Genomic DNA, 110,680 nt, shown 5'->3' with positions numbered 1-110,680 from the left:
GGACGGACGCGTGAACGGAGGAGGTCGGCATGGACGGTGGTCACCACGGTCGTGACGGCGGTGACTCGTGGCCCAGCGGTGCCGTCGTCGGCGGCAACGGGCCCTTCGGCAGCGACGGGCCCGTCGGTAGCGGCGGCGGCCGTGGCAGCGGCCCGGCAGCCCACCGGTACGATCACGGCCCGGGGTTCGGGAGCATCGAGGAACGTGACGCGCCCGGTGCGCGCGAAGCACCTCAGGACGGGGGGACGACCGTGGAGTTGCCCGACGGGATTCGTACGGAGATCAGGGCCCTGTGCCAGGAGGGTGATGCGCTGGTCGGACTGGGAGAGTTCGCCGAGGCCAAGCAGCGCTACCTCGAAGCCCTTCGGCTGCTGCCGGGCGACCACCGCGCATGGGTGGCCGCGACCTGGATCTACGTCGCGATCGGAGACGTGCACTTCCGACTGGGCGTCCACGACAGGGCCTACAAGTGCTTCTACAACGCGGTCCAGTGCCCCGACGGACTCGGCAATCCGTACGTCCACCTACGGTTGGGCCAGACCGCCTTCGAGCTGGGCGACCACGACCGCGCCGCGGACGAGCTGATCAGGGCCTTCATGGGAGGCGGGCCCGAGATCTTCGAGGAGGCCGACCCCAAGTACCTCGGGTTCCTGAGGACTCGGGCCGACCTGAACCGCTCGGGCGCCGTCACCTCCTGACAGCCTGCCACCGGGTGAGCCACCCGGAACCCCATCCCTGACCGCCCGGGGCCGGGCAGGTACCACGACGTCGAGCCCGGTCCGAGCCCCGCTGCGGCCGCTACGCGCCCGGGTCGACGCCGTCGGCAGCTCCTCGGACCTGGGCCGGCCGCCGCCCGATCTCGCCTGGCACCCGGGCCCGGTGGGCCCGGCGTCGGCCGGCCCCACCGGCTCACGGTCCGACGCTTCCTGCTGCGCGGTCAGCTCATCAGCACGCTGAACGCCCTCCCGCTACGCATGCTCGGCAGCCCCCGCGCCCAGCGGGTTCAGCAACCACGTGGCGCGGTCCGGGTTCGGCGACCAGGGCTCGGTGGCGACGAGCACGGACGGGTGCCCGTCCAGCCGCCCGGTGCCCGCGAGCACGTCGCCGTCACCGGTCTGGACGTCCAGACTCCCTGCCGCCGTGCCCAGCCGCCCGACTGGCACCACCGGTAGCCCGCCCGCGTCCTCCCGGCCAGGAGAAGTCCCAACCGTCCACGGACACGGCCTCGACCTGGGCGTCGACGACCAGCTGGCCGAAGGCGCACTCGTCCGCATCGGTCCGCATCACCGCAGCGTAGGCGCCGTCCTGCCGGTGGATCGGCCGGCCGTCCAGCGGCCCCCGTTCCCCGCTCCCCGCCTCTCGGCGGTTCCGTGACGGCCCCGAAAAACGGGTACTCACCGCCGGTACGGCCGCGCCATGATGGCGCCGCGGCGGACCGTTGCCGCTCCCGCCGACGCCCCCTGGAGGTCCTGACAGCATGAGCCAGTCCGCCCTCGGCCGCTTCTACGACGATTTCGCCGACGACTACCACCTCCTCTACGCCGACTGGAACGCCTCGCTCGCCCGTCAGGGCTCCGCGCTGGACGCCGTGGTCCGCGCGGCTCTCGGCGACGGCCCCGCCGAGGTGCTGGACTGCGCCTGCGGTATCGGCACCCAGGCGATCGGCCTGGCCGCCCTCGGCCACCGCGTCACCGGCACCGACCTGAGCCCGGTCGCCGCCGCCCGCGCCACCGCAGAGGCCGCCGAGCGCGGCCTCCGGCTGCCCACCGCCGCCGCCGACATGCGGGAACTCCCCTTCCCGGACGGCCGGTTCGACGTCGTCGTCTGCGCCGACAACGCGCTGCCTCACCTGCTCACGGCCGAGGACGTCCGCGCCGCGCTCGGTGAGATGCGACGGGTCCTGCGCCCGGGCGGACTACTCCTGGTCACCACCCGCCCGTACGACGAGCTGCGCCGCACCCGGCCCGCCTCCACTCCGCCGCAGACCGCCGAGCACGGCGGCCGACGGTCGGTCCTCTTCCAGCTCTGGCAGTGGCACGAGGACGGCGAGCGGTACGACCTGGAGCTCTTCCGGCTGCTGCCGGACGAGGCCGACGAGTGGCGGGTCGCAGTCCGCCGCTCCACGTACTGGGCGCTCACCCAGGACGAGCTGAGCGCCTTCGCCGCCGAGGCCAGCCTGGCCGGCATCCACTGGAAGCAGCCCGCCGACACCGGCTTCTTCCAGCCCGTCCTGATCGCCCGGACGCCCTGACCTGCGCGGACGCGGCGGCCTGCCGTGGCAGGGTCCTTTTGCGCCTCCACTTTTGCCGATCCATGTTAATTTTTACTCATGCGAGTAAAACCTGACTCCTCTCCTGCCGCTCCCGCCTCCGGCCGGAGCGTCACCACTGATGCCCGACGCGCCCAGATCGTCGCCGCCGCGATCGGGACCGTCGCCGAACTCGGCTACGCCCGGGCCTCGTTCGCGCAGATCGCCAAGCGGGCGAAGCTCTCCAGCGTGCGGCTGATCTCGTACCACTTCCAGGACAAGGAAGACCTCTTCCAGGCCCTCGTCGACTCCGTCCAGGAGTCGGCGCAGGCCTTCATGCAGCCGCGCATCCATGCCAGGTCCGCGCCCGCCGCGCAGCTGGCCGCCTACATCGAGGCGAACCTGGAGTTCCTGGCGGAACACCCGGTCGAGGTACGGGCGCTGGTGGACGTCCTCGCCAACGCCCGCCGGGAGGACGGCAGCCCGCTGGTCAGCTCCGCCGGCTTCGACACCCCCGTCTCGCTGCTGGTCCGACACCTGCGGGACGGACAGCTCAGCGGTGACTTCCGGCCGTTCGACCCTGAGGCGATGGCCCTGGCGATCCGCGCCTCGATCGATGCGGCCGCCAACCGGCTGTCCGCCGGGGACGACTTCGACGTCCGCGCCTACGGGCGCGAGCTGGTCACCCTCTTCGCCCTCGCGACGGGGACCGAGGCCGGGACCGAGGAGACGAAGTGACCCTCCACGCCGCCCCGCGCCGAACCGCCCTCCTCTTACCCCTGCTGATCGATCTCGTCCTCCCTCTCGCCGTCTACTACGGGCTGCGCTCGGCAGGCGCGGACCAGTGGTGGGCCCTGCTGTGGTCCGCCGCCGTACCCGCGGTCACCGTGGTGGTACGGCTGGTCCGAACCCGCCGCGTCGACTTCCTGGCCCTGCTGATCCTCAGCATGATCGCCCTCGGTCTGGTGCTCTCGGTTCTCACCGGGGACGCCCGCACCCTGCTGATCCGCGAGGCCTGGACGGGCATGCTCGGCGGGCTCCTCGGGATCTGGCTGCTGGCCTCCGTCGGCTACGGGCGTCCGGCTCTGATGGTGGTCTTCCGCTCCTTCGTGCAGGCCAAGGCGGGCGAGGACGGGCTGCGTGCCTGGGAGGCACGCTGGGAGCAGGACTCCGCGTTCCGTCACGGCGTCCGGGTGCTCACCGCGGTCTGGGGCACTGCCAGCCTGCTCAACGCCCTTGCCCAACTGGCCTTCGCGTACCTCCTTCCCATCGACACCGCCCCGGCGGCCATGAACCTGTGCTGGCCGGTGATCGCCGCGCCGCTGCTCGTCTTCCACCTCCGGTACACCAGGCGCCACGGCCTGCGGGCCTGACCGGAACGGGGCCGGGCCGTCCGCGCTTCCTCCGCTACCCGCCCAACGCCACCACCGCCTCCGCGACCCGGCCCGCGCCGTCCTCCTTCGCCAGGGCGCGGGCCGCCTCCTGCGCCCGTTCCCGCAGTCGCCGCTCCTCGACGGCCTGACGGATGGCCTGCGCCAGACGGTCGGCGGTCAGGTCGGTGAACCGGACGGGAGCGGTGGCGGCACCGAGCCGGTGGAGCCGGTCGGCCCAGAACGGCTGGTCCGCCGTCACCGGGACCGGGACGCTCGGCACGCCCGCGCGCAGCGTCGCAGCCGCCGTGCCCGCACCCGCGTGGTGCACGACCGCCGCCATGCGCGGGAAGAGCCGGGCGTGCGGCAGTTCGCCGACCGTCAGCACGTCGTCGCCCTCCCCGGCGATCCCGGCCCAGCCGGCCTGCACCACGCCCCGGACTCCCGCCCGCCGCAGGGCCTCCACCGCCAGGGCGCTCAGCCGCTCGCCCTGCCCCGCCGCCATGCTGCCGAAGCCGATGAACACCGGCGGCGGCCCGGCCCGCAGGAAGTCCTCGACCTCGGCCCGGAGGCCGTAGTCCTCCGCCGCGTACGGCCACCAGTTGCCGACCACCCGCAGCCCCTGCCGCCAGTCGGCCGGGCGCGGTACGAGGGTCGGGCTGAAGCCGTGCAGCACCGGCCAGTGCGCCCGCTCCACGGCCCGCCGGCGCGCGGTCTGGGAGAGCGCCGGGAGGCCCAGCCGCGACCGCAGCCGGTGTGCGGCCCCGGTGTGCAGGCGGTCGACGACCCGTTGGCCGAGCGCGCCCGCCGCCCGGTTGCCCCAGCTCCCCAGCGAGCGGCCGCCCCCGACGACCGGCGGGAACTCCCGCGTCGGCAGCGTGGGTTGCAGGTAGACCCCGATGCTGGGGACGCCCATCGCCTCCGCGAGGTGCCAGCCCAGCGGCGCGGTGGTGGTGCTCAGCAGGAGTAGATCGGCTCCGGGTGCGGCGGCGTCCGCGAGCCCGTCACCCAGCTTCCCGATGAACGCCGCGGCCCGCGCGAGCAGTTCGGAGCGCCCGCCCGTCGGACCGGTGCCCGCCCCGCGCGGATCGACCGGGAGCGGGCGGAAGTCGAGGCCGCTGGCGGCCACCAGCTCGCGGAAGGTCTCGGGCGCCGCGAGCGCGACCTCGTGCCCCGCACCGCGCAGGTACGCCCCGAGACCAGTGTAGGGGGCGACGTCGCCGTGCGATCCGGCGGCCGTGACGAGGATTCTCATCGAGCCTCCTCCTCAGGGTCGCTCCCGCTGCGCCGCTCGGCGTTGGCGCCGATCGCCGCACGCAGGTAGCCGGCCAACCCCGGGCGCTGCTCGGCCGGCGGGACAACGAGGGCGAAGGCACGGGCGTCCGCCTCGTAGTCGTCGGCGATCCGGCAGTGCATCTCCGGCGGGCAGGGCGTGAACCACCGGGTGATGTGCTGCCGGTGCTGCTCGGCGAGGTCCAGCACCGTCCGGTGGTCGACCGGCAGTGCCCGGTCGAAGGCCTCCAGCAGTCGGCCGCGCCACTCCGCGGCCTCCGCCATCAGCTGCCGCCAGTCCTCCTTGGAGTGGGTGGCGGCGCGGGCCAGGGCCTCCTGGTGGCTGTCCCGCTCGCCCCACTTGAGGTGGGCGTCGGCCGCGTAGCTGAGGTCGAAGACGACGTCCCCGAAAACCTCGAAGCGCTCCTCCGGACTCAGCTCGACCCCGGTGCGCTGGACCTCGATGGCCCGCTCGGCGACGTCGACCAGCTTCTGCAGCCGGGCGATCTGCTCGGTGAGGGCGTGTCGTCTCGCCAGCAGGTGGTCGAGGGCGTTGGCCTGCGGGTCCGCCAGGATGTCGACGATCTCGTCGAGCGGGAAGCCGAGTTCCCGGTAGAACAGGATCTGCTGGAGCCTGGCGAGGTCCGCGCCGTTGTAGAGCCGGTAGCCGGCCGGGCTTCGCTCACTGGGCGTGAGCAGCCCGGACCGGTCGTAGTAGTGCAGGGTCCGGATCGTGACCCCGGCGAAGCCGGAGACCTGGCCCACCGACCAGCTCATGCGTCACTCCGATCATCCGTGCGTTCGCTGCGCCCCCACCGTGCGGCCTGACGTGGGGTAAGGGTCAACACGCGCAGCTCAGGGGCCTGCTCCGGATGCCGGACGGCGTCCTCGGTCAGGTCTCGCGCTGCGGGTGGTAGGCGGTCTCGGGTATGCCGAAGGTCCAGGCGACCCCGGCTCGCGCGGTGCGGGTGCTCGGGGGGACGCGCAGCCAGTAGGTGCGGTGGGTGCCGTCCGGCTCGGGCGTGGAGTTGACCACCTCGACCATCACCACCGGCTCGTCGTCGGGCAGGACGATCCGCCAGAGCACGCCGGTCTCGTCCCGGTGGACGGGCTCGGCGCCGGAGTCGGCCAGGTAGCGCTCGTAGCCGTAGTGCTCCAGCAGGACGCGGCGCAGCTCGGCGTTCTCCTCGGTGCGGATCCGCTCGGCCGTCACCTCGGCCAGGCCGGCCAGGAACTCCGGCGGGACGGGCATGCCGCGCCAGGCGTGCAGGGCGAAGCCGTCGGCGTACTCCAGGGCGGGCCCGTCCGCCCGGTCGAGCCGCCCGGCCTCGTCGCGGTGCAGGCCGGTCGGCCGTTCGCTGAGCAGGGCCACGTCCCGGTACGGCCACCACCAGCCGACCTCCCGGGCCAGTTCGGCCAGTGGTGCGACGGCGTCGGCGCTCGCCCCGGCGGCCTCGAAGGCGGCGAACCACGGCGCGTCGTGCTGGCCGCGCACGGCGTCCAGCAGGGCGAGCCGGACGGTGGTGCGACGGGCCCGGGCCTCCTCGGCCACCGCGGCGTCGGCCTCCCGGTCGGCCTCGGGGGCGAGCCGGTCGAGCACCGCGTTGCGCAGCCGGTCGGCGAGCGGGGTGGTGACCGGGCCGAGCTCGCCCCCGGTGAGCGCCCAGTGGCCCGCCCACCCGGCGGCGCCGACCTGCTCGACGGCCCGCCGCCTGGCCTCCTCCCAGGGCTTGGTGCGCACGGCCTCGCGCACACTCTCCGCCCCGGCGGCCCGCAGCTCCAGCGCCGCCCCGGTCGCGGCGAGCGGCGAGCCGAACCACCGGATCGCCGCGGGCTCGGGCAGCCCGGCCGCCCGGTAGGCGGCCCGGACGGCGCGCTCGGCCGCCGCCCGGTCGCCCGCTCCGGTGGCCGCCGCGGCCGCCCGCCAGCGGGCCGTCACCTCGACCGGCCCGGGCAGCTCCCGCGCCTGCGCCCGGTCGCCGTGGACCTCGTCGTGGATCACCGTCTCCATCCCTGCTCCGTTCCCGGCCGGGCTCCCCGCCCGGCCGTCCGTTCCCGTTCCGTGCCGCGGCCACGGCCACGGCCGCGCTCCGCCCTCGTGTCCGCACCCGCCCGCCGACCCCCGTACGGCGGGCGGAGCGGTCGTCAGTCCGCGACCATCCGCACCGCACCCGGCACGTACTCGCGCTGGCGGACCACCCGGTACCAGCCCTTGGGCAGCGGTATCGCCGCGTGCTCCTCGTGCACCACCCGGCCGCCCTCGGGCAGGTGCAGCCAGCCCACGCCGAACGGCCCGGTCTCCCGGCGCAGCACGCCGGGGCCGACCACGGCGTGCGCGTGCCCGGTGACCTCGCCGAGCGCGAGCACCATCCGGCCCCGCGCGTCCCGGGGCTGCACGGCCAGCTCCACCACCCTCGGCGGCACCGCGCCCTCCTCTACCGGCACGATCAGCACATCGCCCTGGCGGTACATCAGTCCTCCCTCGCCGTACGGAGGGGCTCCGGCGGACGCCGGAACCCATGGCTCCGCCGCGTCCGCCGCGGTCACTCTCCGGAGCCAGGACCCGAACATAGAGCAAGGGTCTGACAACGCGCCCGGGCGGCGACCCGGCCGCCGGATTGTCAGTCCCGGCTGGTAGACAGTTGTTCGGCCCCGACCCCAGAGGAGCAGCGCATGACTGTCAACGACCACATCGAGCGGTTCCACGGCCTTCCCGTCTTCGACTTCGTCGAGGCCTTGGAGGAGGCCGAGGAGAAGGGCGGATCGGGCGCCCTCGAACTGCCTGACGCGGCCTCGGCCGCCTGGCGGGTCAAGCTCGACTACGAGTCCGAGGCGACGTTCGCCGAACGCTGGGAGCAGTTCCTCGGCGCCGTCGACACCGAGCGGGTCACCGCCCTGGTGATCGGCCAGTGGTCCCCGGAGGAGCCGGAGGGCTTCCAGGAGCCGATGGAGGCGATCGTCGCCGCCGCCGGCCGGCTGCCCGCCCTGCGCGCCCTGTTCGTCGGCGACATCACCTTCGAGGAGTGCGAGATCTCCTGGATCCAGCAGTGCGACATCACGCCGCTGCTGACGGCCTTCCCGCGGCTGGCCGAGCTGGTGGTCCGCGGGGCCTCGCAGGACTGGGACGGCAAGGGCGGTCTGGCCCTGAAGCCGCTGCGGCACGAGGCGCTCGAGGCGCTGCGCTTCGAGGCCGGCGGCCTGCCGGGCTCGGTCGTGCGCTCGGTGGCCGGCTGTGACTTCCCCGCCCTGGAGCGGCTGGAGCTCTGGCTGGGCGTGGACAACTACGGCGGCGACGCGACGATGGCCGACGTCGCGCTGTTCCTGGACGGCACCCGCTTCCCCAAGCTGCGCCACCTCGGCCTCCAGAACAGCGAGTTCCAGGACGACATCGCGGCCGCCGTGGCACACGCGCCCGTGGTCGCCCGGCTGGAGTCGCTCAGGCTCTCCATGGGTGTGCTGACCGACCAGGGCGCCACCGCACTGCTGGAGGGCCAGCCCCTCACCCACCTGCGCTCCCTCGACCTGCACCACCACTACCTCACCGAGGAGATGCAGCAGCGCCTGCGTCAGGCCCTGGCCGGTGTCGAGGTCGACCTCTCCGAGCCCGGCAAGCCCGACGACCAGTGGCGCTACGTGGCCGTGGCCGAGTAGTCGTCAACGCCCCGCGCCCGCCTGATCGCCCGACAGCCCGACCGCCCGCGTACTCGCCCACCCCGACCGACCAGGATCCGACATGTCCATCTCCCGCCACATCGAACGCTTCCACGAGCTGCCGATCCACGAGTTCGCCCCCGACGACACCCGGCCGCGGCCCGCCGCCGACAGCGTCGCCTGGCGGCTCGCCCTCGCGTACCGCTCCGAGCAGGACTTCGCCCAGCTCTGGCAGTCCTTCCTCCAGGACGTCGATCCGGCGAGCGTCCGTGCCCTGGTGATCGGTCCCTGGTGGAACGGGGCCGAGGGCTACGGCTCCGTCGGCCCGGTGATCGAGGCCCTCACGGCCGAGGCCGGGCGCCTGCCCGCCCTGGAGGCGCTGTTCCTCGCCGAGGTGACCTACGACGAGTGCGAGGTCTCCTGGCTGGTGATGGACGACGTCACCCCGCTGCTGGCCGCCTTCCCCGCGCTGAAGTCGCTGGCCGTGCGCGGCGGTACGGACCTCGGCCTGGATCCGGTCCGTCACGACGCCCTGACCAGCCTGCGCTTCGAGTCCGGCGGACTGCCGGCCACCGTGGTGCGCGCGGTGGCCGCCTCCGAGCTGCCCGCACTGGAGCGTCTGGACCTCTGGCTCGGCGTGGACGAGTACGGCGGTGACGCGACGATGGACGACCTGGCGCCGTTCCTGGACGGCTCCCGGCTGCCGGAGCTGCGCCACCTCGGGCTGTCCAACAGCGAGTTCCAGGACGAGATCGCCGCCGCCCTCGCCCACGCCCCGATAGTGGCCCGGTTGGAGTCGCTCGACCTCTCCATGGGCGTGCTGACGGACGAGGGCGCCACCGCCCTGCTGGAGGGCCAGCCCCTCACCCACCTGAACTCCCTCGACCTGCACCACCACTACCTGAGCGACGCGATGCAGGAGCGTCTGTCCGAGGCCCTGCCCGGGGTCGGGCTCGACCTCGACGAGGCCGAGGGTGACGACCCGGACGACGAGGACGACCGCTACGTCTCGGTCTCCGAGTAGGCGGGCGGCGGAGGCGATGACCATGCGACTGACCGTCCTGGGCAACCCGGGGCACCGACGGGTGACGCTGTTCGCGGCCGCCGCCCGGGCCGCCGGGCTGCCCGAGCCCGCCGTCCTGCCCTGGCTGGACGTGCTGCGCGGCCGGTACCGGCTGCCCGAGGGCGGTCTGCTGCGCATCGAGTCGCCCGGCGAGGATCCGGAGGTCGACCGGCTGCTGCGCGGCCCGGCGCTCGGCCCCGGCTACGCCCCGACCAGGGTCGAGGGCACGGCCGTCTGGTACGCGGGGGTCATGGCCGCGCTGCACGGGCTGGCCGCCCGGCCCGGTGTACGGCTGCTCGGCGATCCGGAGGAGATCGCCGTGATGTTCGACAAGCGCCGTACCCACGCGCTGCTCGCCGGGGCCGGGGTGCCGGTACCCAGGGCACTAGGCGGCGAGGTCACCGGCTGGGAGCACCTGCGCGGGCGCCTCGCCGAGGCCGGCCTGCACCGGGTCTTCGTCAAGCCGGCGCACGGCTCCTCCGCCTCCGGGGTGATGGCCCTGGAGTTCGGACCGCGCGGGCAGCTGCAGGCCACCACCTCGGTGGAGCTGGCCGACGGCCGACTCCACAACTCGCTGCGGGTGCGCCGCTACCGCGGCGAGCGGGAGGTCGCCGCGATCGTCGACGGCCTGGCACCGGACGGGCTGCACGTCGAGCAGTGGATCCCGAAGGCCTCGCAGTCCGGGCGCTCGGCGGACCTGCGGGTCGTGGTGGTCTCCGGCCGCGCCACCCACGCCGTGGTGCGCACCAGCGGCCAGCCGATGACCAACCTGCACCTCGGCGGCGCCCGCGGCAGCCTAGACCAGGCCCGGGAGGCCGCAGGGCCGGCCTGGCCGGCCCTGCTGGAGACGGCCGAGCGCGCGGCGGCCTGCTTCCCCGGCTCACCGATGGTCGGCGTCGACGTGCTGCCCACGACCGGCTGGCGGCGCGCCCTGGTCGGCGAGGTGAACGCCTTCGGCGACCTGCTCCCCAACCTCACCGGCCTGCCCGGCGGCCCCGCCGAGGGCCTCGACACCTACGGCGCCCAACTGGCCGCGCTGACCGCCCCCTCCCCGTCGTCGCCCGCGGCGACGGACCACCAGATCACGGAACCCGCTCGATGAACCACCCGACCACCCTCCCGTCCCCCGACATGAACGCCGTCGTGGGCAGCCACGACCTGCTGCTCGTCACCCTCGACACGCTCCGCCTCGACGTCGCCGAGGAGCTGGCCGCCGCCGGCCGCATCCCGAACCTCGCCGCCGTCCTCCCCGGCGGCCGCTGGGAGCACCGGCACTCGCCCGGCAGCTTCACCTACGCCTCCCACCAGGCGATCCTGGCCGGCTTCCTGCCGACGCCCGCCTCCCCGGACGGCCCGCACCCGCGCCTGTTCGCGGCCCGCTTCGCCGGTTCCGAGAGCACCGCCCCGCGCACCTGGGTCTTCGACGCCCCCGACCTGCCGACGGCCCTGGCCGCGGCCGGGTACCGCACGGTGTGCATCGGCGGTGTCGGGTTCTTCAACAAGCAGGGCCCGCTGGGCTCGGTGCTGCCGGGCCTCTTCCAGGAGAGCCACTGGGCGCCCGAGTTGGGCGTGGCCTCGCCGACGTCCTTCGAGGAGCAGGTCGCCCGGGCCGAGCGGGTCGCCGCCGAACAGTCCGCCGACCAGCCGCTGTTCCTCTTCCTGAACGTCTCGGCGCTGCACCAGCCGAACTGGTTCCACCTGCCCGGAGCCACCCGCGAGCACGGGGACTCCCGGGCCACCCACGCCGCGGCCCTGGAGTACGTGGACACGCACATCGGCCGGCTGTTCGCCGCGATGAGCGCCCGCCGCCCCTGCTTCGCGATCGTCTGCTCCGACCACGGCACCGCCTACGGCGAGGACGGCTACACCGGCCACCGGATCGGCCACGAGGTGGTCTGGTCGGTCCCGTACGCGCACTTCACCCTCCCCGCCCGAGCGGCGGGCACCGCCACGACCTCCGAGGAGCGCGCATGACCACCGCACCCCCGCGCCCGGACTCGCCGTACCAGTCGTACGTCTACGCGTACCCGCACAAGACGGCCTACCGCCCGCTGCCCGAACGCCCGCCGCTGCGCGAGCTGTGGGCCGGCGAGGCGCAGCACGCGCTCTCGCTCTACCTGCACATCCCGTTCTGCGAGGTCCGCTGCGGCTTCTGCAACCTGTTCACCCGGATCGGCAGCCCCGAGGGCCTGACCACGGCCTACCTGGACGCCCTGGAGCGCCAGGCCACGGCGGTGCGCGCGGCGCTGGACGAGGGCGCCCGGTTCGCGCTGGCCGCGTTCGGCGGCGGCACGCCCACCTATCTGACGGCCGGTGAGCTGGAGCGGCTGTGCGACATCGCCGAGCGGCGGATGGGCGCCGACCTGCGGGCGATACCCCTCTCGGTGGAGGCCTCGCCCGCCACCGCGACCGCCGACCGGCTGGAGGTGCTGGCCGCCCGGGGCACCACCCGGCTGAGCCTGGGCGTGCAGTCCTTCGACGACGCCGAGGCGCGCTCCGCCGTCCGCCCGCAGAAGCGGTCCGAGGTGGAGGCCGCCCTCGGCCGGATCCGCGCGGCCGGGTTCCCGGTGCTCAACATCGACCTCATCTACGGCATCGACGGCCAGACCGAGGCGAGCTGGCTCCGCTCGTTGGACACCGCGCTCGCCTGGCAGCCCGAGGAGCTGTACCTCTACCCGCTGTACGTCCGCCCGCTGACCGGCCTGGCCCGGCGCGGCGAGCAGGAGAGCCGGGCCGCCTGGGACGCGCGCCGGCTCGCGCTCTACCGGGCCGGCCGCGACCACCTGCTCGCCCACGGCTACCAGCAGGTGTCGATGCGGATGTTCCGCCGCGCCGCCTCCCCGCAGGCCGGCGCGGGCGAGTACGCCTGCCAGACCGACGGCATGGTCGGCCTGGGCTGCGGCGCCCGCTCCTACACCTCCCAGCTGCACTACTCCTTCGACTACGCGGTGAACGCCACCGAGGTGCGCGGCATCATCGACGACTACGTCGCCACCGAGGACTTCCACCGTGCCGAGGTGGGCCACCGGATGGGCGGCGCGGAGCCGCGCCGGCGGCACCTGGTGCAGTCGCTGCTCCAGGCCGAGGGCCTGCCCTTGGCGGACTACCGCGCCCGGTTCGGCGGTTCACCGGCCGAGGACTTCCCGGCGGAGCTGGCCGAGTTCGCGGAGCGCGGATGGCTCGACGACGGCGACGCGGAGTTCCTGCGCCTCAGCCCGGAGGGGCTGGCGCACTCGGACGCCGCCGGGCCGATGCTGTTCTCGCCCGAGGTCCGGGCCCTGATGGCGGCGTACGAGGCGAAATGACCTTCCTCGGCATGCCTTCCGCCTCACCGCTGCCGGAGGACGGGGCGCGGAGCCTCACCCTGCTCTACCGCGGCCCGCTCGCCTCCTGCGACTACGACTGCCCGTACTGCCCGTTCGCCAAGCGGCGCGACAGCCCGGAGCAACTGCGCTCCGACCGGGCCGCGTTGGAGCGTTTCACCGGCTGGGCCGCCGGGCGCGCGGGCACCGGCGACACCCTGTCGTTGCTGTTCACCCCCTGGGGCGAGGGGCTGGTGCGGTCCTGGTACCGCCGCGCGCTGGTCGAGCTGAGCCGCCTGCCGCACGTCCGCCGGGTCGCGATCCAGACCAACCTCAGCTGCCGCACGGGCTGGCTCGCCGAGGCGGACCTCGACACCCTCGCCCTCTGGGTCACCTTCCATCCCGGCCAGGTCACCCGCGAGCGCTTCCTCGCCAAGTGCCAGGAGTTGGACGCACTCGGCGTGCGCTACAGCGTCGGCGTCGTCGGCCAACCCGAGCACCTCGCCGAGGCCCGCCGGCTGCGCGCCGAGCTCCCCGAAGGCGTCTACCTGTGGGTCAACGCCGCCGAGGGCCTCGGCTACACCGACGCCGAGGCCGCCCAATGGGCCGCCGTCGACCCGCACTTCGGCTACAGCCGGCACGCCCACCCCAGCGCCGGGCTGCCGTGCCGCACCGGGGAGTCCGTGCTGTCGGTGGACGGCGACGGCACCGTGCGCCGCTGCCACTTCGTCCGGGACGTCCTCGGCAACCTCTACGACGGCAGCTACCGCGCGCAACTGCTGCCGCGAGCCTGCCCGTTGCCGGTCTGCGACTGCCACATCGGCTACGTCCACCTGGAGACGCTGCCGCTGTACGAGCTGTTCGGCGCGGGTGTGCTGGAGCGCGTGCCGCACGGCTGGTCCGGGGGCCGGTCATAAATCGGTTGCCAGTCGGCCACTCTGTGTGAAAGCGTACGAACAACCGCGCAGGACCAGCTGGTTCGGAAGGGAGGCCCGCAGATGATCAGTGGCATACGGCTCGCCGTCGTGCCGGGCCTCGTGCTCGGTGACACCCCGGCTCGCGCTTCGACGCGCGAGCCGCACCCGGCCTGACGCCCGCGCCCGCCGTCCCGGCGGCGCCACGGCCCGACGCGCCTGCTGCTCGCCTCCTCGTCGAAGTGCTCTTCGTGCCCCTTGCACGTTCGACCTCGAGGAACCCCTGGTGTCCGACACCCACCGGCCAAGCATCGTCACCCTGCCCACCACCTCCGTCCTGCCCGCACCCTGGCACAGCGAGAACGGCACGCCCCCGCCGCGCCGCCTGATCGCCGCCGACGACACCCTGCGCGCCGAGGCCGCCTACCGGTCGGCCTGCGAGGGGACCGCCCTGCTCTGGCAGGGCGACTACCCCGGCGCGCTCCGCCTCCTGCACGCCATGCGCCGCCGCGCCGAGCGGCGCCGGCCCCGATCCGCCCCCGGCTCCTCGGCCGAGGCCTTCCGGCAGCACCGCCGGGAGCGCGCCCGCCTCGCGCGCGTCCTGGGCATGCTGCTGGTACCGCTCGGCGCGGATCACCGCGTCCGGCTCCACCGGGCGCCCGACGTCCGCGAGGCCTGCCGGGCGGCCTACGGACCGCTCCTTGACAACAGAATCGTGTCCCTGCGCGAGCTCCTGGGTGTGATCGGCGCCCACCAGTGGCGCGCCAGAGGCGTCGAGGTCCCGGCCCTCGGCGCCCGCATCCACCCGCACTACGGGGTCTTCTCACCCGTCCGCGGCGAGTACGTCGACCTCGTCGCCCGGGCGCCGCTGCCGCCGGCCGCCCATGACCACCCCACCGCCTACGACCTCGGCACCGGCACGGGTGTGCTCGCCGCGCTCCTCGCCCGGCGCGGCCTGCACGAGGTCCTGGTCACCGACGCCAACCCGCGCGCCCTCGCCTGCGCCCGCGACAACGCCCACCGGCTCGGTCTCGCCGACCGCATCGAGACCGCCGGCACCGGCCTCTACCCTCCCGGCCGCGGCCGGGTCGCCCTGGTCGTCTGCAATCCCCCGTGGCTGCCCGGTCGGCCGGGCTCCGCGCTCGACGAGGGCGTCTACGACCCGGGCAGCCGCATGCTCCGCGGCTTCCTCGACGGCCTGGCCGACCGTCTGCTGCCCGGCGGCGAGGGCTGGCTCGTCCTCTCCGATCTCGCCGAACACCTCGGCCTGCGCTCCCGCGCCGATCTGCTCGGTGCCGTCTCCGGAGCCGGGCTGCGCGTCACCGGGCGCCTCGACACCGTCCCCCGCCACCCGAGGGCCACCACCCCCGACCGGGCCGACCCCCTCCTCCACACCGCCCGCGCCGCGGAGATCACCTCGCTCTGGAGGCTGGCCCCCGCATGACTCCCGGCGACCTGCCGCACACAGCCCGAAGCAGCCCTGCGCCCACCGGGCGACCCGGCCCGCACGTCCCTAGCCTGGTGACAGAGAGGAGGCGAAACACCATGCTTGGAGACGCTCCGCTGCAAGCAGTCATCCCCGCCACCGATCTCGCCCGCGCCAAGGCCTTCTACACCGACACCCTCGGCCTCAAGCTCGCCGAGGAAGGTGAGGAGGAGTTCGTCTGCGACTGTGGCGGCACCCAGTTCACCGTCTACCGCACTCCCAGCGGCGGACAGGCCGCCCACACCCTCGCCAGTTTCAAGGTCGCCGACCTCGACGGCGAGATGGCCGGCCTCCGCGACCGCGGCATCACCTTCGAGGAGTACGACTTCCCCGGTCTGCAGACCGTCAACGGGGTCGCCGAGGGCGAGGGTATGCGCGCGGCCTGGTTCAAGGACAGCGAAGGCAACATCGTCTGCGTGTCCCAGCGGGTCGGCCAGTAGCCGTCCCGCACCCGGCCCACCCGTCAAGCGCTGCACCGCACCCGTCGGACACGGCGCCGCTGCCCGGCCCGCTCGTACGGAGCGGACCGGGCAGCGGCAGCAGGTGCCAGGTGGCCGTCCTTGGCTGGACCCGCCCGAACACGAAGAACGGCCACGCCGATGGAGCGGCCGCCCCCGGGTCGCGGCCGCTCCGGACGCCTCGCTCCGGTGGCGGCCCGCCACCGCCTCGCCTTGACTGGTGCGGACCGCCGCCCGGATGCGGGAGGACCGAGGGATGAGATTGCCGAGGGGCACCCGCGGCCGCCGGAAGGAACAGCTGCTCCTGGCCCGCATGCGGGTCGTGCGGGCACGGAGTGAGGCCGAGCGGCGCTTCCCGGTGATCACCGAGCTGACCGCCCGCCTGTTCTCCCCCGGCCTACTGGACTCCGCCACCCGGATGGCCTCCCAGCTGTTCCTGACCTCCATCCCCCTCCTGTTCGCCGTTGCCGCCTTCGCCCCCGAGGGCGTGCGGAACCAGATGAACTCCTCACTACGCTCGCTGTTCGGCATCTCCGGCGCCTCCGCCGAGCAACTGCGCCAGGCGCTGTACAGCCCCGGCGACCTGCGGCAGACCACGGGGATCATCGGCCTGCTGATGGCACTGCTGTCCGGCACGAGCTGCAGTCGGGCGGTCGCCCGGGTCTGCGAACACGCCTGGCAGCTGCCGAAGTCCGGCACCAGGGTCGCGGCCTGGCGGTGGCTGCTGTGGATCGCCTGCTGGGTGGTCGTGCTGCTGTTCCAGGGCGTGCTGCGGAACGGCTTCGGCGCCGGGCTCTGGCTGGGCCTGCCACTGACCTTCACGGCCTCTTTCCTGGTCTGGTGGTGGACCGCCCGTCTGCTGTTGAGCGCACGGATCCGTTGGTTGTCCCTGGTGCCGGGAGCGCTGCTCACCGCCATCGCGTCCACCGCGATGTCGCTGACCGCCCGGATCTACATGCCGATCGCACTGAACCGCTCACTGGCCCAGTACGGCTCGCTGGGCCTGGTGCTGATGGTGCTGTCCTGGCTGATCGCCTTCTGCATCGCCGTCACCTTCGCCATCACGGCCGGCGCGGTGCTGGCCCAGGAGAGGCCGCTCAGCGCCTACCTGGGGCCGACCGGCCCCGAACGGCGCGGAACCTGACCAGCCGCCCCGGCACCGGTCACCCGCCACACCCGTCATACCCGTCACACCGACGAACGCGCCGGCGGCGTCGGACGACCCGACCGCCCGCGCACCCGCCGACAGACCGCACGGACCGAGGCGACCGGGTCGAAGGAGCCCGGGCGGTCCCGGGTCAGCGGGTAGCAGGCGAACCCGATCAGCGCCGCGCTGAAGTGGCCGATGCTCGTGTAGTCCCGGCTCTGCTGGACGCCCAGCCCGTAGACCACCAGCACTCCCACCGCGTACAGGTACCGCCAGGGACGCACGATCAGGTAGGTGAGGACCGCGACCACGCCGGCCAGCGCGTAACTGACGCCGTAGTCCAGGGTGTAGAGGGCCCTCGGTGAGGCCAGCCCCCGGTGGATCGCCCAGCCGAGCACGCCCTCGCTGAGGTAGGTGGCGCCGACGTGCGCGAGCGCCGCCACCGAGATCCAGCGCAACGTGCCGAGCCATCGTTCGGCGGGCACATGGAAGAGGTTGTACAGCAGGAAGTAGAACGGCCAGCCGCCGCCCGCGATCCACAGGGCGCTGGTGACCAGGACGCGCACCGGCGACACCTGGAGATGGTGGAGGTTGGTCGAACGCCGCTCCAGGATGCGGTCCGCGGTCGCCGGATCGACGTGCCGGATCACCTGCGTGGTGACGAGCAGGACCGCCAGCCAGGTGTAGGTACCCGGCGCGCGCCGGACATAGGCCCACACCGCGTGGACGGCACGCGCCCACCAGGGCCGCCGGTGCGCCTTGGCGCCCCTGGCTGTGCTGCCGGCCATCGGCGCCTCCTCGACACTCCTCCCCCTTACCCTCGCCCCCGCCCGACCCGGCCGCCACCCGCCACCCGCCGTCCCTGTGCTGCCCGCGGGAATCCGCCTACCTCACACGCCCCGCCGCCGGCCCCGACGGCCTCCACGGCGCTCGCGTACGCTGGCGCTCGGACCGTCCCGGTCGCGGCCTCCCCTCCACGTACCGGGCGGGGCCGGTACCGGGAACCGCCGAGCAAGGGCACCAGGCACGATGAGCGATCGCCTCGCGACGAGGACACCGACCAGCACCGCTGCTCCCCGGCACCCGGCGCTGAGAGCCGCCGTCCGCCTGCGCCTCACCACGGCGTACGTCCTGCTGCTGACGGTGACGGCCTCCTGGCTGGCGAGCCAGGGCCATGCCGAGCGGGCCCGGTTCGTCCGGCACAACAGCAGCAACGTCCATCACATGGAAGTGGGCAAGTGGTGGACCCTGTTCACCAGCGGCCTGGTGGTCGACGGGGTTCCGGCCTGGGCAGGGATCGCGGCGGTCGCCGCCGTCCTGGGCCTGGCCGAGTGGCGCTGGGGTCCGGCCCGGGCCGGTGCGGTCTTCGTCTTCGGGCACCTGGGCGCCACGCTGCTCACCGAGGGCGCCATGTGGGTGATGCTGACCGCCCGCATCCCCGGCGCACTCTCCCGCACCCGGGACGTGGGCATCAGCTACGGCCTGGTCGCCACCGGCGCCTGCCTCCTCGCGCTCGGCCCGCGCCCGCTGCGCCGTTACGGCCTGCCGGCGCTCGCTCTGGCCCTGGCCGGCGCCTGGGCACTGGACCAGCAGCTGGCCGACGCCGGCCACCTCGTCGCCCTCGGGCTGGGCGCCCTCGCCTCCCGCACCGTCTGGATGCGCACCCGGGCGCCCGCCACGGCCTCCTGATCCACCCCAACCACCCGTCCAGTCAAGCAAGTTGACCAACGGGCCGGTCGACGCGCAGCAGCCGGGAGAACCCTCGTCGCCACCCGGGACTCCGTATGCTCTTGCATTACTCTGCAAATCTATGCCAGAGTTCGGGCATCGGATCGATTACGCCGAATTCCGTCACACATCGCTAGATCAGGGGCCCGCTCACGCGGGTCAAGGGTGCATCCATGTCGAAGGTCTTGAGCAAGCTGCCGGTCGGTGAACGGATCGGCATCGCATTCTCCGGTGGGTTGGACACCTCCGTCGCCGTAGCGTGGATGCGCGAACACGGTGCCTTCCCCTACGCCTACACGGCCGACATCGGCCAGTACGACGAGCCGAACCTCGCCGACGTCCCGGCCCGGGGCCGCGCGTACGGCGCCGAGCAGGCCCGGCTGGTGGACTGCCGGGCCGCGCTGGTCGAGGAGGGCCTGGCCGCCCTCGCCTGCGGTGCCTTCCACATCCGCTCCGCCGGGCAGACGTACTTCAACACCACCCCGCTCGGCCGCGCCGTGACCGGCACGCTGCTGGTGCGCGCCATGCAGGAGGACGGCGTCTCCATCTGGGGCGACGGCTCCACCTACAAGGGCAACGACATCGAGCGGTTCTACCGCTACGGCCTGCTCGCCAACCCCAACCTGCGGATCTACAAGCCGTGGCTGGACCAGGCGTTCGTCGACCAGCTCGGCGGCCGCAAGGAGATGTCCGAGTGGCTCGCCGAGCGGGACCTTCCGTACCGGGACTCCGCCGAGAAGGCCTACTCCACCGACGCCAACATCTGGGGCGCCACCCACGAGGCCAAGCGGCTGGAGTACCTGGACGCCTCCCTGGAGATCGTCAGCCCGATCATGGGCGTGGCCTTCTGGGACCCGGCGGTCGAGATCCAGACCGAGGACGTCACCGTCGAGTTCGAGTTCGGCCGCCCGGTCCGGATCAACGGCCAAGAGTTCGCCAGCGCCGTCGACCTGGTCCACGAGGCCAACACCATCGGTGGCCGGCACGGTCTGGGCATGTCGGACCAGATCGAGAACCGCATCATCGAGGCCAAGAGCCGCGGCATCTACGAGGCCCCCGGCATGGCGCTGCTGCACATCGCCTACGAGCGGCTGCTCAACGCCATCCACAACGAGGACACCATCGCCACATACCACACCCAGGGACGGCGGCTCGGCCGGCTGCTGTACGAGGGCCGCTGGTTCGACCCGCAGTCGCTGATGCTCCGGGACAGCATTCAGCGGTGGATCGGCCACCCGGTCACCGGCAGCGTCACCCTGCGGCTGCGGCGCGGCCAGGACTACTCGGTCATCGACACCCAGGGCCCCAACTTCAGCTACCACCCCGAGAAGCTGTCGATGGAGCGCAGCGTCGACGCCGCGTTCGTCCCCGACGACCGCATCGGCCAGCTGACCATGCGCAACCTCGACATCGCCGACTCGCGCAGCAAGCTCGAGCAGTACGCGGTGCACGGCCAGCTGGCGCCGTGGAGCGGCCTGATCGGCGAGCTCGCCCCGGGCGGCGCGGCTCCCATCGCCGCCGGCAACGGTGACGAGGAGGACCCGAACGCGCTCGACCACGCGGCGCTCGAGTCCGGCACCGACTGACGCGCCTCACGCCCGCGGAGGGCCGTCGCACCCCAACGGTGCGGCGGCCCTCGGCCGCTCTCCCGGCGCCTCCGCTCCGCCCGCCCCCACCTCCCGGCCCCGGCACCCGCCACCGCTCCCCATCCGCGCTCCGCCCCGCCCTCACCCGAACGGCGGCACCGGCCGTGCGCTGGCCACCCAACGGGAGCTGAATGGCGGACGGCGCCCGGCGACGGGAAGGCAGGTCCGGGGATGGGTGAAGCGATCGGCCCGATGCTGGCCTCCGCAGTGGCGGTCGCGCTCAGCCCGCTGCCGCTGATCGCCGTCCTGCTGGTCCTCGCCTCACCGCGCGGCCGGGCCAACGGGGTCGCCTTCACGGCCGGCTGGCTGCTCGGCCTCGCCGCGGTGTCGGCCGCCGTCGTAACCGCGGGCACCGCATTGAACCCCGCCCGCACCACACCGACCTGGTCGTCCTGGCTGAAGCTCGCCCTCGGCACCGCACTCGTCCTGCTGGCCGCCCGGCAGTGGCGCGAACGACCGCGACCCGGCCGGGTGACCGCGCCACCGGCCTGGCTGCTCTCGATCGACCGGCTGACCGCCGCCCGGTCCGCCGGTCTCGCCGTGGTCCTGGTCATCGCCCACCCGAAGACCCTGGTCCCGGCCGTCGGCGGCGCCGCCTCCATCGCCGCCGCGCCGACCGGCGGCGGGGAGAAGGCGGTGGCCGCCGCCCTGATGGTGCTGCTCGGTTCGCTGGGCACCCTGCTGCCGCTCGCGGCACACCTCCGGGGAAGCGTCCAGGCACGACGCACCCTCGGCGAGTGGCGCGCCTGGACGGCCACGCACAGCGCGGCGATCATGATCACCGTCCCGCTGCTGCTCGGCGCCGAGTACCTGGGCGACGCCGTCTCCGGGCTCACGTAAGCCCCCACCTACCCGACCCCGACCGGCCCACCCCTCGGGCCGGCCCGCTTCCCTACCCACCCCGTCTCCGTCACCGGATCCGTACCACCCCCCGCCCCCGCACGGCCCGGACCCCCAACCGCCCGGGGTCGGCCGTCGGCCGCGCCGCCACCGCCTCCCGTACCGTCAGCAGGATCTCGCCGTCGTAGCGCTCCGCCAGCACCCGCGCCAGCTCCGCCGCCCCGCCCGGCCGGACGTCGGGCGCCAGCTCCGGCAGCCGGCCCGGGGCGCTGAGGTCCTGGGCCTGGGCGGCCCAGCGGGCCGCATCGCACCGTTCGCCCTCGGCGGTGTAGTGCACGGCCAGGCAGTGCACGGCCAGCTGGTCCCCGTACTGGGCGGCTATCCGCCACCAGAAGACGCCGTCCGCCGCACGTCCCATGCCGTACAGCAGGCAGCCGAGGGTCCGGAAGGCGGTCTTCTCGGCGAGTTCGAGGTCCAGGGCCAGCTCCCCCGGCTCGACCGCGCCCGCCACCCCCGCGCACAGGTGCCGCAGGTCGCGCCGCAGCTCCGCCCGTCCCCCGGCCCACCGGGACTGCCCCGGGGCCGACCCCGGACCGGACCCCGAGCCTGGACCGGATCCCGCCCCCGAACCGGAGCCCGACCGCAGGCCGGGACCGGCTCCGGCCCCCGCTCCCGCGCCGAGCCCTGAACCCGCCCCCGCTGCCGCTCCCGGGCTCGGCCCCGAGAGCGGAGCGTGCGGTGGCCGGGCCCCGGCGGGCGGCCTGGCGGGGCGTTCGCGCACCGCCGGGGCGGTCCGCCGGGCGGCGGCGAGCCGCTCGGCCAGCCGGCGGGTGAAGTCCACCGGATCGTGGTCGTCGAACTCCCGCTCCAGCTCGACGGCGTGCGCACGCAGCAGGTCCACGACCCTCATGTCTGCGCCCCGCCGTCGTCCTGGTGCTCCAGGAGGTACTCCAGGTGACGCCGCCCGAGGCTGTAGTAGGTGCGGGCGGTGGTGTGCGCGATGCCGAGGGACCGTCCGATGTCGTGGTACGACAGCCCCGCCTGGCGCAGCCGGACCACGTCGGCCTGGACGGGTGCGGCCCGCGCGAGTTCCTCCATCGCCCAGTCCAGGGCGTCCAGCTCGGCGAGTTCGTTCAGCTCGTCCTGGCTGGTGTCGGGACGGCGCTGGGCGATCACCCGCAGCCGCTTGCGTTCGGTGCGCCGGCGCTCGCGCATGACGTCCACCACCGCGTCCTTGACGATCTTGAAGGCGAAGGCCTGCGGATCGGGGCTGGCCAGGGCCCGGCGCCAGTTCTTGTAGAGCGTCGTGCCCGCGTTCTGAACGGCGTCCTGGGCGTCCTCACGGTGCCGCAGGCGCTGCTGGGCGTAGCGGAGGTAGCCGGAGTTCTCGCGGGTGAAGAAGGCCTCGAAGTCGTTCGGCAGGTCGCCGAGCGGGTCGGCTCGCAGACCCCGCTCCTCGCCCGGCCCGGGAGTGCTCACGCGACCCCCCTTTCGTGGTCGGCTGGCCGGCCCGCCTGGTGGCACGCCGACGGCCCCTTGGGGCTCGTGGTGTAACCGTCCGGGAGGTCCGCGATGTTGACCGGATCGGGCAGACAATTGCCGAACGTTTCCGTTCACTTTTGAACAGTGCGGCTGACCTGCCGCTTCACCCTCGCGCACCCAGCCGGAAGACTCGCAACGTGACCCAGATCACAGTGTGCGAGGGCGCCGCTTGACAAGCCCTACGGCACCACCCGCACCATCCCCGCAACACTGCGGATCCCACTCCGCGCAGCGCCCCCCGCCCCCAGCGGGTCACGCCCCCTACGGCGCCGGCTCCACCTCCGCCGCATCCAGCGTGGCGGTCACCCGTTCCAGCAGCCCGCGCAGTGCGACCAGGTCCTCGACCGGCAGCCCGGTCGCCGCGAGCAGTCGGCGCGGAACCTGCCCGGCCCGCTCGCGCAGCGCCGACCCCTCGGGGGTCAGGCGGACGGTGACCGACCGCTCGTCCTCCGGGCTCCGCTCGCGGCGCACCAGCCCGGCCGCCTCCAGGCGCTTGAGCAGTGGGGAGAGCGTCCCGGAGTCCAGCCGCAGCCGCTCGCCGATCCGCTTGACGGGCAGCTCGCCCTCCTCCCACAGCACCAGCATGACCAGATACTGCGGATAGGTCAGCCCGAGGTCCCGCAGCAGCACCCGGTACACGCCACCGAAGGCGCGGGAGGCCGCGTTGAGCGAGAAGCAGATCTGCTGGTCGAGGCGGAGCAGCTCCTCGTCCGCCATGCCGGGGTGAGTCGTCATGAACCCATGGTACCGATCACCATCGCGCCATTTAGTTGTGCGCAATTGAATTGCGTGCTCTACTTGTCTCGACGCAGCGACGCAGCGACGCAGCGACGCAGCACCGACCGAGCGGCCGCCGCCCAGCACACCGGGCCGGCAACCGACCGGACAACCGACCGCAGGAACACCCAGGACCCGAAGGGGAAGCCACCATGGACGCGCTCTACACCGCAGCCGCCACCGCCAACGGCCGGGAGGGCCGCGCCGTCAGCTCCGACGGACAGCTGGACCTCGCGCTGGCCATGCCGCCCGCGCTCGGTGGCACTGGCCAGGGCACCAACCCGGAGCAGCTCTTCGCCGCCGGCTACGCCGCCTGCTTCGCCAGCGCCCTCAGCTTGGTCGGCCGCCAGGCCCGGGTGGACACCAGCGAGGTCTCGGTGACCGCCGAGGTGTCCATCGGCAAGGACGAGGCCGGCTTCGCCCTCGCCGTCGTGCTGCGCGTCGAGCTGCCCGAGTCCCTCGCGGGCGAGACCGGCGAGCTGCTGGTCAAGCAGGCGCACCAGGTGTGCCCGTACTCCCGTGCCACCCGGGGCAACATCCCGGTCGAGCTGGTCGTCGAGTAAGCACCCCCGAGAAGGAGCACCCCGGGGGGAAGAGCACCCCGAGCGCCCTCCGACCGCCCCACCGACGGACCGGGCCCGCCGCACGCGAACTGCGGCGGGCCCGGTCCGTCCTCCCTGGGCTCAGTCGCCTCCCGGCCCGTTCGCCGAACGCAGCGTGTCCAGTCGGTGCCGGTACTCCTCCGCGTCGATCTCACCCCGAGCGAACCGCTCCGCGAGCAACTGCTCCGGGGACACCCCCTGACCTCCTTGGCCCCCTTGCCCCACCGGACCCCAGCCGTGCGGACCGCCCACCCCGGCCCCTCCGGCGCCGGGTGCCGCCCGACCGGGCGGGATCGGCTGCCGCGAGCGCGCTACGTAGCGGAACAGGGCCACGGCGAGCAGGACGACGATCACCAGGAACATCAGCGTCCCGAACGCCATCAGCCCCACGCCCCAGCCACCCACGTAGTGGCCGTGCCCGTGCCAGTACCTCATCAGGACCTCCTCCTCCGGCCCCGTCGGGGCCCGCCGAGGTGAGCAGCGCCTACCACCATCGTGCTCCCGTCGGTGGCGAAAGCGCTGTGAGGGCGGGCTGAGAAAACGTTCCGGCAACCGTTCCCGGGCCCCACCGGGGTAGCGTGCCGCTGGTGACCCACCACCCGCCGCCCGCGTTCCACCCCCAGCGGCCCACGGCTCACCAGCCGTCCATGGCCTTCCATCCGCCGGAGGACGACCGCTCCCCCGAGCAGCTCGTCGCCGCCGGGGTGCTGCGGCGCCACCCGGACCCGCGCCCCCACCCGGCGCTCGGCCACTCCCCGATCGGCTACGTCGCCACCGCGCTCTGGGCCGAGCTCACGGCCCTCGCCATCGCGCCGGCGGCCGCCGAGGCCACCGCCACCGCACTGCTGCGCGCGATCGCCGACCGCGCCGTGGACGCGGCGCTCGCCCCGGGCAACGAGCGCGCCCCGCGCGACGACCTGTACGTGGCCGACCCGGCCCACATCGGCCCGTACCGCCGGGCGATCTGGTTCCAGCGTTCCAACCCGCACGCCCCGCACACCCCACACGACGCACACAACCCGTACGGCTCGCAGGGCCCCCGCGGCCTGCTCACCCCGGTCGACGCACGCGGCGGTTACGCCCCCCGCGGCCCGATCACCGCCTCCTTCGCGCCCCACGAACCGTAGCCCCGGGCGCCCCCGCCCGCCCTCGCCCGCCCCGCCTCCCTCAGCGCTCGACCTGGAGGCTGTGGCACACCCAGCTCAGCCGGTCCGGCCCGCCGTACGGCGGCCGGTCGTGATACGTCCCGTCCGCCACCGACATGTTGACGATCAGGTACGCGTGCCACGCGGCCCCGACCCCGTGCAGGTCCGCGTAGACCAGCTCGTCCTCCACGTACCAGTCCACCGAGTTCGCGCCGAGCACCACCCGCAGGCCGAAGGTCGCCCCCGGCCCGATCCCGGCGCTCGCACCGTGCCAGTACCGGAAGCCGCCGCGGACGTGGTTGGAGATCTCCAGCAGGTCCGGGTTGTCGGGGTGGTACTCGAAGACGTCCACCTCGTTGCCGCCGTCCCGCCAGGTCCAGATCGCCGGCCAGGCACCCAGCTCGACCGGCAGTGTCACGCTCGCCGACAGCACGTCCCCGGCGCGGAGCTGGAAGCCGTCGGGACTGCCCTCGGTGGTCAGCAGACTGCAGCTCCACAGCCCGCCACTGTGCCGCCTGACCGCCGTGAACTGCCCGTCGGGGCAGTAGTCGCGGCTGAGGTAGTCGAGTTTGTGGTCGCTCCGGTTGGTCGGCCCCATCCGGGGATAGGCGCTGCTGCGCCCGGCGATCCACTGCCTGGTCGAAGTGAAGTCCGCGTCGAACACGACTGCCACGGCCGCCTCCCCGGAGCGCTGGCGTCCCGGCAGTCCGCACCGCCAGGCACACAGGGTGAGTTACCCGATACCCTCCGCAGTATGCGAAGTGGATCGTTCGGGTCCGGGACGAACGTGCGATTCGGGACCGGTACGGCCGGTCAGGGGTCGGCGCCGAGCAGGTCAGCCGACCGGAGCCGCGCCTCCGGCCCCGAGCCGGTCGGTCACCGAGACCACCCCGTCCACCGAGCGGCACAGGTTGAGCACGATCGGCACCAGGTGCTGCTCGGGCACGGTGCCGCTGAGCACCACCCGCCCCTGGGTGACCTCCACCCCGATCTCCGCCGGGCTGACCCCGTCGATCCGGCCGAGCACCTCCTCGACGATCTCCCGCCGGATCACCATGTCCTCGCGCAGGAAGACCCGCAGCAGGTCGCCGCGGCTGACCATGCCGACGACCCGCCCCTCCTCGTCCAGCACCGGCAGCCGCTTCAGGCCGTGCCGGCTCATCAGCCGGGCCGCCGCGACCACGCTGGTGCCGGGCGTGGTGCAGACCGGCTGCGCCGTCATCAGGTCGGCCGCGGTCACCTCGCCGTCCGGGCCCGCCTGCGCCGACTCGGGCGCGGGCAGCAGGCTGGCCGGGTCCTCCTGCGCGGCCAGGGTGCGCAGCAGGTCGGCCTCCGAGACCACGCCGAGCGGTCGCCCTTCCGGGTCCACCACCGGTACGCCGGTGATGTCGTACTCGCTCAGCAGCGTCACGATCTCCCGGAATCCGGTCTCGGGCGAGACCAGGACCACGGGGCTGGTCATCACGGATTCGACGGTGGCATGACGCACGCCGGTTCACCTCGTCCAACGATGCTGGTCCGACCGGACGCGGATCGTCCCGGCCGGTACCGGCAGCATCGCCCGTAACGGCCGCGACCGCCAGGGGCCAAGGGGCCGAACGGGCGGGACCTTGGGCCCCGACCTGCTGACACGGCCCCGACACCACGCCCCCGACCGGGCACCGGCACCACGGGCCCGGCACCACACCCCCTACCGGACACCGGCACCACGCCCCGGCCGGGGCAGCCGTGGGAACGACGCCGTCAGGCGTGCGTGGTCGCCCCGCAGACGAAGACGGGCACCCGCAGGAACCCGTGGCTCCGGACGGCCGCCGCGGCCGCCGGGGAGGTGCAGAACCAGCCGTTCCGACCGAACACGGCCCGCAGCGCCCGTCCCTGCGCGTCGGCACTCGTCCAGTCGCCGTCCCGCACCCCGAGGTAGAGGGTCCGGCCGTGCCAGGTCGTCAGGAAGGCCGGGTTGGTCCCGCCGTCGACCGTGGGCGCCGTTCCGTCCAGGGACTGCGGCACGAGCACTCCCGGGTCGTCGCCCGGCTTCCGGTGACCGCCGGTGACCTGTCCGACCCAGCGGCCGACCGAGTACGGGACGATCGCGTTCGGGTCGTGCAGGACCGCGTCCTCCCCCTGGTCCTCGGCGACGCCGGAGGTCACGCACGGGCCCGCGTAGAAGGTGCCCGGATCGCCGTTCGGGGAGGCGGCGGCAGCGAAGGCGGTCATCTCGTCGGAGAGGTAGGACGATCGAAGCGTGGCGGGGTCCGAGACGTGGACACCGGGTACCACGGGCCTGATCGTCGCGTCCGGAAGGCTCGGGTCGATCTGCCGCCAGTTGGTGATGTCGCAGGAGTAGATCCACCGCAGATCGGCGGTCGTCAGGTTCTTCGGTGCGTTGCCGCCCGCCGGGGCCGCCCAGGTCACCGCGTCCCTCACGAGCGGGACGAAGTCGATCGAGGTCGGGTCGCCCTGCTGTGGCGGCCTGCTCAGCCTGGCGAAGTCGACCGTTCCACTGCTGTTGAACACCAGGGCGTTGAGGGCGCTCCGGGTGTTGGTCGGCCGGAAGATCTCGTAGGCCCCGGTCTTGGGCGTGATCCTGCTGGTTCCCCGGGCGTCCCAGCTGTAGAGCCGGGGCGCCCACGCCGACCAGGTCGGCGGCGGGCGTCGCCGCTGGTCGGCACCGGGCGGGCCGCCATCGCTCGCCGGACGTTCTTCCAGCGGTGGCGCGCCGCACGTCCGTCATATGCCCGCCGATCACCCCGGACGGCGCAACCATCACATGATCGACTCGTTGGACCATCCACCACGACAGCGGTACGGCTCCCGGGAGGGCCCCTTGGCAGTACGGACGGTGAGCACGGCCGCGCTGCGCCGGGATGTCGCGGCGCGCCCGGTGGCCCTGGCGGAGGCCTCGCTGGTGCGCCACTACCGAAGGCTGGTCCGGCTCGCCTACCTGGCGCTGCCGGCCGACCGCGACCGGCACACCCGGGTGCTCGCCGCCCACTGCGCCGTCCAACGCGCCCTGCCCACCCGCTGGGCCCGCACGGACCGAACCGCCGTCCGACCGTCCGCGCCCGGGCCCTCCGACGCTCCGGAAGGCACGGACGCCCCGGACGACCCGGCCTACGCCGCGCTGCGCCTGCGGGTGCTGCGCGCCGCGCTCCGGCCCCGCCCGGCCGCCCGTCTCCTCACGCCCCGGGTCTGGGGCCTGCGGCTGTTCACCCCGCACGGCGGCGAGGGGGACGCGGAACTCGACCACGCGCTCGCCGCGCTCTCCGCCCCGGCCAGGGCGGCCTTCGCCCTGCGGACGGTCGAGGGGCTGGGCGTCGAACGGGCCGCCGAGGTGCTGCGGCAGGCCGGGGTGGCGCACCCGGCGGTGGCGGTGGCCGTGGCCGGGCAGGTGCCGTCCGGTCCGGATCCGCTGCCGCCCGCCTTCGACCCCTGCGCCGTCCGGGTGCAGCCCACCGACCTGCTGCGCCGGCGCCGTACGCTGACGGCCGCGCTCGCGGTCGGCGTGCTCGGCCTCACCACCACGGCGGGCGTGCTGGGCGGTTCGCACCCGGCGGCGCCCGGCCGTCCGACGACGGTGCCGCTCGCGGGCGCCGACCCCGACCCGTCCCACCTGGTCCGGGTCGCCCCCGACGCCTGGCAGCACACCAGCCGGGTCGACTTCACCGCCTGGCCCGCCCGTGGCGAGCGGCGCGAGGACGGCGCGCTGCTCGGCCGCGCCCTGGCCGCCTGGGCCCGGCCCGGCAGCCGGACCCACGCCGAGCCGGGTACGGACGCCGGTCCGCCCGCCGCGCCCGCGCCGCACCTGCTGTTCGCCGGGACGGTGGACGGCACCGGTGTGGTGGTGTTCTCCGACGGCGAGCGGATCGCCCGCTACACCGACAGCCAGAACGGTCAGGGCGGTCGGGACAGCGGAGACCTGGACCTCGCCCGGGCCGACGACGCGGACCCGACCACGGCCGGCGCGGTGGTCCTGCGCCGTCAGGGCGCCACCGTCCGCTACCTGCTGGCGCCCTGGGTGGACTCCGCGGAGACCCGCCGGATCGACCGGCCCGACACCCCCGCCCACCCGTTGGAGCACCCCGACGGCCTCACCTCCCCGGCCCCGGCCGGCGGGCCCGCCGACTGCCAGGGCGCCACCCTGCTCCAGCTGCACTCGTCCCCCGTGGTCGCCGAGAAGGCCGAGAGGTCCGCCTTCCTGCTGGCCGACCTGGGCGGCCTGATCCCCGCACACCTCACCTACGCCCCGCCACCGGAGCGCCCCCAGCCGGACGGCTCACCACCTGACCGAGCCCAGGCCGACCGCGCCCAGGCCGACCGCGAGCCGCGCGAGGCGACCGCCCAGGACGCGCTGCTGGCCTGGTCCCGGGCCGGCTGCGCCGTTCCGGACGGCACACCGGGCGTCAAACAGCTGAACCTCTGGGCCTTCGCCGTCCAGCCGCTGCCGCAGAACGCGGGCTCGGCCTCCTGGGTCTGCCTGCGCGCCGACCGCTGGGACGGCGCGGGCAGTGCGGCCACCGCCGTCGTCCTGCCGGGCGCCCGCGGCGCGCAGCGCACCGGCGGCGGACCGGGCCGGGCCTGCGGCCGCTTCGAGCGGGACGCCGTGGCCTGGACCTGGTGGCGTTCCCCGCACGGGACGGAGTTCGTGCTCGCGGCGGGCAGCCGCCGGGTCACCCGGCTCACCGTCAAGGGTTCGGGCTGGTCCGCCGACCGGCCCGCGCCGGACCGCACCCTGGCCGTCGAACGCCCCGCCCGCGCGGCCGTCCAGGTGGAGGCGCTGCTCGACAACGGCGCCCGGATCGACCCACCGCACTGAGCCCCGCGCCCCGTCTCCCTTCCACCCCGAGTGCTCCCGTTCAGGCCACGGCCCGCGGCCGACGGGACAGCTCCCGCTCGTAGTCGGGCAGTTCGACGCTGCTGACCTGCTTGCCCAGCTCCAGCATCTTCTCCAGCGCCCAGCGCCGGTTGAGCAGCGCGTTGCGGAACCGCAGCCCGGTGGCCGTGCGCGGCGCGAGGAACGGACCGGTGCGGTCGCCGCCCTTCTGGCAGCCCTGCGCGTAGCCGCGCAGGAGGTGCTCGTACCGCGCGAAGGCGGCCCGGTGGTCGCCGCGGGCGCGGGCCAGCTCGCCCGCCAGGACGTACGCGGCCACCACCGCCGTCCCGGTGCCCATGCCGCCGATGGTCGCGCCGCAGGCGGCGTCGCCGATCAGGGCGATCCGACCGGTCGACCAGGCGGGCACGTCGGCGCGACTGATCGAGTCGAAGTACGGCTCGGGGGCGGCGTCCAGGCTCTCCAGCAGCTGCGGCACCCGCCAGCCGAGGCCCGCGAAGGCGGCCCGGACCAGTTCCTTCTGCCGCGCCGGGTCGTGACGGTCGTAGCGCAGTTCGGGCGAGGCGAAGAGGCAGAAAGCACCGGCCCGGCTCGGGTCGCGGTGGTCGGCGCCGACGGACATCAGCCGGCCGGGGACGTTGAGGCCGACCCCGCCGATGGGCAGTCCGAGGTCGTTGGGCAGCTGCCAGGTGGCCGCGTAGTAGCCGAGGTGGCGGACGTAGCGCTGCTCGGGGCCGAAGGCGAGCCGACGGACGGTGGAGTGCAGCCCGTCGGCGCCGATCACCAGGTCGAACTCGCGCGGCGCCCCGTGCCGGAAGGCGACCCGGACCCCGTCCGGAGTCTCCTCCAGCGCCGTGATCGAGTCGCCGAAGACGTACTCGGCGCGGGCGCTGCTGTGCCGGTGGAGCAGCTGGGCCAGCTCCCCGCGCGGGACCTCCAGGTCACCTCCGGCGAACTCGGCGGGCAGGTGCAGCAGTTGGCGCCCGTCGGGGCCGACGAAGGTCATCGGACTGCCGCCGGTGCCGAGCGTGCGCAGCTCCTCCAGGACGCCCATCCGCTCCAGCACGGTCAGGTGGGTGCGGCCGCGGAAGTCGACGTCCTGGCCGCCGTCGCGCAGCGCGGGGGCCAACTCGACCACGGTCACCTCGAAGCCGTACCGGCCCAGCCAGTGGGCGAGCGCGGGGCCGGCGATGCTCGCGCCCGAGATCAGGACCTTGGTGCTCATGGGAATCCACTCCGTCCGAGGATCGTGAAACTGTGTCTGGCGGACACTGTTTGTTGCTGTGTACGGTAGACACAGTTGAGCGGGAAGGGCAACCCCCCAGGTGGCAAGCCCCGAACGGAACCCCAGAACGGGAGCGGATGATGGCCGAGGCGGCGAACGACACGGTGCGGCTGCTCTGGGGCCCGGCCCCCAAACCCACCCGCGGGCCGAAGCCGGCCCTCAGCCTGGAGCGGATCGCCGCGGCCGGGGTCGAGGTCGCCGACGCGGAGGGGCTCGGCGCGGTCTCCATGCAGAAGGTGGCCGGGCTGCTCGACTTCACCAAGATGTCGCTCTACCGGTACGTCCCCGGCAAGGCCGAACTCGTCGCCCTGATGGTCGAGTCGGCCGTCGAAGCGCCCCCGGACGCACCGGAGGGCGCCGACTGGCGGGAGCAACTCACCGCCTGGGCCCACCACTTGGCCGAGTCCTTCGCCAGGCACCCGTGGCTGCTGGACGCCACCGTCGGCGCGCGGGCGCTCGGTCCGAGGGAACTCGCCTGGCTGGAGCGGGTGGTGGCGGCGCTCGACGGCCACGGGCTGACCGGCCCCGAACGGATGGACGCCGCCGTCCTGCTCACCGGGCACGTGCGCGGAATCGCCGCGCAGTCCCGCGCCGCCGGCCCCGCCGACACCCCCGAGGCCGAACTCCTCGCCGCCCTCGGCACCGTGGTCCAGGAGAACGCCGACCGCTTCCCGGCCGTCGCCGCCGCCATGGCCGACCCCGACGGCCGCGACCAGGCGCTGGAGTTCGGCCTGGAGCGCATCCTGGACGGGCTGGCCGCCCTGATCGACCGCCGCACGGCCGGCGCCTGACCCGCGGCAGCGTCCCGGAACGCCCGGTGGCGAGGAACCGGAGGCCCGGGAAAACCGCTCGGCCGGCCACCCGGCCGCTCGCTAGGATCGCGCCCCATGGCGATGTTCGTGCACCTGACCGCCGCGGCGAACGCGCCGCGCATCCGCCGCGCCGGGATCCGCGCCGACAGCCGGGGCCAGGGCGGCGCACGCGGGGTGTACTGCTTCCCCGTGCTGCCCTCGTACACGCTGACCCACCAGTGGCTGCGCGAGCTGGCCCGGTTCGGCCCCAAGGGCGCACTGGTCGCGGTGCACCTCCGACTGGACGACGGGCAGGAGGTCCTGACCGGGCACTACCGCGACCGCGCCCAGGACGCCCAACGGCCGGTGCGGGCCGCCGAGGCGGTCCGGCGGATCGGCGCCCTGCCCGACCCGCGCGGCTGGGAGGTCTTCCTGCCGCGCACGGTGGGCGCCCGCGAGGTGCACCGGGTCCGCGCCGTGCCGCAGGCCACCGGCTGGCGCTATGTCCCGGGCGCCCACGGCACCCGGCCCTGCACCTGTTTCGGCTGCCGTATCCGCGGCGAGTACGGCAGCCGCCGGCTGCGCGAGCGCCACCCGCACCCGCTGGACGGCCCGCCGCCGCCCGTCCCGGTGCTGCTGGCCCGGATCGCGGCGGCCGGCGAACCCGGCGACCCGTACGAACTGCGCACCGCCCTGCACTGGTTCGGGCTGCGCCGCCGCGGCCCGGTGGACCTGCTCACCTGACTGGCCGACCACCCGCACCCGGGCGTGCGGACGGACCTGGTCTGGGCCGTCGGCGGCTGGTCGACCCCGGGCGTCGCCGAGCTGCTGGACGGCCTGGCGGACGATCCGGACCCGCTGGTCCGCGGGGCCGTCGAGGCGGTCAGGGAGAGCTGAGCCCCGGCCGGCGGCCCGCCCCGGACGGGCAGCACCGCTCCGCCGGCCGGTGCGCCGCCGTCAGGAGACGCGCTTGAGCTGCCAGGAGTTCTTCTCCAGGCTCGGCACCGCCGAGTAGTTGCAGCCGGAGCCGTAGTAGGTGCTGACGATCGTCCAGCCGGTCGGCGGCCAGGTGGAGGCGCAGGCGTTGACCACGGTGCCGACCGGGTAGCCGGTGAGCTGCATGATCTTCTTGGTGTTCGGGGTGAAACCGGAGCCGCAGCCCGCGCTGTTCCACCACTGGACGTCCACGAAGCCGCCCGGCGTCAGCGAGGAGGAGCAGCTGGTGCTGGTGTCACCGGGCGCGGCCTGGGCCGTCCCCATGGTCAGGGTCAGCGCGGCGGCGGTACAGCCCAGGGTCAGGACGGCGGAACGAAGGCGTATCACGGGGCGGCTCCTCTCGGTGACGCGGCGCGTCCGCGTCCCGCCCATTCCTATCCGTGCGGAGCCGATGACGGACAGCGACTTTCCGGCCCGACCTGCGGCGCGTTCTCGCCCATTCCCCGCCGGGAGCGCTCCACCGGTACGCGGCTGACCTGCGCACTCTCCCGTCGACATGCCCGTTCGCCGGATCCGGGTGATCATGGGACGAACCGCGTCATCGGCGATTCGGCGCACCGGGCCGTCGGCCCCGGGAGCGCCCGGAAGGTGGACTGCGATGTTCCAGCTCCTGTGGATTCTGCTCATCGGCTTCGTGCTGGGCGTGCTCGCCAAACTGATCCTGCGTGGACCGCAGTCGATCCCCTGGTGGCTGACCATGCTGCTCGGCGCGGCCGGAGCCTGGCTCGGCAACGCCGTCTCCGGCTGGATCGGCGTCCGCCACACCTCGGGCATCGACTGGATCCGGCACATCCTGCAACTGGCCTTCGCCGTCGCCCTGGTGGCCTTCGTCGCGCCCGCGTGGACGAAGTCCCACCAGAACCGCTGACCGGCCGACCCCCGGCACCCGGACCGGCCGACCCGCCGGCCGACCAGCCGGCCGGGCCGCCCGTTCAGCCCACGTGGACGGCCGGCCGGCGGGACCGGTCCGGTTCGGCCTCGCGCAGCACCTCGCGCGTGACGGGGGCGATCTCGCCCTGTCCGAACAGGAAGAACCGCAGGAACTGGGCGAAGGGGTTGCCCTCGGTCCACTCGAAGTAGATGTGCGGCTGCTGCCCGGTGAGGTCGCGCACCTCGAGCAGCAGCGCGGCCAGCGCGTTGGGCACGCTGGAGCTCTCCAGCGCCAGCACCCGGTAGCGGTCGTGCAGCACCTCGCCGCGGACCGTCAGCACGGCCTCGAAGTCGGACGGGTCGAGCACGGTGACCTCGACGAACACCAGGTCGTCCTCGGCCGGGATGTCGTTGTCCCGCCGGATCTGGTGGATCTTGTCGCGGTACTCGGCGAGGTCCCGGCTGTTCGGCTCGTTGGCGATCAGCCGCAGCGGGCGGTGGGTGTAGTCCCGGACGAACCGGTCCGCGACGTCGTCCAGCACCACGTCGGTGACGCGCAGTTCGAAGGCCCGCTTGAGCCGGGACAGGAACGAGAGCAGCATGATGCCCGCGATGAAGCAGGCGCCGATCTTGACCCCGTCCGGCCGCTCGGCGATGTTCACCGCCGTGGTGTAGAGGAACACCCCCGCGATCACCGCGAAGCCGGTGCGCCAACGGCGCTGCCCGGCCTTGTGGGCGGCGATGGTCACCGCGATGGCGGCGGAGCTGATCAGCACCAGCACGCCGGTGGCGTAGGCGCCGCCCTGGGCGTCCACGTTGGCGTCGAAGATCCAGGTGACCAGGAAGGCGATCAGGGTGAGCACGATGACGGTCGGCCGCACCGCGCGGGCCCAGTGCGGGGCCATGCCGTAGCGGGGCAGGTAGCGCGGCATCAGGTTGAGCAGCCCGGCCATCGCGGAGGCCCCGGCGAACCAGAGGATGGCGATCGTGGACAGGTCGTAGACACTGCCGAAGGTGCTGCCCAGGTACTCGTGGGCGAGGTAGGCGAGCGCCCGCCCGTTGGCCTGGCCGCCGGCCTTGAACTGGTCGGCCGGGATGAGCAGCGTGGTGATGAAGCTGGTGGCGATCAGGAACACGCTCATGATCGCGGCGGCGGTGGTCAGCAGCTTGCGGGCGCCGCGGATCCGGCCGGTGGGCTTCTCCTCGGTGTCGTCCGGGTCGCCCTCGATGTGCGGCATCACGGCGACGCCGGTCTCGAAGCCGGACAGGCCGAGCGCCAGCTTCGGGAAGACGATCAGCGCGACGCCGATCATCGCGATCGCGTTGCCGTGCTCCACGGTCAGCGCGTGCGTCCAGTCGCTGAACACGTGCGGGGCCTTGAGCACGTGCCACAGCCCGTTGGCGACCACCACGACGTTCAGCGAGAGGTACACCGCGACCAGCACCACCGCCAGGCCGATCGCCTCGCTGAAGCCCTTGAGGAAGACGGCACCGAGCAGCGCGATCATGATCAGGGTCAGCATCACCTGCTTGCCGGTCAGGGCGCTGTGCAGGTGCGGGTTCTCCACCAGGTGGGCGCTGGCGTCGGCGGCGGACAGGGTGATGGTGATCATGAAGTCGGTGGCCGCGAAGCCCAGCAGGGTGAGCACGAAGAGCTTGCCCTGCCAGAAGGAGAGCAGCCGTTCCAGCATCGCGATCGAGCCCTGGCCGTGCGGGCTCTCCTGGGCGACCCTCCGGTAGACGGGCAGCGCGCCGAGCAGGGTGACGACCACCAGCACGATGGTCGCCAGCGGCGAGACCAGTCCGGCCGCGAGCGCGGCGATGCCGGGCTGGTAGCCGAGCGTGGAGAAGTAGTCCAGGCCGGTCAGGCACATCACCCGCCACCAGCGCTGGCCCTTCTCGTGCGGCGCCTCGGCGTGCGGGCCGGGGTGCTGTTTGGCCAGGTCGGCCAGGCCTTCCAGCATCCACTCCCGGAACCGCCCGCGCCGGGTGACCGGCCCCGCCCCTGCTTCGGCCGACCCCGACGACACCACGGGCACCCCTGTCCACGACTCGGCCGGCCTCGTACGGCTCCGGACCCCCTGTGGCCGCCGGACGGCGGGCCTGGTCAGGCTAGGGGACCGGCCCGCCGGGGCCGGTCAACCGCGCGGGCCGACACGCCCGGGTGCGCCCGTACGGCCCTCCCCGGTGGCGGGCCGTCCCGAGACGGGTGCGGCCGCGCCCGGTCCGGTGTGCCAGGCTGCACGGACCTCGCGGAACACGCGAGGATGTCCGCGCGCACCGACGCACCGGGCCGGCGCCGCACAGCGCGCCACCGGCCGGGCCGGCGCGCCCACGGACCGGGCAGGGACAGGAAAAACGGAGGAAGCGGTGGCGGAGCCGAGTCGGCGGAGGATCCTGGGCCTGGGCCTGATGGCGGCCGCCGTCACTTCCTGCGGCCCCCGTCGCCCGGATGCGGCCCCCGCCGCGCACCCGTCCCCCGGGGCGGCGGGCGCGCCGGCCGCACCGGCGTCCACGCCACCCGGCACCGCCGGCCCGGCCGCCGACGGCCACACCGGCCCGACGAGCGAGCGCTCCCGCCCCGGCAACGCCGACTGGGAGATCACCGACCCCGGCCCGGACGGCGCCATCGAGGGCTTCGCCGACCGGGTCAGCGTCCTGCCCGGCGAACCCTTCGGCCTGCACGTCTCCACCCCCGCCGCCGCGTTCACCGTCTCCGCCTACCGGATGGGCTGGTACGACGGCGCCCGCGCCCGGCTGGTCTGGCGCCGCGAGCACGTCCCCGGCGGCAAGCAGGCCGCGCCGCACGTGGACCCGGCGACCCGCACCGTCCTGACCGGCTGGCAGCGCACCCTCGCGGTGGACACCGCCGGCTGGCCCGAGGGCGCCTACCTGCTGCGCCTGGACGCCGAGGACGGCTCCGGGCGGCGCTACGTCCCGCTCACCGTCCGCTCGGCGAGCACCGCGGGCCGGACCGTGGTGATGAGCGCCCCGGCGACCTGGCAGGCCTACAACGAGTGGGGCGGCTACAGCCTCTACAACGGCCCGACCGGCGGCCTGGCCACCCGCTCGCTGAAGGTCGTCTTCGACCGGCCGTACGACTACGACCACGGCGCCGGGCTGTTCCTGGTCTACGAGGCGCCGCTGGTCGCCCTCGCCGAACGGCTCGGCCTGCCGCTCGCCTACACCACCGGCGTCGACGTGGCCCGCGAACCCGGCCTGCTGACCGGGGCGAGCGCCGTCCTGTCGCTCGGCCACGACGAGTACTGGTCGCCCGAGCAGCGGGCCAACGTGGTCGCCGCCCGCGACGCCGGGACCAACCTGGCGGTCCTGGGCGCCAACTGCTGCTACCGCCGGATCCGCTTCGAGCCGTCCGACCTCGGGCCGGACCGCACGGTGGTCTGCTACAAGGACGCCTGGGCGCAGGACCCGGGCCACCAGGCGGGCGCCCCGGCGACCACCGACTTCCGGACCGGCCCGGGCGCCGACCCGGAGAGCTCGATGCTCGGCGTCATCTACGACGGCTACCCGGTGGACGCCCCGTACGTGGTCACCTCGCCCGGGCACTGGGCGTACGAGGGGACGGGCGTCGCGGCGGGGGCCTCGTTCCCGCACCTGGTCGGGGTGGAGTACGACCGAGTGCACACCGGCTTCCCCACCCCGCGCCCGATCGAGGTGATCGCCCACTCCCCCGTGGTGTGCGACGGCCGGCGCTCCCACTCCGACACCGCCTACTACACCGTGCCGAGCGGGGCCGGGGTGTTCGCCACCGGGACGATGCGCTGGGTCGAGGCGCTGGAGGCCCGCGGCCCCGGCGGCGGCCGGGCCGACCACGGCATCGACTCGCACGCCGGGGACCTGGTCCGCCAGGTCACCGAGAACGTCCTGCGCGCCTTCGCCGCCGGCCCGGCCGGCCGGACCCGCCCGGCCCAGGACAACCTCGACGCCGTCTACGGCACGGCGTAGCCGGCCCGGCTCAGCCCGCGGCCAGCGCGACGGCGAGGGCGGTGGCGGGCAGGACAGTGGTGCGACGGATCGTCATGGGAGGTCTCCGGGGCTACTGTTCCGGGCGTTCGCGGCCCGTCACGGTACCGCATCGTGATCGAACGGGCTTCCGACCTCCGGCCGGGGCAGGAGGCGGTCGGAACGCCCGATACACTCGCACGGTCTCATCCGGAGCAGGCACGAGGGAAACAGAACATGGTCGAGGCCTCCCCCAAGGTCGTTGTGGTCGTCCCCACGTACAACGAGCGGGAGAACCTCCCGGTCCTCGCGGGCCTGCTCGCGGAGCTCCCGGTGCCCGGCCTGCACCTGCTGGTGGTCGACGACAACTCCCCCGACGGCACCGGCGAGATCGCCGACAAGCTCGCCGCGGACTCCGGCGGCACCGTGGGCGTGCTGCACCGCACCGAGAAGGACGGCCTCGGCCGCGCCTACCTGGCCGGCATGGCCAGGGCCCTGGACGAGGGCGCCGATGTCGTGGTGCAGATGGACGCCGACCTCTCCCACCCGGCCTCGGCGATACCCGCGATGGTCGAGCTGCTGCTCGGCGGCGACACCGCCGTGGTGCTGGGCTCCCGCTACGTCCCAGGCGGCTCCACCGCCGAGGAGTGGCCCTGGCACCGCAAGGCGCTCTCGGCCTGGGCGAACTTCTACGTCAACACGATCCTCAGCCTCGGGGTCAGGGACGCCACCGCCGGGTTCAAGGCCTGGCGGGCGGACACCCTCCGCGCCATCGACCTGCCAACAGTGCGGAGCAACGGCTACTCGTTCCAGGTCGAGATGAACTACCGCGTCGTCAAGCAGGGCATGACGATCCGCGAGGTGCCGATCCGCTTCGAGGAGCGGATCGAGGGCGCCTCGAAGATGAGCATGGGCGTGCAGGTCGAGTCCGCGCTGGCGCCCTGGAAGCTGCGCTTCAACCGCGAGGGCTGACGGGGCACCGACGGGACCGGACGGGACCGGGCACGGCAGGACGCCGGCCCGGTGCGGTCGTACGGGTGCCGGACCGCCGCCGGAGCGGTGTGAACGGCCGCCGCGGGGAAAGAAGGGCGACATGGCCCTTCTCCCGGAGACACTCACGGACCTGGTCCGCCGCGGCGCCCGAGAACCGTTCGTGGTCCAGAGCGTCCGGGCCACCGTCGCGGCCACCATCGCCTTCGCGGTGGCGACGCGGCTGAGCAGCGAGCCCGCCCCGCTGACGGCGCCGCTGACCGCGCTGCTGGTCGTCCAGGTCACCGTCTACTCGACGCTCAAGACCAGCATCCGCCGGGTCAACTCGGTGGTGGTCGGGGTGCTGATCGCGATCGGGTTCAGCGCGGTGGTCGGGCTCTCCTGGTGGAGCCTCGGGCTGATCATCCTGGCCTCGCTGGTCGTCGGCCGGTTCGTCCGGGTCGAGGAGTTCGTCCAGGAGGTCGCGATCAGCGCGATGCTGATCCTGGGCGTGACCAAGCTGGCCTCGCAGGCCTGGGACCGGGTGCTGGAGACCCTCATCGGCGCGGCCGTCGGCCTGCTGTTCAACCTGGTGTTCGCGCCGCCGGTCTGGGTGGACACCGCCGGGGAGTCGATCGAGGACCTGGCCCGGCGGGCCCGCCAGCTGCTGCTCGACATCTCCGAGGAGCTGGGCCGCCCCACCCCGGTGGCCCGGGCCGCCGAACGGCTGCACGAGGCCCGCCGGCTGGACCAGGCGATCGCCGACGTGGACGCGGCACTGCGCCAGGCCGAGGACAGCCTGCGGTTCAACCCGCGGATCAGCGAGGGGCTGCTGTCCCGGCTGGTGCTGCGCACCGGGCTGGACACCCTGGAGATCTGCGTCGTCGTGATCCGGGTGCTGGCCCGTTCGCTGACCGACCTGGCCAAGCGGCGCGCGCCCGGCGAACGGCTCTTCCCGCCGGACGTCGCGACGGGGCTGGAGGAGCTGCTGGCGCACGTCGGCGGCGCGATGGTGAGCTACGCGGTGCTGGTGACCACCCAGGTGAGCCGCAGCGCCGAGGAGGCGGAGGAGCGGCTGACCGCCGAGCTGGCGGCGGCCTGGGCCTGCCGGGAGAACGTCGCCCAGGTGCTGCTGCGCAAGGTCCAGGAGCACCCGGAGGCCTGGCAGTTGCACGGTTCGATACTGGCCGAGGTGGACCGCATCCTGGACGAGATGGACCTGGAGCACCGCGGCCGGCGGCTGATGGAGGAACTGGACCGGGCCTCGGTGGCGAACCGGGAGCGGTTCTCCCGCTACGCCTGGCTGCGCCGCCTGCTGCGGGGCGAACGGGCCCGCGGCGGCCGGACGTCCGCTGCGGCGGATCGCCCGGCGGCGTAGCGGTGGAACACCCGGCGGTTCGGCGGGCGCCGGGGTCTCAGGGCATCAGCCAGGGCTCCTGCGGCAACGGGTGGCCGGTCTCCAGGTAGGTCTTGAGGTTGGCGAGCACCGCCGACCAGCCCTGTTCGGCGTCCGCCCGGGCGGCCTCGTCGGCGAGGTCCACGTGGGTGACGGTGAGCCGGGTGAGGTCGTGCCAGCCCTGGAGTTCGAAGGTGACCCGGGAGGGGAAGGCGGCGCGCCCCTCCTGCGGCCCGGCCCAGGTGGTGACCAACAGGTGCGGGCGGTCGACCGCCTCGACGGTGCCGATGACGTCGGCGGTCCCGGAGCCGTCGGTCCGCTGGTGCTCCCAGGGCGCGCCGAGCAGCCAGGTGGAGACGTTGCGGTGGCCCCAGTAGAGGCCGGACTCGTCGGCGTTGGTGAGCGCGTGCCAGACCCGCTCGGGGGTGGCCCGCAGGTAGGTGATGCCGCGGTGGCTGAAGGCGGTCACGGGCTCACCCCTTCGCCGCGTCGAGCAGCGGCTGGATCTCGATCTTCTGCATCCGCAGCATGGCCGCGAAGACGCGGTCCGCCGTGGCCCGGTCCTCGCCCGCGACCAGGTCGAGCAGCACCCGGGGGGTGATCTGCCAGGAGAGGCCGTAGCGGTCCTTGAGCCAGCCGCACGGGCCGGGCTGGCCGCCGTCGGCGGTGAGTTCCGCCCAGAGCCGGTCGACCTCCTGCTGGTCGTCGCACGCCACCTGGAGCGAGATCGCCTCGGTGAAGTGGAACGCCGGGCCGCCGTTGAGGCCCACGTACGCGCGGCCGGCGAGCTCGAACTCGACGGTCATCACCGAGCCCGCCGGGCCGGGGCCGGTCTCGCCGTACCGGGTGGTCCTGAGGACCCGGGAGTTCGGGAACAGCGTGGTGTAGAAGGCGGCGGCCTCTTCGGCCTGGTCGTCGAACCAGAGGGAGGTGGTGATTTTCTGCATGCGCCCGACGGTAACGGCGGGGTCCGTCGGGGCGGCCGAGCCACGGCCGGGGGTCACCGGATCGGCGCCCCCGGCCGTCGCCGGGTCAGTGCACCCAGCCCGCGAAGCGCCGGACGAAGCGCTGACCGGTGTGGGCGGTCACCACGACGTCGTAGCGGCCCTGCTCGTCCAGCGGCCAGGCCAGGTCGGCCTGCTTGCCGGGCTTGACCCAGACGGTCTGCGCGGTGCCCGCGAAGTCGTTGGGCGCGGCGGTGAAGGCCACGTCGGTCATCCCGTCGTTGACGAGCTGCAGGGTGAGCTTGCGGCTGCCGCGCAGGTCGACGGTGACGATCGGCACGCCGATGTCGTTCTGGCCGTCCTGCCCGTCGCGGACCACGGTGCCGGCGAAGCGCCGGACGAAGCCGTCCGGGCCGTGCACGGTGAAGTCGTAGCGGCCGTCGGTGGTGGCGGCGTCCCAGACGTACCGGGCGGTGGCGCCGGGGGCGACGGTGTACGGGGTGCCGGCGAAGGGGAGCAGGATGTTCGGGTAGACGGTGTACGGGAAGGCCACCGAGCCGTCGTTGCTCATCGTGCAGGTGACCTTGCCGGTCTTCCGGTCCACCTCGACGTCGGCCCACGGCTGGTACGGCAGCGGGCGGTGCGGGCGCTCGCCGCGCTCCTGGACGGGCATCGCCTGGGCGCCGACCGCCGGCAGCGCGACGCCGGGCAGCCTGGTGCCCGCGTCGGCCCTGGCCATCAGGGCCTTGGTGTCAGGCAGCACCGGGACCGAGAGCTCGGGGGCGGCGAAGTCGAAGCAGCTGGTGAGGTCGCCGCAGACGGCCCGGCGCCAGGCCGAGATGTTGGGCTCGGCCACCCCGGTGACCAGTTCCATGAAGCGCAGCACCGAGGTGTGGTCGAAGACCTGGGAGTTGACCCAGCCACCGCGCGACCAGGGCGACACGACCCAGAGCGGCACCCGGTTGCCGAGGCCGATGGCCCGTCCCTGGGTGAACTCCTCGGGGGTGCCGGGCTCGGGGGTGGGCGGGACCATGTGGTCGAAGTAGCCGTCGTTCTCGTCGTACATCACCAGGAAGACGGTGTGCCGCCAGACCTCCGGGTTGGACGTCAGCGACCGCAGGGCCTGGTCGACCCAGTGCGCGCCGTAGGCCGGGCCGGCTTCCGGGTGCTCGGAGAACAGGTACGGCGCGACCAGCCAGGAGACGGTCGGCAGGGTGCCGTCCTTGCAGTGGCGGTCGAAGTCGGCGGGGTCGAACTTCGTCATCGCGTTGACGTAACGCGGGTCGTCGTGCGGGAAGTTGTGGAACTGCTTGAAGTAGGAGAGCGCGTTGTCGTCGTAGTCGCCGGTGCGCTCGTCCTTGCTGGGGTTGTGGTAGACGCGCCAGCTGACGCCGGCCGCCTCCAGGCGCTCGGCGTAGGTGGTCCAGTCGGCGACGGGGTTGTCGGTGACCGGGGTGTTGTCGATCCACGGGCCGGTGGTGCCGTCGCGGCCGGGGCCGGACGTGCCGGTCCACAGGTAGAGCCGGTTGGGGTCGGTCGGGCCGGCCAGCGAGGTGAAGTAGGCGTCGCAGACGGTGAACGCGTCGGCCAGGGCGTACTGGTAGGGGATGTCGTCCCGGGTGAAGTAGCCCATGGTGCGCTCGCCCTTGGCGGCGATCCACTTGTTCATCGCGCCGTTGTTGATGGCCTGGTGGCCGGTGGCCCAGTCGTGCGGCAGGCCGCCGGCGTTCTGCGCGTTGTACTTGGCGGTGTCCATCCGGTACGGCAGCATCACGCCGCCGTCGCTGCGCCGGCCGTCGGGCTGGCGGAAGACGTCGGTGCCGTCCGGGAACTGGAGCGCCTGCTTGTCGCCGAAGCCGCGGACGCCGGCCAGGGTGCCGAAGTAGTGGTCGAAGGAACGGTTCTCCTGCATCAGGACGACGACGTGCCTGACGTCCTTGACGGTGCCGGTCAGCGGGGTGCCGGGCTTGGCACCGGCGGCGGGAGCGGGGGCCGGGGCGGCGGCGGCCTGGGCGGCCGTCAGGCCGGACAGGGCGGTGGCGCCGGCGGCCGCGGTGGCGCCGACGAAGGTGCGGCGGGAGAGCTCGGGCATGACGAACTGGCCTCTCGGAGCTGGGAGTCGGGGAGCCTGGGAGCTCAGAGCTGGAAGGTGGCGACCGCGGCGGCGGTGTCGGAGGGCCACTCGTTGGCGGCGGATCCGGGCTCGGGCTGCGGCCAGCCGACGGCCAGGGTGTGCGCCTCGACCAGCTTCAGCGGGCCCGCGTACTGGACGTAGTCGGTGCGGTCCTGCGGCTCGGGGCGGTCGCCGCGCCGCTTGCGGGTGGGCGACCAGGTCGCGCCCGGGGCCTTGACCGGGTCGCGGTTCTCCTCGCGGAAGGTGTCGGTCAGTCCGGCGCCCTGGAGGGCCACGGTGACCGGCCAGGCGAGCGCGCCGACCCCCTGGTGGGCGGCGGCGGTGGCGGCCGTCCAGTCCCGGTGCGAGGGCGAGGAGAGCGCACCGGCCAGCACCACCGGGGTGCGCCGGGCGATGTCCGCGCGGACGGCGGCGGCCAGCGCCTTGGCCTGCCTCAGCCGCAGCGAGCCGTTCTCGGCGGCCTCCACCTCGGCGGCGGTCCGGCCGTCCTGGACGGCGTACGGGCCGTAGCCCGCCTCGTCCAGGTGGGCGGCCCAGAAGCGGACGGTGCGGCCGCCGGGCAGCCGCAAAGTGGCCGCGGCGGCGGGCAGTTCGGCGGTCGGCGGGGTGACGTCGGTGAGCGGGTGGCGGCTGAGGATGCCGACACTGCCCGGGCTCTGGTAGGCGTACCAGCCGAGGGCGTCGGCCAGGGTCCTGGCCCGCTCCCCCGCGGTCTCCTGGAGGGCGAGCACGTCCAGGCCCTGGGCGAGGACCACGCGCAGTTGCTTCTCCAGCGCGTCGGTGTGGGCCGAGCCCGCGTCGTGCAGGTTCCAGCTGGCGGCCTTGAGGCGCGGCGGGGCGGCCGGGTCCGCCACCGGGACGAGGACGGTGACGGTGTCGGTGGCACCCGCGCTGTCCTTGACGCCGACGAGCACCGGCTCGGGGTTCCGGCCGGGGGTGGCGGGGGCGGTGCCGGTGAGCGTGCCGTCGGCGCCGACCGCAGCCCAGGCGGGGCCGCTCACCTTGCGGTAGGTGGCGGAGCCGGCCGGGTTGCCGGCCGGGCGGGACCAGAGGCCGCCGAGCCGGACCGTCACCGCGGCACCCGGGGCGACGGGCGTGGCGGTGAACGCGTCGACGGCGGCGTGCGGGCGGACGACGGCGGGCTTGGGGCGGAAGGTGAACGGCCCGGTGCGGGCCAGGATACCGTAGCCGTCCTTGGCGAGCAGGTAGGCGGTGTACGGGCCGCCGGTCAGCGCGGAGGTGTCGAGCTGGACGTCGCCCGAGGTGCCCGCGGTGTACTTCCACAGCAGCGAGCCGCCGTTGCCGGGCTGGCGGTCGCCGTCGTAGATGCCGACCCAGTTCTTGGCGTCGGGGGCGTCGGTGCTCCAGTGGAAGGTGAGCCGGTCGCCTTCGGTGGGGTTGGTGGAGGAACTGAACGTCAGGGCGCTGCCTGCGGCCACGGTTGTCCTGTCCGCCGCCCGGGGCCGGACCGCCGGGGGACGGTTCGCCGGGGCCGGGTTCGGCTGGTCACGGAGGCTGGGAGGAGGGGAGCGCACGCAGTTGGCTGTACAACTGCGGGCGGCCCTCATTCACCCGAAGGCCGGCGACCGGCGCGTGAACGACGCATGACGGAGCGTCGGGCGGTACGGGAACTTCGCTGGGCGGGGCCGTCGGCCCGCGGCGCGGGTGTGGTCGCGGGTGCTTCGGCGGGCAGGTTCGCGGATGCTTCCTCCGGTGTTTCCGCCGACATGCCGCGAGGGCCGCGGCGGGAGGATCCGCCGCGGCCCTCGTCGGACCGTACTGCCGAACCGGGTGCCGCCCGGTCAGGCCAGGGCGAGGAAGAGCTTCTCCAGCTCGGCCTCGCTCATCGGCGCGGCGTCCTGGTCGGCGGCGGCCATGCACTGGCGCATGCCGCTCGCGACGATCTTGAACCCCGCCCGGTCGAGCGCGCGCGAGACGGCGGCGAGCTGGGTGACCACGTCCTTGCAGTCCCGGCCCGCCTCGATCATCGCGATCACTCCGGCCAACTGGCCCTGCGCGCGGCGCAGCCGGTTCAGGACCGCGCCGACCGCTTCCTCGTCCACCTGCATGTCGGGGCCGCCTTTCACATCGACTGTCGATGGACAAGTGTACCCGGCGGGGTATTCATTCCCGGCTGGCGAAAGCCGTGCTCGGCGCCCCCGGGTACGGCTCGGCTCAGCGGCGGGCCAGGCGGCGCTCCCCGCCCGCGCCGGTCGCGTACGGCAGCTCGTAGTGCGCGAACACGGCGGGCTCGTCCTCGGCGGGCAGCACGTCGTCGGTGCCGATCGCCGGGGCCTGCTTGACCTGGTTGCGCGGGTAGGCCACCCGGAGGTAGTCCGGCCCGGCCACCGCCCCGTCCAGCGGGACGAAGACCAGGCGGCGCCGGCCGGCGAAACCGACCGTGACCGTGCCGAAGAACGGCTCGTCGCTGGCCGTCTCGACGTAGACCGACTCCAGCGACCCGATGCGGTGGCCCTTCTCGTCGACCACGGCGTGGCCGCGCCACTCGCGGATGTCCGCCATCGCGATGCCCACGGGCCTGACCTCCCGTCCCCGGCTGTTCCCCCGCCCGGACCTCCATCCTCCGCCGGGAGCGGCAGGGGCGCGCGGCGAGCCCGGGAACCCTCCCCGCCCGACGAAAAGGGACATACGGGGGTGACCCGACCAACCGGTACCCGGGCCGTGACCTGGGCTTTAGGCTGTCCGCCAACAGGGCCGCGAGTGGATCGTCCGTGGCGCCCGGGGCAGAGGAGACGGCAACCGTGGGATACGAGAACATGTGGGAGTCCGGCGGGGCCGGGATCCCGGCCGACCTGCGGCCCGACGTGCCGCACCCGGCCCGGATGTACGACTACTACCTCGGCGGGAAGGACAACTTCCCCTCCGACCGCGCCGCCGCCGAGAAGGCGCTCGCCGCCAACCCGGAGTTCCGCTCCACCGCCCGCGCCAACCGCGGCTTCCTCACCCGCGCGGTGCGGTGCGTCGCCGAACTCGGCATCGACCAGTTCCTCGACATCGGCACCGGCATCCCCACCGCCGGCAACACCCACGAGATCGCCCAGGCGGCCCGACCGGGCGCACGGACCGTCTACGTGGACAACGACCCGATCGTGCTCAGCCACGCCCGCGCCCTGATGGCCGGCTCGGGCCCCGGCCACACCACCGTCATCCGGGCCGACCTGCGCGAGCCCGCCGCGCTGCTGGACGCCGTCCGGGCGGCGGACCTGCTCGACTTCTCCCGCCCGGTCGGACTCGTCCTCGCCGCCGTCCTCCACTTCCTGCGGGACGAGGACCAGCCCCACCAGGCCCTCGCCACCCTGCTGGACGCCCTGCCCTCCGGCAGCCACCTGGTCCTCTCGCACGGCACCGCCGACTTCATCCCGGCCGAGATCCGCGACCGGGTCACCGGTGTCTACGACAAGGCCACCGCACCCCTCGTCGGCCGCTCCCGCGAGGAGGTCCGGGCCTTCTTCGACGGCCTCGCCCTCCTCGACCCCGGCGTGACCACCGTCCCCCTCTGGCGCCCCGACACCACCCCCGCCCCCGGCGCCGACCGCGTCAGCATGTACGGCGCCGTGGCCCGCAAGCCCTGAGCCCCGGGGCCGGACCGGCCACCGCCGGCCGGGCGGGCCTCAGTTCGGGCGGCCGGGCGGGACCAGGCCGGTCTGGTAGGCGATGGCGACGAGCTGGGCGCGGTCGCGGGCGTCGAGCTTGGACATCGCCCGGTGGACGTGGGTGCGGACGGTGAAGGGGCTGACGAACATCCGCTCGGCGATGTCCTCGTTGGTGAGGCCGGTGGCGGCCATCGACATCACCTCGCGCTCGCGGGCGGTGAGGACGGACAGCCGCTCGCTCGTGGAGGCGGCGGAGGCCGGCTCGGGCTGGGCCAGGAACTGGTCGATCACGGCCCGGGTGGCGGCGGGCGAGAGCAGTGCCTCGCCCGCCGCGACGGTGCGGACGGCGGCGAGCAGCTCCTTCGGGTCGGCGCCCTTACCGAGGAACCCGCCGGCGCCCGCGCGCAGCGCCTGGGCCACGTACTCGTCGATCTCGAAGGTGGTGAGGATGAGCACCCGGGTGCCGGACAGCGCCTCGTCACCGCAGATCTCGGCGGTGGCGCCGAGGCCGTCGGTGCCGGGCATCCGGATGTCCATCAGTACGACGTCGGGCCTGGTGGCCCGGGCGAGTTCGACGGCCTCCCGGCCGTCGGCGGCCTCACCGACCACCTCCATGTCCTCCTCCGCGTCGATCAGCAGCCGGAAGGCGCCGCGCAGCAGGGCCTGGTCGTCGGCGAGCAGTACCCGGATGGTCATGCGTGGTCCCTCTCCTCTCGGACCGCGCCGTCCGCTCGGGCGGCGCCGTCCTGTCCTTCGGCTGGTGTCGGGCGATCGGCTGGTGCCGGGCGATCGGTGCGGGCGGCGCGCGCGGCCCTGGCGGCCCGGGCGACGTCGGCGGCGGTGAGGGCGCCCACGGACTCGGGGCCGTCGTCGCGGGCGCCGGTGCGCAGCGGCAGTTCGGCGGTGACCAGGAAGCCCCCGTCGGGCCGCCGGTCGGCACTGAGCCGGCCGCCCACCGCCCCGGCCCGCTCGCGCATGCCGATCAGGCCGAAGCCGCCCTCGCTCGGCGGGTGCTGGGGCAGCGGCACCGCGCGGCGGCGGCCGGTCGCGGTCGGGCGGCCGTTGGCGACGCTGACCGCGACCCGGCTGCCGCTGTAGGCGAGGGTGATCTCGGCGTCGGCGCCGTGGGCGTGCTTGGCCACGTTGGTGAGCGACTCCTGGACGATCCGGAAGGCGGTGAGGTCCACGCCGGGCGACAGCGGGCGGGCCTCGCCCTCGACGGAGAGCCGGATCGGCAGACCGGCCCGCTCGAAGGTGTTGATCAGTTCGGGCAGCCGGTCGAGGCCGGGGGCGGGTTCGAGCGGGGCGCGGTCCTCGGCGCGGCGCAGCAGGCCGACGGTGGCGCGCAGTTCCTGGAGGGCCGAGCCGGTGGCGTCGGTGATGTGGCTGAGCACCTCCCGGGCCTGGACGGGGTGGTTGTCCATGAGGTGGACGGCGATGGCGGCCTGGGCGTTGGCGAGGGCTATGTGGTGGGCGACGACGTCGTGGAGGTCGCGGGCGATCCTGATCCGCTCGTCGGCGACCCGCCGGCGGGCCTCCTCCTCGCGGGTGCGCTCGGCGCGTTCGGCGCGCTCCTCGATGGCCGCGAGGTGGGCGCGGCGGTTGCGGATGGAGTCACCGAGGGCGCCGGGCAGCAGGGCCCAGGCGAGCACGCCGAGCCGTTCGCTGATCGGCCCGCCGGGCCCGAGCAGCAGGGTGATCCCGGTGAGCAGGACGGCGGTGACGACCGAGGCGCGCAGCGCGGTGGCACGGTCGGTGCGGATGGCGAGGAAGTAGAGGGCGAGCAGCAGCGGCGTGGCCACGGTCGGGGTGAGCCGGGGGCTGACCATGGCGAGCGCCATCGTGCAGAGCAGCGTGACGGCGACCACCGCGCGCGGGTGGCGGCGGTGGGCGAGCACGGTGACGGCGGAGAACAGCGCGATGGCGAAGGTGGGCGCGGCGAACGGGGTGAAGTGGCCGCCGTTCTGGTCGATGGTGGCACCGAGGCCGGTGACCGTGATCACGCCCGCGCCGCCTGCCGCGTCGAGCAACCGGGGATGGTCGCGGCGCAGGCGCTGCCAGATGTCGCTCATGCTCGTGCTCTCCGGTCGGGGGACGCTGGTCGCGCCCGCGCCCGGGCATCGCCAGTTCGTGCCGCGCCGCTCCCGGTGGGAGCGGCGGGCGGGGTCGGGGGCTCCGGACGTACGGCGGTCCCCGACAGCAACGGTAACGGTTGGGGTTCGAACCGCTGTCCGAGCCGTACGGGATCGGTCCGAGGGGGGTCGGGCCGTACGGGGTCGGGCCGCGCGGGGTCGGGCCGAGGGACGGTGCCCGGCCCGGGCCCGCGTGGTGGCGGGGCCGGGCCGGGCCGCAGCGCCCTAGACGGTGACGGACTCCCGGGCCGGGGCCGGCTCCGGGGCGGCGGTCACGAGCTTGCTGCCCTCGACGTCCACGTCCGGTATCAGGCGGTCGAGCCAGCGCGGCAGCCACCAGGCGCGGCGGCCGAGCAGGGCGAGGACGGCCGGGACGATGGTCATCCGGACGATGAAGGCGTCGAAGGCGACGGCCGCGGCGAGGCCCAGGCCCATCATCTTGATCATCGGCTCGCTCATCCCGATGAAGCCCGCGAAGACGGCGATCATGATGAACGCGGCGGCGGTGACCACCCGGGCGTTGTGCCGGAACCCGGTGACGATCGCCTCACCGGGCTCCTCGCCGTGGACGAAGCCCTCGCGGATGCGGGTGACCAGGAACACCTCGTAGTCCATGGCGAGGCCGAAGACCACACCGATCATGAAGATCGGCATCATGCTCATCACCGGGCCGGTCTGCTCCACGCCGATCAGGTTGGCCAGCCAGCCCCACTGGAAGACCGCGACCACGGCGCCGAGCGCGGCGACCACCGACAGCAGGAAGCCGAGCGCCGCCTTCAGCGGGACGAGGAGCGAGCGGAAGACGATCATCAGCAGGATGACGGCGAGGCCGACGACCACGGCGAGGTAGGGCACCAGCGCGTCGGACATCTTCTGCGACACGTCGATGTTCATCGCCGTGGTGCCGCTGACCAGGACCGTCGCCCCGGTGGCCGTCTTCAGGCCGGCCGCGTCGTGCCGGATGGCGTGCACGATGTCCTTGGTCTCGGCCTCGCTCGGGCCGGTCGCCGGGACGGCGTTGAGCAGGGCCGTGTCGCCCGCCTGGTTGAACATCGGCGGGGTCACCGCGATGACCCCGGGCAGACCCGAGACCTTCTTGGCGACCTCGTCGGCGGCGGCCTTCGGGTCGGCGACGCCCTTGGCGTCCACCATGACCGTCAGCGGGCCGTTGAAGCCGGGGCCGAAGCCCTCGGAGAGCAGGTCGTACGCGCGGCGCTGGGTGGTGGAGGTGGGCTTGGACTCGTCCCCCGGCAGGCCGAGCCGCAGGTCGAGCGCCGGGGCGGCGAGCACCCCGAGGCCGATCACGCCACCGAGCAGCACCGCGAGCGGGCGGCGCAGGATGAAGCGGGCCCAGCGGGCACCGCCGTTCTCCTTCGCGCCCGGGGCCGCCGCACCGCGGGCCTTGCGGGCCTTGCGCGGCAGCACCTTGCGGCCGAGGAAGCCGAGCAGCGCGGGCACCAGGGTGAGCGCGACCAGCACGGCTATGACGACCGTCCCGGCGGCGGCCATGCCCATCTTGGCCAGGATCGGGATGCCGACCACGGAGAGGCCGGCGAGCGCGATCACCACGGTGAGGCCCGCGAAGACCACCGCGGACCCGGCCGTGCCGACCGCCCGGCCCGCCGCCTCCTGGGGCGTCCGGCCCTCGGCGAGCTCGGCGCGGTAGCGGGAGACGATGAACACCGCGTAGTCGATACCGACCGCGAGGCCGAGCATCATCGCGAGCGTGCCGGTGGTGGTGGAGAGCCCGAGCGTGCTGCCGAGCGCGGTGATCAGCGCCATGCCGAGGCCGACGCCGATGACGGCGGTGAGCAGCGGCAGGCCGGCCGCGAGCAGCGAGCCGAAGGTGATCACCAGGACGACGGCGGACAGCGCCATGCCGATCGCCTCGCTGCTGCCGCCCGCGTCGGGCTTGGCCATCAGCGCGGTGCCGCCGATCTCGACCTTGAGGCCGGCGTCCCGCCCGTGCTGGGCGGCCTGCTCCAGGGTGTCGGTGGCGGTCTTGGAGACCTCGCCGGCCTTGGCGGAGTAGCTCACCGTGGCGTAGGCGGTGGTGCCGTCCGCGGAGACGGCGCCCTTCATCTTGAACGGGTCCACCGCGCTGGTGACCTGCTCGGAGCCGGCGAGCTCGCCGACCGTGCGCTCGACGGCCTGCTGGTTCGGCGCGGCGGTGATCTTCTGGCCGGAGGGGGCGACGAACACCAGGCGCGCCGAGGCCCCGTCGGCGTGGCCGCCGGGGAAGCGCTCGTTCATCAGGTCGAAGGCCTTCTGCGCCTCCGTGCCGGGCATCGCGAAGCCGTCGTCGGGTGCGGCGGGCGCCTTGGCCGCGAGGACTCCGACGGCCGCCAGCACGGCGACCCAGAGGAAGGTCACCAGCCGGCGCCGGACGAAGGTCCATCGGCCCAGACGGTAGAGGAACGTGGCCACGGGAGAGCGGACTCCTTCGGATGCGGTTCTCGGGATCGGGAGGTGCCGCGGCCGGCCGGACGTCCTGGTGGACGCGGTCCGCCGCAGCATGACCAATCCTTGATCGCCGACCCCTACTCCGTCGTCGTCCCTGCGCAGGCCGTTTGCGTACTGCGGACGCAGTAGTGCCCTCCCCCGTACGGAGGAGCGCGCGTCCTACCCCGGAAGCAGCCCCCGGACCTGCGGCGGAAGCAGATCCGGTCACCCAAGCGGTCCGCGGCGGCGGGCCGCGGACCGGTGGGCGAAGTAGCGTGATGTGCCTGACCCGTCCGCTGACGTGCGGTTCGGGAGGATCCGACCCGATCGGTGCTGCTTTCGCAGCCCGCCGCCGGAGGTGCCCCATGGGCGTTCCAGCCGCCCGCATCGTGTTCGACGAGAGCGACCGTGCGGCCGTCGCCGAAGCGGTGACCGAGATGCTCACCACCGGCGCGCTGACCCTCGGTCCGTGGACCGAGCGCTTCGAGCAGGCCTTCGCCACCGAGCACGGCGCCTCGCACGCCGTCGCGGTGAGCAGCGGCACGGCGGCGCTGGAGGTGATCCTGCGCGGCATCGACGTCCGGGGCCGCGACGTGGTCGTCCCCGCCGTCACCTTCTACGCGACCGCCGGCGCGGTGGTGCACGCGGGCGGGCGTCCGGTCTTCGCCGACGTCGACCCGGCCACCCTCGCGCTCTCCCCCGAGACCCTGGAGGCGGCGCTCACCCCGGACACCGCCGCCGTCGTCCTGGTGCACATCGGCGGGCTGGTCGGCCCGCAGGTCACCGCGGTGCGGGCGCTGTGCGACCGGCGCGGTATCCCGCTGGTCGAGGACGCCGCGCACGCCCACGGCAGCAGCTTCGACGGGCGCGCCGCCGGGACCTTCGGCCTGGCCGGGGCCTTCTCCTTCTACCCGACCAAGGTCACCACCAGCGGCGAGGGCGGGATGATCCTCACCGAGTCGCCGGAGCTGCGCGACGAGGCCCGGATCTACCGCGACCAGGGCAAGGGCTCCTTCACCACCAACCACCACGTGAAGCTCGGCTACTCCTGGCGGATGAGCGAGCCGCACGCCGCGATCGGGGCGGTGCACCTGCGCCGGCTGAAGGAGTTCATCGAGACCCGCCGGGCCGTCGCCCGCCGCTACGACGCGGCGCTGGCCGGGCTGGACGGCCTCGACCCGGTGCTCGAACCGCCCGGCTGCCGGGGCAACTACTACAAGTACGTGGCGCTGCTGCCGCCCGGGGTGGACCGCGCGGAGTTCAAACGGGCGGTGGCCGAGGAGCACGGGGTGCGGCTGTCCGGCGAGGTCTACGACCTGCCGCTGCACCTCCAGCCGGTGCTCGCCCCCTACCGGCGCGGGCCGCTGCCGGTGGCCGAGGACGTCTGCGCCCGGCAGGTCTGCCTGCCGGTGCACTCCGACATGACCGATGACGAGACGGAGCAGGTGGTCGACGCCGTCTCCGCGGTGTACCGGCGCCTGGCCGGGTAGCCGGAGCGAAGGGAGCAGGATCGTGCGGATAGCCGTCACCGGAGGCTGCGGGTTCATCGGTTCACACGTCGTGGACCACCTGATCGCGGCCGGCCACGACGTCCTCGCGGTGGACACCACCGACAAGTACCTCAACCCGGACGCCGAGCACGCGCGGCTCGACATCCTCGACCTCGGGGCCCTCACCGCGGCGCTGGCCGGCAGCGAGGTGGTCTACCACCTGGCCGCCATGGCCGACGTCGAGCAGGTCTCCGCCGACCCCGTCCGCGCGGTGCGGACCAACATCGACGGCACCGAGGCCGTCCTGGAGGCCGCCCGGCGCAGCGGCCTGAGCCGGACCGTGCTGGCGAGCACCGTCTGGGTCTACGGGGCCGCCCTCACCGACGGGCAGATCGACGGCGGCGAACAGGAGCTGGACGAGCACGTGCCGATCGAGCTGGAGCACAGCGGCCATCTGTACGTCGCCACCAAGCTCGCCGCCGAGATGCTGGTGCACAGCTACCGCGAGCTCTACGGGCAGCACTTCACCATCCTGCGCTACGGCATCCCGTACGGCCCCCGGATGCGGGACGAGCTGGTCGTCGCCCGGTTCGTCCAGGCCGCGCTGACCGGCCGGCCGATCACCATCGCCGGGGACGGCCGGCAGAGCCGCAACTTCGTCTACGTCGAGGACCTCGCCGACGCCCACGTCCGGGCCCTCTCCCCCGCCGCCGAGGACCAGACCTTCGCGCTGGAGGGCTCGGCGGCCGTCTCGGTGCGGGACATCGCCGACACCGTGGACGCCCTGCTGGGGCCCGTCACCATCGAGCACATCGACGGGCGGAAGGCCGACTACGCGGGGCGGCGGATCTCCTCGGCACAGGCGAAACGGCTGCTGGGCTGGTCGCCGAGCACCAACTTCACCGCCGGCGTGCGGCAGTACGCGGACTGGTACCGGGCCGCCGTCGGCTCGGCCGCCGGCGCCTGACGGGGGCCGCCCGATGCCGCACGCCCTGCTGGTCTCCGGCTCGCTCGGGCAGGGCCACGACGTGATGGCGCAGGCCTGCGCGGACACCCTGCGGGAACGCGGCTGGACCACCGGCACGGTCGACGCCATGGCCCTGCTCGGGCAGCGCTCCGGCGCGGCCGGGGAGGCGGTGTTCCGCCGGCTGCTCGACCTGCCCGGGGTGTACGACGCCTTCCACTTCTCGGCGCTGCGGCCGGGCGCCCGGCTCGCCCTGCTCGCCGACGCGGCGGCCCGCGCCCGGCTGGTCCCGGCGCTGCGGGAGCTGATCGCGGCGCAGCGGCCGCAGCTGGTGGTCTCGGTGTTCGCCACCGCGACCTCGGCTGTCAACCGGCTGCTGCGGCAGGCACCGGAGCGGGAGTTCCGGCACTTCGTGTTCTGCACCGACGTGACGCCGCACCGGCTCTGGGTGCAGGAGGGGACGGACCTGTTCCTGGTCACCTCGGAGGTCGCGGCGTGCGCGGTGCGGCGGTACCGGCCGGACGCCGACGTCGCCGTCGTGCCGGCGCCGCTGCGGCAGCCGTTCTACCGGCCGCCGGAACGGGCCGCGGCGCGCGCCGAGTTGGGCGTGCCGGCGGGCGCCGCCTGCGTGCTGCTGATGTCGGGCTCCTGGGGGCTCGGCCCGCTCGCCCGCACCGCCGCCTCGCTGGCCGCCGCAGGCCCGCACGTGCTCGCGGTGGCCGGGCGCAACCGGGAGCTGGAGCGCCGGCTGCGGACCGCCGCGCGCCGGGAGCCCCGGCTGCACCCCTTCGGCTACACCGACCGCGTCCCCGCGCTGATGGCCGCCGCCGACCTGGTGGTCACCAGCTCGGGCGACACCTGCAGCGAGGCCCGGGCGCTGGGTCGGCGGCTGCTGCTCCTAGACGTGGTGCAGGGGCACGGGCGCGACAACCTCCAGCACGAGCTGGAGCTCGGCCACGCCGACGTCGCCACCGCCCGCCCCGCCGAGGTGGTCCGCAACGCCCTGGCCGCCCTCGGCCGCCCCGAGCCCGCACCGTCCGCCGGCGCCACACCGGAGGCGTGGCGCCGGGGCTTCGCAAGGGCGCTGGAACGAGTCGGGCTGGCGGCCATGGGGCACCTCGATCGGTGACGAACCGCTCAGCCCGCTTCTCCTTCCGGCGCGCTCCCACAAGCCCGTGTCAGGGATGGTCTCCCTCATCGCCGAAGGCCATCTGCTCCCACGCCCTGCCATAGGCCATAGCGGCAGTCAGCTGGTGGACCGCTGCCGACACCGACCTGCCTGGCCCTCGGAGCTTCTTGCCCCCCGCCCCGAAACGGTGGTCGGCCGCAGAACCGAACTCCTCGACCTTCGCTGACCCTTTCCTCATCCGCACGGCCATTCCGTTCAGCTCCTCACCGAACCTCCGGACTTCGGGAGCACGCTTGTCCTTCGGTACCGCGTCGGCCAGCGAGACCACGGTCCTCACCCTGAGGTCGATTCCCGCCACGCTTTCCGCGAACCTCTCCGCTGCCGCCTCCAGCTCGACCACCGGCGAGGACACCGCTCTCCCGAATGAACCCAGCGCAGCCGCTTTTGCGCCCACCGGATCACCCGACCGGGCGATTCGACGCTCCACCTCGTCCGCCGTATCAGCTGCCTTCCCAATGGTCTCGATCAGCGTCGTCACGGCATCCATGTCGACCAGAAGCGACCTCAGCTGATCGTCCAGCTTGGAAATCTGGTCCAGAATCCTGGGCTCGGCCAGGCCGTCATCATATGGAGCGGGAGGTACGGCACCGCCGCCTCCGGACGGAAGCAGCTTCCGCAGGATCCCCGGCGGCAAAGCCCCGGAAAAACTGTCCGTCAGCCCTCCTGCGACAACTCGTTCCAGGTCCTTCCGGACATCGACGAGTCCAGCCTCCGTCCGCTTGAACTTGAGAGTTCGGATCGAGGGAAGGTCGAAGGGTACCCTTCCGTGTTCGCCGATTTGGATCGTCGGCCGACCGGCCAGATGGCGAAGCGCCAGTCCGTAGATGACGCTTGGGTCCCCTCCGCTCAAGTCCGCAATGGCGATTTCATCCCGCACCAGGTGCTCGAGCAACTCGTCGGTGATCGCTCCGGAGTGGGCGATCTGGTCGGCCCTGACGGGCTCGATGCCGTACTTGCGGCACACCGGGTCAACCACCTTCTCTAAGGTCGTCAGGTAGTTCTCGTACGCCTTGAGTGCGGAACTCCCCGACGGCGCCAGACTATTACCGATCGGCCCGATCATGAGGCATCTCACCCGAGTGCTGTGGAGGTCCGTCGATCCCCTGGTCCGGTCCATCACGACACATCCTCCTGACAGGGAGTGTCCGACCCCCATCGAGCCGCAAAATCGGCACCTTCCGCCATGTCGGCCGCGTAGATCGGACGCTCTTCGATTCCGAGAGCCCGCAGCAGGAGAGCCGTCGGGATCCGGTAACACCGTCCGAACCTCAGCACCAGGCAGGGGAAACGACCGGCATGAATCATCTTGTACGCGGTGGCGACGCAGACACCGAACGCTCGGGCCGCCGTCCGCACGTCCACGGTCAGAGGCAGCTCGAAGGCTTCCGCGAAGGTAACAGGTCTCGCTGTCATCGCCGTCCGTCCTCCGGGTGAAGAAAAAGTCGACCGACCAGTCTTCCGCGATCCTCGGCGAGCCGGCTGAGAACGATCTCCCGCAGACCGAGACGTTCCGCGATCGATCCGATACGCTCACCCTCAACGCGTTGTCGGAGAACCGTGGACGACGTCCTCGGCGCGACCTCATCCGAATGCACAAGACTGGGAAGAACCGGCCAGATTTTGGCCGCCTTCACTCCGTTCCGAGCCGATGGGCAGGAATCAATCTGGTCGGCCGCCATCGTGGCAAGATCACCACAAGAATGCTCCCGAGAGAACCTTCGACCGTAGGCCCAGGCCTTGCCCCTGCAGAACCTGAGCAGATCACCCCCGATGGATGGACTTTCCGGATCCACCGCCTCCAGCGCCGCCAGCACAGCAAGAGCCGTCTCCGCTTCGACGTCATCGCGGTCGACCCCGAAGCGCTCGGAAATCTGCCGAACGGTGCGTCGCACACCGGGGAATGCCAACCAGGTCAAAATGACCCTCCAATCCGCTGCGTTCCCTGTCTCCGGGCAGTCTCCGCACCGAAGAATCGCCTCGCGCCAGATGGCCCGTCGGATCTCCTCGTCCGGTGGGTCCTGATACAGCGCTTCCCTTGCCGCTCGGATGGAAAGCGCTACGTGAGTCCCTTCGAAAAGGAACAGGAAGCGAAACTCCGCCCGACTGTCGAGCAGTTCGATACGGCCGTCTAGAGAGGCCTCCAGCCCCGTCCTTCTTCCCAGGTTCACGAGGCCGCCCCCTTCTTTCGCTGCCCACCACACAAGGCTTCCGAAGCCCTGTTACATACCTGCACAAGTCGAACCAGCGCCGCGCAGATCCTCGTGTACACCGTCACGGGCTCCGGCTCTCGAGTGCGGACCGCGGGCAGGAGCGATTCACCTGCGATGTTGTAGTAGTGCACACCGCCGGACACCCGGCCGGAAATCGCGACGCTTTCCTCGGCTAGCTGGGCGCGCACTTCCGGCGCCTGACGTCGGCACTGGTCAACCTCCTGCTCATCCATCGATTCGCCGCCGCTTCGGGACCCAGGGATTCGTGTAGTGCAATCCTCCGGCCACGTCCCCCACTACACCGATTCCGTTCTTGACGTCCTGCCGGAAGCTCCTCCTGGCGAGCTCCAACGGCGTCGGGATTCCTCCCGGTCGCCCCTCAGGAGATGATCCCGATTTTTCTTCCGGCTTCCCACCCAATCCACTTCTCAGCAACTCCCCGGAAAGCCTCGGAACATACACCCAGGCGCGCTGGGAGAACTCTTTTCCGTCGACCTCCGCCAGTACCTCGGTGAACTCATCCGGAGACAACCCGACGTATCCGCCGAGCACCGCGTCCTCGTAAGCCCGATCGGAGAGGACCGCGACCACATCGGTTTTCGCGCCACCCGCCATGAGAGCTTTCCGCAGTGGCCTGCAATCCAGCAGACGATGCAGATCGTTCCGCGCCGATCCTTTTCCGCAGACCTGATCAGCGGAATTCGCCACAGGCCCGACGTGGACGCTGATGCGAAAACGGATGCCAGGCCCCTTGGACACCTGGTTGTACCGACCGACCACTGCCTCCATGGTCGACAGGAAGGGAGAGATCACGAAAGGCAGATGGGCGGGATCGAACCCGATCGCAATTCCGTCACCGGAACTCTCCGAGAAGTACCCGTTCTGCCTGAGGCCACCTAGCCCGGCTGATTCGAGTGCCCGGTCCACAAGAGCGGGGACAAGCTCGCTCGTAGGGGCGTGCAGTAGTGAGGGGAGTCTGGTATAGCCCATGGCATCCACCGCCACCATCGCAGCATAGCGGGAGAGCGGAACACTTTTCGACCAGGGCAACGGAATTTCCTGGAACGACATGTGACCTCCTGAAATTCACTGGTTCTCCGGCCCACTGCCGGCCAGCTGGCCACAAGAATTTCCAGCGGAAGCCGCGGCTAATGCACAGCACTGTGCACAACAGCCTTTTGTGGCGCTCCTCACAATTCGATCTAACGTGCGCAATGGCGCACGCGTCCCACCCCTCTCGCCATGTCGCGCAGTGCACGGATGTCCTTGATCTCGAGGGCCTCCCGCCCGGTAGCAACGGTTCCCGCATCCTTCAGGCCTTTCAGGACAGGACACAGTGCGTTTCTGGTGACCCCGACCGCTTGCGCGAGCACCTCCCGAGTCAGCCCCTCGATCTTCATCGTGGAACCGTTTCCGGCGAGATACAGCAGAGTTCGCGCCAATCCGACCTCCAATGAATGGTCCTTGAGCCAGATGCGCGCGAGTGCGGCATCGACCCGCTGCCCCTGCTCCCACACCAGCAGCTCGCGGGTGAAATCGCCTTTCTGAACCATCATCAGGAAGTCATCGCATCGCACCATCACGGCCTTGCACGACCCCAGCGCCGTCACATCGGCATTCCTCGGTTTACCGGCCAGCACCGACATTTCACCGAGCAGGTTCATCGGCCCCCTGAACGCCATCCATCTGCTGCGCCCGTCGGCGAGTCGCCGAACGACACGCACGAAGCCGTGAGTCAGCAGTAGAACATGATCCCCCCTGCTCCCCTGACCCAGGATCAACTCTCGGTTTTTGTAGTTGACTTCTCTCCCTCTGCGTCGAAATTCATCCACCAACTTCTGCATCGCTGCTCCTCGAGCGCCCAGGGCAAGCCATCCCTGCCCTCCACTCAGATTTGTACCGTTTTCATCCCGCCAGTTCCGGAAGGCACGGCACAGCGACGAAGCGCGCCCCGCGTGTTCCCAGGCGGCTACCTCCGGCCGGGGACCCCAATCCCGAGAGAACCACCGCCGGGAAACAGCACCACCCGGTGGTCGCGGAGGGGGCCGAGGGTGAGGCGGTGGGTGCGGCAGTGGGCGGCGATCAGTGGGAGGGCGGCGAGGGTGGCGCGCCAGGAGCCGGGGGCGGAGGTGCAGTCGGAGTCGTGCAGCAGGAGGGTGGCGCCGCCGGTGAGGCCGGGGCGGGCGGTCGCGTAGACGGACTCGCCGGTGGCCTCCGCCGTCCAGTCGCGGCCCCAGGCCGTCCACAGCACGCTGCGCAGGCCGAGCCGGCGGGCGGCCAGGGCCGGGCCGGCGGTCAGGACGCCGTACGGCGGGCGGTACCAGCGCGGGCGGGCGCCGCAGAGTTCGGTCACGGCCTCGCTGGCGCGGCGCAGTTCGCGCAGGTCGCGGGCGGGGGCCGGGTACCACTGCTGCCGGTGGTGCCAGCCGTGGACGGCCGCCTCGTGGCCGCGCAGCACCAGCTCGCGGCCGAGCCCGGGGGCGCGCTCCAGCATCGCGCCGAGCAGGAAGAAGGTGGCGCGGGCGCCGAGTTCGTCCAGCGCGTCGAGGACGTACGGGGTGCTGGCCGGATCGGGGCCGTCGTCGAAGGTCAGGGCGACGTGGCCGGGCGCGGCGCCGTGGCCGGCGGTGCGGCGGGCCAGGGTGCGGCGCAGTGGCGGCAGGCGGACGGCGGCCGGGGCGAGGTGCAGGAACTCCGCGCCGACGGCGAGGGCAGTGGCGGCGACGGCGGCGGTGCCCGTCCGGTGCACGGCGGCGGCGCTCACTCGAAGCGGGCGGCCATCCGGCGGAACACGCCCGGTGCCACCCCGTGGAGGCGGGACGGGAAGCCGAGCCAGTGCGGGACGTAGAGGCGGTCGCGTTCGGTGGTGATGGTCGCCACCACCGCGTCCGCGACCCGGTCCGCCGGGACCAGCCTCGGCCAGTCGCGCTCGTACGGGGTGCCGCGCCGCTCGAAGAACGGGGTGTCCACCGCGCCGGGGAGCACCAGGCGCACCCCGACGCCCGTGCCGCGCAGCTCGTACCAGAGGCTCTCGGCGAACATCGTCAGCGCGCCCTTGGTGGCCGCGTAGCCGGACTCCTCCCGCGAGCCGACCTGGCCGACGATCGAGCCGAGCAGCACGATCCGGCCGCGGCGGCGCTCCAGCATGCCGGGCAGCAGCAGCCGGACCAGGCGCAGCGGGGCGGCGAGGTTGACCTCGATCATCCGGTCCAGGGTGTCGGAGGGCGTCTGCGCGTACGGGCCGCGCCAGCCCAGGCCGGCGCTCGCGACCAGGGCGTCCACCCGGCCGGTGTCGGCCAGGGCGGCCTCGGCGAGGCGGGCCGGGCCGTCCGGCTTGCTCAGGTCCTCGGGCAGGGCGCGGCCGCCGGTGCGGTCGGCGAGTTCGTCGAGGCGGGCGCGGTCGGTGCCGGAGAGCAGGGTGAGCCAGCCGGCGTCGGCCAGGCGGGTGGCGGTGGCGCGGCCGATCCCGGAGGAGGCGCCGGTGATCAGCGCGACGGGGCGGTCGGCCGGGTCCGGCGGGGGCTTCAGGGCCTTCCGGTCCGCGGGAGCCGCGAGGTCGGTGACCTCCTTCGGGTCCGACCGCCGGGGTCGGGAGTGGGGCTCCTCCGCCATCGGGCACCTGCCGCTCTGTGACCGCCTAGCCGTCCGTTTTGTCCGGCAAGTCACCTTCGCACGGCGGAGCCGTCCGGGCTACCGGGGCGGTACGGCGGGCTCCGCCTCGGCGTCCCGGTGCGGGGCGGTCGGCTCCGCGGGCCCGCCCTCCGGCTCGCCGAAGCGGGAGAGCACGAACGTGCCGCCCACCGCCACCGCGAAGCCCGTCAGCGCGCACCACTCGAACCCAGGGCGCGCGGCGTCCCCGAGCACCGTCACGCCGACCAGCGCCGGGCCGAAGGTCTCGGTCACCGTCCCGGCGGCGGTCGCGGCCGTCACCGTGCCGCGCTGCAGGGCCAGGGCGTAGGCGAGGTAGCCGCCGAGGCCGCCGACGGCGAGGGCGTAGGCGGCCGGGTCGGTGAGCACGGCGACCGGGCCGGAAACGTCCAGTACCCGTACGGCCAGGCTGGTCACGCCGAAGCCGGCCCCGGCCAGCAGCCCCAGGCCGGCCGCGGCCGCGTTGCCCTCCCGCCGCACCAGGACCAGGGTGGCGAGCAGCAGGACGGCGGTGGTGGCGAGCAGCGCCCAGTGGAAGGCGGGCGCGGCGTGGTCACGGCCCTCCCGGCCGGAGCCGAGCGCCAGCAGGGTCAGGCCGACGACCACGGCGAGGATGCCCGCGAGGTCGCCGCGGCGCAGCCGCGCGCCCAGCAGCCAGACGGCGGCCAGGGCGGTGACGGCCAGGCTGGCGTTGGTGACGGCCTGGACGAGGAAGAGCGGGAGGGTGCGCAGGGCGACGATGCTCAGCGCGAAGCCGACGATGTCCAGCAGGGTGCCGAGGAGGAACTGCCAGGACCGCGCCAGCGCGGCGAGCAGGCCCGCCCGGACCCGGTCGGCGCGCGGGGCCGACCGCGCCCCGCGCGCCTGGAAGACCGCCCCGAAGCCGAAGCAGACGGTCGCGACCAAGGCGGTGGTGAGTCCCAGCAGCATGCCTCTCCCAGCCTCCCGGGGCAGCGTCGATCCACCACCAGTCTGGGCCCGGGGGGACGGGGTCGCACGGGTGGAGCGGGTGGGACGGGAGCGGGGTCGGACGGGAAAGGCTGGGCCCGCCGGGTGGACCCGGGCGGCGCGCGGTTTGCCGACGGACGGTGTCGCGTCATCCCTGATCCATGATTCAGCACGCCATGCCGCTCGCCGCATCCGGTCTGAAGATCGACTGGGCCAGGATGCCGACCTACAACACGATCATGTCGGTGGCCGCCGGCGCCGGACTCCTGCTGGTGGTCGCCCTGGGGCGCCGACTCCTCGTCCAGGGGCGCAGCACCACGCTCGAGGGCTGGGCGCTGGCATTCGGGGCCCTCGGGTTCACGCTCGTCACCACCGGCCTGCACATGACCCTGACCTGGCCGCTGGCCGGGCAGGGGTTCCCGTTCGACAACGTCATCTTCGGCGAACCCGCCCTGGCGTTCGGCGTCTTCCTGCTGACCGCCTCCTTCTACCTCTGGAAGCGCGGCAGCGAACTGCTCGCCGCGGACGGCGTCGACCGGACGGTCCGGGTGGCCGCGCCGATCTCGGTGTTCGTCTTCGGCATGGGGCTGGCCTGCTTCGGCATCGCCGCCGCGGGCTGGAAGTACACGCTCTTCGCCGCCCCGCCGGAGGAGCCGATCTCCGGGGAGTTCTCGGACTGGCCGTGGCTGGAGGCGAGCTTCATGTCCGGGCTGTACGTCCTGGTCGGCATCGGGGCGCTGCTCTTCCCCTTCGCGCTGCGGGACCCCCGGCGGTGGATGAGCCCGGTGATCGGCGTCGCGTGGGGGCTGGCCGGCCTCGCCTTCCTGGCGTTCGGCGGGCTGAACTACTTCACCCACATCGGGCTCATCGTCAACACCATGTGACCGGCCGCGGGTGTGGCCGGGGCGCCCCCGTCACGGCCGGACGGCCACCCCCGCGTACAGCGAGACCTCCTCGGCGGCGACGGGCGCCTCGTCGGGGGACGGCCGCCACTGCGCGATGGGGACGAGCCCCGGCTCCAGGAGGGTCCAGCCGTCGAAGAAGCGGGCGATCCGCAGCCGGGTGCGGGCCTGGGCCGCGGTGCCGGCCGCCTCGTAGATCCGGGTCAGTGTGGCGATGTCCTCGGGTGCGAACTCGGGGCTGACGTGGGTGACCACCAGGGCGCTGCCCGGGACGAGGGCGGACTTGAGGTGCTCGACCAGCTCGTACGCGCCGTGGGTGTCGGGGACGAAGTGGAGCAGGGCGTTGAGGGAGAGCGCGACCGGGCGGGACAGGTCGAGGGTCTCCCGCAGTCCGGGGGCGGCGAGCAGCCGGGCCGGGTCGGTGGCGTCGGCCTCGACGTAGGCGGTGCGGCCCTCGGGGGTGCCGGTGAGCAGGGCCTGGGCGTGCGAGAGCACGATCGGGTCGTTGTCGGCGTAGACCACCCGGGCGTCCGGCCGGACGCCCTGGGCGACCTCGTGCAGGTTGGGCGAGGTGGGGATGCCGGTGCCGATGTCGAGGAACTGGTCGAAGCCGAGCTCGGCGAGGGCACGGGTCGAGCGCTGCATGAAGGAGCGGTTGACGCGGGCGGCGGCGCGCAGCCAGGGCGCGACGGCGAGGGCGTGCCCGGCGGCCTCGCGGTCGGCGGCGAAGTTGGTGAACCCGCCGAGGAAGTAGTCGTACATCCGCGCCGAGTGCGGAACGTTGAGCCGCAGGTCCACCCCGTCGTAGAGACCCATCCGTGTTCTCCCCCCGGTGCCGTGCCCGATCGATCCTCCCCGCCCACGATAGGCGCGGCCCCTCGTGTTCCGAACAGCTTCCGGGCATTCCAACCAACCGCTGGTTCCCATGAGATGACAATCTGTATTCGGATTGCAGCCTGGAGTGACAGGCCTGATGGAATGAGGATGGGCGCAGACAGCCCGACCCTCGGGTGGCCCGGTGCGCAGCCGGCGGCCACGGAAAGCAGGCCCGATGACGATCGACAGGGGCGCCCCGACGCACAGGCACCGGGGCGGAACGGCCGTGGCGTACCTCCGCGGGACGGCGGCGGAGCCGACGGCCGACACCGACCCCGGACTCCGCTCCGACCCCGAACTTCGCCTGGGCCTCCCCTACGCGGCCTTCTGCGAGACCCACGAACCCGCCTGGCACGCCCTGGCCCTGACCCGGATAGGCAGCCAGTCCGACGCGGAGCTGGTGGTCTCGGCGGTGAAGGCCGACCTGGCCCGCTGCTGGTCGCAGGTGCTCCGGTTCGAGGAACCGGCCGCGTACGCCTGGCGGTTGGCCAATCGGCACGTCGCGGACTGGGTGGCCGCCGAGGAGCCGGTCGAGGTGGAGGCGGTCACCTTCGCGGCGGTGATCGGCGCCTTCAAGCAGGTGGCGAAGGGGCTGCTGCACAGCGAGGCGGACGAGGTGCGGCTGTACGCGGCGATCCTCGAACTGCCGGACCGGCAGCGGGACGTGGTGATCCTGCGGTACCTGCTCGGCCTGCACGTGAAGGTGATCGCGGCGTACCTGGGGCGGCCGGTGGCGACGGTGCACTCCAACCTCCGGCACGCCCGGGAGAGGCTGGCCCGACGGCTCGGGGTGGGCGAACTCCCGGACGGCGGCGGCGAGCTGTGACGGCGACACCGGAGGACCGGGCCCCGGACGGACCGGGCCGGGCCGACGGCGGGCGCACGGTGTTCCGCGTCCCGCGACCCGAACGCGCCCACGCGGAGCGGATCGCCGCCGTGCGCCGGGCGCGGCTCACGGCCGCGCCCGCGCACCTGCCCTCGGAGCACGAGCAGGCGGCGTTCGAACTCGGCCTGGTGGTGGCCCTGGTGCTGGGCGCGCCGGACGCCTCGCGCGGACTCGACCTGCTGGTGAACGCGCGCCGGATCCAGCCGGAGGGGGCCGAGGTGTTCGGCGCGCTGCTGTATGCGACCGGCAAGGAGGAGGGCGCCGAGTTCTGGTGGCGCTTCGCGGCCGGCTCCGGCAGCGGGACGGCCGCGTACTGCCTGCACCTGCACCACCTGATGCTCGGCGAGACCGACGACGCCGACTACTGGCGGGCCTGGTCGGACCAGCTGGCCACGGCCGAACGGCCGCCCGGCCCACGGGCGTTGCGGATGAACCGGCCGCTGCTGCCGGACGACGTGCGGCGCGACATCCTCGCCCGGGTGCACCACGGGCTGGCCCCGCAGCTACCGCCCGCCCTGGTCGCGGTGATCGACCGGCTGCCGGTGCAGGACGGCGGCGAGGAGGAGGTGCCGAGCCCCTGGGGGCTCACCTCGGGGGCGACCTCCGCCTGTTCCTGGGAGGACCTTCCGTGGGACCCGGTGGATGATCGCGACGCCCCGTGGGGGTGAGCGCCGTACGGGCCGCCGTGATCATCCCTTCAGGTGAGCACGGACAGCCGGGCGACGACGGCCGGGTCGCGCCCGCTGCCCGCCTCGGTCCACTCCCCCGCCGGAGCGGCGTACCGGACGACATAGTGGTGCGGCGCCATCGCCGTGTCGCGTCCGGGTAGGGCGGCGACCACCGCACGGTGGGCCTCGACCGGGCCGAACGAGGGGTCAACGGTCGCCAGTTCCACCACCAACTTCCCCTCCTCCTCGGAGAGTCGGTGCTCCCCGAGGGCGGTCCGCAGCAGTTCGCGGACGGCCGCGAGGTCGATCCAGGCGCCGTCGACCAGCCGCCATTCGCCGCCCCTTTCACCCCCCGGCGGGCCGAGCACGGCCGGCAGGTCGGACAGCAGCACCGGGCCCTCGGCGGCGGCCGCGAGCAGGGCCGGCAGGGCCCGGGCGAAGCCCTCGGTCTCCTCGGGGTCGAGCACCTGGGGGCAGGTGATCAGGGCGAAGTCGAGGCTGCCGGTGATCCGCAGGATGGTGAACATCAGCCGGACCGGCAGCGGCGGGGCGGGCAGGACGGTGAGTTCGGGGTCGACGGCCGGGGGCGGCTGGGCGTCGGCGACGGCGGCCGGGATGGTGAGGCTCAGGTCGTTGACGACCACCTGGCGGGAGAACCGGGCCCCGCGCAGGTGGGCGGCGTCGTCCACCAGCTGCCAGACCTGCTGGGCGTCCAGGGTGCTGTGCCAGTAGGCGCTCAGCGAGGCGGACTTGGCGCGGCCGATCAGCTGGTCGAGGTCGGCCGCGCCGGTGTCGAGCAGGACCAGCGCGTCCTGCGCGAGGGTGCCCACGTGGTCGATCAGGGCGGCGCGCTGGCGGTTGGCGGAGAGCGCCGAGAGCACCAGCTCGCGACGGCCGGAACGGTGGGCGACCAGCGCGGCGAAGGCGGCGAGCAGGACGACCGACGGACTGGCGCCGGTGCGCCGGCAGACGGCGGCGAGGTGGTCCGCGGCGGTGCGCGAGCGGACCAGCAGGGCGCTGTGGTCGCCGGGCGGGCCGGTGATCCGCGCGTCGGCGAAGACGACCTGCGGGCCGGCGGTCAGGACCCGGGCCCAGTGCCGCAGTGCGGCCGCGGCCCTGCGGCAGCCCTGGTCGCTCTGCTCCGCGACCGCGACCTCCAGCGGGGTCGGAGCGGTGACCGGCGGCAGCTCCTTCCCGGCGGCGAGGGCGTGCCAGTCCTGGATCAGCACCGCGGTGGCAGCGCCGTCGGCACCCGCATGGCAGACCACGGCGACCAGCCGCAGCAGCCGCTCGCCCGCGGCGAGCATGGTGAACCGGACCCGCGGCGGAGCATCGAGGGACACCGGGACGGCGACATCAGCCCGGCCCAACTCGGCGGCCAGCGCGTCCAGTTCGACCTCGCTCCGACCGCCGGCCTCGACCACCGTGACGGCGAACCGGCCGTTCCGGTGCACCACCTGGCGGTCCGGGAAGCCGTCCGGGCCGGGGCCCGCGGGAAAGGAGGTCCGCAGCGACTCGTGGCGTTCGACCAGCAGGCGCAGGGCGACCAGCCCGGCGGGGACCGAGACTCCGTCGGGCACCGGCCAGACGGAGTCCTTGTTGATCCCCTCGGGCGGGTCGCGCCGGATGCAGAGGACCATGTTGCCCTGGCCCCGGGTGAGTGGGCCGGAGCCGCCGCCCTCGACGGCGTACCGGACGGTGATCCGCCTGGGGGTCGCTGTCGTGCCGCGCGGTGTCGCGCCGAGTGACGTCGGATCGTTCGGTGGGGCGTCCTGCGGTGTCACGTCGTACGCGCCTTTCGGCTCGCCGGGGAGGACCGGGGAGGGTTCGGCAGGGGGTGTGACCGGGACGCTACCAGCGCCCTCGCGAGCTGGTCCAGACCAAACCTCGACGGGCCCGATCCATCGTCAATTTTCTTTCCACACACGGCAGTTGACATGTATCGGCGATTCCCCGAGGGCCGCCACGGCAGCCCGGAACGGCTCCGCCACGGGAACGTCGCGGAGCCGGGACGGGCCGGTGCCGAGCCCGCCCGGGTCGGCCACCAGCACCGGCGAGGGGCCGCCCACGGGCACGCCGAAGGACTGCGCGAGCCGCCCGCCGTACGCCTTGACGCAGGCCTCGCGGCGGCACCACAGGGTGGTGAACCGCGCCGCCCGCGCGGCCGGTTCGACGGGCTCGGCGACGAACCGCGCCTCCTCGGACGGGAACCAGCGGGCGGCCATCCGCTCGGCCGTCCGGGGGTCGTGGAGCCGCTCGACGTCGACGCCGACCGCCCGCCCCTCGGCGAGGGCCAGCGCCGCGAACGCCCCCGAGGCCGACCAGCTGACCCGCAGCCCACCGGCCGCCGCGGGCTCGGGCTTGCCGTGCGGGCCGTACCGCCAGACCAGTGCGGCCGGGGGCACGCCGAGCCGGGCGGCGACCAGCCGCCGGACGGCGCCGCGCACCACGGTGAAGCGCTCGCCCGCCCCTGGGTCCATCCGCGCCGCCCGGGCACGTTCGTCCGGGTCGAGCAGCGGCCACAACTCAGCGGCCGGCACAGCTGGTTGACGCGTATCGATCAGCCAGAGGTCGATCGCCGTCACGGCAGGGCCAGCGTGCTGAGCACGCCGAGCCGGCGGTCGTACCCGGCCAGCAGCGCGGGCCGGCCGTCCGCCCGCCAGCGCGGGAGGTGGTCGGCCAGCTCCGCCCAGAGTCCGGTGAACGGCTGGGCCGGCGGGGGCTCCCCGGCGCCGAAGCCGGGGCCGAGCAGGAGCGCCGCCTCCGGCCCGAGCTTCTCGGCCTCGGCCCGGACCGCCTCCGCCGGGGAGGCCTCGCCCCGGGTCTGCCGGACGGCCAGGCCCTCGCCGGGGGCCTCCTCGCAGACCAGCACCACCACCGCGTGCCGCTCCGGCAACGGCACCGGCCCGGACGGTTCGTAGTGCAGCGCGCTCTGTTCGGCGAGCACCACCACGGCCCGGCGGCAGGTGCCGGTGCGCTGGTGGGCGGCGGCCAGCCGCAGCGCGGTGAAGGCCGCCGCGCCGCCCTGGTCGCAGACCGCGAAGGAGAGCGGGCTCCCCGGGACGGACCGGCTGAGCGCCAGCGAGGACGGCGCGCCGGGCCGGACGTCCGGGGTGTCGAAGGCCAGGATCAGCAGGTCCGCCGGCTCGTCCTCGGCCAGCGCCTCGCGCAGCGGTCCGGCGGCCAGCTCCTCGTAGGAGTGGCCGACGCCCTCGCCCAGCAGGTCCTCGCGCAGCGGCAGGCCGTAGGGGCGGACGAGGTCGGAGACGAAGACCCGCAGGTCCGGGTCGAGCGAGGTCTCCGAGCGGCCGTCGGAGCGGCGGGCGAGCACCCGGGTGATCCGCAGGCCGGTGGGACCGGGGGCCACCCGGTCAGTCCTCGGGGATGACGTGCCCGGCGACGTAGTCGGCCAGCCTGGTGACCGACCGCAGGTCGTCCTCGGTGATCTGCTCGACGTCCACCTGGATGTCGAGCGACTCCTCCAGCTCCAGGATCAGCTCGATGGTGCCGGCCGAGGTGAGGCCGAGGTCGTCGAAGAGGCAGGCGTCCTGCGGGATCTCGGGCAGTTCGCGCTTGAGGACGCGCGGCAGGAGCTCGCCGATGCCGTGCAGGATGCGCTCGCGCAGTTCGGGGTCGGTGGTCTGGACCGCGGCTTCTGACATGGATGTCCCGTCCCGTCGTACGTGGGATGTGTGCTCCGGGGCTTGCAGGCGCCCCGGGGCTCTGGGGTGGTGTGGGGAATGCGGTGTGGGAAATGCGGCGTCGCTGTGCGGACGACGGCCGCCGGAGGAGTCGGCGGGCCGTCAGTACCGCATGGCCATCGCGGAGAACGTGGCTCCGACACCGGCGGCGGCGATCAGGTAGTGGTCGCCGCGGCGGAGCAGCCCCCGCGTGGTGGCGGTGTGGAGATTGATGAGGCTGTCTGAGGCGAAACTGTGCCCGACCGACCGCACGTTGTCCAGCACGACTTTCTCGACCGGATAGCCGATCCGGCGCGCGATCATCCGCCAGGACGCCTGGTTGACGTTGTGCGGCAGGATCGCGGCCAGGTCGGAGAGGTCCAGACCGGCCTGGTCCAGGGCGGCCTCGATCGCCTCCACCATCACGTTCGGGTACTCGCGCTGGTAGCGGGCGAGCAGGTCCGGGTCCTCGGCCAGCCGGCCGTCGAACTCCGGGCGCTGGCGCACCGCGAAGGAGAGCATCCGGTGGCGCTCGCCGTCGGCGCTGACCAGGCAGGCGGCCGCGCCCTCGGCGAAGATGCCGGTCTCGGGCACCACCTGGGCGTCCCTGGTGAAGGTCTTCTCGCCGGTCAGCACCAGGGCGAGCGCCGCCGGGTCGGGTTCGGCCGCGAGCAGCCGACCGGCCAGGTCGATGGCCAGCAGGCCCACCGCGCAGGCGTGGTGGGTCACCGTGAAGGCGTCGGCGTGCGCCAGGCCACGGGTTTCGAGCAGGTCGTGCAGCGGGTTGAGCGGATGAGGCACCGCCACCGGCATGCTGCGGGCATGGATCACGAAGCGGACGTCGCGTTCGCGTCCGCGCAGCTCCGGCAGGTTGTCCAGGGCGGCTTCGAGCAGGTCGGGCAGCGTCCCGGTCGGATCCAGACGTAGCTGGTCCAGGCCGTGGAAGCGGCGGAAGAGACGGAGTTGACGTGGGGTCAGGCCGATGCGCTCGCCCACCGCCTCGATGGGAACGGCGTGTGGGGGGAGGTGGACGGCCACTGCCTCCAGTGCGGTCACCCGGGCTAGTATTCCGACGCCCGCCGGGTCGCACAAGTGATCCCGGGCCCCTCCGCCGTCGCCGCCGCTCCCCGGAAGCCGTCAACTGCGCTCCGGTGCGGCCGCGTTCACCCCCGTGCCGTCGAGCAGGTGGGAGATCTCTCATGCCGAACCCTGAACCCCTCCACCCCGACGCCCCGTTGGACCCGGAGCTGGTGGCCCTGCTGGTCGAGGCGGCCGGCGCGCCGCCCGACTGGGCGCGCCACGTCACCCCGGACGCCCGACTGGACGGCGACCTGCTGCTGGACGAGGACGAACTCGCCGATCTGTCGCTACGGCTGCGCGAGCGCTTCGGTCCGCGGGCCGACCTGGCCGCGCTGCGCGCCGGGCTGGACCTGGCCGCCCTGGAGGCCCTGACCGTCGCCGACCTGCGGCGACTGCTCCCCGAGGAGGACGCGCGATGACCCGGTTCCTGCTGGTGATGCCGCCGTTGACCGGCCACGTCAACCCGGCCGCGGGCATCGCCGCCGAGCTGACCGCACGCGGCCACCAGGCCGCCTGGACCGGCACCGAGTCCGTGCTGCGCCCGCTGCTCGGCCCGCACGCCGAGGTGCTCGGCACCGGCACCCGGGCGTTCCGGGCCCAGGGCGGGCACGGACTGGCCGCGCTGCGCACGCTCTGGGAGGGCTTCATCGTCCCGTACGCGCGGTTCACCGCGAAGCCGCTGGACGCGATCGTGCGGGAGTGGCGGCCGGACGTCCTGCTGGTCGACCAGCACACCCCGGCGGGCGCGCTGGTCGCGCACCGGCACGGGCTGCCGTGGGCGTCCTTCGCGCCGGGGGCGATGGAACTGGGGCGCCCCTACCGGGCGTTGCCGCAGGTCGAGGCCTGGATGGCCGGGCTGCTGCGCGGGCTGTGGGAGCGCGCCGCGCTGCCTCCGGAGGAGTACCTGGACCCGCGCTTCTCCCCCGCCCTGGTGCTGGCGACCACCGGTCCGGCGCTGACCGGTTCGGCCCCGCCGCCGGAGCACGCGCTGGTCGGGCCGGTGCTGTCGGTACGGCCGCACGACCCGGACTTCCCGTGGGAGCGGCTGCTGCCCGGCCGGCGGCGGGTGCTGGTCACCATGGGCACGCTGGCCGGCGAGCTGGGCGCGGACTTCCTGGCCCGGTCCGTCCGGGCGCTGGAGCTGTGCGGCGACGACGTGCAGCCGGTGTTCGCCGCGCCGCGCGGGCTGCTGCCCGAACTCCCGCCCCGGGCCGTGGCGGTGGACCGGGCGCCGGTGCTGGAGCTGATGGCGCGCGGCGAGCTGGACGCGGTGCTCTGCCACGGCGGGATGAACACCGTGGGCGAGGCGCTGGCGCACGGCCTGCCGCTGGTCACCGCGCCGATCCGGCACGACCAGCCGGTCGTGGCCGGCCAGGTGGCGGCGGCCGGCGCGGGGCTGCGGGTGCCGTTCGCGCGCGTCTCGCCGGAACGGCTGGCGGGCGCGCTGCGGGCCGTACTCGACTCCACGGAGTACCGGCGGCGGGCGGTTCAGGTCGGCGCGGAACTGCTGGCCGGGGGCGGTGCGGTGGTCGCGGCGGACCGGCTGGAGGCGCTCGGCCGAACGGGCCCGGGCCGGCGCCCTGTAGCAGACCGGGAGACCGCACGTCCATTGGTCTAGGCCATTGTTTCCGGGGCGGGGTTCGCCCTAGGGTGTCGCAGCGGCACCGCCCTCCGCAGGTGCCGGGCCCCGCCTTCCCAGGTGCCGTGGCAGCCCATCCCCGCACGGGAGTTCCCGTTGATCGAGACCACGGGACTGCGCAAGTCCTACCGCAAGAAGACCTCCCGCCGCGGCGGCGACGACACCACCGTCGAGGCCGTCCGCGGCATCGACCTGTCGGTCGCCGCCGGCGAGATCTACGGCTTCCTCGGCCCCAACGGCGCCGGGAAGACCACCACCCTGCGCATGCTGGCCACCCTGATCCGCCCCGACGGCGGACAGGCCGTCATCGCCGGGGCCGACCTGTTCACCGACCCCGCCGGGGTCCGCCGCCGGATCGGCTATGTCGCCCAGGGCGGCGGCACCACCGACAACGTCAGCGCCCGCGAGGAACTGGTGCTCCAGGCCCGGATGTACGGCGCGGCCAAGGCACAGGCCGGCCAGGCCGCCGCGGACGCGCTCAAGGCCTTCGACCTGACCGGGTTCGGAGACCGTCCGTGCGCCACCTACTCCGGCGGCCAGCGCCGCCGGGTGGACATCGCGCTCGGGGTGATCCACCAGCCGCGGGTGCTGTTCCTGGACGAGCCCACGGTCGGGCTGGACCCGGCCAGCCGGGCGTACGTCTGGGAGGAGATCCGCCGGCTGCGCACCGAGGGCATGACGGTGATCGTCACCACCCACTACCTGGACGAGGCCGACGCGCTCTGCGACCGGGTCGCCATCGTCGACCACGGCCAGGTGGTGGCCGAGGGCACCCCCGAGGCGCTCAAGCGCGAGATCTCCGGCGACGTCGTGCTGGTCGGGCTGGACGCCGCGGAGGCCGCCTTCGAGCGCGCGGCCGCGGTGCTGCGCCCGCAGCCGTACCTGCACCGGCTGGAGCAGAACGGCGACGAGGGGCTGCGGCTGTACCTGGAGGACGGCGCCGCCGCCATCCCCCAGCTGCTGCGCGCGCTGGACGCGGCGGGCCTGACGCCCGGCACCGTGCAGCTCCAACGGCCCAGCCTGGACGACGTGTTCCTGGCCCGCACCGGGCGCTCGTTGCAGCAGTCCTGACCCCGCACCGGGCGCCCGCCGCAGCAGTCCTGACCCGCAGCGGCCGCCCGCCGCGGCAGACCCGCCCCCGCACCACCCGGACCCGCACCACCCGGACCCGCACACCTCCCTGGGGAGACCGTGAAGCTCGCCCGCGACACCTGGCTGATCTTCCAGCGCCAGCTGCTGCTCATGATCCGCACCCCGATCTGGATCGCCGTCGGCATCATCCAGCCCGTGTTCTACCTCCTGCTGTTCGCCCCGCTGCTGAAGAAGGTGCTCGCCTCGGAAGGCGCGCGCAGCTACGCCGACGTCTACCAGGTGTACGTACCGGGCCTGTTGGCGGTGCTGTGCATCTTCGGCGGGCTGTACACCGGCTTCAGCCTGCTCGGCGAGCTCAGGTCCGGCATCATCGAGCGCTCGCGGGTGACCCCGGTGAGCCGGCTGGCGCTGCTGCTCGGGCGGGCGATGCGGGAGATGGTGGCGCTGCTGGTGCAGGCCGTCCTGATCACCCTGATCGCGCTGCCGTTCGGGCTGCGGGTGAGCCCGCTGAACCTGCTGCTCGCCTACCTGCTGCTGGGCCTGCTGGCGCTGATGACCTCGGCGATCTCCTTCGGCATCGCGCTGATGGTGCCGACCGACGCGGCGATGTCCCCGGTGGTCAACACCATCGCGCAGCCGATCGCGCTGCTGTCCGGGGTGCTGCTGCCGCTCACCCTGGCGCCGGAGTGGCAGCAGCAGGCGGCCAGGTGGAACCCCTTCTACTGGGCGGTGGAGGGCATGCGCGCGCTGTTCTCGGGGCACGCCGGGGACGACGTGGTCTGGCAGGGGCTGCTGGTGGTCACGGTGATGACCGTCCTGGCGGTGTACTGGTCGGCCCGGCTGTTCTCCACCCGGGTGCGCTGACGGACGGCACGGAGGGGCCCGGCTCGCGATGAGCCGGGCCCCTCCGTCGTCCCTGTCGCGGACTCAGGCGGCCAGGAAGGCCGCCAGCTTCGCCACGCCGTCGATGATCTGCGCCTGCGTCAGCGAGCTGACGGACAGCCGCAGCCGGTGCTCGCCGCCGCCCGCCGGGTAGAACGGCGCCATCGGCGTCCAGAGCACCCCGTGGTCGCGCGCGCAGCGCTCCATGGCCGCCTCGTCGGCGACGAACGGCACCGTCAGCACGGCGAAGAAGCCGCCGTCCGGCCGGGTCCAGGAGATGCCCAGCCGGCGCCGCACGGAGGCCGGGAAGTGCCGGTCCAGCTCCCGCAGCAGGGTGTCCATGCCCGCCGCGTAGTGGGCCGTGGCAGGGGCGTTGGCGGCCCGCAGGCGGCAGTCGTGGGTCAGCAGCATGCCGCCGATGACGGCCTGGCTGAGCGCGGGCGTGTTGACCGTCGTCATGCTCTTCAGCTTGGCCAGCTCGTCCGCGAGCAGGCTGCGCCGCCCGTCGGGGCCGGCCACCTCCTGGTCGGCGACCACGTAGCCGAGGCGGGCCCCGGGGAAGCAGGTCTTGGCGAACGAGCCCAGGTAGACGACCTGGCGGCGGCGGTCCAGCGCCTTGAGGGTGGGCCGCTGCCCCGGGGTGCGGGAGAAGAAGCCGTACGGGTTGTCCTCGACGACGAGCACGCCCTCCTCGGCCGCGGCCTCCAGCAGCCCGGTGCGGGCCGCGACCGGCATGCTGGTGCCGGAGGGGTTGGCGAAGTCCGGGACGACGTAGAGGGCGCGCGGACGGCGCCCCTCGGCCCGCACCGCGCGGGCGGCGGCGCGGACCGCCGCCGGGTCGGGGCCGCCGTCCGGGCCCTCGGGGACGGGGCGGACGGTCAGGTCGAGCAGCCGGGCGGCGCCGGTGACGCCGACGTAGCAGGGCGAGCTCACCAGCAGGACGTCGTCCGGGCCGGCGCACAGGGCGCGCAGCGTCAGCAGCATGCCCTCCTGGGCGCCGACGGTGACCACCACGGCCCCGGGGTCGACGGTCAGGCCCTCGTCGTTGGCCAGCGCGCGGGCGACCAGGTCGTTGATGAGGCCCTTGGTCGGGCCGTACTGGAACAGCGCGGTGCGCACCGCGTCCCGGCCGAGGCCGCGGTCGGCCAGGTGGGCGAGGTAGGTCTCCAGGTAGGCCGGGACGTCCTCGGGCTCGAAGAAGCCCTCGTAGGGGCGGCCGGGGGCGAAGGAGACGGCGTCCGGGTAGCGGGTGGTGACCTCGTTGAGGAAGGTCATCGCGTCCAGCAGCGGATCGGCCAGGGAGGCGTGCAGGTCGTCCAGTCGGAGGTCCGCCGCGGCGCCTCCCGGAGCGGGCGGAACCGTCACCGCAGCGCCTCCCGGAGACAGCCGGCCGCGAAGGCCTGGGCCTCGGCGGCGTCGTCCAGGGTGCCGGTCATGGCGAAGAAGCCGTGCGGCATGCCCGGGTAGCGGCGCAGCTCGACCGGGACCCCTGCGGCGCGCAGCGCCTCGGCGTACTGCTCGCCCTCGTCCCGCAGCGGATCGTACTCGGCGGTCAGCACGGTCGCGGGCGGCAGGCCGGCCAGGGTGGCGGCGCGCAGCGGGGAGGCGTACGGGCTGGCGCCGTCGCCCCGGTCGGCCAGGTAGTGCCCCCAGTACCAGTCCACCGAGCGGCGGTTGAACAGTGCCGGGTCGTCGTGGTCGCGCAGCGACGGGGTGTCGGCGCCGTGGTCGGTGTTGGGGTAGACCAGCAGCTGGTGGCGCAGGGCGGGGCCGCCCTCGGCACGCAGCAGGAGGGTGAGCGCGGCGGCGAGGTTGCCGCCGGCGCTGTCGCCGGCGACCGCGATCCGGTCCGGGTCGACGCCGAACTCCTCGGCCCGTTCGACGAGTTGCAGCAGTGCGGCGCGGCTGTCGTGGAGCGCCGCGGGGAAGGGGTGCTCGGGAGCGAGCCGGTAGCCGACGGAGGCGGTGACGCAGCCGACGGCGTTGGTGAGCCGGCGGCAGATCGCGTCGCTGGTGTCGGGCGAGCCGAGCGTCCAGCCGCCGCCGAACAGGTAGAGCAGGGCGGGCAGTCGGCGGCCGGGCGGCTCGGGGCGGTAGAGCCTCAGGGCGAGTTCGCCGCCGGGGCCGGGGACGCGGTGCTCCTCGACGGCGGCGACCGGCTCGGGCGTGCCGGCCGCCGCGCGGATGTCCGCGAGGTCGGCGGCACGGGCCTCGGCGAGGGTGAGGGTGTAGAGCGGCGGGGTCCCGCTGCTCGCGCGCCGGGCGCGCAGCGCCTCGGCCTGGGGGTGCAGGGGCATGGGCGGATCCGTTCGGTGCGCGGGGCTCGGCGGCGGGTTCAGCAGTCTGCCTCGACGTACACGGTCTCGTCGGTGCGGAAGGCCGTGTCGAGGTCGGCGACGTCCGGACGGGCGCCCTGCCGGTAGGCGCACGGACGGATGCCGTCGGGGTCGAAGCCGGCCCGGGTGAGGACGTGCCGCAGCTCGTCCAGGTCGTAGATCCACTGGTGCCCGAAGTACCGGAAGATCTGGTTCACCAGGAAGGCGGGGCGCTCGGGCATCGGCGGGCCGAAGCCGAGGGTGGTCAGCCGGCGCCGGTGCTTGCCGAGGAAGCCGTCGCCGGTGGCGTAGCCGACCAGGTAGCGGGCGAGGTCGGGGGTGGTCAGGCGCAGGACGCCGCCGGGGCGCAGCACCCGGCGGGCCTCGCGCAGCCAGCCGACGGCGACCGGCATGGTGACGTGCTCGATCAGGTGCTCGGCGTACACCCAGTCGACGCTGGCGTCGGCGAAGGGCAGCGGTTCGGCGATGTCGAGCTGCGTGAACCAGCGGTCGCCGTCGACCCGGTAGAGGGTGCCGGGCGCGGTGGCGGCGTCGGGGCCGCGCAGGGTGGCGAGGTCGGTGCCGAGGCCCTCCGGGTGGGCGGTCCGGAAGGCGGCGAACTCGATTCCGGTGATGCCGAGTTCGCGCAGGCCCTGGTGGTCGCGCGGCAGCCCGCCGGGGTGCGCTTCGAGCGTGTCGCAGGTGGCGACCTGCTCGCTGAAGGCGTCCAGCCGGGGAGCCAGCCCGTCCGGGTCGTCCCAGTCCCAGCCCGGGAATCGTTCGTTCTGCTCGGTCATGTGTCGGACCTCCATGGGGGAGAACGCGGTTCGGGTACGGCGCGGTTCAACGGCGGTGCGGTTCAACGGCCGCTTGGTTCAACGGCTGCACGGTTCAACAGCCGCGCGGTTCAACAGCCGTGCGGGGCTCGGGCCCGGCCGGCCGCGCGGGGGTACGGGTTCAACGGCCGCGCGGGGGCCAGGGTTCAGCCGGCCGGGCAGGGCCAGGGCGCGAGGACCGTACGGTCCAGGTCGGCGAGCCGGGGGCGGCCCAACAGGGCCATGGTGTGCTCCAGTTCCTCGCGCAGCAGGTCGAGCACCCGGTGCACCCCGGCCTCGCCGTCGGTGGCCAGGCCCCAGAGCGCGGGGCGGCCGACCAGCACGGCGCGGGCGCCGAGGGCGAGGGCGATCGCGAGGTCGGTGCCGCTGCGCACGCCGCCGTCGAAGAGCACCGGCAGTTCGGCGGGAACGGCGTCGACCACCTCGGGGAGGGCGGCCAGGGCCGGCATCGCACCGTCGAGTTGGCGGCCGCCGTGGTTGGAGACCAGGACGGCGTCGACGCCGTGCTCGACGGCCAGCCGGGCGTCCTCGGCGGTGAGGATCCCCTTGAGGACCAGCGGCAGCCGGGTGCGTTCGCGCAGCCAGGCCAGGTCGGTCCAGCTCAGTGCGGGGTCGAACTGTTCGCGGGCGTGCTCGGCGATGCCCGAACGTCCGGCGGTGGCGCGGTGGCTGGCGGCCGTCAGGGCCTGGTCCAGGTTGACCGCGCGGACGGCCGACGGGACGGCGAAGCCGTTGCGCAGGTCGCGCAGCCGGCGGCCGATCCTGGGGGCGTCCACGGTCAGCACGAGCGCGCCGTAGCCGGCCGCCTCGGCGCGTTCCACCAGGGCGGCGAGGACGGCGCGTTCGCGCAGCCAGTACAGCTGGAGCCAGAGCGGGCCGGTGGCGGCCGCGGCGATCTCCTCCAGCGTCCGGCTGGCGAACATCCCGGCGACCAGCAGGGCGCCGGCCCGGCCGGCGGCGCGCGCGGTGGCGGTCTCCCCCTCCGGGTCGACCAGCCGGTGGTAGGCCATCGGGGCGATGCCGAGCGGGAGGCGCAGCGGTGCGCCGAGCAGGGTCAGCGCGGGGTCGCAGGCGGAGACGTCGACCAGGGTGCGCGGGCGCAGCGCATGGCCTCCGAACATCTCCCGATTGGCCGTCAGGGTGCGTTCGGCGCCGCTGCCGCCTTCGATGAAATCCCAGATTTCCGGTGGGAGTTGGGCGCGCGCCGCACGCTCGATCCCGGCCAGCGTGAGAAGTCCCACGGGCATTCCTCGTTCCAGGACGGCCACACGCGGGCCGGTCCTGCTTCGGCAGCGTAGGAGCAACGACCACATTGGTATAGACCTTGATTTGACCAAACGTCTGTGCCAAGGTCTGGCCACGGAATTGGCCGTTCGGATTTGTTAACGGCGTTCATGTCAAAATCCCCTCACTTGTGTGGAGCCGCGTTGACCGGCTTTCTCCCCTCCGTACTTCCGCCTGCCCTCCTGCCGCACTCCGACGCCCCGGACTCCTGGGTCGACCGGCTGCTGCTGGCCGGACCCGGCGGCGAGGAGTGCCTGCGCCTCGGCGCACCGCTCGACCGGGACGCCCTGCGCGCCCTGGTCGAGGAGCAGTCCGAACGGCTGTCGGCCGCCGGGCTCGGACCCGGCGGGACGGCGGCGCTGCGGCTGCCGCCCTCGGTGGCGTTCGTCGCGGTGCTGCTGGCGTGCTGGCGCCTCGGCGCCCAAGTCGCCCTGCTCGACCACCGGTTGACCGAGCACGAGATCGACGCGGCGGTGGCGCGGCTGGCCCCGCAGGTGCTGGTAGGCTCCGCCCATCGGTCGGCGGCGGCCCTGCGCGGCTTCTCCGAAGTCGAGCCGGTGGCCGTCCCGCTGGCGGACGGGCGCCCGGCCCGCACCGGACACGCGTTGATCCAGCTCAGCTCCGGATCCACCGGTCCGGCCAAGGTCATCGCCCGCACCGCGGCCGATCTGCTGCGCGAACTCGACTGCTACCGAAGGCTGGTGGAGTTCCCCGACGAGGGCGAACGGGTCGTCCTGCTCTCCTCGGTGGTGCACGTGCTCGGCCTGGTCGGCGGGCTGCTCAACAGCCTGCACGCCCGGGTCGCGCTCACCGTGCCGGAGCGAATGACGGCGGCGGGCATCCTCGCCGAGGTCGCCGCGAGCGACCGGCCGACCACCGTGATCGGGGTGCCGTTCCACGCCGAACTGCTGGCGGGGGCGATCGCTCCCCCGCCACTGCCCCGGCTGCGGCGGATGGTCGTGGCGGGCGAACTCGTCCGCCCGGGACTGCCCGCACTGTTCACCGAGCGGTACGGCGTCCCGCTCGGCACCATGTACGGCATGACCGAGACCGGGGTGATCGCCACCGACCTCTCCGGTACGCTCCACCCTGCCAAGCGGCCGGTGCACGGCATGCGACTGCGCCTGGTGAAGGGCGAGTTGCAGATCGGCACGGAGTCCTCCCCGTACCCCGGACTGGACGATCCGACCCGCTGGTCCGACGGCTGGCTGCACACCCGGGACGCGGCCGAGCTGGCCGACGACGGCCCGGTCACCATGCTCGGCCGACTGGACTCCCAGGTCTCGATCGGCGGCCTGAAGGTCGACCTCACCGAGGTCGAGCAGACGCTCACCGCGCTGCCCGGGGTCCGCGAGGCCGTGGTGGTCTTCGACGGCGGCGCGATCGAGGCCTACCTGGCCACCGAACCCGGGACCGACCTCTCCTCCGTCCAGGACGGGCTGGCCCGCCGCCTGGCCGCCTACAAGCGGCCGCGCCGGCTCGCCCGACTGGACCGCCTCCCCCGCACCGCCACCGGAAAGCTGCTGCGCGACCCGGCCGCCCTGCGCGCGACCGCGACCGCCGGCTGACCGCGCCCACCGGCGCGCGGGCCGCACCCGGCCGCGCCCCGACCCCTTCGCGCCCCGACCCCTTCGCACCACCACCCCGACAAGGAGCCCACCATGCAGGACCGCATCCGCGCCTTCGTCCTGGCGGCACTCGCCGAGATGCAGTACGACGTCTCCGAGGTCACCGGGGACACCGACCTCGGCCCGGCCGGGCTGGACCTCGAATCGCTCGCCCTGGCCGACCTGTCGGTGCAGGTCGAGGACGAGTTCGGGATCAAGTTCGACCTGGACGAGATGGAGACCACCGCGCTGATGACGCTGGACGAGTTCACCGGCGACGTCGCCCGCCGGGTCGACGCCCTCGCCGCCACCTCCAGCAGCGCCGCGTGACCGGCTCCCCGCTCCCCGACGCCCTGCCGGACCGGGCCGAGGTCCTGACCATGCTGGCGGCGTTCGGGCAGCGCGCCGTCGACACCGTGCCCGAAGACCTCGGGTCGCTCGAACTCACGTGGCTCGTCGCCGAGTTCGAGCAGCGGTACGGACTCCAGCTGGACCTGGACGACGACCGCTTCGGCGCGGTGCGCACCGTCGACGACGCCACCGGGCTGCTGCGCGAGGCCGTCCTCGCCGACCGCGCGGGCGCCCGGCCGTGATCCCCGGGGGCACGGGCTCCGGCCCACCAGGCCGGGCGGCCGACCGCCCGGTGGTCACCGGTGTCGGGGTGCTCAGCGCCGCCGGGCGCGGGCTCGCCGCACTCACCGAGGCCGCCACCCACGGCAAGGCGCTGTCCGGCCCGGTCACCCGCTTCGACGTGAGCGCCCGCCGCACCACCCGGGCCGCGCTGTTCCCCGACACCGTGCCCCTGGCCTGCACCTTCCCCCTGGCCAGGGCCGTGCTCGACGCGATCGGCCAGGCCTGCGGGCAGGCCGGGCTGACCGCCGCCGAGGGCGCCGGCCTGCCCGTCCTGCTCGCCCTGCACAGCGACGAGCGCACCCGGGCGACCGCCGACGCGGTGGCCGCCGGGGTCCGTTCCGGGTGGGGCGCGCCGGGTGTCACCCGGGTGTACAACGGCGCCTGCGTGGCCGCCTCGACCGCCGTCGCCGACGCGGCGGCCCTGGTCGCCGCCGGGCGGCACGAGCGGGTCCTGGTCGCGGCCGGGCACCTGGTCGGACCGGGCGTCTTCGCGGTCTTCGACGCCGGACGGGCGCTGGCCCGGGACGGCGAGGCCCGCCCGTTCAGCGCCGGCCGCACCGGCACCCTGCTCGCCGACGCGGCCGTCGCCGTCCTGGTCGAGTCCGCCCCGGCCGCCGAGCGGCGCGGCGCGCCCGCGCTCGCCCGGCTGGCCGGCTGGGGCCGGGCCGGGGACGCCCACCACGTCTGCCGCCCGGAACCGGAGGGCGACGGGACGGCCCGGGCGATCGGGGCCGCGCTCACCCGCGCGGGCGTCGATCCGGCCGAGGTCGGCTACGTCAACGCCAACGGCACCGGCTCGACCCTCGCCGACCGGGCCGAGGCCCGCGCCCTGCGGCGGGTGTTCGGCCCGCACACCGACCGTCTGCCGGTCAGCTCCAGCAAGTCCGTGCACGGGCACGCCCTGGAGGCCTCCGCACTGCTCGAACTCGCCGTCACCATCGGCGCGTTGGGCACCGGCCTGCTCCCGGTCAACGCCGGCTGGCTCGGCCCCGACCCGGACCTCGCGCTGGACCTCGTCCTGGACGGCCCGCACGCCGCCGGGCCGCCGTACGCCCTCAGCCTCAACTCCGCCTTCGGCGGCGCCAACACCGCCCTCCTGCTGGCCCCGGGATGACCGCCACCGCCATGACCACCGCCGAGAACACCCCTGCCGACCACACCCACGGACTGCGGATCCTCGCCGAGGCCCGCCGCCCCGCACCCGGCCTGGACGGGCCGCCGCCACCGCTGCCCGGCTTCGCCGCCTCCGCCTTCAACCCGCTGGTCGCCGACACCGCCGAACGCTGCCTGCGCGCCCACCACGGCGAACCGCCCGCCCCCGGACGGACCGCCCTGCTGCTCGCCAGCGCGAGCGGCGACCTCGACACCGCGCGGGCCATCGAGCGCAGCGCCGAACCCGGACAGCGGACCGGCCCGCTGCTGTTCTTCCAGTCCAACCCCAACGCCGTCCTCGGGCATGTCTCCGCGCGCTGGGGCCTGACCGGCCCGATCGTGGCGATCTGCCCGGCCGAGGCCGAACCCGGCGTGGTCCCGGCCGAGGCGTTCGAACTCGCCGCGCTGCTGCTCGAGGACGGCGACGCCGACCGGGTGCTGGCCGTGGCCGTCGAGCAGACGCCCGACGGGGACCGGGCCGCGGCGGTCCTGCTCGCCCTTCCGGCAGCGGGGAACCGGCCGGACTGACCCCTCCGAACCGTCCGACCGGACCGAACCGCCGCCCGGACTGAACCCCGCGACCGCCCCCGGCCGTAGGAACCATCGAGGCCCGGCGCCTGACGCAGCCGCACCCGGCACACCAGCGCCCCCGCCCGTCCCCGCCTCGCTCCCGGCACCCGCCGCCCGAGCGACCGACCGCACGCAGCCCGCCATTCGTCGCACGCCGCCCGAGCAGCCGACCGCACCCGCCGCACCCGTGCGGCCGACCGACCCTGCCACCCGATCAGCCGCCCGGGCCGTCCACCGGCCCCGAGGGAGGGATCCACCCCCGTGACCATCCGCAGCCTCCGCACCCAGCTCGCGGACGACCCCGACGTGGGCGCCGGCAACGTCCTGACCGCCCGGATCGCGCTCGGGCTCGACCTGGACGTACCGCTGCTCAGCTTCGACACCCCGGTGGACGACCACCCCGCCTGGCAGCCGTTCACCCTGCGCGAGCTGGACCGCGCCGTCCGGGCCCGCGCCGCCGCGCTGCACGGCCTGGGCATCACCCGGCGCGACCCGGTGGTGGTGTACGCGAGCGACGCCGCCGACCACGTGCTCGCCTTCCTCGCCCTGGCCCGGCTCGGCGCCGTCCCCGCGCTGCTCAACCCCAACCTGGACGGCGAACGGGCCGCCCGCTACATCGCCCGCCTCGGCGCGGCCGGCGTCCTCGCCGACCCCGCCCACCTGGCCGCACTGGCCGGCCACGACCCGGGCGCGCCGCTGCTGCCCGAGATCGCCACCCTCGGCGCCGGCGACCCGGACGCCGTCCCGGAGCCGTACCGGCACTGGTCCGGCGACCCGGTGGCGATCACCCACTCCTCCGGCACCACCGGCATGCCCAAGGCCGTCGTCCACTCCCACGCGAGCCTGTACGCCGCGATCCGCCACCGGCTGCGGCTGCCCCGCCCGCAGGGCCAGGACCGGATGCTCAGCGCGCTGCCCGCCCCGCACGCCGCCACCCTGATCGCGCTCAACCTCGCGCTCAGCTCGCACACCGAACTCGCCGTGCTCTCCCGGCAGTCCGGCGACGGCGTGCTGGAGGCCGTCGAGCGGTGGCGGCCCACCGGGGTGATCGGCTTCGCCGCCACCTGGGCCGACCTCGCCCGGCACGACCTCACCGCCCGCGACCTGACCTCCGTGGCGCTCTGGTGGAACACCGGCGACTGCGCCCATGAGGTGCACATCCGCCGCCTGATCGCCACCGGCAGCCGGGAGACCGTCACCCGGGCCGGCCGCACCCGGCTGCCCGGCTCGCTGTTCGTGGACGGCCTCGGCTCCACCGAGATGGGGCACTCGCACTTCTTCATCACCCACGGCCCCGGCACCGAGCGCTACGGCCGCTGCGTCGGCCGCCCGCACGCCTTCGTCGACTGCGAGGTCGTCGGCCCGGACGGCGAGCCGCTCGGGCCCGGCGAGGTCGGTGAACTCGCCACCGCCTCACCCACCCTGGCGCTCGGCTACTGGAACGACTCGGCCACCACCTTCCGCACCCGGCTGCGCGGCCGCTTCCTCACCGGGGACCTGATGTACCGGGACGAGGAGGGCTACTACTACCACGTGGACCGGGCCGTCGATTCGGTCGAACTCGGCGGCGGCAAGCGGCTGTTCACCGCGATGTCGGAGGAGCGGGTGCTGGCCGCCTGCCCGGACGTGCTGGACTGCACGGTGGTCGCGGTCCGGGACGGCGAGCGCGTCGTCACCGACGTGCTGCTGCTCCTCGCCGCGGACGCCGATCCGGCCGCGGACCGCACCGGGGCGGTCGTCGCCGCCCTGGGCGAGGCCGCCGCCGCGACCGTCCGCAAGGTGCTGGTGGTCTCCCCCGACGACATCCCGCTCGGCCCGACCGGCAAGGTCCGCAAGGTCCTGCTGCGGGAGACCCACCTCGCGGCGGTGGGCGCATGAGCGAGCGGAGTGTGCGAGCAGGCGAGCGGGGTGGGCGCACAACCGCGCGCCCCGGCGCCGTCGTCACCGGCATCGGCCTGGTCTCCCCGCTCGGCCGCGAGCCCGCCGAGGTGTTCGAGGCGCTCACCGCCGGCCGCACCGGCCTGCGCGCCGTTCCCGAGGGCCACGCCGCGCACGGCTGGCTGCCCGCCGCCGGGCTCGCCCCCGCCCTGGACGGCCGGGAGGTGCTGCCGCCGACCGAGACCCGCTGCGTGGACCGCTTCGTGCTGCTCGCCCTGGCCGCCGCCGACGACGCGCTCGCCGACGCCGGACTGGCCGTCGGCCGGGACGCCGACCCGCACCGCACCGCCGTGGTGCTGGCCACCGGCGGCGGCGGACTGGAGACCTTCGAGCAGCAGTCGCACCGCCGGCTGGAGCGCGGCCGCCCCGGCGTCAGCCCGTACCTGCTGCCCGGCATGCTCTCCAACATGGCCGCCGCCCGGATCGCCATCAAGCACGGCATCCGGGGCTACAGCTCCGCCGTGGTGACGGCCTGCGCGGCCGGCGCCCAGGCGATCGCCGAGGGGCTGCGGCTGATCCGGGCCGGCGACGCCGACGTGGTGGTGTGCGGCGGCACCGAATCCTCGCTGCACCCGACCATCGCCGCCGCCTTCACCAACGCCCGCGCCCTGGCGCAGGGTTGGGACGACCCCGAGCAGGCCAGCCGGCCCTTCGACGCCCGCCGCAACGGCTTCGTGCTCGGCGAGGGCAGCGCCGTCCTGGTCCTGGAGCGGGCCGAGCACGCCGAGGCGCGCGGCGCCGCCGGCTACGCGGACGTCCTCGGCTGGGGCGCCTCCACCGACGCCCACCACCCGACCATGCCCCGCCCGGACGGCACCGGCGCCGCCGACGCGATGCGCGCCGCGCTCGCCAACGCGGGCCTGGCCCCGGGTGACATCGACTACGTGAACGCCCACGGCACCGGCACCAAGCTCGGCGACGTGGCCGAGACCGCCGCCCTGCGCGCCGTCTTCGGCGCCGAGCCGCCCGCGGTCAGCTCCACCAAGGGCGCCACCGGCCATCTGCTGGGCGCCGCGGGCGCGTTGGAGGCGGCGGTGACCGCCCTGGCGGTGGCCCGGGGGACGCTGCCGCCCACCCTCAACCTGACCGACCCCGACCCGGCCTGCGACCTGGACCACGTCCGGGGCGCCGCCCGGACCGTCCCGGTGCGCGCCGCGCTGAGCAACGCCTTCGCCTTCGGCGGCCACAACCTCAGCCTGATCCTCGGCCCGGCCTCCACCCGGACCGCCCGCTAGCGGTACCGCCGACAGCCGCCGTCCGACCGCCGCCGCCCGACCGCGGTCGCCCGCCGCGCGGCGCCGGCGCGCCCCGATCATCGATCCACCATCCCTCCCGGGGGGAGATCCCGTTGTCCATCCAGACCATCACCCACGTCGAGTTCCACTGCGCGGACGCCGACAAGACCGCGGCCGGACTCAGCGCCGACCTCGGCTTCACCGCCGACGCCCCGGCCACCGCCCCGGACGGCTCCCGCACCGTCGGGCTGCGCCAGGGCACCATCCGGCTGCGGCTGACCTCCGCCGCCGACCCGGAGCACCCGGTGGCCGAGTACGTCACCCGGCACGGGGACGGCGTCGCCGTCCTCGCCCTCGGCTGCGCCGACCCGGCGGCCGCACTGGAGCGGGCCGAGCGGCACGGCGCCCGGGTGCTCGACCGGGCCGGCGCCCTGATCGAGGGCTTCGGCGACACCGCGCTGCGCCTGGTCCCGCTGCCGGACGCCGAGGCCACCCCGGAGCCCCGCCTGCTGGACGGCCTCGACCACGTCGCGATCTGCCTGCCGGCCGGCACGCTCGCGGAGGCCGTACGGTTCTGCGAGGACGCGCTGGACTTCCGCACGATCTTCGAGGAGTACATCGAGGTCGGCGAGCAGGCGATGGACTCCAAGGTGGTGCAGAGCGCCTCCGGCGGCGTCACCTTCACCCTGATCGAGCCCGACACCACCCGCCGCCCCGGCCAGATCGACGAGTTCCTCGCCGCCCACGGCGGGGCCGGCGTCCAGCACCTCGCCTTCAGCACCCGCGACATCGCCGGCGCCGTCCGGACCGCCCGGGAGCGCGGCGTGGAGTTCCTGACCACGCCGGACGCCTACTTCGACGCCCTGGCCGACCGCTTCGGCGAGACGGCCATCCCGGTGGCGACCCTGCGCGACCTGCACGTCCTGGTCGACCAGGACCACGGCGGCCAGCTGTTCCAGATCTTCGCCCGCTCGACCCACCCCCGGCGCACCTATTTCCTCGAACTGATCGAACGGCAGGGAGCGGGCACCTTCGGCACCGCGAACATCAAGGCCCTCTACGAGGCCGTCGAACGGCACGGCCCCGCCGCCGAGGACCGGCCCGCCCCCGCACAGCCGAAGCAGGCCCGGCCGACGGCCGCCGCCCCCGGGTTCCGGCTCACCGAGGCCGAGCGCGCCCTGCTGCCCACCCCCGACGAGGTGGCGCACTACCGCGAGCACGGCTGGTACCTCTCCCGCAGGCTCTTCAGCGACGAGGAGCTGGACACCCTCCAGGCCGCCACCGAGGCGTACTACGCCGGCCACCGGGACCGCGAACTGCCCGTCCGGCCGCCCCGGTTGGCCTCCTGGCGGCCCGAGGACGGGCCGGTCCAGCGGCACAACGACTACGTGCACTACGAGAGCGACGCGATCAGCGCGATCCTGCGCAAGCCGCTGGTCGGCGCGGTGGCCGCGCTGCTCGCCGGCACCGAGGAGATCCGGGTCTTCCAGTCGACGCTCATCTACAAGCCCCCGGTGCCCGAGGAGCCCAGCAACCGGGTGCCGTGGCACTTCGACAAGCACTACTGGCAGACCTGTAGCTCCGAGGAGATGCTCACCGCCTTCATCCCGTTCCACGACTGCCGCGAGGAGAACGGCACCATCACCATGGTCGACGGCAGCCACCGCTGGCGGGAGCTGCCCTCGGGCGAGGACTCCACCCGGCACTTCGCCGACCGCGACGGCTCCGAGCTGGAGTCCATCCTGGCCGCCAACGCCGCCCACAACGGGCAGCGGGTGCGCAAGGTCCCGATGCTGATCCCGCGCGGCCACCTGTCCTTCCACCACTGCCGCACCTACCACGGCAGCGGCCCCAACCTCGCCTCCTTCCCGCGCCGGGCGGTCTCGCTGCACCTCCAGGACGGCGCCAACGAGTACCGCCGGCACGACCGGCCGGACGGCGAGCCGGTGGTGTACAACCACGACGTGCTGGTGGGCCGGACGGACGACGGCCGGCCGGACTACGCCGACCCCCGGTTCTGCCCGACGGTCTGGCGGGGACGGCCGTGACCGCTCCCGCGCACCCGGCCGGCGAGGGCGCCGCACTGCCCGACAGCCCCGCCCCGCTGGACACCCCCGCCGAGCGCTACCGGATGCTGCGGCTGATCCGCGGCTTCGAGGAACTGGCGCTCGGCCTGGTGAAGTCCGGCGCGATCCCCGGCGGCATCCACCCGTACATCGGGCAGGAGGCCGTCGCGGTCGGCGTCTGCTCGGCGCTCGGCCCGGGCGACCGGCTCGCCAGCACCCACCGCGGCCACGGCCACGTGCTCGCCCGGGGCACCGCGCCGCACCGGCTGCTCGCCGAGCTCCTGGGGCGGGTCGGCGGGTCGAACGGCGGCCGGGGCGGCTCCATGCACGCCGCCGACTTCTCGCTGGGCATCCTCGGCGCCAACGGCATGGTCGGCGCCGGTGCCCCGATCGCGGTCGGCGCGGCCTGGGCGGCTGTCAACCCCGGACGGGCGACGGCCGAAGGGCCGGGAACCGAAGGGCCGGGGACCGACGGCCCGGAGGCCGGCCGGACCCCGGTCGCGGTGGCCTTCTTCGGCGACGGCGCGCTCAACCAGGGCGTCCTGCTGGAGTCGCTCAACCTCGCCGCGATGTGGCGCCTGCCGGTGCTGTTCGTCTGCGAGGACAACGGCTACGCCACCACCCTGCCCGCCGCCACCGCCGTCGCGGGCAGCGCCACCGGCCGGGCCGCCGCCTTCGGCATCCCCGCCGAGGAGGTGGACGGCATGGACACCGAGGCCGTCCGCACCGCCGCGCTGCGCGCCGTCGACCGGGCCCGCGGCGGCCGCGGCCCGGGCTTCCTGGCCTGCCGCACCTACCGATACGAGGGCCACCACACCATGGAGCGCCGGATGAAGCTGCGCTACCGCTCCCCCGAGGAGGTCGACACCTGGCGCGAGCGCGACCCGCTCCCCCGGGCCGCCGCCCTGCTCGACCCGGCGACGGTCGTTGAGCTGGACCGCTCGGTGGCCGAACAGCTCGCCGCCGCCGAGGAGTTCGCGCTCGCCTCGGAGCACCCGGACCCGGCGGGCGCACTGGACCACCTGTACGCCGACGGGCTGCGGCCCCGGGCGGGGGCGACGCCGTGACCAGGCTCTCGTACACCAAGGCGCTCAACCGGGCGCTGGCCGACGAACTCGCCGCCGATCCGGCGGTCTGCGTCTTCGGCGAGGACATCGGCGCCGGTCTGGCCGGGCCGACCCTCGGCCTGCTGGACCGCTTCGGGCCGGGCCGGATCGTCGACACCCCGCTGTCCGAGCAGGCCTTCACCTCGATGGCGGTCGGCGCCGCGCTGGCCGGCCGGCGCCCGGTGCTGGAGTTCCAGATCCCGTCGCTGCTGTTCCTGGTCTTCGAGCAACTCGTCAACCAGGCCCACAAGTTCTCGCTGATGACCGGCGGCCAGGCCGCCGTCCCGCTGACCTGCCTGGTGCCCGGCTCGGGCTCCCGGGACGGCTGGGCCGGGCAGCACTCCGACCACCCGTACAGCCTGTTCGCGCACGCCGGGGTGAAAACCGTGGTGCCCGCCACCCCGACCGACGCCTACGGGCTGCTGCGCTCGGCGATCCACGACCCGGACCCGGTCGTGGTGTTCGCGCCCGCCGCCGCGATGCCGGTGCGCGAGACCGTCACCTGGGACCTCGTCCCCGTCCCGCTCGGCCGGGCCCGGATCCACCGGCCGGGCAGCGACGTCACCGTGGTCGCCCTCGGGCACCTGGTGCACGACGCCCTCGCGGTGGCCGAGGAACTGGCGCCGGAGGTCTCGGTGGAGGTCCTCGACCCGCGCACGGTGTACCCGTTCGACTGGCAGGCGCTCGCCGACTCACTGGAGCGCACCGGCCGCCTGGTCGTCCTGGACGACTCCAACCGCAGCTGCGGCTTCGGTGCCGAGGTGCTGGCCACCGCCGCCGAGGAGATGCGCCTGGTCGCCCCGCCCCGCCGGATCACCCGCCCGGACGGCGCCGTGCTGCCCTTCGCCCCCGCCCTCGACCGCGCCGTCCAGCCCGGCCGCGAGCAGCTGCGGCACGCGCTGGACCTCGTGCTGAAGCACCGCTGACCGACCGCGCCCCGACGCGGCGCAGCCCCCGCGTACCTCGCGCACCCCGAACACGTCGATCGCCCAACAGCCCGACCAAGGAGCCCCGTTGTCCACGAACCGCTACCACTGGGACCGCTCGCACCCCGGCCTGACCAGCCTCCAGCAGGCCATCGACCCGCTGCGCCGCGAGGTGGTCGAGCACTCGGTGTACCGCTCGCTCACCGGCATCGAGCGGGTCCGCACCTTCCTCGGCAGCCACGTCTTCGCCGTCTGGGACTTCATGTCGCTGCTCAAGAGCCTCCAGCGCGACCTCACCTGCGTGGACGTGCCGTGGGTCCCGAACGGCCCGACCGCCAGCCGCCGGCTGATCAACGAGATCGTGCTGGTCGAGGAGAGCGACGAGCTCGGCGAGGGCTACACCAGCCACTTCGAGCTGTACGTCGAGGGCATGCGGCAGGCCGGTGCCGACCCGCGCCCGATCGAGGAGTTCCTGGCCCTGCTGGGCTCCGGCACCGCCGTGCCGGACGCCCTGAAGAACGCCGGAGTGCCGCAGCCCGCCCTGGACTTCACCTCCACCACCTGGTCGATCGTGGAGAACGCGCCGGTGCACTGCCGGGCCGCCGCCTTCGCCTTCGGCCGCGAGGACCTGATCCCGGACATGTTCACCCAGGTCATCCGGATCGACGACCCCGAGGGCGCGCTCACCGTCTTCAAGGACTACCTGGCCCGTCACATCGAGGTCGACGGCGAGCAGCACACCCCGATGGCGATGCAGATGCTGATCGACCTGTGCGGCGACGACCAGGACAAGTGGGACTCCTGCGCCGAGACGGTCCGCACCGCGCTGCGCGCCCGGCTCCAGCTGTGGACCGCGATCGAGCGGTCCTTCTGAGGCCTGCCGGAGGACGTCCGTCGTCACGGCGGAAGGGCGCCCACGGGGAACCGGCCTCCCCGTGGGCGCCCTTCCGCCGCCGGGGCCTGCCTTCGCACCCGCGCCGGCGGGGCGGCTCAGAGCACCTTGGGCAGCACCCCGGCCGAGGCGGGCGGCCGGTCCCCGGCCCTGCGGAACCGGTGCAGCGCCGCCCGGCCCTCCGCCCCGCGCACCCGGGCGGCGAGCCGGGCCGGCAGCACCACGGTGGCCAGCCGGCCCTCGCCCCGGAACCCCTCGACCGTCCAACAGACCCAGGGAATCGGATAGTTGGCCGCCGGACTGAACAGCACGGGCCGCTTCCCCTGGAAGCTCACCGCATAGGCGCCGAAGCCGCTCCAGTTGGAGAAGCTGAACCGGCGCGCCGCCGGGTCGAAGCCCAGCGGCACGCAGTCGCGCAGCCGCGAGCGGCCGAGGGTGGCCAGGAACCACAGGTTGGCGCGGAGGTTGAGGTGTGCGGTCGGGAACTCCTCGACCGCCGTACGCAGTGCGCCCGCGAGCACCGCCGGTCCTTCCTCGGGCCGGTGCGGCAGATGGACCTCGCTGAGGAGGTTGCCGAGCAGCGCGGGCGACAGGCCCAGCCAGCGGCGCGCGTTGACCGGCACGGTCAGCATCCGCTCGGCGTCGTCCCCGTCCAACTCCCGCAGGGTGCTGAGGAGGTGGGCGCAGAGCACGTCCCCGGAGGAGAGTCGGCGCCCGGCCGCCAGTCCGAACTCCTCGCGCATCCTTGCCAGTTCGGCGTCGGTGAAGGCGATCTGGACGATCCGGTTGGCGCGTGGCCCGACCGCCACCTCGCGGGCCAGCAGCTCCGCCTCCGCCGCCGAGGGCAGCCGGAAGCCGGGGCGGCCGCAGTCCTCGTCCGGGAGTACCTCGGCCAGCAACTCGTCCTGGTCGTCGACGAGTTCGGCCTTCGGCAGCGGTTCGCCCTCGACCGCCGCGGACCAGGTCCGCAGCAGCAGCATGAAGCTGTGCAGGTCGCCGATCGCATGGTGCCAGGAGCAGCCGAGCACCGTGCCGCCGTCGGCCGTGCGGGTGAGGCGCACGGTGAGCAGCGGGACGCCGCCGTCGCGGGCGGCGGGGGCGTCCAGCGGGGCGACCAGTTCGGCGCCGGCCGCCGTCACCCGGCCCATCGCCTCGGCGAGCGTGCCCTCCACGGTGTAGACCTCGAACGGCACACCGGTGTCGTCGCAGACCGCCTCCAGGACGCCCTCGACGGTGCGCAGCCTTCCGGCGAAGACCGGCACCCGCTCCAGCGCCCGGGCCAGGCCGGCGGCGACCCGGTCGTCGTCCAGCGGGTGCTCGAAGCAGAGCACGACCGAGACGGCGAGGTCGGCGAGCATGGTGTCCATCAGCCCGCAGCGCAGCACCCGGCCGGTGGCGTGCCCGGCCCGGACGGTCCGGGATCTTCGCAACTGCGGCCAGATGCTCATGGGTTCCGTTCCGAAGCACTCGACGACTCCCGGTGACGCGCGGGCGCGTTCCGGCGGCGCGCGATCCGCGGGCACGCCGAACGATAGTGGCGCGCGGAGGCAGTGGTCCAGTCCAATCCCGCACTCCGGCAGGGCTCTTCGGCCGGTGCGGCGACAGCGACGGCGATAGAATGCGCAGCATGGGAGAGCGCCCCGGCGCACCCTCCGCGCCGCCCCTCGTCCTGGTCACCGGCACCGCGTCGCGGGTGATCGACCCGACCCGGGCCTACCACCTCGGCCGCGACCCGACCGGCGAGATCGTCCTGGACGACCCCCGGGTGTCCTGGCACCACGCGATCCTGCGCGCCACCGGAGGGCACTGGCTGCTGGAGGACGTCGACAGCACCAACGGCACGTACGACGAGGGTCGGCGGGTCAGCCGCGAGGAGGTCGGCCCGGGCACCCGGCTGCGCTTCGGCGACCCGGCCGACGGCCCGTCCGCGGCCTTCGCCGGCCTTCCGGCACCCACCGCGCACAAGCGGCCGTCGCTGGTCGCCCCGCACCTCTCCGGCACCTTCCGCCGTCCGAGCGCCGTCCACCGGCTGCTCGGCCGCACCGTCCGGATCGGCCGCTCGCGCGACAACGACCTGGTCCTGGACAACCTGGTGGTCTCCCGGTACCACGCCGAACTGCGCGCGCTGCCCGACGGCGGCCACGAGATCGTCGACCTGGACAGCCACAACGGCACCTACCTCAACGGCCGCCCCGTCCAGCGCGCCCCGGTCGGCCCGGCGGACATCGTCGGCATCGGCCACTCCGCGCTCTGCCTGGCCGACGGCCGGCTGGTCGAGTACACGGACACCGGCGAGGTCTCCCTGGACGTCCGGCACCTGGTGGTCCGGGTCGGCCCCGACCACCGGGTGCTGCTGGACGACGTCGGCTTCCCGCTCGCCGAGAAGGCGCTGCTCGCGGTGGCCGGGCCGAGCGGCGCGGGCAAGTCCACCCTGCTCAACGCGCTCACCGGGCTGCGCCCCGCCGACCAGGGCACGGTGCTGTACGACGGGCGCGACCTCTACCGCGACTACGCCGAGCTGCGCCGCCGGATCGGCCTGGTGCCGCAGGACGACATCCTGCACACCCAGCTCACCGTCCACCGCGCCCTGTCCTACGCCGCCGAGCTGCGCTTCCCCGGCGACACCGACCCGCACGAGCGGGAGGCCCGGGTCCGCGAGGTGATCCACGAACTGGGCCTGGACAGCCGCGCCGACCAGGTGATCGCCAGCCTCTCCGGCGGCCAGCGCAAACGGGTCAGCGTCGCGCTGGAGCTGCTCACCAAGCCGTCCCTGCTCTTCCTCGACGAGCCGACCTCCGGGCTGGACCCGGGCATGGAGCGCTCGGTGATGCGGATGCTGCGCGGGCTCGCCGACGACGGCCGGACGGTGGTCGTGGTGACGCACAGCGTGCTGAGCCTGAGCGTCTGCGACCGGCTGCTGGTGCTGGCCCCGGGCGGGCGGACGGCGTACTACGGGCCGCCCGGCGAGGCGCTGGGCTTCTTCGGCTACGAGGAGTGGCCGGAGGCCTTCGAGGCCTTCGAGGACGAGGACCACGACAGCTGGCAGCAGCGGTTCCGCAGCTCCCCGCAGTTCGCGCGCTACGTGGCGGCCGAGGGTGTGCCGACGCCGTCGCCCCGTCCGCACCCCCATCCGCACCCGACCCCGCACAAGCCCGCCGCGTCGGCCACGCCCGCCCCTCCCGCCGCTCCCGTGATCGACTGGGACAAGCCGCAGGGCTGGTTCTCCCAACTGGGCACCCTGGTACGCCGGTACACCGCGGTGCTGGCCGCCGACCGGCTCTTCCTCACCATCATGGTGGTGCTGCCCTTCGTGATCGGCCTGATGTGCCGGGCGATGGCCGGCTCCCGGCTCTCCCCCGACAACGCCGTCAACTGCCTGCTCACGCTCTGCATCGGCGGTCTGCTCACCGGCGCCGCCAACTCGGTGCGCGAGCTGGTCAAGGAGCGCGCGATCTACCGGCGGGAGCGGGTGGTCGGGCTGTCCAGATCGGCCTACCTGGTCTCCAAGGTGGTGGTGCTCGGCACGGTCACGGTGGCCCAGGCCGCGGTGCTGACCGTGGTCGGCCTGGCCGGGGTGGACCTCTCCTTCGCGGTGCCGACCGGGGTGGTGATGCCGCAGCTGCCCGAACTGATCCTCGCGGTCGCACTGCTCGCCTTCTCGGCGATGATGCTCGGCCTGGTGGTCTCGGCGCTGGTGGGCAAGGAGGAGGCCACCATGCCGCTGCTGGTGCTCCTCTCGGTGGTGCAGATCGTCTTCAGCGGCCTGATGCTCAAGCTGCACGGCGTCCCGGGGCTGGAGCAGTTCGCCTGGCTGGTCCCGTCCCGCTGGGGCCTGTCGGCGATGGCGCGCACCGTCGAGCTGCACGGCATCTTCCCGAACGCGATCACCGCCGACCCGATGTTCCGGCACCAGCGCTCCGGCTGGCTGGTGGGCATCGCGCTGCTGCCCGCGCTCTCGCTGCTGTACGGCCTGGTGGTGCTGGCCCTGCTGCGGCGGCACGAGCCGAGCATCATGCGGCGCTAGCGGAAGGGCGACCGCCGCATGGACGAGTTCGCGTTCCGCCCCACCCACGTCGCCCCGCCGGACGGGATGGCCTCCTGGGCGGCACCCGACCCGGCCCGGCCGGACGCCCGGCTCGACGCGCTGCTGCCGCTGCAGCTGCTCGACCGCCGGGGCGACTGGGCGCGGATCCTCTGCTCCAACGGCTGGACCGCCTGGGTGGACGGCCGCCTGCTGGTCGCGCTGCCGCAGCCACCGCCCGCCGCCGGCGGCCCGCCCGCGCGGACCGCCGACCCGCGACCGGCGCTCGCCGAGGCCGGGGGCGCACTCGACCGTTACCGCGCCCTGCTGGAGGACCTCGCCGGCGGCGCCCTCGACCTGGGGGCCTTCCGGGAGCGCACCCGGGGCCTGCGGATCGGCCTGGTGGTGGACGGCGAGGCGGTCTGGCTGTTCGACCCGGTGCACGACCGCTGGTGCTACGGCGACGGGCTCCAGCTCCAGACGTACGCGGCCACCGACCGGCCCAGCCCCTCGCCCGCGCCCTCGCACGGCCCGTCCGCGGAGGGCCCGTCCGCCCCCACCCGGACCGGTGAGCCGTGACCTCCGCCGAGCGCGACGGCGTCGAGCGGCCGTCCGCCGCACGCGAGGCCGCCAAGCGGGACGCCCCCGAGCGGGACGCCACCGAGTGGGACGCCACCGGTCTGCCCGCCGGGCTGGTCGGGCGGCGGGTCGCCGGCTACCGGCTGGAGAACGAGATCGGGCGCGGCGGCATGGCCGTGGTCTACCGGGCCAAGGACCTGCGGCTCGGCCGGACCGTCGCGGTCAAGCTGCTCGCCCCCGAGCTGGCCCGCAACGAGGTGTTCCGGCAGCGGTTCATGCACGAGTCGGAGGCCGCCGCCGCGATCGACCACCCGCACATCATCCCGGTGTTCGAAGCGGGCGAGCAGGACGGCATCCTGTACCTCGCGATGCGCTACGTGGAGGGCGGCGACCTGCGCGCCCTGATCAACCGCTCCGGCCCGTTCCCGGTCGGGCGGGCCGTCCGGTTCGCCCTCCAGATCGCCTCGGCGCTGGACGCCGCGCACGACCACGGCCTGGTGCACCGGGACGTCAAGCCGGGCAACGTACTGGTCGCCGCCGGGACGGACAGCGAGCACCCCGAGCACCTGTACCTGGCGGACTTCGGCCTGACCAAGAAGTCCCTCTCGCTCAGCGGGCTGACCACCGTCGGCCAGATCGTCGGCACGCTCGACTACGCGGCGCCCGAGCAGATCTCCGGCAGGCCGCTGGACGGGCGCTGCGACCAGTACGGCCTCGGCTGCGTGGTCTTCGAGATGCTCGCGGGCGCCCCGCCGTTCCGTCGGGAGAGCGACCTCGCGCTGCTCTGGGCGCACCTCAACGACCCGCCGCCCGCGCTGCGCGACCACCGGCCCGACCTGCCGGCCGCCGTCGGGGCGGTGGTCGCCCGGGCGCTGGCCAAGACGCCCGGGGAGCGGTACCCGAACTGCCTGGACTTCGTCGCCGAGCTGCGCGCGGCGAGCACCGCCGCCGCGCCGGAACCGTGGCGCGCCGACGGGCCGCCCACCCGGGTCGTCCCCGCGCTCGCCCCCGACCCGCCCCCGGTGCCCGGGCCGCCCGCCTGGGCCGCACCGGTCGTCCACCCGCCGCCGTCGCCGCCCGCAGGGAGCCGTCCGTCATGAACGCCGTGAGCCAGGTCTTCGCCGTGGTCGCCGCGGCGATCCACCTGATCGTCTGGCCGCTGGAGAGCTTCCTGTACGGGCACCCGCGGGTGCGCCGCGTGCTGACCGGCAGCACCGCGGACGCCCCGGAGGTCCGGCTGTGGCGCGTCAACGTCGGTTTCTACAACCTCTTCCTGGCCCTCGGCCTGGTCGCCGGCCTGGTCCTGCTGCACACCGGACACCCGGGGGCCGGGCGGGCGGTGGTGCTCTACGTCGCCGCGTTCATGGTCGCGGGCGGGATCACCCTGTTCACCTCGGAGCCGAAGCTGTGGCGCGGTGCACTCGGCCAGGCCGTCCCGGCGGCGATCATCCTTCTGACGGAGGCTTTCTGACGTTTCATCACCATCTCTTCAGGCGTGCGGCTAAACTCCGCCTACCCCGCGACGGTCGCGGCGGCTGGGGGTGGCAGCAGTGGCGAAGATCCCGATCACCGACCGGTACGTCGTCGGCCTCGGCTGTCGGGTGAGCGTCCAGCAGGGCCTCACCTCGACGAAGGTCAGCTGGAGCGTCGCACACCTGCCGGAGGGCGGCTCGCCCCGGCCCACCGGCGGGAACAAGGAGATCGGCGTCATCTGCCCGCGCTGCCGGCGTTCCTTCTCCGTCCGGGTGGAGACCGCCACCAGGGCGCGGGTCAAGCGGCTGGTCCACCGGACGGTGGGCTGGCTGCTGGTGCTCTCGCTGCTGGCCCTCGTCCCGATGCTGGTCCAGCTGGGCGGCCGGACCGTCGAGGAGGGCGACGACCAGGCCGTCGACAACATCGGCCTGCTCTTCACGCTGGCCGCCGCGGGCGTGGTCGTCGGACCGTCGCTGCTGCTCAGTGCGGGCATCCACGACGGCATCGGGAAACTCCGGCTCATCCGGGCCGACGGCCGCAAGACCATGTGGGTGCGGGGCCACCGGCTGTTCTGAGCCGGGCCACGCCCCCCGCACCCGTCACTCGGCGTCCGCCGGTACCTCGCCGCGGTGCCGCACCCAGGTGGCGAGCAGGGCGCCGAGCGCGCCGGTCAGCAGCCCCCAGCCCGCCGCGAGCGGCACCGCCGTCCAGAGCACCGGGCGCAGGGTGAGGCTCCCGCCGCCCAGCCCGGCCAGCGGGTTGCCGCCGCCGAGCACGGCGCCCAGCAGGTCGCCCAGGCCGCCCTGGCCGAGGCCGACACCGAGCACGGAGAGCCCGTAGTCGGCGTCCACCCGGGTCCACAGACCCACCAGCAGCACGGTGACGGCGGTGGCGAGCGCGAACCGGACGGCGTGCCGCCAGAGCCGGACGGTGCGCGGCGCGCGGCGGGCCGCCAGGAAGGCGGCGGCGAGCAGCAGGACGGCGGCCAACGGCAGCAGCCACCAGCTGCGGGCGTCCTGCTCCGCGAGGGTGCCGAGGTCGATGGTCGCCGGCCCGCCCCCGGGGGTGCGCAGCACCGCGCTGAGCGGCTTGGGGACGGGCAGGCCGAGCCCGCCGACCAGCCGCCCGTGCCACGTGGCGCCGAGCCCGATGCCGAAGGCCAGCCAGACCAGGTCGGGCAGCGCGAGCAGCACCACGGCCAGGGTCTGCCGGGGGTTCCCGTGCACGACCGCGGTCAGCACCCCGGCCACCGCACCGATCGCCAGATACGCCAGCAGGACCAGCCAGAGCGCGAACGCGGGTGGGCGGACCGCGAGTTGGTAGCGCACCAGGGCGGGCGGCAGCGGGGCCCGCCGGGACACCGCGAAGGTGACCGCGAGCACCACCAGCAGCCAGGCCAGCCCGATGCCCACGGTGGTCGGGCCGTCCGCACGGAAACCGACCTCCGGGGTCAGCCCGAGCGCGCCGCCGATCGACTGAGCCAGGTCGCCGCCGAGCGGGACGACGAAGCTGTGCCGGGCGCCGAGGGTGAGCAGCACCAGGGCGAGCACCCAGAGCAGCAGCGTCCGGCCGATCCGCCCGAGCAGCTCACCGCCGCCCGCGACCGCGCGGAAGCGCAGCTGGCGCAGGAACACCTCGGCCATCGCGACCGCGCCGACCACCGAGACGCTCAGCGGCATCGCGCTGATCCCGGCCCCGACCGCCGCGAAGTCCCCGGCGCCGCCGTCGAGTTCGACGGTGCCGCCGACGGCGAGCGCGAGCGTCGCCGCCAGCACGGCGGGGAAGCCGCCGTCCGGGAGGTCGTCGGCGCCGGCCAGCCAGAGGCCGAGCGCGGCCACCGCCGCCATCGCGACCAGCCCGGCCAGCACGACGGCGAGCGCGTCCAGCCAGCCGCGTACGGCGCCGGGCGGGCCCGCGGCCCGGGTGGTGGGCTGCTGCATGCCGCCTCCTCGTCGCTCGCGGGGTGCACAGGGGTCCGGCCCGGGCGCGGCGCGATCGATCTCCGATCTACGCCCGTTCTACGTCCGGTCGACTCCCGGCCGGGTTCCGGCCGGGTTCCGACCGGGTTTCCAGGGTGGCCGACGGTCGGCGGGCACGCTCGGCGACGCCCCGGCACCTGCTGTTGCGGCGAACGGGGCAACGGGGGAGAAAGGGAAGCCACTGGCAGGAGCCTCCCGAGCCGGCCCCGGTCGGCCGACCGCCTGCGAAACGGAGCCTCGATGACCTCCCAACCGCCTCCGTCCGGCCTGCCCGGCAGGCCCGGTGAACCTCCGCACGGTCCGCCGTCCGGTCCCCCGTCCGGGCCGTTGGCCGGTCGACCGTCCGGCGGCGGTACGGCCGGTTCGCCGTCCGTGCCCCCTCCGCCCTCGGGCCCGTCCGGGGCCGCCGGGGCGGGTGGCGCCGGGAGTGCGAGTGGTCCCGGCGGCGCGAGCGGACCGGGCGGGCCGACCGGACCGGGCGGCGCGGGCGGGCCCGGCGGGCCGTCGTCCGGCGGGCCCGGACGCGGGGCGCGCACGCCGTGGTGGCGCTCCGGGAAGGGACTGGCGCTGGCGGCGGGCATGGTGGCGGTGGCCGTGGTGGCCACCGTGCTGATCGTCAACAACCAGGGCGGCAACCACCCGGCCGTGCCGACCGCGAACGAGGTCGCCCTGCAGGCCCCGGCCGATCCCGGGCCGGACCCGTTCACCCCGTCGGTGGAGACCCAGGGGGTGAGCGCCCCCGCACCCGGCTCCGCCGTCCCGACCCCCGCCCCGACCGTCACCCCGACGGCGCAGCACCCGGGCGGCGCCTCGTCCCGGAGCGGTTCGCCGACCGCGCTCCACAGCGTCGAGGGCAGCTCGGCCGGGCTGTACGCCGGGTCGATGGGCAAGCCGAGCTGCGACACCGAGCGCCTGGTCGGGATGCTCTCGACCGGGGACACCGGGCGCGCCTGGGCCTCCGCCGCCGGCATCGCGCAGGCCGACGTCCCCGGCTACCTGCGCTCGCTGACCTCCGCCTACCTGCGGGTGGACACCCGGGTGACCAACCACACCTACAAGAGCGGCGCGGTGGTCGAGTACCAGTCCGCACTGGAGGCGGGCACCGCCGTCCTGGTGGACGCCCAGGGCGTGCCCCGGGTGCGCTGCTCCTGCGGCAACCCGCTGAAGCCGCCGGCGCTGGTGAGCAACGCGAGGTACACCGGGAAGGCCTGGGCGGGCTTCCAGCCGTCCACGCTGATCATCGTGGTGCCGGCAGCCCGACCGGTGACCGAGATCATCCTGGTGAACGTCGAGACCGGCGGGTGGTTCTCCCGGATGACCGGGCGGGTCGAGGTCGTGGACCGACCGGCCGAACCGCCGAAGGGGCCCCTGGTGCCCGGCATCCCGCCGCCGGGCCCGTGGACGCCGTCCACACCCTCGGCCACCTCCTCGACCTCCCCCGGTACGACGTCCCCCGGCATGACCTCGCCCGGTGCAACGTCGCCGGGTGCAACATCGCCGGGCACGACCCCACCCGGCACGCCATCGCCCGGCACGCCGACGAGTTCGGGTGCCATCCCCTCAGGCTCCACAGGCGCCGGAGTCACCTCCTCGGGCCCGACGACCCCCGGAGCCACGTCCCCGACCAGCTCGGGTCAGCCGCCGGGGACGGCCACGACGACCAGCACCCCGCCCCCGTCCACGGTGACCACCGGCACACCGACTCAGACTCAGACACAGACGCCGACACCGATCACCAGGACGCCCTCCCCCGCGACGACGACCACCGCCGTCACGACGGCAACCGGGACCACGACGGCGACCACCACCACCGCCCAGGCGCCGACCGCGACCTGCGCGAGCACCGCGCCGTCCACCCTGCCGCCCTGCCCGACCGCGAGCGCCGCCACGCCGAGCTGACCCGGCACACGCCCCGCTCCGCCCCGCTGCCATCGACCCTCACCCGGCCGGTGGCAGCGGCGCGCCTCAGGGCACGGACCTCAGGGCAGCAGCACCTTCGCGTCCTCGGGCCCGAGCACCCGGCCGTCCGCCGAGCGCACCTCGACCCGCGCGACAGGCGCACCGGACTCGCGGTCCACCAGGCGCGCCCGGGGCTCGCCCTCCTCGAAGAACCACTGGTCGCCCCACTGCCGCAGCGCCGTGATCACCGGGAACAGCGCACGGCCCTTCTCGGTGAGCACGTACTCCTGGTACGGGCTGCCGTCGGCGGCCGGCGCGAGCTCGAACACGCCGTTGGCGACCAGGCCGGCCAGGCGGGAGGACAGGATGTTCTTGGCCAGGCCGAGGTTCTTCTGGAACTGCCCGAAGCGGCGCAGTCCGTCGAAGGCGTCACGGACGATCAGCAGCGTCCAGCCGTCGCCGACGACGTCGAGCGGACGGGCGACCGGGCAGGCCGATTCCTCGTGCGTGGTGCGTTTCGGCACTTCTCCCACCTCTCAGCTCTCACCGGTCGGCGCCCAGCGTACCGATCAGAGCGTGGTTGCTTATTAAAACCAGGGTATGCCATGGTGTCGCGGTAGCACTTTGAAACCACCATGCCCCTTCGAGGGAGTCCGCCCATGACCTCACCCGCCCGCGCGTCCGCCGAGGACCCGACCGCCGCCGACCCGACCGCCGACGCCCTGGCCAAAGCCCCGGCCGACACCCCCACCGGGGCCCCGCCGCGCGGCCTGTCACCGGCCGTCGCCTGGCTGCTCTCCGTCGCCTGCGGCCTCGCCGTGGCCAACGTCTACTACTCGCAGCCACTGCTCGACCTGATCGCCCGGGACTACGGCATCGCCCCGGCGACCATCGGCCTGGTCGGCACCCTCACCCAGACGGGCTACGCCCTCGGCCTGCTCCTGCTCGTGCCGCTCGGCGACCACGTCAACCGCCGCACCCTGATCACCTCCCAGCTCGGCTTGTCCGTCCTCGCCCTCCTCGCCGTCGCACTCGCCCCCTCCGCTCCGCTGCTGCTCCTCGCGATGGCCGCCGTCGGCGTCCTCGCCGTCGTCGCCCAGGTGGTCGTCGCCTACTCCGCCCAACTCGCCGCCCCGGGCGACCAGGGCCGGGTGGTCGGCACCGTGACCAGCGGCATCGTGGTCGGCATCCTGCTCGCCCGCACCGTCGCCGGGACCATCGGCGACCTGGCCGGCTGGCGCGCCGTCTACGTGGTCTCCGCCGTCGCCACCACCGCCATGGCCCTCGCCGTCGCGGCCGCCGTCCCGTCCGAGCGGCACCGGGCGGCCGAGCGGATCGGCTACCCGCGGTTGGTCGGCTCGGTGTTCACGCTCTTCGCCCAGGAGCGCGTGCTCCGGGTCCGGGCCGTCCTCGCGCTGCTCGCCTTCACCTCCGTCACCGTGCTGCTCACCCCGATGGTGCTCCCGCTCGCCGCGCCTCCCTTCAACCTCAGCCACACCCAGATCGGGCTCTTCGGCCTGGCCGGCGCCGCCGGAGCGCTCGGCGCCGGATACGCCGGCCGCCAGGCCGACCGCGGCCGCGCCGAACGCACCGCCGGCATCGGTCTGCTGGCCATGCTGGTCGGCTGGCTCCCGGCCGCACTGCTGCCGCACTCGGTCTGGTGGCTGGTGCTCGCCATGGTGGTGATCGACTACGGCCTGCAGTCCGTCCACGTCGCCAATCAGCACCTCCTCTACCAGGTCCGCCCGGAGGCGCAGAGCCGCCTGACCGCCGGCTACATGCTGCTCTACTCCGCCGGGTGCGGCGCGGGCGCGATCCTGTCCACCGTCGTCTACGACCACGGCGGCTGGACGGCCGTCTGCCTGCTCGGCGCCGCCACCAGCCTCACCGCGCTCGGCTACTGGTGGACGGCGGCCCGCCGCTGACGGCCGATCGGCCACCGGCCCCGCCGCCTACGCGCGTGTCACCTACGCGTCCGCCACCGGCGCCTCCGCCGACGACGCCGCGGCGAGGACCTCCCGCAGCGTCCGTATGCCCTCGCGCCAGGCCGCCGCCTCCCCCGACTCGTCCCACAGCTCCGCGAGCTCCGACTCCTCCGCGACCACCCGGTCGAGCGCCGCCACCGCGAGCGGGCGCAGCTCGGCGGAGAGCGGCGGGACCGGCTCCTTGGGCCCGTAGGCGCTGGTCACCGCCGCCCCACCCGGGCACTGCGCCGCCACCAGCGCGGCGGAGGCGACCGCCTCCACCGCCTCGTCCGAGTCCAGGAACTCCTCCGCCCGGACGGCGTACAGCAGCGCCGACCGGAGCAGCGCCTCCCGCTCGCCCGGCGCCGCGTCGTCCAGTCCGCCGCAGAAGTCCGCCGCCGAGTCGTTGTCGAAGTGCCCGATGTCCCAGGTGCCCATGCCGATCCCCTCACGCCGTTCGTGTTCGTGTGCGACGGATGCTTGCACACGGCACTGACAATCGGCCGGGCCGAGGGATATTCGCTGGTCAGGGCCGACCGCGGTGGGGCAGAGTGCCCCCATGACCACGATTCAGGGGCTGGACCGGGACGGGTACATCGCACGGGAGGGCGCGCTCGACCGCGTGCCGCCGGCGTTCGCGCCGGTGGTCTCCGCGGCCCGGGAGCGGATCGCCGCGGCCTTCGCCCCCGACCGGCTGCACAGCGCCTACCTCTACGGCAGCCTCCCGCGCGGCACCGCCACCCCCGGCGTCTCCGACCTCGACCTGCTGCTCGCCCTGCGCCACGAGCCCACCGCCGCGGACCGGGCGGAGGCCGACGCCCTCGAGGCCGCGCTCGACGGGGAGTTCGCGCAGGTGAACGGGGTCGGCGTGGTGCTGGCCGGCACGGACACCCTGCTGAGCGAGCTCGAACGCCACGACCTCGGCTGGTTCGTCGCCTGCCTCTGCACCCCGCTGCTCGGCGAGGACCTCGCCGCCCGGCTCCCCCGCTACCGCCCCACCTCGCTGCTCGCCCGGGAGACCAACGGCGACCTGGCCCTGGTCCTCCCGCTCTGGCACGAGCGCCTGGCCGCCGCCACCACGGAGGCCGAACTGCGCGGCCTCACCCGCGCCGTCTCCCGCCGCCTCGTCCGCACCTGCCTCACCCTGGTCATGCCCCGCTGGGGCGGCTGGACCAGCGACCTCACCGCCTCCGCCGAGATATTCGCCGGCTACTACCCCGAGCGCGCCGCCCAAGCGCGCCTCGCCGCCGCCCTCGCCCGCGGCCGCACCCCCGACCGGGCCGCCCTCACCATGCTCGTCGACGACCTGGGCCCCTGGCTCGCCGCCGAGTACGCCGCCGTCCACGGCGTGAAGGCACCGCGCCCGTGACGGCAGCGCGCCCGTGACGGAACCGCACCCGGACGGCCGGTCCTACGGTCCGGACCACCGGTGCGTCCCGCTCCCGCCGGCCCACGGCATGCTCGTCCCGGACGTCGTCGGCGGGCGGATCGGGTACGTCGAGGTCCTCGACCCGGCGGCCGCTCCGGGACACCAGCCCCGGCCGGGGCTGAACTCGCCACCGCCGCAGGGGCTTCAGTCCACGCACGGGATCCCGCCCGCCTTCACCGCCGGCCCCTGCATCGGCAGCCCCGCCGCCGAGTCGGCGGAGGTCTCACCCGGCGCGGCCGACGGCACGGCCGTCGGGCTCGGGGTGCGGGAGACGGCGAGGGTGAGCAGGACGCGTCCCGCGGGGATCCCCGACGAGAAGACCGCGTTCACCCCGTAGCGGGCGGCGAGGCGCTGCGCCTCGGCCTTGGCCCCGGCTCCGTACCCGACCGCGGTGGCCCGGGTCCTGGCCGGGGCGTCGCCGATCCGGCCCGTCTGGTAGCCGAGTTCGGCCAGCGCCCGGGACTCGTTGGCCGCCGCCCCCGCCCCCGCGACCGCGTTGATGTCGACCACCGCCTTGGGCGTCGCGCTCGGCGTCGGGGTCGCGGAGGGCGACGGGGCCGGGTCGCCCGGCGCGTCCCCGGACGGCGCGACGGGCACGACGGCGGGGACGGCCGGCGCCGGCTCGTGCTTGAAGAGCTGCCGGACGATCTTCCTGATCAGGTCCGGGTTGACGGTGTTGACCTCCTGCCCGCCGACCGTCTTGAAGCCGCTGATCGGCAGGGTGTTGAACTCCACGTTGCCGCCGGTCAGGTTGGGCGCCTGCTGGGCGAAGTCGAGGATGTTCCACTCGTTGTCGATGACCACGTCCTTCTTCACCACCGCGAACAGCTTCTGCATCTGCCCGAGGTCGTTCAGGATGCCCTGCTGCTTGAGCCGGTACTCGACGGAGGAGAGGAACGCCTGCTGCCGGTGGGTGCGGTCGAGGTCGCCGTTGGTGAGGTGGTGGCGCTGGCGGACGAAGGAGAGCGCCTGCGCGGCGTCGAGGGAGCTGATCCCGGCCGGGAGCTTGAGGCCGGTGCCGCCGCCCTCGTGGGTGGCGGTCCGGGCGATGATCGGGTCGTCCACGGGGTGGTTGAGGCAGACCTGGACCGGCTCGACCGCCTTGGCGATGTCGTAGAAGCCGATCAGGTTCACCTCCGCGAAGTGGTCGATCGGGACGTCCAGGAAGCTCTGCACGGTCCGGATGGTGGCCGAGCGGCCGGCCTCGCGGCTCTGCCGTTCCAGCGCCGCCTTGGAGAGCCCCTTGCCCGCCAGCTTCTGCTCGGCGGCCTCCTTGGCGATGCCGTACGCCTCCTTGATCTTGTGCATCTTCCCGTCCGCGCCGACGGTCTGCACGTAGTCGTCGCGCGGGACGGAGAGCGCGGTGACCTTGCCGCCGTTGGCCGGGATGTGCAGCACGATCAGGGCGTTGGTGTTGTACCCGCCGATCTCGCTGGAGCCGGCGTGCAGTTCGTCCTCCACGAACTGCCGGGGCAGGTCGTTGCCGTCCATGTCCTTGCGGCTGTCCAGGCCGATCAGCAGCAGGTTGACGGACTTGTCGAGGTGCGGCGGAGCGTTCTTCCTGGCCTCGCTCAGCGCGGTGGACTTGATCATGCCGTCGTCCAGGCTGCGGTACTCGTACCAGGTGAAGCCGCTGGCGCCGAGCACCGCGACCGAGACGGTGCAGGCCAGGGTGCGCCCGGCGACGGTCAGCGGGGCGGCGGCGCGGCGCGGGTCGTAGCCGCGCCGGCCGCGCAGACCGCGCTGCCCGTGTTGGCCGCGGCCGCCGGTACGGCTGTTGCCGCGCTCAACCACGGCGGCCCCTTCCGGCCGGGACAGCCGTCCTGCCGGTCCGCCGGCGCTCCGGCACCGCCCGGCGGCGGGCCGCCGTGACACGGACCGCGACCACGACGAGCGCCACCGCCACGGCCGCGGCCATCACCGGGAACGCCCCGACCACCCAGCGCAGCGCGCCGGTGCCGAGGTTCCTCCCCTGGTACTTCCCGGGGTGCGCCAGGTACTCGACGCCCGAGGCGGTGAGCAGCACCACGACCGGAGCGGCCGTCACCACCCACCACCGGCCGGTGCGGCTGCAGAGCAGCGCCGCGGCCGCCGTCCCGAGCACCGAGCCCACCGCGAACAGGAGGCCGACGCCCGGCCCGTCGAGTTCGTCCGCGACCGCTCCGAGCAGCGGCAGCCCGACCGCCGAGAACGCGGCCGCCGTCCCGCCGCGCCGGCGCGCCTGCTGCCTGCGGCGGGCCGCCCCGGGGCGCGGCGACCGGACCTGCCGGGGCGCCGCGGTGTCCGCGCGCCTCCCGGGGGCGCCTGCGGCTCCCGCACCGGCCGGCCAGGAGCGCTGGGCGGGCAGGGCGCGGTCCTCGGTGCGGGGCCCCGCGTCCTGGTACGGCGTTCTCGCCCGCTGACCGGCCATGCGCACTTCCCTCGATCGTTGCGGCTGCGGCGGCGCGATCGCACCACCGCGCGTGCCGGGACGCCGTCGGTCCTGCCGGGGCCCTGGCGGCGCCCTGGTGACGTCCTGGTGGGGACCAAGCCTCTACATTGCTGTAGAGGTTGGGCTGGAGCATACAAAACCCATTTCAGCAAAGTCATCCGCTGCCACCCGGCAGCGACCGACCGCCTGGTGGACCGTCGTTAGGATGGTCATGATCCCCGCCACGTCGGCACACCATCAGGAACGCATCAGAGGAGCAGAGCGTCACCATGTTTGAGAGTCTGAAGAACCTCGCGGGCAAGGCCACCGACCTCGCCCGTGACCACGGCGACGTGATCGGGCAGGGCCTGGACAAGGTCGGCGACGCGATCGACGACCGCACGGACGGCAAGTACAGCGGGCAGATCGACACCGGCGTCGAGAAGGCGAAGGACTTCCTGCGCAACCTCGACGGCGACCAGAAGCCCGCCGAGTAACCTGCCGCAGGACACGATCGGCCGCACGACGGTCGAACGACCGCACGGGCGAACGGGGAGGGGCGGCAGCGGTGAGCGAGGAGAAGAAGGGGCCGGGCTGGGGGCAGTGGCTGGTGCTCACCGTCGCGGTCGTGGTCGGGCTGGGCCTCCTGCGCGGCAACGACCACGACGGCGCGGCCTCCGCCGACCCCTCCCCGACCGCCGCCGCCCCGTCCGTCCCCGGGTCCGGCGGCGCGCCGTCGGCCGGCGGCTCCGCGAAGCCCTCGAAGCCCTCGGGCCGCTACGACCCTGCCGACTACGCGGAGCCGGTCCGCCGGTACGCCACCGAGGCCGGGGTCAACCCGCAGCTGCTGATGGCGATCCTCTACAACGAGTCGTACAAGCCGCACGACCCCGAACTCGAACGGGCCTGGCAGCGCGGCAAACCGGACGCCTCCTTCGGCATCGCCAACATGCACCGGGCCGCCTTCGACGACACCAAGCCCGGCCGCCCCTTCGCCTCCCGCCAGTGGGAGGAGCTCCCTGACGACCGGGACCTGGCCGTCCAGGCGGCCGCCTGGCACCTGCACGACCTCGCCGCCCAACTTCCCGCGCGCCCGGGCGTGTCGCTCAGCCGGGACGAACTGGTCGCCCTCGGCTACAACGCGGGCGCGGGCAACATGCTGGCCTTCGCCCGGGGCGTCAAGATCGGCTCCCAGGCGCAGTCCTACCTCGACCGCCTGCGGGACAACTGGTCGAAGTCCGGCGAGGCCGTGAAGTAGCGCCTCCGGGCGGTCAGCTGACGGCGATCCGGGCGGACCAGACCCTCCGCCAGGCCAGCGCGTCGGCGACCCCCTCGGCGATGCCGCGCCGCGGCTGCCAGCCGAGCAGGTCCCGCGCGGTGTCCACGACGGCGTAGCAGCCGATCACGTCCCCGGGCCGCGGCCCGGCCTCCCGCACCTCGAGACTGGCGCCGACGGCCTGTTCGAAGGCGGCGATCAGCTCCCGCACGGTGGTCCCGTCGCCGGTGCCGACGTTGATCACCCGGTAGCGGTCCGCCACGCCCGGGGCGATCACCTCGTCGAACCGGAGCAGCGCCGCGACGTGCGCCTCGGCGAGGTCCTGGACGTGGACGTAGTCGCGGATGCCGGAGCCGTCGCGGGTCGCCCAGTCGGTGCCGGTCACAGTGAACGGGGTGCCGGTGGTGTGCGCCTCGATCAGCTTGCCGAGGGCGTGGGTGGGCCGGAGGTCCTGGAGGCCGGTGCGCAGCTGCGGGTCGGCGCCGATCGGGTTGAAGTAGCGCAGGGCGATGACGCGTTGGCGCTCGGCACCCTCGCCCCGGGTCCAGTCCTGGAGGACCTGCTCCATCATCTGCTTGGTGCGCGCGTACGGGCTGCCGGCGTCGACCGGGCTGCTTTCGTCGACCCGGGCGTCGGGGGTGGGGGCGTAGATCGAGGCGGAGCTGCTGAAGACGACCCGGGTGCAGCCGTGGCGCTGGAGGGCGTCCAGGAGTTCGACCGTCTTGGCGACGTTCTCCCGGTAGTAGTACAGCGGCTTGGCCACGGACTCCGGTACGACGATCTTCGCGGCGCAGTGCACGGTGGCGTCGATGTCGGGGTGCTCGGCGAAGATCCGGTCGAGCAGGGCCGCGTCGGCGATGTCGCCCCGGTAGAAGAGCCGGTCCGCGACGAACTCGGTCCGCCCCCGGGAGAGGTCGTCCAGCACGACCGGGGTGATCCCCCGGTCGAGCAGGGCGGAGGCGACGGTGCTGCCGATGAATCCCGCGCCGCCGGTGATCAGGACCTTCTTCATGCGCGAGCGCTCCCTTGCGGTCGTCCGGGCGCCCAGTGGCGCCCGGTGACCGGAAGGGACGTCGGTTCGCACCCGGCCGGTTCCACGACGGGGCCGCTCCCCCGGAACGGCCGGCCCGCGCCGGGCGGCTCAGCCGCGGTGGCGGCGCAGCCAGAGGCCGGTGGCGACCAGGACGACGGCCGCGCAGGCGGTGCCGATGGCCGCCCAGGCGGTGGCGTCGGAGGTGGTCGCGTGGACGCGGCCGGGCGCGGCCTCCCGGGCGGAGACGGGGGCCGCGGTGGTCCCCGTCCCGGCGGTGGTCTCCCGGAGCGGGGCGGGGGTCACCTCGGCGGAGCGTGGCGAGCCGTCCCCCGGCTGGGCCTCGGCGAGCGGCGGGCCCCCCGTCCCCGCGGGCGCCGGGTCGGTGACCACCGCGGTGTCGATGTCGAGCTCGCCCTCGCCGTGCCCGGGGGCGGGGGAAGAGCAGTCCACCGTCACCCGCCAGTGCCCGACGGGCAGGATCTCCCGGGTGGTGTACGTCCCGGGACGGCCGGGGGCGGTGACCAGGCGCCAGGGGCCGACGGCGCGCCCGTCGGTGGCCGTCGCGGAGAGCGTGCCGGCGAACTCCCCGGTCACCGGGTCGTGGTCGTTCTCCCAGGTGGCGACGGTGCTGACGCGACCGTTCTGCTGGCCGGTGACGTCCAGGTGGACGCTCTCGCCGTGGGCGGCGGCGGGTGCGGCGGCGGCGAGCAGGGCCGCCGCGGCGAGGGCGAGGGCGCTGAGGTGGGGGCGGGTTCGCATACGGGAGGGTCCTCGGGGCGGTGTGGGGGCAGGGACGCTGGGAACGGCCGGCGCCGGGAACGGCCCGCCACTGGGTGGGCGGCGGCCGGTCCCGGCGCGACTGACCTTCGGGCCTGCGGGTCTTGGGGCCCGCGGGCGTCGGCGGCTCGGGTCGGAGGGTGCGGCCGGCGTACGGGCCGACCGGTTTTACGGGCTCACAGGAACAGCCTTACCCCGTTCGGCACACGAGGACTTCAGCAACGAACAGTTCTGGTAAGAGAGGCCGCCGTTCGACTGCGGAGACTCCGGCCACCGCCCGCGTCGAGGGTGAACCCGCCTCCGTCAGCGGCGAGTTGACACGTCCGCGCGGCCGCTTCGGGGTGCGGCAGCCGGGCGGTGCGCCGGACCGGGACCGCCGCGCCGCCAAGCACGGCGGCCCGGGTCGGCGGAATTCGGCGTGATCTGACTGATGGCCGCCTCGGGAGCCGGTCCTCCCCGGGGTCGGGGGCGGGGCCGGGGGCGGGGCCGCGGCGGCCAGGGCGCCCTGCGGGTGGGCCGGCGGCGTCGGCGCGGCCCACTGCTCCGGTATCCCATCGCGTTCCTCTCCTCGCGCGACGGCCCGTGCCCCTGCGACGGAGGGGCTCGGGCCTTCCGACACTCCGGAGAGCGGGAGGGGCGAGCGGGAATAACAGAAACCTCTTGCGAAAATCACCGGGCCGTTCGATCGAGTGGCGGCCGGGGACGCCGAACCGGCCCTGGGCGCAAGGCGCAACCGCGCAGGGCGGAGCCGGGGAGCGAGCAGGGGGCGGAGCCGGGGAGCGCGAGCAGGGGGGCGGGCGCTCCCCGGCAGGAGGTGGTGGCGGCCACCCGGCCGGAGTCCCGGGGCGTGCGACTCCGTCGGCCGTGACGGAATGCTAGACCCGTCGGCAGGTGCTGACCAGTGCTCTGACCAGCGGATTTTCCGTCCCGGACATGCCATCGCCAGCCAGGGTACGACGGACCGTCAGATCCGACGTACCGTCACATCGCCGGACGGTCAGGCCGCGGCCTTCACCGGCTCCGCACCGAAGGCCGCCGCACCCGCCCAGGGCCGTACCGCCGCCGTCGCGCCGGTGCCGCAGCCCCCGTGCAGCCGGGCCAGCCCGGCCGCCAGGACGACCCGGTCCCCGCCGAGCCAGAGCCGCAGGGCTGCCGAGAGCGCGGCGCTGGCCGGCCCGGCCGCGGGGCCGCCGGTCCGCACCAGCCGCTCGCCGAGCAGCGGCAGCAGGTCCGCGACCGCCGCGGGCAGCCAGAGCGTGAGCGCGAACGGCGCCGGTCTGGCCAGAACGCGTAGCAGCGGCAGGACGCAGGCGTCGTCGTGCAGCGCGGGGATGACCTCCAGCAGCCCGTCCACCGCCACGTCGGAGACGTCGCCGCCGTGCCCGCGCGCGAGGTCGCGCAGCAGCGCGCGCTCGGCGGCGGTGATCCGGACGGTCAGCATGACCTCGTCGCAGTCCATGGTCCCGGCCCCTGTCGTGGAGAGTTGGTGGTGTGGTCGTCGGGTCGTGGTGTCAGTCCTGTGCCGACAGGGTTCCTGCCCCGATCCGGCCCTCCGATACCGGCGCTATCAG

General features: G+C 74.2%; 112 protein-coding genes (1 of these 112 cut by a window edge). 58 read left to right on the top strand and 54 right to left on the bottom strand.

All coding sequences use genetic code 11. The annotated features are described in order from the left end of the window. The first annotated feature begins 251 nt into the window (after positions 1-251). A complete protein-coding gene (locus ACFVU7_RS22070; RefSeq protein WP_388046579.1) occupies positions 252-698 on the top strand; it encodes a tetratricopeptide repeat protein in 447 nt (148 codons plus the stop codon). A gap of 270 nt (positions 699-968) precedes the next feature. On the opposite strand, the gene ACFVU7_RS22065 is transcribed toward ACFVU7_RS22070, so the two are convergent. Further along, entirely contained in the window at positions 969-1,166 is a 198-nt protein-coding gene (locus ACFVU7_RS22065) for a hypothetical protein (protein WP_388046578.1), read from the bottom strand. 311 nt (positions 1,167-1,477) lie between these two features. On the opposite strand from ACFVU7_RS22065, the gene ACFVU7_RS22060 reads away from it, so the two are divergent. The 3 genes from ACFVU7_RS22060 (at position 1,478) to ACFVU7_RS22050 (ending at position 3,621) form a co-directional block, all read left to right on the top strand. Beyond that, the gene (locus ACFVU7_RS22060) at positions 1,478-2,251 is read left to right on the top strand and encodes a methyltransferase domain-containing protein (protein WP_388046576.1); all 774 of its coding nucleotides are present in this window, start codon (positions 1,478-1,480) and stop codon (positions 2,249-2,251) included. Between the two features lie 78 nt (positions 2,252-2,329). Next, positions 2,330-2,986 carry a TetR/AcrR family transcriptional regulator gene (locus ACFVU7_RS22055; protein ID WP_388046575.1) on the top strand — a complete coding sequence of 219 codons (657 nt, stop codon included), beginning with the start codon at positions 2,330-2,332 and terminating at the stop codon, positions 2,984-2,986. Next, on the top strand, positions 2,983-3,621 hold the full coding sequence (locus ACFVU7_RS22050; RefSeq protein WP_388046573.1) for a VC0807 family protein: 639 nt from the start codon (positions 2,983-2,985) through the stop codon (positions 3,619-3,621). The genes ACFVU7_RS22055 and ACFVU7_RS22050 overlap by 4 nt, the downstream gene beginning before the upstream one ends. A 34-nt stretch (positions 3,622-3,655) precedes the next feature. Here ACFVU7_RS22050 and ACFVU7_RS22045 read toward each other — a convergent pair whose 3' ends face one another. From ACFVU7_RS22045 to ACFVU7_RS22030, 4 genes are all read right to left on the bottom strand, one after another. Beyond that, the gene (locus tag ACFVU7_RS22045) at positions 3,656-4,873 is read right to left on the bottom strand and encodes a glycosyltransferase (RefSeq protein ID WP_388046571.1); all 1,218 of its coding nucleotides are present in this window, start codon (positions 4,871-4,873) and stop codon (positions 3,656-3,658) included. Then, on the bottom strand, positions 4,870-5,667 hold the full coding sequence (locus ACFVU7_RS22040) for a MerR family transcriptional regulator (RefSeq protein WP_388046569.1): 798 nt from the start codon (positions 5,665-5,667) through the stop codon (positions 4,870-4,872). The genes ACFVU7_RS22045 and ACFVU7_RS22040 overlap by 4 nt, the downstream gene beginning before the upstream one ends. Before the next feature lie 115 nt (positions 5,668-5,782). Continuing rightward, complete coding sequence (locus tag ACFVU7_RS22035; RefSeq protein WP_380778125.1) at positions 5,783-6,901, bottom strand: DUF6745 domain-containing protein; 1,119 nt, start codon at positions 6,899-6,901, stop codon at positions 5,783-5,785. Between the two features lie 134 nt (positions 6,902-7,035). Then, positions 7,036-7,362, bottom strand: coding sequence for a hypothetical protein (locus tag ACFVU7_RS22030; protein ID WP_388046567.1), 327 nt, complete (start codon positions 7,360-7,362; stop codon positions 7,036-7,038). A gap of 201 nt (positions 7,363-7,563) precedes the next feature. Here ACFVU7_RS22030 and ACFVU7_RS22025 point away from each other — a divergent pair, with 201 nt between their 5' ends. The 9 genes from ACFVU7_RS22025 (at position 7,564) to ACFVU7_RS21985 (ending at position 16,908) form a co-directional block, all read left to right on the top strand. Next, entirely contained in the window at positions 7,564-8,541 is a 978-nt protein-coding gene (locus ACFVU7_RS22025) for an STM4015 family protein (protein ID WP_388046565.1), read from the top strand. Between the two features lie 82 nt (positions 8,542-8,623). Then, a complete protein-coding gene (locus tag ACFVU7_RS22020; protein ID WP_049652830.1) occupies positions 8,624-9,565 on the top strand; it encodes an STM4015 family protein in 942 nt (313 codons plus the stop codon). Positions 9,566-9,581: 16 nt separating this feature from the next. After that, positions 9,582-10,706, top strand: coding sequence for an STM4014 family protein (locus ACFVU7_RS22015; protein WP_388046562.1), 1,125 nt, complete (start codon positions 9,582-9,584; stop codon positions 10,704-10,706). Positions 10,707-10,735: 29 nt separating this feature from the next. Beyond that, entirely contained in the window at positions 10,736-11,578 is an 843-nt protein-coding gene (locus ACFVU7_RS22010) for an STM4013/SEN3800 family hydrolase (RefSeq protein ID WP_388046653.1), read from the top strand. After that, a complete protein-coding gene (locus tag ACFVU7_RS22005) occupies positions 11,575-12,909 on the top strand; it encodes an STM4012 family radical SAM protein (RefSeq protein ID WP_388046560.1) in 1,335 nt (444 codons plus the stop codon). Before ACFVU7_RS22010 ends, ACFVU7_RS22005 begins: the two co-directional genes overlap by 4 nt. Positions 12,910-12,920: 11 nt before the next feature. After that, positions 12,921-13,823, top strand: a complete 903-nt coding sequence (locus ACFVU7_RS22000) for an STM4011 family radical SAM protein (protein ID WP_049652847.1) — start codon at positions 12,921-12,923, stop codon at positions 13,821-13,823. 283 nt (positions 13,824-14,106) lie between these two features. Next, positions 14,107-15,264, top strand: coding sequence for a methyltransferase (locus tag ACFVU7_RS21995; RefSeq protein ID WP_388046558.1), 1,158 nt, complete (start codon positions 14,107-14,109; stop codon positions 15,262-15,264). A 101-nt stretch (positions 15,265-15,365) separates the two neighbouring features. After that, entirely contained in the window at positions 15,366-15,746 is a 381-nt protein-coding gene (locus ACFVU7_RS21990) for a VOC family protein (RefSeq protein ID WP_049652838.1), read from the top strand. 274 nt (positions 15,747-16,020) lie between these two features. Then, positions 16,021-16,908, top strand: coding sequence for a YhjD/YihY/BrkB family envelope integrity protein (locus ACFVU7_RS21985; RefSeq protein WP_079272594.1), 888 nt, complete (start codon positions 16,021-16,023; stop codon positions 16,906-16,908). A gap of 44 nt (positions 16,909-16,952) precedes the next feature. On the opposite strand, the gene ACFVU7_RS21980 is transcribed toward ACFVU7_RS21985, so the two are convergent. Next, complete coding sequence (locus ACFVU7_RS21980; RefSeq protein WP_380781097.1) at positions 16,953-17,699, bottom strand: rhomboid-like protein; 747 nt, start codon at positions 17,697-17,699, stop codon at positions 16,953-16,955. A gap of 241 nt (positions 17,700-17,940) precedes the next feature. Here ACFVU7_RS21980 and ACFVU7_RS21975 point away from each other — a divergent pair, with 241 nt between their 5' ends. The 3 genes from ACFVU7_RS21975 to ACFVU7_RS21965 all read left to right on the top strand — a co-directional run bounded on the left by ACFVU7_RS21975 (position 17,941) and on the right by ACFVU7_RS21965 (position 21,125). Further along, the gene (locus ACFVU7_RS21975) at positions 17,941-18,600 is read left to right on the top strand and encodes a rhomboid-like protein (RefSeq protein WP_388046556.1); all 660 of its coding nucleotides are present in this window, start codon (positions 17,941-17,943) and stop codon (positions 18,598-18,600) included. 212 nt (positions 18,601-18,812) lie between these two features. Further along, on the top strand, positions 18,813-20,225 hold the full coding sequence (gene argG, locus ACFVU7_RS21970; RefSeq protein ID WP_049652841.1) for an argininosuccinate synthase: 1,413 nt from the start codon (positions 18,813-18,815) through the stop codon (positions 20,223-20,225). Positions 20,226-20,456: 231 nt separating this feature from the next. Then, complete coding sequence (locus ACFVU7_RS21965; RefSeq protein WP_388046554.1) at positions 20,457-21,125, top strand: GAP family protein; 669 nt, start codon at positions 20,457-20,459, stop codon at positions 21,123-21,125. A gap of 70 nt (positions 21,126-21,195) precedes the next feature. On the opposite strand, the gene ACFVU7_RS21960 is transcribed toward ACFVU7_RS21965, so the two are convergent. The 3 genes from ACFVU7_RS21960 to ACFVU7_RS21950 all read right to left on the bottom strand — a co-directional run bounded on the left by ACFVU7_RS21960 (position 21,196) and on the right by ACFVU7_RS21950 (position 23,402). Then, positions 21,196-22,035, bottom strand: coding sequence for a hypothetical protein (locus tag ACFVU7_RS21960; RefSeq protein ID WP_147409355.1), 840 nt, complete (start codon positions 22,033-22,035; stop codon positions 21,196-21,198). After that, positions 22,032-22,604 (bottom strand): RNA polymerase sigma factor, encoded by a 573-nt coding sequence (locus ACFVU7_RS21955; protein ID WP_049658113.1) that lies wholly within the window; start codon positions 22,602-22,604, stop codon positions 22,032-22,034. Before ACFVU7_RS21955 ends, ACFVU7_RS21960 begins: the two co-directional genes overlap by 4 nt. Positions 22,605-22,928: 324 nt before the next feature. Further along, positions 22,929-23,402: a MarR family winged helix-turn-helix transcriptional regulator gene (locus ACFVU7_RS21950; protein WP_049658111.1), complete on the bottom strand. Its 474-nt coding sequence runs from the start codon at positions 23,400-23,402 to the stop codon at positions 22,929-22,931. A 194-nt stretch (positions 23,403-23,596) separates the two neighbouring features. Between ACFVU7_RS21950 and ACFVU7_RS21945 the strand changes: the two genes are divergently transcribed. Then, positions 23,597-24,007, top strand: a complete 411-nt coding sequence (locus ACFVU7_RS21945; RefSeq protein ID WP_388046552.1) for an organic hydroperoxide resistance protein — start codon at positions 23,597-23,599, stop codon at positions 24,005-24,007. 120 nt (positions 24,008-24,127) lie between these two features. Here the strand turns inward: ACFVU7_RS21945 and ACFVU7_RS21940 are convergent, their stop codons facing one another. Beyond that, positions 24,128-24,481, bottom strand: a complete 354-nt coding sequence (locus ACFVU7_RS21940) for an SHOCT domain-containing protein (protein WP_388046550.1) — start codon at positions 24,479-24,481, stop codon at positions 24,128-24,130. Positions 24,482-24,633: 152 nt separating this feature from the next. On the opposite strand from ACFVU7_RS21940, the gene ACFVU7_RS21935 reads away from it, so the two are divergent. Next, positions 24,634-25,173: a hypothetical protein gene (locus ACFVU7_RS21935; RefSeq protein ID WP_388046547.1), complete on the top strand. Its 540-nt coding sequence runs from the start codon at positions 24,634-24,636 to the stop codon at positions 25,171-25,173. 40 nt (positions 25,174-25,213) lie between these two features. Here ACFVU7_RS21935 and ACFVU7_RS21930 read toward each other — a convergent pair whose 3' ends face one another. The 3 genes from ACFVU7_RS21930 to ACFVU7_RS21920 form a co-directional block, all read right to left on the bottom strand. Then, on the bottom strand, positions 25,214-25,864 hold the full coding sequence (locus ACFVU7_RS21930; protein ID WP_074004845.1) for a beta-glucanase: 651 nt from the start codon (positions 25,862-25,864) through the stop codon (positions 25,214-25,216). A 162-nt stretch (positions 25,865-26,026) separates the two neighbouring features. Beyond that, positions 26,027-26,680, bottom strand: a complete 654-nt coding sequence (locus tag ACFVU7_RS21925) for a CBS domain-containing protein (protein WP_049658102.1) — start codon at positions 26,678-26,680, stop codon at positions 26,027-26,029. Positions 26,681-26,934: 254 nt separating this feature from the next. Then, entirely contained in the window at positions 26,935-27,747 is an 813-nt protein-coding gene (locus ACFVU7_RS21920; protein ID WP_388046651.1) for a substrate-binding domain-containing protein, read from the bottom strand. Positions 27,748-28,015: 268 nt separating this feature from the next. On the opposite strand from ACFVU7_RS21920, the gene ACFVU7_RS21915 reads away from it, so the two are divergent. Continuing rightward, on the top strand, positions 28,016-30,004 hold the full coding sequence (locus ACFVU7_RS21915; protein ID WP_158077758.1) for a hypothetical protein: 1,989 nt from the start codon (positions 28,016-28,018) through the stop codon (positions 30,002-30,004). Between the two features lie 40 nt (positions 30,005-30,044). Here ACFVU7_RS21915 and ACFVU7_RS21910 read toward each other — a convergent pair whose 3' ends face one another. After that, on the bottom strand, positions 30,045-31,244 hold the full coding sequence (locus ACFVU7_RS21910) for an FAD-dependent monooxygenase (protein WP_074004848.1): 1,200 nt from the start codon (positions 31,242-31,244) through the stop codon (positions 30,045-30,047). A gap of 140 nt (positions 31,245-31,384) precedes the next feature. Here ACFVU7_RS21910 and ACFVU7_RS21905 point away from each other — a divergent pair, with 140 nt between their 5' ends. The 3 genes from ACFVU7_RS21905 to ACFVU7_RS21895 all read left to right on the top strand — a co-directional run bounded on the left by ACFVU7_RS21905 (position 31,385) and on the right by ACFVU7_RS21895 (position 32,992). Continuing rightward, the gene (locus ACFVU7_RS21905) at positions 31,385-32,095 is read left to right on the top strand and encodes a TetR/AcrR family transcriptional regulator (RefSeq protein WP_388046545.1); all 711 of its coding nucleotides are present in this window, start codon (positions 31,385-31,387) and stop codon (positions 32,093-32,095) included. Between the two features lie 96 nt (positions 32,096-32,191). Then, the gene (locus ACFVU7_RS21900) at positions 32,192-32,839 is read left to right on the top strand and encodes a HEAT repeat domain-containing protein (protein WP_388046543.1); all 648 of its coding nucleotides are present in this window, start codon (positions 32,192-32,194) and stop codon (positions 32,837-32,839) included. A 24-nt stretch (positions 32,840-32,863) separates the two neighbouring features. Further along, positions 32,864-32,992: a hypothetical protein gene (locus tag ACFVU7_RS21895; protein WP_388046542.1), complete on the top strand. Its 129-nt coding sequence runs from the start codon at positions 32,864-32,866 to the stop codon at positions 32,990-32,992. A 60-nt stretch (positions 32,993-33,052) separates the two neighbouring features. Here ACFVU7_RS21895 and ACFVU7_RS21890 read toward each other — a convergent pair whose 3' ends face one another. Further along, positions 33,053-33,418, bottom strand: coding sequence for a hypothetical protein (locus tag ACFVU7_RS21890; protein ID WP_117493017.1), 366 nt, complete (start codon positions 33,416-33,418; stop codon positions 33,053-33,055). Positions 33,419-33,689: 271 nt separating this feature from the next. Here ACFVU7_RS21890 and ACFVU7_RS21885 point away from each other — a divergent pair, with 271 nt between their 5' ends. Further along, a complete protein-coding gene (locus ACFVU7_RS21885) occupies positions 33,690-33,959 on the top strand; it encodes a GlsB/YeaQ/YmgE family stress response membrane protein (RefSeq protein WP_049651509.1) in 270 nt (89 codons plus the stop codon). A gap of 64 nt (positions 33,960-34,023) precedes the next feature. On the opposite strand, the gene ACFVU7_RS21880 is transcribed toward ACFVU7_RS21885, so the two are convergent. Then, positions 34,024-35,925, bottom strand: coding sequence for an APC family permease (locus ACFVU7_RS21880; RefSeq protein ID WP_049651508.1), 1,902 nt, complete (start codon positions 35,923-35,925; stop codon positions 34,024-34,026). A 406-nt stretch (positions 35,926-36,331) separates the two neighbouring features. On the opposite strand from ACFVU7_RS21880, the gene ACFVU7_RS21875 reads away from it, so the two are divergent. The 3 genes from ACFVU7_RS21875 to ACFVU7_RS21865 all read left to right on the top strand — a co-directional run bounded on the left by ACFVU7_RS21875 (position 36,332) and on the right by ACFVU7_RS21865 (position 40,271). Then, the gene (locus ACFVU7_RS21875; protein ID WP_388046540.1) at positions 36,332-37,927 is read left to right on the top strand and encodes a N,N-dimethylformamidase beta subunit family domain-containing protein; all 1,596 of its coding nucleotides are present in this window, start codon (positions 36,332-36,334) and stop codon (positions 37,925-37,927) included. Positions 37,928-38,161: 234 nt separating this feature from the next. Further along, the gene (locus ACFVU7_RS21870) at positions 38,162-38,896 is read left to right on the top strand and encodes a polyprenol monophosphomannose synthase (RefSeq protein ID WP_388046538.1); all 735 of its coding nucleotides are present in this window, start codon (positions 38,162-38,164) and stop codon (positions 38,894-38,896) included. Positions 38,897-39,017: 121 nt separating this feature from the next. Beyond that, positions 39,018-40,271, top strand: a complete 1,254-nt coding sequence (locus tag ACFVU7_RS21865) for an aromatic acid exporter family protein (RefSeq protein WP_074004852.1) — start codon at positions 39,018-39,020, stop codon at positions 40,269-40,271. A 37-nt stretch (positions 40,272-40,308) separates the two neighbouring features. Here the strand turns inward: ACFVU7_RS21865 and ACFVU7_RS21860 are convergent, their stop codons facing one another. From ACFVU7_RS21860 to ACFVU7_RS21835, 6 genes are all read right to left on the bottom strand, one after another. Next, the gene (locus ACFVU7_RS21860; RefSeq protein ID WP_049651504.1) at positions 40,309-40,758 is read right to left on the bottom strand and encodes an SRPBCC domain-containing protein; all 450 of its coding nucleotides are present in this window, start codon (positions 40,756-40,758) and stop codon (positions 40,309-40,311) included. Positions 40,759-40,762: 4 nt separating this feature from the next. Further along, positions 40,763-41,236, bottom strand: coding sequence for a VOC family protein (locus ACFVU7_RS21855; protein WP_380737195.1), 474 nt, complete (start codon positions 41,234-41,236; stop codon positions 40,763-40,765). A gap of 85 nt (positions 41,237-41,321) precedes the next feature. Next, positions 41,322-43,325 (bottom strand): phosphocholine-specific phospholipase C, encoded by a 2,004-nt coding sequence (locus ACFVU7_RS21850; protein ID WP_388046536.1) that lies wholly within the window; start codon positions 43,323-43,325, stop codon positions 41,322-41,324. A gap of 44 nt (positions 43,326-43,369) precedes the next feature. Then, positions 43,370-44,806, bottom strand: a complete 1,437-nt coding sequence (locus tag ACFVU7_RS21845; RefSeq protein ID WP_388046534.1) for an endonuclease/exonuclease/phosphatase family protein — start codon at positions 44,804-44,806, stop codon at positions 43,370-43,372. Between the two features lie 363 nt (positions 44,807-45,169). Then, positions 45,170-45,436: a metal-sensitive transcriptional regulator gene (locus ACFVU7_RS21840; RefSeq protein ID WP_049651499.1), complete on the bottom strand. Its 267-nt coding sequence runs from the start codon at positions 45,434-45,436 to the stop codon at positions 45,170-45,172. A gap of 106 nt (positions 45,437-45,542) precedes the next feature. Then, a complete protein-coding gene (locus ACFVU7_RS21835) occupies positions 45,543-45,890 on the bottom strand; it encodes a PRC-barrel domain-containing protein (RefSeq protein WP_049651501.1) in 348 nt (115 codons plus the stop codon). A 254-nt stretch (positions 45,891-46,144) separates the two neighbouring features. On the opposite strand from ACFVU7_RS21835, the gene ACFVU7_RS21830 reads away from it, so the two are divergent. After that, the gene (locus ACFVU7_RS21830) at positions 46,145-46,960 is read left to right on the top strand and encodes an SAM-dependent methyltransferase (protein WP_074004855.1); all 816 of its coding nucleotides are present in this window, start codon (positions 46,145-46,147) and stop codon (positions 46,958-46,960) included. A gap of 39 nt (positions 46,961-46,999) precedes the next feature. On the opposite strand, the gene ACFVU7_RS21825 is transcribed toward ACFVU7_RS21830, so the two are convergent. The 3 genes from ACFVU7_RS21825 to ACFVU7_RS21815 form a co-directional block, all read right to left on the bottom strand. Beyond that, the gene (locus tag ACFVU7_RS21825; protein WP_388046532.1) at positions 47,000-47,677 is read right to left on the bottom strand and encodes a response regulator; all 678 of its coding nucleotides are present in this window, start codon (positions 47,675-47,677) and stop codon (positions 47,000-47,002) included. Continuing rightward, positions 47,674-49,053 carry a sensor histidine kinase gene (locus ACFVU7_RS21820; RefSeq protein WP_074004856.1) on the bottom strand — a complete coding sequence of 460 codons (1,380 nt, stop codon included), beginning with the start codon at positions 49,051-49,053 and terminating at the stop codon, positions 47,674-47,676. The genes ACFVU7_RS21825 and ACFVU7_RS21820 overlap by 4 nt, the downstream gene beginning before the upstream one ends. Before the next feature lie 285 nt (positions 49,054-49,338). After that, positions 49,339-51,540, bottom strand: coding sequence for an MMPL family transporter (locus ACFVU7_RS21815; protein ID WP_049658035.1), 2,202 nt, complete (start codon positions 51,538-51,540; stop codon positions 49,339-49,341). 380 nt (positions 51,541-51,920) lie between these two features. Between ACFVU7_RS21815 and ACFVU7_RS21810 the strand changes: the two genes are divergently transcribed. The 3 genes from ACFVU7_RS21810 to ACFVU7_RS21800 are packed head-to-tail and all read left to right on the top strand — an operon-like array spanning position 51,921 to position 55,138. Beyond that, a complete protein-coding gene (locus tag ACFVU7_RS21810) occupies positions 51,921-53,045 on the top strand; it encodes a DegT/DnrJ/EryC1/StrS aminotransferase family protein (RefSeq protein ID WP_074004857.1) in 1,125 nt (374 codons plus the stop codon). Between the two features lie 22 nt (positions 53,046-53,067). Further along, complete coding sequence (locus ACFVU7_RS21805) at positions 53,068-54,012, top strand: NAD(P)-dependent oxidoreductase (protein WP_049658039.1); 945 nt, start codon at positions 53,068-53,070, stop codon at positions 54,010-54,012. Between the two features lie 13 nt (positions 54,013-54,025). After that, the gene (locus ACFVU7_RS21800) at positions 54,026-55,138 is read left to right on the top strand and encodes a glycosyl hydrolase (RefSeq protein WP_074004858.1); all 1,113 of its coding nucleotides are present in this window, start codon (positions 54,026-54,028) and stop codon (positions 55,136-55,138) included. A gap of 49 nt (positions 55,139-55,187) precedes the next feature. Here ACFVU7_RS21800 and ACFVU7_RS21795 read toward each other — a convergent pair whose 3' ends face one another. The 9 genes from ACFVU7_RS21795 to ACFVU7_RS21755 form a co-directional block, all read right to left on the bottom strand. Further along, positions 55,188-56,318 (bottom strand): hypothetical protein, encoded by a 1,131-nt coding sequence (locus ACFVU7_RS21795; protein WP_074004859.1) that lies wholly within the window; start codon positions 56,316-56,318, stop codon positions 55,188-55,190. Further along, positions 56,315-56,611, bottom strand: a complete 297-nt coding sequence (locus ACFVU7_RS21790; RefSeq protein ID WP_074004860.1) for a helix-turn-helix domain-containing protein — start codon at positions 56,609-56,611, stop codon at positions 56,315-56,317. Before ACFVU7_RS21790 ends, ACFVU7_RS21795 begins: the two co-directional genes overlap by 4 nt. After that, entirely contained in the window at positions 56,608-57,366 is a 759-nt protein-coding gene (locus tag ACFVU7_RS21785) for a hypothetical protein (RefSeq protein WP_388046528.1), read from the bottom strand. The genes ACFVU7_RS21790 and ACFVU7_RS21785 overlap by 4 nt, the downstream gene beginning before the upstream one ends. Continuing rightward, positions 57,363-57,641, bottom strand: a complete 279-nt coding sequence (locus tag ACFVU7_RS21780) for a hypothetical protein (RefSeq protein WP_143204663.1) — start codon at positions 57,639-57,641, stop codon at positions 57,363-57,365. Before ACFVU7_RS21780 ends, ACFVU7_RS21785 begins: the two co-directional genes overlap by 4 nt. After that, positions 57,634-58,479, bottom strand: coding sequence for a hypothetical protein (locus ACFVU7_RS21775; protein ID WP_074004861.1), 846 nt, complete (start codon positions 58,477-58,479; stop codon positions 57,634-57,636). Before ACFVU7_RS21775 ends, ACFVU7_RS21780 begins: the two co-directional genes overlap by 8 nt. 131 nt (positions 58,480-58,610) lie before the next feature. Continuing rightward, positions 58,611-59,252 (bottom strand): Crp/Fnr family transcriptional regulator, encoded by a 642-nt coding sequence (locus ACFVU7_RS21770; RefSeq protein WP_074004862.1) that lies wholly within the window; start codon positions 59,250-59,252, stop codon positions 58,611-58,613. Positions 59,253-59,377: 125 nt separating this feature from the next. Continuing rightward, on the bottom strand, positions 59,378-60,172 hold the full coding sequence (locus ACFVU7_RS21765; RefSeq protein WP_388046525.1) for a polysaccharide deacetylase family protein: 795 nt from the start codon (positions 60,170-60,172) through the stop codon (positions 59,378-59,380). Continuing rightward, the gene (locus ACFVU7_RS21760) at positions 60,169-61,020 is read right to left on the bottom strand and encodes an SDR family oxidoreductase (protein WP_074004863.1); all 852 of its coding nucleotides are present in this window, start codon (positions 61,018-61,020) and stop codon (positions 60,169-60,171) included. Before ACFVU7_RS21760 ends, ACFVU7_RS21765 begins: the two co-directional genes overlap by 4 nt. 78 nt (positions 61,021-61,098) lie before the next feature. Next, the gene (locus ACFVU7_RS21755) at positions 61,099-61,986 is read right to left on the bottom strand and encodes a DMT family transporter (protein WP_380775962.1); all 888 of its coding nucleotides are present in this window, start codon (positions 61,984-61,986) and stop codon (positions 61,099-61,101) included. 194 nt (positions 61,987-62,180) lie between these two features. Between ACFVU7_RS21755 and ACFVU7_RS21750 the strand changes: the two genes are divergently transcribed. Further along, positions 62,181-62,888 (top strand): DUF981 domain-containing protein, encoded by a 708-nt coding sequence (locus tag ACFVU7_RS21750; protein ID WP_388046523.1) that lies wholly within the window; start codon positions 62,181-62,183, stop codon positions 62,886-62,888. Between the two features lie 30 nt (positions 62,889-62,918). Here ACFVU7_RS21750 and ACFVU7_RS21745 read toward each other — a convergent pair whose 3' ends face one another. Continuing rightward, entirely contained in the window at positions 62,919-63,722 is an 804-nt protein-coding gene (locus ACFVU7_RS21745; RefSeq protein WP_117493005.1) for an SAM-dependent methyltransferase, read from the bottom strand. Between the two features lie 286 nt (positions 63,723-64,008). On the opposite strand from ACFVU7_RS21745, the gene ACFVU7_RS21740 reads away from it, so the two are divergent. Then, positions 64,009-64,608 (top strand): RNA polymerase sigma factor, encoded by a 600-nt coding sequence (locus tag ACFVU7_RS21740; RefSeq protein WP_388046522.1) that lies wholly within the window; start codon positions 64,009-64,011, stop codon positions 64,606-64,608. Then, positions 64,605-65,336 carry a hypothetical protein gene (locus tag ACFVU7_RS21735; RefSeq protein ID WP_388046520.1) on the top strand — a complete coding sequence of 244 codons (732 nt, stop codon included), beginning with the start codon at positions 64,605-64,607 and terminating at the stop codon, positions 65,334-65,336. The genes ACFVU7_RS21740 and ACFVU7_RS21735 overlap by 4 nt, the downstream gene beginning before the upstream one ends. A 29-nt stretch (positions 65,337-65,365) precedes the next feature. On the opposite strand, the gene ACFVU7_RS21730 is transcribed toward ACFVU7_RS21735, so the two are convergent. The 5 genes from ACFVU7_RS21730 to ACFVU7_RS21710 form a co-directional block, all read right to left on the bottom strand. Next, complete coding sequence (locus ACFVU7_RS21730; RefSeq protein ID WP_388046518.1) at positions 65,366-67,120, bottom strand: condensation domain-containing protein; 1,755 nt, start codon at positions 67,118-67,120, stop codon at positions 65,366-65,368. A 123-nt stretch (positions 67,121-67,243) separates the two neighbouring features. Then, a complete protein-coding gene (locus ACFVU7_RS21725; RefSeq protein WP_388046517.1) occupies positions 67,244-67,921 on the bottom strand; it encodes a 4'-phosphopantetheinyl transferase family protein in 678 nt (225 codons plus the stop codon). Further along, the gene (locus ACFVU7_RS21720; protein WP_388046516.1) at positions 67,918-68,703 is read right to left on the bottom strand and encodes a hypothetical protein; all 786 of its coding nucleotides are present in this window, start codon (positions 68,701-68,703) and stop codon (positions 67,918-67,920) included. The genes ACFVU7_RS21725 and ACFVU7_RS21720 overlap by 4 nt, the downstream gene beginning before the upstream one ends. 4 nt (positions 68,704-68,707) lie before the next feature. After that, positions 68,708-68,998: a phosphopantetheine-binding protein gene (locus tag ACFVU7_RS21715; protein ID WP_049653836.1), complete on the bottom strand. Its 291-nt coding sequence runs from the start codon at positions 68,996-68,998 to the stop codon at positions 68,708-68,710. A gap of 141 nt (positions 68,999-69,139) precedes the next feature. Continuing rightward, entirely contained in the window at positions 69,140-70,072 is a 933-nt protein-coding gene (locus tag ACFVU7_RS21710; protein ID WP_049653834.1) for a 3-oxoacyl-[acyl-carrier-protein] synthase III C-terminal domain-containing protein, read from the bottom strand. Between the two features lie 143 nt (positions 70,073-70,215). On the opposite strand from ACFVU7_RS21710, the gene ACFVU7_RS21705 reads away from it, so the two are divergent. The 4 genes from ACFVU7_RS21705 to ACFVU7_RS21690 all read left to right on the top strand — a co-directional run bounded on the left by ACFVU7_RS21705 (position 70,216) and on the right by ACFVU7_RS21690 (position 73,691). Beyond that, positions 70,216-70,515, top strand: a complete 300-nt coding sequence (locus tag ACFVU7_RS21705; RefSeq protein WP_074004868.1) for a hypothetical protein — start codon at positions 70,216-70,218, stop codon at positions 70,513-70,515. Next, positions 70,512-71,714: a glycosyltransferase gene (locus ACFVU7_RS21700; RefSeq protein WP_388046514.1), complete on the top strand. Its 1,203-nt coding sequence runs from the start codon at positions 70,512-70,514 to the stop codon at positions 71,712-71,714. The genes ACFVU7_RS21705 and ACFVU7_RS21700 overlap by 4 nt, the downstream gene beginning before the upstream one ends. 117 nt (positions 71,715-71,831) lie before the next feature. After that, positions 71,832-72,806, top strand: coding sequence for an ATP-binding cassette domain-containing protein (locus ACFVU7_RS21695; protein WP_388046513.1), 975 nt, complete (start codon positions 71,832-71,834; stop codon positions 72,804-72,806). Between the two features lie 120 nt (positions 72,807-72,926). Continuing rightward, positions 72,927-73,691, top strand: a complete 765-nt coding sequence (locus ACFVU7_RS21690) for an ABC transporter permease (RefSeq protein WP_049653827.1) — start codon at positions 72,927-72,929, stop codon at positions 73,689-73,691. 63 nt (positions 73,692-73,754) lie between these two features. Here the strand turns inward: ACFVU7_RS21690 and ACFVU7_RS21685 are convergent, their stop codons facing one another. The 4 genes from ACFVU7_RS21685 to ACFVU7_RS21670 all read right to left on the bottom strand — a co-directional run bounded on the left by ACFVU7_RS21685 (position 73,755) and on the right by ACFVU7_RS21670 (position 78,107). After that, entirely contained in the window at positions 73,755-75,074 is a 1,320-nt protein-coding gene (locus tag ACFVU7_RS21685; RefSeq protein ID WP_388046511.1) for a PLP-dependent aminotransferase family protein, read from the bottom strand. Further along, positions 75,071-76,006: an alpha/beta hydrolase gene (locus tag ACFVU7_RS21680; RefSeq protein WP_074004872.1), complete on the bottom strand. Its 936-nt coding sequence runs from the start codon at positions 76,004-76,006 to the stop codon at positions 75,071-75,073. Before ACFVU7_RS21680 ends, ACFVU7_RS21685 begins: the two co-directional genes overlap by 4 nt. Positions 76,007-76,044: 38 nt before the next feature. Beyond that, positions 76,045-76,821 (bottom strand): class I SAM-dependent methyltransferase, encoded by a 777-nt coding sequence (locus ACFVU7_RS21675; RefSeq protein ID WP_388046509.1) that lies wholly within the window; start codon positions 76,819-76,821, stop codon positions 76,045-76,047. Between the two features lie 185 nt (positions 76,822-77,006). After that, positions 77,007-78,107, bottom strand: a complete 1,101-nt coding sequence (locus ACFVU7_RS21670; protein ID WP_388046507.1) for an alpha-hydroxy acid oxidase — start codon at positions 78,105-78,107, stop codon at positions 77,007-77,009. Positions 78,108-78,287: 180 nt separating this feature from the next. Here ACFVU7_RS21670 and ACFVU7_RS21665 point away from each other — a divergent pair, with 180 nt between their 5' ends. The 11 genes from ACFVU7_RS21665 to ACFVU7_RS21615 all read left to right on the top strand — a co-directional run bounded on the left by ACFVU7_RS21665 (position 78,288) and on the right by ACFVU7_RS21615 (position 90,251). Beyond that, entirely contained in the window at positions 78,288-79,712 is a 1,425-nt protein-coding gene (locus ACFVU7_RS21665; protein WP_388046506.1) for a class I adenylate-forming enzyme family protein, read from the top strand. A 93-nt stretch (positions 79,713-79,805) separates the two neighbouring features. Next, positions 79,806-80,081 (top strand): phosphopantetheine-binding protein, encoded by a 276-nt coding sequence (locus tag ACFVU7_RS21660; protein ID WP_388046504.1) that lies wholly within the window; start codon positions 79,806-79,808, stop codon positions 80,079-80,081. Beyond that, positions 80,078-80,344 (top strand): hypothetical protein, encoded by a 267-nt coding sequence (locus ACFVU7_RS21655; RefSeq protein ID WP_074004875.1) that lies wholly within the window; start codon positions 80,078-80,080, stop codon positions 80,342-80,344. Before ACFVU7_RS21660 ends, ACFVU7_RS21655 begins: the two co-directional genes overlap by 4 nt. Continuing rightward, positions 80,341-81,498, top strand: coding sequence for a beta-ketoacyl-[acyl-carrier-protein] synthase family protein (locus ACFVU7_RS21650; RefSeq protein ID WP_388046502.1), 1,158 nt, complete (start codon positions 80,341-80,343; stop codon positions 81,496-81,498). Before ACFVU7_RS21655 ends, ACFVU7_RS21650 begins: the two co-directional genes overlap by 4 nt. An 11-nt stretch (positions 81,499-81,509) precedes the next feature. Further along, positions 81,510-82,064 carry a beta-ketoacyl synthase N-terminal-like domain-containing protein gene (locus ACFVU7_RS21645; protein ID WP_074004876.1) on the top strand — a complete coding sequence of 185 codons (555 nt, stop codon included), beginning with the start codon at positions 81,510-81,512 and terminating at the stop codon, positions 82,062-82,064. A 303-nt stretch (positions 82,065-82,367) separates the two neighbouring features. Beyond that, the gene (locus tag ACFVU7_RS21640) at positions 82,368-83,984 is read left to right on the top strand and encodes a class I adenylate-forming enzyme family protein (protein WP_388046501.1); all 1,617 of its coding nucleotides are present in this window, start codon (positions 82,368-82,370) and stop codon (positions 83,982-83,984) included. After that, entirely contained in the window at positions 83,981-85,279 is a 1,299-nt protein-coding gene (locus ACFVU7_RS21635) for a beta-ketoacyl-[acyl-carrier-protein] synthase family protein (RefSeq protein ID WP_375873769.1), read from the top strand. Before ACFVU7_RS21640 ends, ACFVU7_RS21635 begins: the two co-directional genes overlap by 4 nt. Positions 85,280-85,392: 113 nt before the next feature. After that, entirely contained in the window at positions 85,393-87,327 is a 1,935-nt protein-coding gene (gene hppD / locus ACFVU7_RS21630) for a 4-hydroxyphenylpyruvate dioxygenase (protein ID WP_388046499.1), read from the top strand. Beyond that, positions 87,324-88,412: a thiamine pyrophosphate-dependent dehydrogenase E1 component subunit alpha gene (locus tag ACFVU7_RS21625; RefSeq protein WP_380775910.1), complete on the top strand. Its 1,089-nt coding sequence runs from the start codon at positions 87,324-87,326 to the stop codon at positions 88,410-88,412. Before hppD ends, ACFVU7_RS21625 begins: the two co-directional genes overlap by 4 nt. Further along, the gene (locus tag ACFVU7_RS21620) at positions 88,409-89,377 is read left to right on the top strand and encodes an alpha-ketoacid dehydrogenase subunit beta (protein ID WP_388046497.1); all 969 of its coding nucleotides are present in this window, start codon (positions 88,409-88,411) and stop codon (positions 89,375-89,377) included. The genes ACFVU7_RS21625 and ACFVU7_RS21620 overlap by 4 nt, the downstream gene beginning before the upstream one ends. Positions 89,378-89,465: 88 nt before the next feature. Beyond that, entirely contained in the window at positions 89,466-90,251 is a 786-nt protein-coding gene (locus tag ACFVU7_RS21615) for a DUF3050 domain-containing protein (RefSeq protein WP_074004880.1), read from the top strand. 116 nt (positions 90,252-90,367) lie between these two features. Here ACFVU7_RS21615 and ACFVU7_RS21610 read toward each other — a convergent pair whose 3' ends face one another. Beyond that, positions 90,368-91,717: an acyltransferase gene (locus ACFVU7_RS21610; RefSeq protein WP_388046495.1), complete on the bottom strand. Its 1,350-nt coding sequence runs from the start codon at positions 91,715-91,717 to the stop codon at positions 90,368-90,370. Positions 91,718-91,896: 179 nt separating this feature from the next. Between ACFVU7_RS21610 and ACFVU7_RS21605 the strand changes: the two genes are divergently transcribed. The 5 genes from ACFVU7_RS21605 (at position 91,897) to ACFVU7_RS21585 (ending at position 96,917) form a co-directional block, all read left to right on the top strand. After that, positions 91,897-94,293: an FHA domain-containing protein gene (locus tag ACFVU7_RS21605; RefSeq protein ID WP_388046493.1), complete on the top strand. Its 2,397-nt coding sequence runs from the start codon at positions 91,897-91,899 to the stop codon at positions 94,291-94,293. A gap of 18 nt (positions 94,294-94,311) precedes the next feature. After that, positions 94,312-94,869 (top strand): hypothetical protein, encoded by a 558-nt coding sequence (locus ACFVU7_RS21600; RefSeq protein WP_388046491.1) that lies wholly within the window; start codon positions 94,312-94,314, stop codon positions 94,867-94,869. 101 nt (positions 94,870-94,970) lie between these two features. Further along, entirely contained in the window at positions 94,971-95,969 is a 999-nt protein-coding gene (locus ACFVU7_RS21595; protein WP_388046649.1) for a serine/threonine-protein kinase, read from the top strand. Continuing rightward, the gene (locus ACFVU7_RS21590; RefSeq protein ID WP_074004884.1) at positions 95,966-96,340 is read left to right on the top strand and encodes a DUF1304 domain-containing protein; all 375 of its coding nucleotides are present in this window, start codon (positions 95,966-95,968) and stop codon (positions 96,338-96,340) included. Before ACFVU7_RS21595 ends, ACFVU7_RS21590 begins: the two co-directional genes overlap by 4 nt. Before the next feature lie 79 nt (positions 96,341-96,419). Continuing rightward, positions 96,420-96,917: a hypothetical protein gene (locus tag ACFVU7_RS21585; protein ID WP_049660167.1), complete on the top strand. Its 498-nt coding sequence runs from the start codon at positions 96,420-96,422 to the stop codon at positions 96,915-96,917. Between the two features lie 24 nt (positions 96,918-96,941). On the opposite strand, the gene ACFVU7_RS21580 is transcribed toward ACFVU7_RS21585, so the two are convergent. Next, positions 96,942-98,282 (bottom strand): streptophobe family protein, encoded by a 1,341-nt coding sequence (locus ACFVU7_RS21580; RefSeq protein ID WP_388046489.1) that lies wholly within the window; start codon positions 98,280-98,282, stop codon positions 96,942-96,944. Between the two features lie 618 nt (positions 98,283-98,900). Here ACFVU7_RS21580 and ACFVU7_RS21575 point away from each other — a divergent pair. Next, positions 98,901-100,220 (top strand): DUF6777 domain-containing protein, encoded by a 1,320-nt coding sequence (locus ACFVU7_RS21575; RefSeq protein ID WP_388046487.1) that lies wholly within the window; start codon positions 98,901-98,903, stop codon positions 100,218-100,220. Between the two features lie 80 nt (positions 100,221-100,300). Here the strand turns inward: ACFVU7_RS21575 and ACFVU7_RS21570 are convergent, their stop codons facing one another. Further along, positions 100,301-100,744 (bottom strand): helix-turn-helix domain-containing protein, encoded by a 444-nt coding sequence (locus tag ACFVU7_RS21570; protein WP_074004888.1) that lies wholly within the window; start codon positions 100,742-100,744, stop codon positions 100,301-100,303. Between the two features lie 135 nt (positions 100,745-100,879). Here ACFVU7_RS21570 and ACFVU7_RS21565 point away from each other — a divergent pair, with 135 nt between their 5' ends. Continuing rightward, the gene (locus ACFVU7_RS21565; RefSeq protein ID WP_388046485.1) at positions 100,880-102,145 is read left to right on the top strand and encodes an MFS transporter; all 1,266 of its coding nucleotides are present in this window, start codon (positions 100,880-100,882) and stop codon (positions 102,143-102,145) included. Positions 102,146-102,187: 42 nt separating this feature from the next. Here ACFVU7_RS21565 and ACFVU7_RS21560 read toward each other — a convergent pair whose 3' ends face one another. Next, positions 102,188-102,622 (bottom strand): DUF4259 domain-containing protein, encoded by a 435-nt coding sequence (locus ACFVU7_RS21560; protein ID WP_049658045.1) that lies wholly within the window; start codon positions 102,620-102,622, stop codon positions 102,188-102,190. A 121-nt stretch (positions 102,623-102,743) separates the two neighbouring features. Between ACFVU7_RS21560 and ACFVU7_RS21555 the strand changes: the two genes are divergently transcribed. Next, a complete protein-coding gene (locus tag ACFVU7_RS21555) occupies positions 102,744-103,553 on the top strand; it encodes a nucleotidyltransferase domain-containing protein (RefSeq protein WP_388046483.1) in 810 nt (269 codons plus the stop codon). A 204-nt stretch (positions 103,554-103,757) separates the two neighbouring features. Here the strand turns inward: ACFVU7_RS21555 and ACFVU7_RS21550 are convergent, their stop codons facing one another. Continuing rightward, on the bottom strand, positions 103,758-105,407 hold the full coding sequence (locus ACFVU7_RS21550) for an LCP family protein (RefSeq protein ID WP_388046482.1): 1,650 nt from the start codon (positions 105,405-105,407) through the stop codon (positions 103,758-103,760). Next, the gene (locus ACFVU7_RS21545) at positions 105,400-106,023 is read right to left on the bottom strand and encodes a DUF6542 domain-containing protein (protein ID WP_074004891.1); all 624 of its coding nucleotides are present in this window, start codon (positions 106,021-106,023) and stop codon (positions 105,400-105,402) included. The genes ACFVU7_RS21550 and ACFVU7_RS21545 overlap by 8 nt, the downstream gene beginning before the upstream one ends. 290 nt (positions 106,024-106,313) lie before the next feature. Between ACFVU7_RS21545 and ACFVU7_RS21540 the strand changes: the two genes are divergently transcribed. After that, a complete protein-coding gene (locus tag ACFVU7_RS21540) occupies positions 106,314-106,520 on the top strand; it encodes an antitoxin (RefSeq protein WP_049660325.1) in 207 nt (68 codons plus the stop codon). Positions 106,521-106,591: 71 nt separating this feature from the next. Continuing rightward, positions 106,592-107,281, top strand: a complete 690-nt coding sequence (locus ACFVU7_RS21535) for a transglycosylase SLT domain-containing protein (protein ID WP_074004892.1) — start codon at positions 106,592-106,594, stop codon at positions 107,279-107,281. A gap of 13 nt (positions 107,282-107,294) precedes the next feature. Here the strand turns inward: ACFVU7_RS21535 and galE are convergent, their stop codons facing one another. The 4 genes from galE to ACFVU7_RS21515 all read right to left on the bottom strand — a co-directional run. Beyond that, complete coding sequence (gene galE / locus ACFVU7_RS21530; RefSeq protein WP_049660328.1) at positions 107,295-108,311, bottom strand: UDP-glucose 4-epimerase GalE; 1,017 nt, start codon at positions 108,309-108,311, stop codon at positions 107,295-107,297. Between the two features lie 129 nt (positions 108,312-108,440). Next, positions 108,441-109,091, bottom strand: coding sequence for a hypothetical protein (locus ACFVU7_RS21525; RefSeq protein WP_380737271.1), 651 nt, complete (start codon positions 109,089-109,091; stop codon positions 108,441-108,443). Positions 109,092-110,106: 1,015 nt separating this feature from the next. After that, on the bottom strand, positions 110,107-110,568 hold the full coding sequence (locus tag ACFVU7_RS21520; RefSeq protein ID WP_117492977.1) for a hypothetical protein: 462 nt from the start codon (positions 110,566-110,568) through the stop codon (positions 110,107-110,109). 52 nt (positions 110,569-110,620) lie between these two features. Then, positions 110,621-110,680, bottom strand: the 3' end of a protein-coding gene (locus tag ACFVU7_RS21515) for a sigma 54 modulation/S30EA ribosomal C-terminal domain-containing protein (RefSeq protein WP_388046479.1). Its footprint extends 705 nt past the window's final position; only the last 60 of its 765 coding nucleotides appear in the window; the start codon falls outside the window, past its right edge; its stop codon occupies positions 110,621-110,623.

Origin of the sequence: Kitasatospora sp. NPDC058046, from assembly GCF_042885595.1 — a bacterium.
Classification (GTDB): domain Bacteria; phylum Actinomycetota; class Actinomycetes; order Streptomycetales; family Streptomycetaceae; genus Kitasatospora.
The sequence above is the reverse complement of the archived record's forward strand: the minus strand, read 5'-3'. Positions and strand labels throughout refer to the sequence as shown.

Coding starts and splice junctions, on each gene's coding strand:
- ACFVU7_RS22005 (WP_388046560.1), top strand. CDS start 11,575: ATGACCACCGCACCCCCGCGCCCGGACTCGCCGTACCAGTCGTACGTC.
- argG (WP_049652841.1), top strand. CDS start 18,813: ATGTCGAAGGTCTTGAGCAAGCTGCCGGTCGGTGAACGGATCGGCATC.
- ACFVU7_RS21790 (WP_074004860.1), bottom strand. CDS start 56,611: ATGACAGCGAGACCTGTTACCTTCGCGGAAGCCTTCGAGCTGCCTCTG.
- ACFVU7_RS21870 (WP_388046538.1), top strand. CDS start 38,162: ATGGTCGAGGCCTCCCCCAAGGTCGTTGTGGTCGTCCCCACGTACAAC.
- ACFVU7_RS21635 (WP_375873769.1), top strand. CDS start 83,981: ATGAGCGAGCGGAGTGTGCGAGCAGGCGAGCGGGGTGGGCGCACAACC.
- ACFVU7_RS21745 (WP_117493005.1), bottom strand. CDS start 63,722: ATGGGTCTCTACGACGGGGTGGACCTGCGGCTCAACGTTCCGCACTCG.
- ACFVU7_RS21540 (WP_049660325.1), top strand. CDS start 106,314: ATGTTTGAGAGTCTGAAGAACCTCGCGGGCAAGGCCACCGACCTCGCC.
- ACFVU7_RS21960 (WP_147409355.1), bottom strand. CDS start 22,035: ATGAGGGTCGTGGACCTGCTGCGTGCGCACGCCGTCGAGCTGGAGCGG.
- ACFVU7_RS21755 (WP_380775962.1), bottom strand. CDS start 61,986: ATGCTGCTGGGACTCACCACCGCCTTGGTCGCGACCGTCTGCTTCGGC.
- ACFVU7_RS21825 (WP_388046532.1), bottom strand. CDS start 47,677: ATGACCATCCGGGTACTGCTCGCCGACGACCAGGCCCTGCTGCGCGGC.
- ACFVU7_RS21840 (WP_049651499.1), bottom strand. CDS start 45,436: ATGCAGGTGGACGAGGAAGCGGTCGGCGCGGTCCTGAACCGGCTGCGC.
- ACFVU7_RS21855 (WP_380737195.1), bottom strand. CDS start 41,236: ATGCAGAAAATCACCACCTCCCTCTGGTTCGACGACCAGGCCGAAGAG.
- ACFVU7_RS21990 (WP_049652838.1), top strand. CDS start 15,366: ATGCTTGGAGACGCTCCGCTGCAAGCAGTCATCCCCGCCACCGATCTC.
- ACFVU7_RS22035 (WP_380778125.1), bottom strand. CDS start 6,901: ATGGAGACGGTGATCCACGACGAGGTCCACGGCGACCGGGCGCAGGCG.
- ACFVU7_RS21985 (WP_079272594.1), top strand. CDS start 16,021: ATGAGATTGCCGAGGGGCACCCGCGGCCGCCGGAAGGAACAGCTGCTC.
- ACFVU7_RS21950 (WP_049658111.1), bottom strand. CDS start 23,402: ATGACGACTCACCCCGGCATGGCGGACGAGGAGCTGCTCCGCCTCGAC.
- ACFVU7_RS21600 (WP_388046491.1), top strand. CDS start 94,312: ATGGACGAGTTCGCGTTCCGCCCCACCCACGTCGCCCCGCCGGACGGG.
- ACFVU7_RS21770 (WP_074004862.1), bottom strand. CDS start 59,252: ATGCAGAAGTTGGTGGATGAATTTCGACGCAGAGGGAGAGAAGTCAAC.
- galE (WP_049660328.1), bottom strand. CDS start 108,311: ATGAAGAAGGTCCTGATCACCGGCGGCGCGGGATTCATCGGCAGCACC.
- ACFVU7_RS21705 (WP_074004868.1), top strand. CDS start 70,216: ATGCCGAACCCTGAACCCCTCCACCCCGACGCCCCGTTGGACCCGGAG.
- ACFVU7_RS22010 (WP_388046653.1), top strand. CDS start 10,736: ATGAACGCCGTCGTGGGCAGCCACGACCTGCTGCTCGTCACCCTCGAC.
- ACFVU7_RS21880 (WP_049651508.1), bottom strand. CDS start 35,925: ATGCTGGAAGGCCTGGCCGACCTGGCCAAACAGCACCCCGGCCCGCAC.
- ACFVU7_RS22000 (WP_049652847.1), top strand. CDS start 12,921: ATGCCTTCCGCCTCACCGCTGCCGGAGGACGGGGCGCGGAGCCTCACC.
- ACFVU7_RS21800 (WP_074004858.1), top strand. CDS start 54,026: ATGCCGCACGCCCTGCTGGTCTCCGGCTCGCTCGGGCAGGGCCACGAC.
- ACFVU7_RS21565 (WP_388046485.1), top strand. CDS start 100,880: ATGACCTCACCCGCCCGCGCGTCCGCCGAGGACCCGACCGCCGCCGAC.
- ACFVU7_RS21965 (WP_388046554.1), top strand. CDS start 20,457: ATGGGTGAAGCGATCGGCCCGATGCTGGCCTCCGCAGTGGCGGTCGCG.
- ACFVU7_RS21760 (WP_074004863.1), bottom strand. CDS start 61,020: ATGGCGGAGGAGCCCCACTCCCGACCCCGGCGGTCGGACCCGAAGGAG.
- ACFVU7_RS21810 (WP_074004857.1), top strand. CDS start 51,921: ATGGGCGTTCCAGCCGCCCGCATCGTGTTCGACGAGAGCGACCGTGCG.
- ACFVU7_RS21945 (WP_388046552.1), top strand. CDS start 23,597: ATGGACGCGCTCTACACCGCAGCCGCCACCGCCAACGGCCGGGAGGGC.
- ACFVU7_RS21975 (WP_388046556.1), top strand. CDS start 17,941: ATGAGCGATCGCCTCGCGACGAGGACACCGACCAGCACCGCTGCTCCC.
- ACFVU7_RS21610 (WP_388046495.1), bottom strand. CDS start 91,717: ATGAGCATCTGGCCGCAGTTGCGAAGATCCCGGACCGTCCGGGCCGGG.
- ACFVU7_RS21680 (WP_074004872.1), bottom strand. CDS start 76,006: ATGCCCCTGCACCCCCAGGCCGAGGCGCTGCGCGCCCGGCGCGCGAGC.
- ACFVU7_RS21605 (WP_388046493.1), top strand. CDS start 91,897: ATGGGAGAGCGCCCCGGCGCACCCTCCGCGCCGCCCCTCGTCCTGGTC.
- ACFVU7_RS21520 (WP_117492977.1), bottom strand. CDS start 110,568: ATGGACTGCGACGAGGTCATGCTGACCGTCCGGATCACCGCCGCCGAG.
- ACFVU7_RS21980 (WP_380781097.1), bottom strand. CDS start 17,699: ATGGCCGGCAGCACAGCCAGGGGCGCCAAGGCGCACCGGCGGCCCTGG.
- ACFVU7_RS21865 (WP_074004852.1), top strand. CDS start 39,018: ATGGCCCTTCTCCCGGAGACACTCACGGACCTGGTCCGCCGCGGCGCC.
- ACFVU7_RS22025 (WP_388046565.1), top strand. CDS start 7,564: ATGACTGTCAACGACCACATCGAGCGGTTCCACGGCCTTCCCGTCTTC.
- ACFVU7_RS21775 (WP_074004861.1), bottom strand. CDS start 58,479: ATGTCGTTCCAGGAAATTCCGTTGCCCTGGTCGAAAAGTGTTCCGCTC.
- ACFVU7_RS22055 (WP_388046575.1), top strand. CDS start 2,330: ATGCGAGTAAAACCTGACTCCTCTCCTGCCGCTCCCGCCTCCGGCCGG.
- ACFVU7_RS22020 (WP_049652830.1), top strand. CDS start 8,624: ATGTCCATCTCCCGCCACATCGAACGCTTCCACGAGCTGCCGATCCAC.
- ACFVU7_RS21900 (WP_388046543.1), top strand. CDS start 32,192: ATGGCGATGTTCGTGCACCTGACCGCCGCGGCGAACGCGCCGCGCATC.
- ACFVU7_RS22040 (WP_388046569.1), bottom strand. CDS start 5,667: ATGAGCTGGTCGGTGGGCCAGGTCTCCGGCTTCGCCGGGGTCACGATC.
- ACFVU7_RS21780 (WP_143204663.1), bottom strand. CDS start 57,641: ATGGATGAGCAGGAGGTTGACCAGTGCCGACGTCAGGCGCCGGAAGTG.
- ACFVU7_RS22015 (WP_388046562.1), top strand. CDS start 9,582: ATGACCATGCGACTGACCGTCCTGGGCAACCCGGGGCACCGACGGGTG.
- ACFVU7_RS21850 (WP_388046536.1), bottom strand. CDS start 43,325: ATGCCCGAGCTCTCCCGCCGCACCTTCGTCGGCGCCACCGCGGCCGCC.
- ACFVU7_RS21590 (WP_074004884.1), top strand. CDS start 95,966: ATGAACGCCGTGAGCCAGGTCTTCGCCGTGGTCGCCGCGGCGATCCAC.
- ACFVU7_RS21660 (WP_388046504.1), top strand. CDS start 79,806: ATGCAGGACCGCATCCGCGCCTTCGTCCTGGCGGCACTCGCCGAGATG.
- ACFVU7_RS21675 (WP_388046509.1), bottom strand. CDS start 76,821: ATGACCGAGCAGAACGAACGATTCCCGGGCTGGGACTGGGACGACCCG.
- ACFVU7_RS21940 (WP_388046550.1), bottom strand. CDS start 24,481: ATGAGGTACTGGCACGGGCACGGCCACTACGTGGGTGGCTGGGGCGTG.
- ACFVU7_RS21910 (WP_074004848.1), bottom strand. CDS start 31,244: ATGAGCACCAAGGTCCTGATCTCGGGCGCGAGCATCGCCGGCCCCGCG.
- ACFVU7_RS21820 (WP_074004856.1), bottom strand. CDS start 49,053: ATGAGCGACATCTGGCAGCGCCTGCGCCGCGACCATCCCCGGTTGCTC.
- ACFVU7_RS21555 (WP_388046483.1), top strand. CDS start 102,744: ATGACCACGATTCAGGGGCTGGACCGGGACGGGTACATCGCACGGGAG.
- ACFVU7_RS21885 (WP_049651509.1), top strand. CDS start 33,690: ATGTTCCAGCTCCTGTGGATTCTGCTCATCGGCTTCGTGCTGGGCGTG.
- ACFVU7_RS22030 (WP_388046567.1), bottom strand. CDS start 7,362: ATGTACCGCCAGGGCGATGTGCTGATCGTGCCGGTAGAGGAGGGCGCG.
- ACFVU7_RS21645 (WP_074004876.1), top strand. CDS start 81,510: ATGACCACCGCCGAGAACACCCCTGCCGACCACACCCACGGACTGCGG.
- ACFVU7_RS21750 (WP_388046523.1), top strand. CDS start 62,181: ATGCCGCTCGCCGCATCCGGTCTGAAGATCGACTGGGCCAGGATGCCG.
- ACFVU7_RS21575 (WP_388046487.1), top strand. CDS start 98,901: ATGGTGGCGGTGGCCGTGGTGGCCACCGTGCTGATCGTCAACAACCAG.
- ACFVU7_RS21830 (WP_074004855.1), top strand. CDS start 46,145: ATGTGGGAGTCCGGCGGGGCCGGGATCCCGGCCGACCTGCGGCCCGAC.
- ACFVU7_RS21715 (WP_049653836.1), bottom strand. CDS start 68,998: ATGTCAGAAGCCGCGGTCCAGACCACCGACCCCGAACTGCGCGAGCGC.
- ACFVU7_RS22045 (WP_388046571.1), bottom strand. CDS start 4,873: ATGAGAATCCTCGTCACGGCCGCCGGATCGCACGGCGACGTCGCCCCC.
- ACFVU7_RS22060 (WP_388046576.1), top strand. CDS start 1,478: ATGAGCCAGTCCGCCCTCGGCCGCTTCTACGACGATTTCGCCGACGAC.
- ACFVU7_RS21905 (WP_388046545.1), top strand. CDS start 31,385: ATGGCCGAGGCGGCGAACGACACGGTGCGGCTGCTCTGGGGCCCGGCC.
- ACFVU7_RS21700 (WP_388046514.1), top strand. CDS start 70,512: ATGACCCGGTTCCTGCTGGTGATGCCGCCGTTGACCGGCCACGTCAAC.
- ACFVU7_RS21670 (WP_388046507.1), bottom strand. CDS start 78,107: ATGCCCGTGGGACTTCTCACGCTGGCCGGGATCGAGCGTGCGGCGCGC.
- ACFVU7_RS21835 (WP_049651501.1), bottom strand. CDS start 45,890: ATGGCGGACATCCGCGAGTGGCGCGGCCACGCCGTGGTCGACGAGAAG.
- ACFVU7_RS21545 (WP_074004891.1), bottom strand. CDS start 106,023: ATGGCCGGTCAGCGGGCGAGAACGCCGTACCAGGACGCGGGGCCCCGC.
- ACFVU7_RS21580 (WP_388046489.1), bottom strand. CDS start 98,282: ATGCAGCAGCCCACCACCCGGGCCGCGGGCCCGCCCGGCGCCGTACGC.
- ACFVU7_RS21525 (WP_380737271.1), bottom strand. CDS start 109,091: ATGCGAACCCGCCCCCACCTCAGCGCCCTCGCCCTCGCCGCGGCGGCC.
- ACFVU7_RS21560 (WP_049658045.1), bottom strand. CDS start 102,622: ATGGGCACCTGGGACATCGGGCACTTCGACAACGACTCGGCGGCGGAC.